We start from the raw sequence: 115,053 nt of genomic DNA, 5'->3' as shown, positions 1-115,053 counted from the left end.
TCGGTATAGAACGTCGGCAGGGGCGATGTAACCCCGTACAAGCCGAAGAAATTTGCAGTGATGCTGTATTTGCCCGAGTCGTCGAGCCTGATGGCTTCGATGTCGCTTTCAGGAAATGACAAGGTCACGGCAGGCCGCACCCGGACGTTATCGGTCAAGGCCTCGTCGTGCGGCGTGCGCAGGCGGATCAGCCGCAAGGCCTGGAAAAAGGCGTAGCGGTGTCCTTCCGTCAGCAGTGTATCGGGCGTTGGCCCGGCTACAGCAGGCGCGCGCGGCCGATCTTCGCTGGCCATGTCAGAGTTTCTCCGTTAACAGTGTCCACCAGCGTCAATGCGCTGAAGGTATTGAGTGCAGTGGTGCCCGCCAGGAATTCGTCGAGCACGGTGCCGAACAGGAACAGGTTGCCGGGGCCCGGGAAATGGTCGCCGCGGCATTCGATGCGCACCTCGCTGCCTTCGACGGGCATGCCGCGCACAATTCGGCGGCGTGTGTCGACCTGGACATTTTCAATTGATTCAAGGCTGCGCTGGGCGGCTGCGTGGCGATGCGCGTCGAACTGGCGGGGAGGTACATAAAGCGCCAGCAGATCGCGTAGCCGCCCTTCCTTGGCCAGCGCCAGATGATTGGCATTCAGATGCGACAGCACACGCCACAGCAGCGCGTTGTCGACGACGGGCGGGGAGTGTGCCGTGACCCCGAGAATATTGCGAAAGCCGATGCGGGCGGGCGAGTTGTCGGTAGGTTCGCAGATATCGCCCAGGCGCAGGCTTTCGGGCAGATTGCCGTGGGTGCAGGTCACGCGTATGGACAGTGTCTGGGTTTCGGGCGTAGTGCCCTTGGCATAGGGCAGGCTTAAGTAATGGTCGTAGTCCTGTGTCAGCGCCGAGGGGTGAATGCGCAGATTGTAGGAGGCCTCGTCGCCTTCGGCGAAGGCAGAAAATGGGTGGCATTCGTATTCGGTGCCGTCCGCCATTCGCGCACGTACCTGATCCACGGAAAATATGCCTTCGGTGCTGCCGTTTCGATCGGTGGGGTGAATGCGGTACTCGGGTTGGCGGTGGTCCACCCGGATGGGATGCGCGTCTTGGGTAAACAGATTGACGGCCGGAGTGGCGTTCAGTATGAAGCTCGATTCGCCGATGTTGGGCGCCCAGTCGGGTATTTGATTGAACACGAATTGCACCGAGAACCGGGTGCCTGGGCCGCGCGACTGCCATCGGGGGAAGCCGGTGATGTCCAGAAACAGCAGTTTTTCAGGCAGCGCAAAGTATTCGTACAGTACCCGCCACGCAGGATGTGCGCCGGCGGGCCAGGGCAGAAGCTCAAGATCCGGGCGCAAGCCGGCGGCTTCTATGGAGGAAGCCGGCAGTATCGTGAGCGGGCCGCCTTCCGTGCCGACGCGCACTTCGCGCACATATCTTTGCAGCAGCAGAAAGAGGCGTGCCGCGTCGGCCTGGCTATCGCCCAGGAACAGGCGCAGCCTCTCGCCCTTCCAGTCCTTGGGCGCAACGCCTGTGAAGTTGAATTCCAGCCGCAGCGAACGGGCCTGGGTGCCTCCGCCTTCCCAGCGGGCCGCAAGCAGTTCCAGCGGCTCCACGGTAACCGGGAACGACGCACGGAACAGGGTGCGTAAACCATCTACCGGCACCGAGGCGAATTCCGTGCCGGCAGGTATGAGCACAGGGCCTTCGAGCGCCGCACGAGGCTCATATTGCATGATGGTCATGCACGGCAAGGGGCGCAGGGTGTGCGGAAAAAGCAGCTGCGCCAGGGTCTGGATGAATTCGGGAAAATCGTCGTCCAGCCGCCGCCGCATGAGGCTGGTCAGGAATGCAACCCCTTCGAGCAGGCGTTCGACATCGGGGTCGCCGGCGCTGTTGGCTCCCAGCATGGGGGCCAACGCCGGATTGCGCGCCGCAAATTCTGTGGCGAGTCCGCGTAGATGTCCGAGTTCCTGTTCGTAATACCGGTTGAGCATGCCTCAGGATTTCCTTAGTGATACTTTGCCGTTGGGCAATACCTGGGTAGACAGCCGGATGGGAATATCCAGATTGTCGACCTCGATCAGCCCTGTTATGGAAAAAGCCAGGGTAAGCACGCTGTCCTGGATTTCAATGAATTCAATCAGGGGCTTTTTCAGCCTGGGTTCGTACCGCTCGATCATGCGTGTCATGTCGTCGCTGATCTGGCTTGTGGTACCGACGCTGAACGAACCTGCCAGATTGGTGAAGTCGGGTACGCCGAATTCGGGATCGATGGGAACGCTGCCCTGGCGGGTGTTCAGAATGCGCCTCAGGTGGCTCAAAATGGAGTCCACCAGGATTTCGGCGCGCGTCATGTGCGACCTGCCCCCCCCAGCGTTGAAACTGGCGATGCGTTCGAGGAGGCGCTGCTCTTGCATAAGAAACCACTAAAAATCGGCGAGTGGGTGGCTCGCCGGTCTTTGGGGTATTACTTGGGCGCCAGCCATGAATCTTCGGCCTCGATGCCGTCGGGAACCCATGTCCAGACGATTTTTTCGTAGGTCAGGCTGATGTCTTCCATGTGCCCGAGCTGACTGTTATCGGGTAACAGGCAGTTCGACACCCACAGCCGGGTCGATACGAAAACGGCATTCGTCAGCTCGATGGTGTAATACTTTTCTTCGGTGCCTTTAGGGCTGATGCGGAAGAATTCGAGCTGGGCGGTTTTCATTTGCTCGCCCGAGCACAAGGCCTGATAAATTTTCGGCGAAGATTTATCGATTTCTTTGGTCAGGGTAATGCCCAAATGCTGGCGTTTCCCGGTCGGGAGGCCGGTTTGCGGGCTTTTGGGCAGTTCGATCTTGTGCTCGATCGCTTGTATCAGGATTTTTCCCTGATGGCCGCTTACTTCACACGAACCTTCGATCTTTCCTTGATTGTTGCCTTGCAGGCTAAGGTAGCACGGCATTGCCATAATAAATACTCCTTGTTGTCAGTTGTGGAACAGCCAGGTGTTTTGCATGTTTGTCGGAAATAGCGGGCTAGCTCTTGTCGAGTTTGCCTACCAGGGACAAAGTGAACGATGCGCCCATGTACTTGAAATGAGGGCGCACTTTCATGCTGACCCGGTACCAGCCTGGGTCTCCTTCGACGTCCGACACGGTAATTTCCGCTTGCCGCAGGGGGCGCCGGCTACGTACGCCTGGCGATGGATTGTCCATGTCTGCGACATACTGGCGTATCCAGTTGTTCAGCTCTGTTTCCAGGTCGGTGCGTTCTTTCCATGTGCCGATGTTCTCGCGCTGGATTACCTTGATGTAATGCGCCAGGCGGCTCACGATGAAAATATAGGGAAGCTGCGAGCCCAGCTTGTAATTCAGTTCGGCTTCCTTGCCTTCCTTGCTGTTGCCGAAGAACTTGGGCTTCTGGCAGGAGTTGGCGGAGAAGAAAGCGGCGTTGTCGGTGTTCTTGCGCATGGTCAGCGCTATGAAACCCTGCTCGGCCAGTTCGTACTCGCGCCGTTCGGAGATCAGCACTTCGGTGGGAATCTTGACCTGGGTTTCGCCCATTGCCTCGTAGTTGTAGACAGGCAGGTCGCCTACCGTGCCGCCGCCCTGTGGGCCGATGATGTTGGCGCACCAGCGAAACTGCGCGAAACTTTCCGACAGGCGGCTGGCAAATGCCAACGATGCGTTGCCCCAGAGAAAATTCTTATTGCCGTTGGAAACGTCCTCGTTGTAGCGGAATTTCTTTGTCGGCACGGTTTCGTCGCCATAGGGCACGCGCAGCAGGAAGTGCGGCAGGGTCAGGCCGACAAAACGTGAATCTTCCGATTGCCGGAAGGCGTTCCATTTGATGAACTGTGGGCCTTCGAACACGGCCGCCAGGTCTTTCAGGTTGGGCAGCCCCGAATAGGAATCCAGGCCGAAGAACTGCGGGCCCGCCGACGCGATGAATGGCGTGTGCGCCATGGCAGCGACGCTGGCCACCGATTGCAGCAACTTGATGTCCTGGCCGCCGGGGCCGAAATCGTAATTGCCTATGATGGTGCCAAATGGCTGGCCGCCGAATTGGCCGTATTCCGCCGTATAGACCGCTTTGTACAGGCCCGAGCGAGTGATGTCGGGCGCATCTTCGAAGTCGGCCAGCAGATCCTCTTTTGATACGTTCAGGATTTCAATTTTGTTGTTCTCGCGAAAATCTGTGCGGTCGACCAGAAATTTCAGCGAACGCCACGACGATTCCAGTTTCTGGAAATCGGCCTGATGCATGATTTCGTCGACCTGGCGGCACAGCTTCCGGTCCAGTGCCGAAATCATGTCGTCGATAAGGCCCTGGCTTACTTTTTCCTGCGAGCGGCTGGGCTCCAGCAGTTCCGCGACAAAGGCTTCAAGGCCCTGGCGGGTAATCGAGTACGCTTCATCACCGGGCTTGACGCGGGTCGTCTCGATGAGTTGGTCGATCAGGGAGCCGCCGGCCTGGGCAGCCGCGCCCTCGGCGGGTTGTTGTTGTGGTGAATCCTGACTCATAAATGTGCTCCTTATTTCTTGGGGGCCGGGGCCTGTTCTTGGGCGCCGAGCTCGGATAGCAAGCGTTCGCGCGTGCCTTCGTCATGAACCAACTCTTGGATCTGCTTGCGGAAAGCCGGCAGATTGCCAAGCGGACCCTTCAGCGCCTTGAGCGCGTCGCGCAGTTGAATCAATTGCTTGAGTTCAGGGACTTGCTCCACGAGCGAATCGGGTTCGAAATCACGAATTCCCTTGAATTCGAGATTGACGGCCAGGTTTTCGTCTGTTTCGCCATCGGCCAGGCGATTGGGTACGGACATGGTCAAGTTCAGTCCCTGGGCTTTCAAGACCTCGTTGAAGTTGTCCTTGTCGACCTGAATGGGCTTGCGCTCGTCCAGCGGAACCGTGGATTCCTTAAGCGTGAAATCACCGACCACCAATTGCTTCAAAGGAAGTTCGACATCTTCCTTTGCGTCGCCGGTTGCGGGCTTGTAGACAATATTTACTCGTTCTTTTGGTGCAACAGATCCGTCGGTGGCCATCAGTGTTCTCCTTAAATATTCAGGATGTAGGTGCCTGTGAAAGTCTCCAGGCTGCATGACAATCCAGTCCGGCCAGACGCGTCAGCATCGGCGCAGGCGGCTGGCTGGGTTCGGCGCCGTGGCGCCGCTCGACGGCTGCTGCCAGCTCCAGGGTTTGCCGGGCAAGGTCCGGCTCCCAGCGAGACAGCTGGTAGACATCGAGTACATCGATTAGTGGCGCCAGCAAGGGACGCAGATCGGCGCGCGAATCGAATCGGTGGAGCAAATCGCACTGGGCTACCCTGAGGCGAAAGGCGTCCCGCGTGCTATTGGTTTGATCTATGGCGGATTGCAGCGAATCCAGCGCGGCTTCCAGCTTGCCCGCGGCGGCGTCGGCATCGGCTTTTTCCGTCAAGTCGTTCAGGGCGTCGCTGTCGGCGCCATTCTGAGCAGGGCGCGTGTTGGTCAGCGTATTGAGCCAGATGCGCGTTGCCGCGTCGGCGAACGGACGACCGTCGCTAAAGGATAAGGTAGCCAGTTCGGGGAGGCGGGCAATTAGCCGCGTTGTTTCGAATGCGACAGTGGCTGCCGCTTCGCTGGCGCCCATCCGGCTTAGCGCGGCATGGGCGGCTCGATTCAGATCGAGCCAGTAACGCTGGTTGATCAGGCGCGCCTCGACGAAATGCACGACTGCCTGGGCTTCCGTGCCTTGCTCGACCTGCGCCAAGCCGGTGGTCATCTGATCGGGCGGTGGTGGTATCCGGGTGGTACCGCCTGTATTGGGAGGGATTGTGTCCAGCGAGGCCCAGGCACAGATGCGATTCAGGCGGAATAGCAAGGGTAGAGTAATGTGGTCGTTGAGGCACCATTCGATCAGCGGCCGCAGATTGGTCAGGGCGCTGTCGATGACGGTTTCGGGGTCGGCGCCTGAGGCCGGCACGGATGTGGGAAGCAATGCGGGAGAGGGCGCCGCCGGGGAATTCGTATTGGAGGGTGCGCCGGCAGGCCCGTTGGTGGGCTCGGCCGATATCGACGAGGGGGAAGGTTCGGGGGCCGCTGCGCCGGCGGCTGTATTTTCGATCGGTACCGCGCTCAGAGCCCGGCGCAGGCCGTAAAACGCCGGCGCCTCGGTGTCGTGAGATTGCCAGGCGGCGTCCAGTGCCTCCCAGTCTGCCAGCAATTCGGCATGAACTTTGTCCGGCAAAGCCTCGAGTTCGCCTTGAAGGTACTCGCCCAGGTGGTCCAGCAGCCATTGCATCTGGTTGCGGCGCCCGCGCAAGCGAGCGGGAGGGGGGGACATTTCTTCCCAGTATGTGTGTACCAAGTCGTTCAGGACATGTACACCGCCGGCTAGGCCGATGGATCCGTATAAATGCATCCAGGCTGCCAGAAGCCAGATTGCCGCCGATAAATCCTTGCCTTCTTCGCGCAGTATCTGACTCGTCAGCGAGGCTACTTTATCCCAATTTACTGCGCCATCGGTGTGGATATCGGTGAGGCGGTCAATTTGCGCTTGTACTTCCGAGAATTTTTCACCCTCGCGAGGATTTTCTCCCGCGGGCCGCTGAGGCCCTACAGGGTCTAAACCTAAGGTGCGCTCGGATGAATTAATCGGCACGTTGCCTGATCCTTGGTGCTACAGCAGGAAATTAACTCACAAATACTAACATTAAAAACGAGATGTTTACCAAATATTTTTTTTGGTATTGGTGTTGCCAGACCTATGTTTTATGATAGAAATCAAGGAAGTAGCAGCCATATTAAAAGATTATGATTATTGTATGATTTGTTATTATTTATATCGAATAATCGTTTTTAGGACGAATTCCGTAAATTAAAGTAGCTTGAATTTCCAACAAATAAGCGCTTGTTGTATTGATACTTTGTTTATATTTTTGACCGTAAATGCGGCAGCGTGTAGCGCTGATGTCTATACATCCAGGCAGGCCACAGCACATGAGCCAGCGCTTCGCGCGCAAGATCGGGGTCGACCGCCATGGGGGTGTAGGTCTCGGGGGCAGTATAGCGGTATTGCAAAGGTTCGCGATGCGGTTCCAGCACCAGCAGGGCGTCGCCTTTCAGGTAGCCGTAGTTGTCGCTGTATTGCATCATGGCGCGGCCGCCGCCGGCCGCTGTCAGGTCGTGCCCTATCATGGGGTGCTCGGTGCGCAGGCCCATGAGCGACAGCAGGGTAGGCGGCAGGTCGATCTGGCTGATCAACCGGTCGTCGCGCCGGGCGGGCACATCGGCGCCCAGAATCAGGGCCGGGATGTGGAAATGCCGCAGGGGCACGAGGCTGGCGCCGAACACGCGCGAATCGTGGTCGGCCACAAGCAGGAAAACCGTATTTTCCCAATAGGCCGAGCGTTTGGCTTTTTCGAAGAACCGGCCTATGGCCCAATCGGCGTAGCGCACGGTATTTTCGACCGTTGCCGGGTCGCCGTCGGGTTCGATACGGCCACTGGGATACTCCCAGGGCGAGTGGTTGGTGACTGAAAAAGCCAGTGTAAAAGTAGGCTGATCGGGCGGATTGCTGAGCAACTGATCCAGTTGTTTGAACATATCTTCATCGGACGCGCCCCACGTGCCGACGAAGGCCGGGTTCTTGAATGTGGCGCGATCGTACAGGTCGTCGAAGCCATTGCCGAAAAAGAAGCTTTTCATATTGTCGAAATGCGCTTCTCCGCCATAAATGAACCGTGACCGGTAGCCCCGCTGCTTGAGTACTTGGGCCAGTGTGAAGAAATTGCCCTGGGCGCCCGGCAGGCGCAGGGCGGCATCGGACACGGTGGGAGGAAAGCCGGCGACCACAGCCTCGAGTCCGCGCACCGAGCGTGTTCCCGTGGCGTAGGCGCGACTGAAATTCCAGCCCTGTTGCGCCAGCTTGTCGAGTTCGGGGGTGAGATTGGCGCCGCCCAGATTGCCAATGTATTGAGCGCCCAGGCTTTCTTCGACGATCATCACCACATTGAGCGGGCGGTCGCGTTTGGCGCTGGGTTCCTGGGTGTGCAGGGATGGAATATCTTGCTCGGTATCGCCCAGGCCGGCGCAATGATTGACAATGCGGTTCATGTCCTGGGGCGGCAGATCGCCGTAGACGTCGGCGGCCGAGCGCTCGTTTTTCATGCTGTAGATGGCGTAGGCGACGTTGTAGAGCGAGTTCAGCGGCAGGGTATTGAGCATGCTGTCGCCGCAGTAGGCGACCGTCGACGGATTGATGGGGCGGTGGCTGAGCGTGCCGCGGATCGCCAGAAATATGATCGCGGCCGCGGCCAGGCTGAACAGGGGGCGCAGCCACCACGCCATGGCCGTGTCGGGCAAGGCGTGCCCAAAGAGTGCATGGCCCATCCATAAAAACGCGGCGAGCGCGAGCAGGCCGCCGATAATCATGATCTTGTAGCCCTTCCAAAGCATGCCGAACACTTCTTGCGGGTGTTTCAAATATTCAACATAAAGGCGGTTTGGGCGTGTATCGTATTCATAAATGAACTGGGGGGTGGAAACCTCGAGCAACACCAGCAGGAACCAGGCCAGTTGAAACCACCAGCCGGTTATTGTCACCGCGGTCGGCCAGTGCCCGATCCAGGGGGCCAGCAAGGCAGGTATGCCGACGATAATCGCGATTTGATTGGCATCGATGCGCAGCCCCCCTTTCAGTATGGGAAGCAGCCCGCCGGCTTGTTTGACCCTTTGCCATTGCCATGCCGCAAGCAGGCAACGGCTGAGCGTCAAAAGGCAAAAGCCCGACACGATGAAAATCCAGATCTGTTCGCGCATATTGTGGGTAAAAAAGCGTTTAACTACCTAAGTGTATATGCTTATTCATGAGCACTTCGGTCTTATATGTTTATATTGCGTACAATTTATTCGCAGCAGACGTCCCCGCTTTGTTAAAACAGGAACCACGCATAATGTATCGCACAGGATATTACGCCAAGTTGTTCGGATCGATTGCCTTGAGCGCCTTTGCCGCTTCATCATTTGCCCAGGGTACGATCAGGATAGGCGAGCTCAACAGCTATAAAACCCAGCCCGCCTTTTTAGGGCCCTATAAAAAGGGCATGGACCTGGCGATTGAACAGATCAATGCGGCAGGCGGAGTGAATGGCAAGTCGCTCGAGCTGGTGACTCGCGACGACAATTCAAATCCCGGCGATGCGGTCCGCGCGGCCGAAGAACTGCTTGCCCGCGACAAGGTCGACGTGCTGTGCGGCACGTTCCTGTCGAATATCGGTCTGGCCGTTACCGATTTTGCCAAACATAAAAAAGTCTTTTTTCTGGCCAGCGAGCCCTTGACCGACAAGATCGTCTGGGCCGATGGCAATCACTATACCTATCGCCTCAGGAACTCCACCTATATGCAGGTGGCCATGCTGATTCCGGCCGCCGTCAACATGCACAAGAAGCGTTGGGCGGTGGTTTATCCGAATTACGAGTATGGCCAGTCGGCGGTTGCGACATTCAAGCAATTGCTCAAGGCCGCGCAGCCCGATGTAGAGTTCGTGGCGGAACAGGCAACGCCTCTGGGCAAGATCGATGCCGGCAATGTGGTGCAGGCCTTATCCGACGCCAAGCCCGAGGCCCTGTTCAATGTCTTGTTTGCCAGCGACCTGGCCAAGTTCGTGCGCGCCGGGACGCAACGCAATTTCTTCAAGAATTTGCCTGCTGTAAGCATGTTGACGGGTGAGCCCGAGTATCTGGACGCCCTGGGCGGCGAAACCCCCGTAGGCTGGGTGGTGACCGGTTATCCCTGGTACGCGATCAACACGCCTGAGCACCAAAAGTTCCTGAAGGCATACCAAGCCAGGTTCAATGATTACCCCCGCTTGGGCTCCGTGGTGGGCTACAACACGATTCTGTCGCTGGCGGCCGGCATAAGCAAGGCGGGCTCCACCGACACCGAAGCGATGGTCAAGGCTTTCAGGAACCTGCCTGTGGACACGCCATTCGGCCGCATCGTGTATCGGGGCATCGATCATCAATCCACCATGGGCGCGTACGTTGGAACCCTGGCCGTAAAAGATGGCAAGGGGATCATGACCGACTTCAAGTATATAGACGGTGCGCAAGTTCAACCCAGCGACGAGCAAGTCAGGAAGTGGCGCCCGGCCGATGCTGATTAATTCATAAGAAAGTGCGCTGCCGCGGGGGCGGCGCCGGATCACATGCACCTTACCGGCTTTATCGTTCAGTTCCTGAATGGCCTGGCGGAGGCGTCTTCGCTGTTCCTGGTGGCGGCCGGGTTGTCGCTTATCTTCGGCGTGACGCGCATTGTCAATTTCGCGCACGGCTCCCTGTACATGCTGGGCATTTATATTGCCTACACTCTGGTACGGCATTGGGGGCAAGATCCGGTGGGCTTTTGGCTGTGCCTGCTTGCGGCGGCGCTGCTCGTGGGCGTTCTGGGCGCGGCGATTGAAATTGGCTTGCTGCGGCGCATCTATCGGGCGCCCGAAATGTTTCAGTTGCTGGCAACTTTTGCCTTGGTGCTGGTTATCAACGATGCAACGCTCTGGACGTGGGGGCCCGATGACCTGCTGGGCCCGCTGGCGCCCGGGCTGAACGGCGCTCTGAAACTCTTCGATCGCTATTTGCCGGTTTACGATTTGTTGCTGATTGCCATAGGCCCCATAGTGCTCGTTTGCCTGTGGCTGGTATTGACCAGAACACGTTGGGGCACTCTGGTGCGGGCGGCTACCCAAGACCGTGAAATGCTGGGCGCCCTGGGTGTGAATCAGGCCTGGCTGTTTACCGGGGTGTTCGCGCTGGGGGCTTTTCTGGCGGCGCTGGGCGGATCCTTGCAGATACCGCGGCAGCCGGCCAGCCTGGGCCTGGATCTGAGCGTGATTGGCGATGCCTTTGTGGTGGTCGTGGTGGGTGGCATGGGATCGATCCCCGGCGCTTATCTTGCCGCCCTGATTATTGCGCAGGTCAAGGCGCTTTGCATTGCGCTGGGGCTGGTGTCATTCTGGGGCTTCGATATTGCCTTTCCGAAACTGACTTTGGTGGTTGAATTCGTTTTCATGGCCATTGTGCTGGTGTTTCGTCCATGGGGCTTGCTGGGCCGGCCTTTGGCGGCCATGCGCAATGTCGGTTCGCCGGAACGGCCCTTGCGTGCGGCAAGCGCTGGATTCAAAGGCGGCATGCTGTTGCTTGTAATGGTTTTGCTGATTTTGCCGCTGCTGGCCGGATCTTTTCCGTATGCCCAGGTACTGGCCCTGGATATTATCCTGGCGATCCTGTTTGCGGCCAGCCTGCATTTCATGATGGGACCCGGCGGCATGCCTTCGTTTGGACATGCCGCTTACTTCGGCCTGGGTGCTTACGGGGCGGCGCTGCTGTTCAAAATGGCGGGCTGGCCCATGATTGCCTCGATGACCGCCGCTCCTATACTGGCGGCTTTCGGGGCCATTGTTTTTGGCTGGTTCTGCGTTCGCCTTTCGGGCGTCTACCTGGCTATGCTGACCCTGGCGTTTGCCCAGATCGTGTGGTCGGTGGTGTATCAGTGGGATGCTGTGACGGGTGGCTCCAACGGCATAATCGGCATCTGGCCCGCCGACTGGCTGTCGGGCAAGGCCTATTATTATTTCGCGCTGGCTATCGTAGTGCTGGCGGTGCTTGTTTTGCGACGCATGGTGTTTTCCCCGTTTGGCTATGCTTTGCGGGCGGCCCGTGATTCCGCGCTGCGCGCGGATGCGCTGGGAATTCATGTCCAGAGAGTGCAATGGGCCGCATTTGCCATTGCCGGCGCGTTTGCGGGGCTGGCCGGCGCCCTGTACGTTTTTTCCAAAGGCAGTACCTCGCCCGAAGTCATTGCCGTAGGCAAGTCGGTCGATGGCCTGGTGATGGTTCTGCTGGGCGGGGTGCAAGCGCTCGCGGGGCCCATTGTTGGGGCCACCGTATTCACGGTGCTGCAGGATTATGTCGTGGGTATTACTCAGTATTGGCACGCCTTGTTCGGTGGCGTGATTCTCGTGCTGGTGCTGGCCTTCCCTCAGGGAATAGCCGGTTTCCTTGACTTGCTGAGCAGTTCTTCCAGGGCGTCGGTGCGTGATCGGATTGACGATAAACGGGAGTCGGCATGAGCCTGCTGATGGTCCGGGGTCTTGAAAAACGGTTTGGCGGCAACGTGGCGGTAGACGGCATCGGTTTCGACCTGGCGCAGGGAGAGTTGCTGGCGCTTATCGGGCCCAACGGAGCGGGCAAATCGACCACCTTTAATATCGTGGGTGGGCAAATGGCCGCCGATGCGGGGTCGGTGCTGTTCAACGGAACCGAATTGCTGGGCTTGCCATCGCGCAAGATCGCGCACCTGGGGGTAGGGCGCACTTTCCAGATTGCAGCCACGTTTTCGTCTCTAAGCGTTGTCGAAAATGTGCAAATGGCCTTCCTGGCCCATCGGCGCAAAATCCATGCGTTCTGGCGTTCGGCCCGGCGCACTTATCGCCATGAGGCGCTTGCCTTGCTGGAGCAGGTGGGCATGCGAGAGCAGGCGGACCATCCATGCAGCGAACTGGCGTATGGCGATGTCAAGCGCGTTGAGCTGGCCATGGCCCTGGCCGGCAATCCGGAATTGTTGCTGATGGACGAGCCCACTGCCGGCATGGCGCCGCAAGAGCGCAATGCCCTGTTTGCGCTTATCCGCGAGCTGGCGGTTCAGCGCCGGATGGCGGTATTGTTTACCGAACACAGCATGGATGTGGTGTTTGCCTATGCGGACCGGATCATCGTTCTGGCGCGCGGCCAGTTGATTGCCCAAGGCACGGCCGAGGAAATACGTCGTCACCCAAGGGTTCAGGAAGTGTACTTTGGCTCCGGCAAAACCTTCGAAGCCACGGCCGGCGAGGTGTCGTCATGATCGCAGAGAATGCGCCCGGTTCGGCCCTGTTGTCGGTGCACGGCCTGGATGCCTGGTATGGCGCCGCGCACATTTTGTACGGAATCAATCTGGAAGTGCGATCCGGTGAGGTGGTCGCCTTGATGGGGCGCAACGGTGCGGGTAAATCGACAACGCTGAAATCGATTATGGGCCTGGTTCCGAAATGCACAGGCGCGGTGCATTTCATGGGGCAATCGATAACACGGCAGAAAACCTATCGGATTGCCCGTTCGGGTTTGGGTTATGTCCCCGAAGACCGCCGGATATTCACCGATCTTAGCGTCGGCCAAAACCTCGATGTAGGGCGGCAGCCGATGCGTCATTGGCCAGATGGCCGGCCTGCCTCGAACTGGACCATGGAAGCTTTGTATGAATTATTTCCGATCCTCGATACGCTCAGGAACAGGCAGGCAGGATCTTTAAGCGGCGGCGAACAGCAGATGTTGACTGTGGCCAGAACGCTGATGGGGAACCCCTACCTTGTGCTGCTCGATGAGCCGTCGGAAGGCGTGGCTCCTGTGCTTGTCGAGCAAATGGTTGCCATGATCCTGGCCTTGAAGAAGCAGGGGACGAGCGTTTTATTGTCCGAGCAAAACATGCACTTCGCGCAGCTCGTATCCGACCGGGCCTATGTGCTGGAAAAAGGCTTGGTCCGTTACGCCGGCACGATGAGGGAACTGAAGAGCAACGACGACATCTTGCGTACCTACCTGGCCTTGTAGTGACGGTGAGGGGCACCCGCAAGGGGTGCCCCTGCCCACAGGGCGGCATAGACGAAATCAACCAACGTGGGCATGGATGGGGATAGGGGAGGCCCTTGTGGCCCCCCGATATTCCTCGAGCAAATCGTCCCGTCGTTGTTGTGCGGCGGCCAGGTTTTTTTCCTTGACGTGGCCGAAGCCGCGTATGTCGTCGGGCACATTGGCCAGGTCGATGGCGACCGCCAGGTTCTGCTCGCTGACGGTTTGCGCCAATTCTTGAACCAGGGCCAGGTAGTCGCGCACGAGCTGACGCTCGTGCCGCCGTTCTTCGGTCTTGCCGAAGACGTCGAGCGCCGTGCCGCGCAGCCCTTTCAGCTTTGCCAAGACTTTGAAGGCGGTCATGATCCAGGGGCCGTACTGTTTCTTGATCAGGTGACCCTTGTCGTCCTTCTTGGCCAGCAAGGGCGGCGCCAGGTAGAACTTGAGGTGGTAATCCTTGCCGGGTTCGCCGTCGAACTGGGCGCGCAGCTTCTCGGTAAAAGCTGGATCGGCGTAGAGTCGCGCTACTTCGTATTCGTCCTTGTAAGCCATGAGCTTGGCCAGGTTTTTGGCAACGGCGCGAGTTAATCCCAGGGCCTTGGCGTCATGCAATGAACTTTCTTTAGTGCGAATCAGCCTCACTGCCTCGATGTATTGTCTGGCATAAGCCTTGTTCTGGTAGGCCGTCAGCATTTGCGTGTTTCGCTCGATGAGCTTGTCGAGCGTTTCAGGCATGGCAATGACCTGGGCCACAGTTTCAGGCTTTTTCAGATCGGGCGCAATGGCTTGCGGGCCATGATGGGCAATGGCGCGGCCCCATTCGAAGGCCGCCTGATTCTTTTCGATCGTTACGCCATTGAGCTCTATGGCGCGTGACAGGCTTTCGTGCGAGAGCGGAATCCATCCCTTTTGCCAGGCGTAGCCCAGCATCAGAGGGTTGGTGTAAATCGCATCGCCCAACAGCCTGACGGCCAGCGCGCCGGCATCCAGAAATTCGCAGGTTTGTCCGATGGCTTCTTTCAAGTCATGTTCGGCCGAGGCCTCGGGAAATTGCCATTTCGGATCTTTGATGAAGTCGGCGGTAGGCATGTTGGCGCTGTTGATGGCCGCGTGCGTGGTTCCCTTCTGTACTTTGGCGAGCACTTCGGCCGAGGTCGATACGATCGAATCGCAGCCTATGATGAGTTCGGCCTCGCCGGTGGCAATGCGCGTGGCGTGTATATCGTCTGGCGCGGCCGCGATCTGAACGTGACTGAGCACGGCGCCGCCTTTCTGTGCCAGGCCTGCCATGTCGAGGACTGTAACCCCCTTTTTTTCAAGGTGCGCCGCCATGCCCAGCAGGCCGCCGATCGTGACGACGCCGGTGCCGCCTATGCCGGTCACCAGTATGCCGTATATGCCTTGTATGTCGGGCAATGCGGGGGCGGGCAGTTTATCCGCGTCGGCAGCGCCCATCCGGGGCGCCTGCGCCTTGGGTTTCCGAACCTGCGCGCCTTCGGCTGTCACAAAGCTTGGGCAAAAGCCGTTGACGCAGGAAAAGTCCTTGTTGCATGAAGATTGATTGATTTTGCGCTTGGTACCCAGTGGGGTATTGAGCGGCTCGACCGACAGGCAGTTGGATTTCACCGAACAGTCGCCGCAGCCTTCGCATACGGCGTCGTTGATGAAGGCGCGCCGGGCGGGATCGGGGTAGGCGCCGCGCTTGCGGCGCCGGCGCTTTTCGGTGGCACAGGTCTGGTCGTAGACCAGGACAGTGGTGCCTTCGATTTCACGCAATTCGCGTTGCACCCGATCAAGTTCATCCCGGTGGTACACAGGGGCATTGCCCGCCAGCGACACGCCCCGGTATTTCTCGGGCTCGTCGGTAACCACCACGATTTTTTTCGCTCCTTCGGCATAGACCTGCGCAATGACATCGGTGACTTTCAGCACGCCGTCCACGGGCTGGCCGCCCGTCATGGCAACCGCATCGTTATACAGGATCTTGTAGGTGATATTGGAGTTGGCGGCGATGGCGGCGCGTATGGCCAGGATGCCCGAATGGAAGTAGGTGCCGTCGCCCAGGTTCACAAATACATGTTTTTCTTTGGTAAACGACTTCTGGCCTATCCAGGCTGCGCCTTCGCCTCCCATATGGCTGAAGGTTTCGGTTTTGCGATCCATCCAGATGGTCATGTAGTGGCAGCCTATGCCAGCCATGGCGCGCGAGCCTTCGGGCACGTTGGTCGAGGTGTTGTGCGGGCAGCCCGAACAGAACCAGGGCTTGCGTTCGGCGGTGATGATGGGCTGCAGCAATTCACGTTCCTTGGCTTCGATTATTGCCACGCGTGCGGCAACGCGAGCCTGGATGTCCAGCGGCAGCACGGCTTTTTCGAGGCGCTTGGCGATGGCCTTGGCGATCAGTGCGGGTGACAGCTCGCTTTGGGCGGGCAAGAGCCAGTTGCCGCGCGGCACCGACCATTCGCCGCCGGCATTGTCCTTTTCATCGAACTTGCCATAGACCTTGGGGCGCACATCGTCGCGCCAGTTGTACAGTTCTTCTTTAAGCGCGTATTCCAGAATTTGCCGCTTTTCTTCGACGACCAGAATTTCGTCCAGGCCGGTGGCGAATTCGCGTGCGTCCAGTGCGTTCAAAGGCCACACGCAACCCACTTTCAGGACTCGTATGCCGATTTGCGCACAGGTGTTTTCGTCCAGGCCCAGATCGGCCAGGGCCTGACGTGTGTCGAGGTAGGCCTTGCCGGCGGCCATGATGCCGAAACGGGCCCGCGGTGAGTCGATGACAATGCGGTTCAGTTTGTTGGCGCGCACGTAGGCCAGCGCGGCATACCACTTGTAGTTCATCAGGCGCGCTTCCTGCACCAGCGGCGGATCGGGCCAGCGTATGCTCAGGCCTTCGGGCGGCAAGACGAAGTCGGACGGAATGACGATGTTGGCGCGGTCGGGATCGATATCGACCGAGGCGGTGGATTCGACCACATCGGTGACGCATTTCATGGCGACCCACAGGCCCGAATAGCGGCTCATGGCCCAGCCGTGCAGGCCGTAGTCCAGGTATTCCTGGACATTCGATGGATACAGAACCGGCAGGCCCGCGGCCTGGAATACATGTTCGGATTGATGCGCCAGCGTGGATGACTTGGCGGCGTGGTCGTCGCCGGCGAGCACCAGCACGCCGCCGTGTTTCGACGTGCCGGCGGAATTGGCATGCTTGAGCACGTCCATGGACCGGTCCACGCCGGGACCTTTGCCATACCACATGCCGAATACGCCGTCATGCGTGGCGTCGGGATAAAGATTGACTTGCTGCGACCCCCAGACCGAGGTGGCCGCCAGGTCTTCGTTCAGGCCCGGCTGGAAAACGATGTCGTTGTCGATCAGGTGCTGCTTGGCTTTCCAGAGTGCGAGGTCCAGGGAACCCAGGGGCGACCCGCGATAGCCGGAAATAAATCCGGCCGTGTTCAGCCCGGCATGCTTGTCGCGCAGTTTTTGCAACATGGGCAAGCGCACCAGCGCTTGCGTGCCGCTCATGTAGGCGCGGCCTTTTTCGAGAGTGTACTTGTCGTCAAGGCTTACCTTGGCGAGTGCGGACAGCACCGCCTGATCAAGGGGGGCGTTCATCTCGATTGTCTCCTGTAGGGATGATTTATTTTATTAGTGTATGTATTTATATTGGTATCGTAAAATCAAATTTTCAGGTATCAGGTATTAAAAAAACAGATGAAGAGCGAAGTTACGTTGAGACAATTCCGGTACTTCATCGCCGCGGCGACCTCGGGGCAGTTTTCCACGGCGGCCATCTCCGAGCATGTGTCGCAGTCGGCGATCACCAGCGCGGTCCAGAGCCTGGAGAGACAGTTGAAAGTACGTTTGTTCGATCGCCTGCCTCATGGCGTGGTTCTGACGGCGGAAGGGCAGGTGTTTTTTCACCATGCCCGGCATGTCATGGACTCGGTCAACGATGCCATGCGGCATGCCAGCTTGCGTACCCAGACGGTGCAGGGAACGATCCGGATCGCCGCCACCTATACGGTATTGGGCTATTTCCTGCCGGATTTGCTGAGCCGTTTCAAGCACAGTTACCCGCAAGTGGAGATAGACCTGGTGGATATGGACAGAATTACGCTGGAACAGGCGCTGGCCGACCGGAGCATAGACCTGGGAGTGGGGCTGATATCCAATATTGCCGATGTGCAGCGTTATGGCCATCGATTGCTGGTGCGCTCACGCCGCAGAGTATGGGCGGCGGCTTCGCATCCTTTGGCCAGGCAGTCCGCCGCAAGCCTCGACGAGATTGCAAAATACCCCTATATATTGCTGACTGTGGATGATGCCGATTCCGCGGCCACCGGTCATTGGGGAGCGAGTGGTCACGCACTCAAGATCGCGATGCGCACCAGTTCCCTGGAAGCCCTGCGTGGCCTGGTCGCATATGGTTTTGGCGTATCGATATTGTCGGACCTGGTGTACCGCCCGTGGTCGCTGGAAGGCAAGAAGATTATGGCCATTCCCATTGCGGATCCGGTCGCGCCCATGGATGTTGGCCTTCTTTGGCCCAGGCAGGCGGAGCCGAAAGGGCTGGTGGACACATTCCGGCAGTTCCTGATTCATGCTTGCGATAGTGAGTCCGAGGCCCCTGCGGCAAGCGCGGCCGCACGGCCGGGAGCGCGGCGGAGATAACGCGGGTCCCTTCTCCCGAAGGAGTTATTGTTCTTAAGGCGCGGGGGTGGCGGCCCAGGCGGGGTGGCGCATCACCGGCATGCGCAAGGAGTTTTTTATGGCACCAGCGACAAACCGACACGGATTTGCGAATCGCTGTTTTGCCGATATCCCAGCAAGGTTTCGCCATAGCCCTTGAAAAACTGCACATGCAGATAGCCGTTCATGTTCAGGAATGTGCGCTGCAGAGGCCAGGCGGCTTCGATCTGGGTAGCCTGGTGGCCTTGATTGCCGTGGCGATACATGCCCGACAGTACCAGCCCGTTATCTTGCGCCCAGCGCAACTTCCAGTCCACATGGCCCGCATAATCGGCGTAATCTGGATTGTCAGTGATTCCCATATAGGCTTTGACTCGTGGGGCGAAGGTAAGCGTACTGCCGCCATCGAAACGGTAATTGAACTGCGGTTCTATAAATCCGTCGTTCAGCGAACGCGAGTCGGCGCCGGCCTTGCCGTTGGATTTGTGCTCCACGCCGGTGCTCAGGCCCACAAACCATTGTTTGCTGTCTGCCTGCCAGAGCGCGTCTTTATGCCAGAAAATGCTGGGATTGTAGGTAGTGTCGATAAAAGGGCTGGAACTGGCCGATAGGTCCCACAAGGAGGTTTGGGTATAGCCCAAATACATATTGTCGAAAAATTTTGGATTTTCCGGATCGGCTGGCGTGAACAGGCGATATTTAAAGCTCAGCTGGAAACGCGCATTGGTCCCGCCCTTGGTGCCGACATCGAAGTAAATCGGTTCGTATGGAGACAAGGCATTTCTGAAGTTATCGAATGCCGAGGGCGTAGTGATGGGCTTTTGCAAGGTGTCGATGGCTGGCCCTTCGTTGATCGAAGCACCTGTCGCGGCAACAATGTTTTTGGGCAAAACAGGATCGGCCTTGCGACCTTCGGGGGCGGCACCGGCGTCCACGATTTGCGCATGGGCTGGGGTGCCTGCGATCGGGCTTTTTTCCAGCGGATTGGTATCAAGCGCCAGCAGGGTCGGCCGACCCTCGACATTGATTGCCTGCAAACCTTTGACGCCCTTGGGTACCACCGCGCGCCAGGCAAACTGAACGAAATTGTTCACGGGCACATTGACCTGGCTTGGAGCCGTTTCCAGATAGGCCAGACTGCGTATAGCCTGGCCGCTTTCACTACGCCATTGCAACACCAAGGTTTTGGAGGGACGCCAACTAAGAGTGTTGCCCGTGTCGTTGAAGAGCACAGCCTTTACATTAATTGTTTCGCCTGCGATGGCGTGTGTCTGGTCCAGTTGGTAGGCCATGCCCGCCCAAGCCTGGCTCATGTTGAGCAAGGTTACTGCCAAGGTAGCTGCGAGCGTGAAGAACAGGGTATGCAAAGGTCGGACAATGAGTTTCATAAGGCGATAACATGGTGATGCTTCGACTGAATGGGCAAGGCGCCCATTCAGTCTGGACAGGCTGAATGGGTATGCATCGGATTCAGCCGCGGGTTTGCCCGAAACTTTAGCATTGCGCCGGTTTGATTGCGCTACCTGATGTAAGCGTGCTGTGACATATCGATTCAGGGCAGGATTTTCTACCTTTTTCGATTTTGCGACCAACAAGGTAAAATGCCTGCGCGTTACCTGATGCGGCAGTAGCTCAGCTGGATAGAGCACGGGCCTTCTAAGCCCGGGGTCGGGGGTTCGAGCCCCTCCTGCCGCACCATTGTCGCCCAAACGGGTGGGCACAAGGCCCACCCCTACCATATGCCGTTATTCGTAGGGGCGCCCTTCGTGGGTACCCGCGGCCCCGGGTCGGCCGGATTGGCGTAGACGCAAGGCTCGCTCTGTGTCTGTGGGTAGGAAAATGTTTTCAACCCAAAATTATTAGCTTGCCGAATATTTTATGCATGTCTGCCTGGCAATTTCGGCAATGGGAAGTGCAACCAGAGACTCATGTTTCAGATGCGCGCCATAATAATTTATATGTTCGACAGGCATGCTGGTGCCGAACATTTTTATTTTATTTTGATTGAGTTGCGCCAGGAAAAGCTCTTTGGGCAGGTAGCTAACCCCAAGCCCCGCCTGTACCAGGCTGCATAAGGAAACCAGGCTGTTGGATTCGGAAATACTCGGCGGCCTGATGCTGCTTACCGCGAAAAAATTATCACAAAGCGCGGAGGTGATGGAGTCGTCGTGCTGTCTGATCAATGGCAATCTGAATATTTCATCGAGAGACAGCTCGCGAGACGGCAGCAGCATTGAAGGAGAGCAAAACCACGCAAACTCTGATCTTTTCAGGAATGTCCGCACCATGGCTGGAGTTAGAAAATGTTCTGGAATGACAATGAAGTCAAGCTTGCCTTCCAGCAACTGGCTTTGCAATATGGGGGCATGGCTTACGCAAGTACTGACAAGAAGGTTTGGATAGCTGTCCTTCAATTCTTTGATGAATTCCGGAAACCATGTCAGAGCACTGAGTTCGGTGATTCCCACTGCTATTTTCTTTATTGTCTGGGATGATTGCTCTGTCAGACCCATCAGGGCAATCAACAGTTTTTCGGTGGATTGCAATACCTCCCGCCCTAGATCGCTGAGCTCGGATTTCTTGTTTCTGGTGTGAAACAGGGGTGCGGAAGATAGTCTTTCCAGTTCCTGCAATCGTTTGGTCGTGGCGGATTGGGTAATGTTCAATTTTTGGGCGGCCTTGTCCATGGTTCCCAATTTGGCCGTCCAGTAAAACGCCTCCAATTGCTTGATTGTGATCATGGCTGGCCTGGTTTTCCGTTAACGGAAAACGGCTGATGCTTTTGATGCAGCCGGTCGAAATTGCAAATGGCTTGCATCAAGCTGATGATGTTTTTGTGGAAGATGTTGTATTTCGAGGTGGGAATGATTGCCACATAGCTGACGGAGGGTACCGGGGGAGATGAAATAATTTCCTTTAGCTGGCCATCGGCGAGCAGGTTCGTAAATACGTTGCGAGGCAGATAGGCAACGCCTAATCCGGCAAGAACTATACCGACCAGGACGGTCAGGCTATTGGTGCTTATTTTTGTTTTTGCAACAATACCTCTTTTTTCCATCCATTCAGACATGATAATTCCCGCGCCCGATGTGCTGTTTTGAACAAGCGAGGTGAAGTTTCCTATCTTCGACACGGGAAGGTCGGCTTCCACGTTGTGTAAGCTTGGATGACACAGCCACGCTGATTGAACGTCGGCCAGTTTGGTTTTTATGAGCCCTGTCGCGTTGAATGCATCGGGCACAATAATAATGTCCAGAGCCCCTGTCTTCAGCTTGTTTAATAAGACCGTGCTTGCCTCGACCTCAATTTCAATATCCGCCGCCGCGTATTCTTCTTTCAATTTTTCTATCAGCACCGGCAGCCAAGTCATGGCTGTCAATTCTGTAACCCCCAAGCGAACTTTTGTCGATAACAGGGTTTTATTGATCATCTGATCGACGATGAGGTCCCGTTGCTGCAACAGGCCCCGCGCTTTGCTTAACACTTCCTGGCCACTCTTTGTGAATTTTGCCTGTCGGGCGGAGCGATTGAGCAACTGGCATTTCAAATGATTTTCCAGTTCCTGAACTTGCCGCGAGATGGCGGATTGGACGACGCCCAGTTTATGGGCGGCATCGCTGAATGAACCCGCTTCGGCAACAGCCACGATTGCTTCCAATTGCTTGAAGCTTGTCATATTCGGGTTTACCTTGGTAATTCATCTAATTTATTCATATTTTATTAGCTGAATATATCACTTTTTTATTATTTTCCCGTGTGTGAGAATTTCGTTTTCACAGATTGCTTTACGTGTTAATTAAAGTGTAGAAAAAGGTAATGGAAGATATTCAACGTTCCTTCAACGGAGTTTCTACTTCGATCATCAGCGATGTGATGGATCGCCTGCCTGGTACTAATCAATTGAAGCCGATGCATGGCAGCACGCAATTGATCGGTCGAGCCCTTACTGTAAAGGTTGCCGCCGGCGACAACCTGTTCATACATAAAGCGTTGCGGACTGTGCAGCCTGGCGATGTTCTGGTCATCGACGCGGGAGGCGGGGTGGATAGAGCCCTGATCGGCGAGATTATGCTTGCTGTCGCGAAAATGAGAGGGGCGGTCGGCTACGTGGTTGATGGAGCAATCAGGGATGTGGGGGCATTCTCCAAAAATGATTTTCCATGTTTTGCCAAGGGAGTTACGCATCGGGGTCCATACAAGAATGGTCCCGGGGCAGTGAATATTCCTGTATCTATAGATGGGGCCGTCGTTCAGCCGGGAGACATTGTGATAGGCGATGAAGATGGGGTGGTCTTTATTCCAGTCGAGAAGGCAGAAGAAATTCTTGGCCTGGCCAGAAAAAAAATGAAACTGGAGGCCGATACCCTCAGCGGTATCGGCCGCAATGTGTATGACGATAGCTGGATCGAAGCGTCATTGTTGAAACAAGGTTAATGCCTGAACTGCACTACTTATCGAAGGTAAAAAAATGCTATTTATCAAAAAAACAATCGCCGCGGGTTTTGCTGTCAGTATGCTGTTGGTGACAGGGGCAACAGCGAATGCGGCCGATTTCCCGGATCATGCAATTCAACTGGTTGTTCCCTGGGCGCCCGGGGGAGCAACGGATGTGATTGGCCGTTTTATCGCCAAAGGCTTGAGTGAGCGGATCGGCGAGGCCGTGGTGGTCAACAATAAGGCCGGCGCGGGTGGAAATATTGGGACGACTTCATTTGTTCGCGAAAAGCCTGATGGTTACACCCTGCTGGTGGTGACCAGTTCAACCAATGCGGCAAACCCGCATTTGTATTCGCATCTGGGGTTCGATCCTAAAAAGGACTTTGCACCGGTTGCATATATCGGTTCGATTCCCAATGTTCTGGAGGTACCCAAGGGATCTCCATTCAACTCCGTCGGTGACTTGTTGAGCTATGCCAAAGAACATCCGTCCAGGCTGAATTACGGTTCGGCCGGCGTGGGTTCGTCGCAGCATTTGGCAAGCTCCTTGCTGGTGCACCTGACTGGGATCAAGGTCACGCACATTCCCTATAAAGGTAGCGGCCCGGCCGTCAGTGATTTGTTGGGGAAACAACTGGATTTCATGATCGATACGGGATCGATTTCGCAGGTTAAGGCCGGCACACTCAAGGCTTTGGCCGTGGCCTCGAAAACAAGGTTGACGGAACTGCCCGATGTTCCAACCTTTGCAGAGGCGGGTGTAAAGGATATGTACGCTTCAGCCTGGTATGGCATAGCGGCTCCGGCCGGTACGCCAGTAAAAATTGTGGACGAACTGAACAAGAAAATCAATCTTGTCCTGAAAGATCCAGATATCAACAAGAAGCTGGAAGCAATGGGTGTACAGGTAGGCCCCGCCCAAAGCCCCAAGGAATTTGCCGGGTTCATGTCCAGTGAGTTGAGCAGATATGGTGAGCTGGTCAAACTGTCGGGCGCGAAAATGGATTGAGTATGCCGCTGTTGCCGTGTTTTGGCGGCACCCACGGCCGCCCCGCACACCATCATTCGGGATGTATCTTGTGGACATCCGCAATTCCGGTGCCGCCTCATGGAGGCGGCGTTTTTTCGAAATGATTATTCCCGCGGAATTGTGTCCTGCGCCTGGCCAATCCCACTGCGGATTGCCGCTTCGACGGCGGTGCGTCCATGCGTGGATTTTTGCGCCAGGTCGTTGAAGCTGATAAATTCTTTGGGGCGCCCGCTTGTTTCATCGCTGGAAAAAGAGGGGAAGATCGCGACGCCGGCGACAGCCTGGGCTGCTTTGATGGCGTTACGGTAGCTGCCGCCGAGTTTGGTATTGCGTTCCAGATGCCGGTCGTCATTGCCGCATATCAATAGAGGCTTGTCGGGAAAGCGTCCACGCAAGGCTTGGGCGACGGGCGTCAGGTTGTCGCTGTCAAAGGCCACAACAGTGGGATGGGATACGGTTTCCGCTATGGTGGCGGCCGTGGCATAGCTTTCGGCAAGAATAATGACCGAGGCCTGGGCCAATACGGCAACACCCTGGCCGGGTGCCGCGTCCAAGACGTGGAAACAACCGGGCTTGAGATTGTCTGCCTGGTAGCACTGGCTGCCATCCGTATAGATTTTTTGGGCGGCCCATACCTTGCCGTGTATGTCTTGCGCGGGAATCACGAGGTTGCCATAGCAGTTTTTCTTGAGACCCTCGTGGGCGCTGATTCCTTTGCGGCGCAAGTAGGCATTGGCGTCCGTGGCGCGTGGAAAGGTAGGCAGCTTGGCCGCAAGCATGATGGCTGTGCTTTCGTGTTTGGCATGTAGTTCTCGTTTCCTGTCCGTTTGTTTTTGTCCGGTCTGGGCCTCGGATGTGGCTTTTCTTGCTTCTTTTTCAGTTCTCTCATGGGCTTGCCGGCTCGGGAATTGTTCGAGATTCGTCGTGCCCCATGCACACCATCGTTGCCTTTTGAGGGGCCACTGCGCCTCGGCCCAATTTTTCTCCGGAAACGACAACTCCGATTTTGCCAATGTCATGCTGCCTCCATGGTATTGTGAATACCCACTATCTTGAGTGGTTGGTTCAGACTGACGCAAGAACCGTGCCAGGGGCGTCAAAAACCTACAATAGGTATGAAAGGCCGGTACGGTGGGGCATTCGAGCAAAATTCGTCAGGCCTGGCATACGACTCAAGTGTGTAGATCGGCAGAATTCAGTGTTTTTTGTGTGTACTTTTCCATCCTGCCGGGGTGGGACGCAGTGGCAAGTTTGTTCCTACTGGTTATTCGCAGGCTGCATTTTCCGCGTGCTTCTGGTATATATTCACCGGCGCGGATGCGCGCGGGCATGCACGAATAACAAAGCAGCCAGACCCTGAGCCCTGGCATGTCATCGGGCTTGAGATGAGCCTGGTCCGGACCAATGGCGATTCCGCTTTTGTTGAACTTCAATGTCGATTGGACGATTACATGCGATATCTTTTTGCCCGACGGCGCTTGAGCATTTATTTGTTGCTCGCCGCCTGTGTCGGGATAGCCTATATTGCCGATTGCATCGTCTTCGCCCAAGAGACCAAGTCCACACTCGCGCAAGCGCATCAACGTGCCGTGTTTTATTCCCTGAGCCTGGAGTCGACCCTGGCGCGGTACGAATCGCTGCCGAAAGTGATCTCGTTTGAAAAGAAAATGAGCGTCCTGCTGGACAATCCGGGCGATGCGGTGGCTCAGCAAGCCGCCAATCAATACCTGCGCGCCGTTCAGGTGACAACCGGTTCGCGGGTTGCTTATCTCATTGATGCCGATGGCTTGACTCTGGCATCCAGCAATTGGGATAAGCCCGATACCTTTGTCGGTCAGAACTATACCTTTCGGCCTTATTTTCGCGATGCGCTGCAATTCGGCCAGGGGCGCTTTTATGGTCTTGGCACCACCAGCCACGAGGCCGGCTATTTTCTTGCAACATCCATTCGTACGCAGGCGGGAACGCGCGGCGTTATTGTTGTGAAGATCAGTCTCAGTGAGTTTGAATCGGCGCTCTCGCAAAGCAGCGATACGGTCATGCTGCTTGATTCGGGCGGGATTATTTTCCTGTCCTCGGTTCCCGCCTGGCGATACCATACCCTGGTTGCGCTAAGTGCGCAGAAACGTGCTGCAGTGAATCGGAATCGTCAGTACGGTAAGAATCCGCTTGATCCCCTGGAGGGCGTTGTTCTCGACAATACCTTGCCGCAAACCCTCGATCTGGCGCTTCCAGGCCAGCCCAAACGTACATTGCTCACCGAATACGTACCGGTGGGGCCGCTTGGGTGGAAGCTGGCAATATTTGTCGACCCACAGCGGGACCGTCAATTATCCCGGGTGGTGGGTATAGGCGTGGGCTTTGTCGCCGCGTTCGTAGCGGCCCTGTTCATGGTGCGCAATCAACAGCGCAAACGCTACGAAGAGCGGCGCCGTGCGAAAAATGAACTGGATCAGGCGCATGCGGAACTGGAGACGCGGATTGCCTTGCGCACGACCGATCTTACCGAAAAAATTGCGGCGCTGGATCGTGCCCAGCATATCTTGCGGGAAACACGCGACAGCGCGGTGCAGGCGGGCAAACTGGCCGTACTGGGGCAAATGGCGGCCGGTATCACGCATGAACTCAGCCAGCCCCTGACTGCCCTGACCACGCTTTCCGACAATACGGTTCACCTGGTCAAGCGCGGAGAACTTGAGGAAGTCAGCAAGAATGTTTTTCTGATCAGCAAGCTGGCCGCCCGCATGGGCAACATCGTGTCCAGCATCAAGGCTTTTTCCCGCAAGGACAATGTCGGACGCGAGCCGGTCAATGTCAGCAATTCCATTCATCAGGCGCTGATGTTGGTCGAGCCGCGCCGCAAGCAGGTCGCAGCCAAAGTCCAGTTGGTGCGTACAAGCTCGGAGGCGTTGGCTTGGGGTAACTCCATACGGCTTGAACAGGTGCTGGTCAATCTATTGCGTAATGGCCTGGACGCCGCTGCCGATCAGCCAGGCAGCGTACTGTCGGTAACGGTTCAGGTGCAAGAGAAACACGTACACATTATCGTACGCGACCAGGGTCCGGGTATTTCGGACGCAGTGCGCCAGCACCTTTTTGAGCCATTCTTCACCACCAAGCCCACCGGCCAGGGCATAGGGCTGGGCCTGGCCATTTCCTTGGCTATCATTGAGGAAATGCGCGGCCAGCTGCAGATAGGCAATGCGCCCGATCGGGGCACCGAGGCCACCATCATCCTGGAACATGTATGAACACGGAAAACCCCATTCCCGCCGCTGAAGGCAGCCTTGTGTATTTGATCGAGGACGATGAAATCGTCATGCATGCCTGCGGGCAGGCTTTGCGTTTGGCGGGCATTTCGGTGCGCGGCTTCGGCGATGCGGAAACCGCGCTGGCCAGCGTTGGCGGCGAACGGCCGGCAGCCGTGATCTGCGATGTACAGCTTCCCGGCATGGGTGGAATGTCGCTGCTGGTCGATTTGCTGCGCCTGGATCGTAATTTGCCTGTGATTCTGATTACCGGGCACGGCGATATTTCCCTGGCAGTGGAAGCCATGCGGGCTGGCGCCTACGATTTCATCGAGAAACCATTTCATTCGGAGCGGCTCGTCGATGTGGTCCGCCGGGCCATGGAGCGCCGCGCCCTGGCCACCGAAAATCAGCGCCTGAAAGATCAATTGCAAGAGTTGCAGGTAACCCCCCTGATTGGCCAATCGCCCGCGATCCAGCATGTCCGCAAGCTGATCGCCGCGCTGGCGCCGACCTCGGCCGATTTGCTGGTTTGCGGCGAAACTGGATCGGGCAAAGAGGTGCTGGCAAAAGCCATCCACACCGCCAGCGGCAGGCGTGGCGCCTTTGTTGCGCTGAATTGCGCGGCAGTGCCCGAAAGTATTTTCGAGAGCGAAATATTTGGCCATGAGGCCGGTGCGTTTACCGGAGCGCATCGCCGTCGTATCGGAAAAATCGAATATGCCCAGGGCGGCACGCTGTTCCTGGACGAAATCGAATCCATGCCGCTGAATTTGCAGGCTAAATTGCTGCGCGTGCTGCAGGAGCGCTACGTGGAGCGGCTAGGCAGCAATACGCCGATACCGGTCGATTGCCGGGTAATAGCGGCAACCAAGCTGGACCTCAAGCAGGCCTGCGACCAGGGCGAGTTCCGGGCCGACCTGTATTACCGCCTGAATGTTGTGTCCATCGAGTTGCCGCCCTTGCGTAAACGGCTCGATGACATCCCGTTGCTCATGGCGTATTTCATTGCCATTGCGGCGCGGCGGTATCAATGCGAGCCGCCGCAATGGTCCGGCCAGGACTTGCTGCGCTGGCAACAGCACGACTGGCCGGGCAATGTGCGTGAATTGCGGAACACCGCCGAGCGATTCTGCCTGGGTGTTGAAGACGGTCTGGCGCAGCCTCCCGACAATGCCGACTCCCTGGCGTATCGCATGGAACAAACGGAACATGAATTGATACAGGAGGCGCTGCGCAGCGCTGCAGGCAATGTGGTGCATGCGGCAAAGCTATTGAAGATTTCGCGCAAGACCTTGTATGACAAACTGAATCGCCTGGCGATCGATCCCGGCAGCTTCCGTCAGTGATACGCGGCGTGTTAAGACATTAGCTTGCAGCGCGATACCAGGCGACTCCCTCGCCATCCAACTGCATCACGGCTTCACTCCGCCGGATCAGGTAATTCAAATGGGCGACGCTTTCACCTGTGGCCAGACTGAGCTGACTGTGATCGGCGGCAGTGATGGGCCGGGAAAATAAGGTCGGGAAGACATCCACCGCGCGCTGCGGTTGCCGCAATACCGCACGCAATCGTTCAAGCGCGTCCAGCTGGCTGGATTCGAGATAATCGAGGCGTTCATGCAAGCCTCGGAAGGGTTCGTTGTGGGCCGGCAGCACGAGCACATCGTTGGGAACTTCCTTCTTCAGTTTTTCAAGCGAGGCCAGCCAGTCTCCCATGGGATCGGCGTCGGGCTCGGTCGGAAACACCGATACATTCGATGAAATGCGGGGTAGAACCTGGTCGCCCGATATAAGGAGTTTGAGATCGGGACAATACAGGCAGGCATGTTCAGGCGAATGGCCGTTGCCCACGACCACTTTCCATTGATGGCTGCCTATGTTCAGGGATTCGCCGTCCTGCAGACGCCGATAGCTGTCTGGTAGGGCATGCGTCATTTTTCCAAAATTGCCGAACCGTGCTCGATAATTTTCGATGGAATGTTCGCTCCAGCCAGCCTGGCGGTAGAAGCGGATGCCGTCTTCGGGCGCCTCCCGCCCGGTGTCGGCCACGAGTGTGCGGCACGTCAGGTATTCCAGGCGAGTCATCCACAAGCGGCAGCCGAACTTGCGGGTCAGCCAGCCTGCCATGCCGACATGATCGGGGTGCATGTGAGTGACCAGAACACGGCTGGCTCTTTTCGCACCCAGCGGGCCGGAAAACAGTTTTCCCCATGCCGCCGTCGTGTCGCTGGTCTGCAGGCCCGTGTCAACGATGGTCCAGCCATCACCGTCTTCCAGCGCCCACAGGTTGATATGCGTGAGCACAAAGGGCATGGGCATGCGTATCCATAAAACCCCAGGCGCTATTTCTCGAACCGCGCCGGGTTCGGGTGCGTCCCCGCAGGGATAAACCAGGGTTGGCCGGTTGTTTTTCTTGGCTTCGTTGTGGGCTTCGACCATTGGAGGGGCTCCGCTTTAATGGGGTATTGGCTCGTGTTGGTCAGTGTAAAGTAAATTGTGGTGAGGCACTCAGGGAAGCCGATTGATGATTCATGTCCGCGTGCAGCGCCCGGCCTTGTGAGAGGCGGGCGCTGTACCTATTAGTTATTAGTCGATCTTGATATGAGCGTCGTGCACCACCTTTGCCCATTTGCTTGTTTCCTGTTTCATGTACGCGACAAATTCTTCCGGCGTCGAAGACATGGGGTCCAGGCCCAGTGTGCCCAGCAGAGTCTTGAAATCCTGGCTGTTGATGATTTGTACCAACTCGGCATTCAGCTTTGCAATAACAGGCTGAGGAGTATGGGCCGGTGCGAGAATGCCAAACCAGGATCCGACGTCAAAGCCCGGCAGGCCCGATTCGGCCACGGTCGGGAGATCCGGCATGGCCGAAGCGCGCTTTAGCGTGGAGACCGCTATCGGGCGGAGGCGGCCGTTTTTTACATAGGGCAGCGACGAGGTCATGCCATCGAACAGCATGTCCACATGGTTGCCCAGAAGATCCATGACAGCGGGCGCATTGCCTTTGTAAGGAACATGAATCATGGATATGCCGGCCATGTTCTTGAGCATTTCACCTGCTAGGTGGGCGCCTTGGCCGGCTCCTCCCGATGCGAAGGTAAACCGATTGGGGGTGGCTTTCGATAGATCGATAAGCTGCTTGATTGAATGAATGGGGGACTTCGGATTGACGACGAGCATCAAGGGCAGGTTTGCGACGGTCGTGACCGGTGCGAAATCCTTGACGGGATCGTATGGCAATTTGTCGTAGAGACTGGGGTTCACCACCAGTGTGCCGAAAAACGCGACCAGCAAGGTGTATCCATCTGCCTGGGCGTGAGCGACCGCATCGGTTGCGATGAAGGAGTTTCCGCCTGGCCGGTTTTCGATGATTACAGGGACGTTCCAGGCCTTGCTCAACTTGTCTCCAAGAGCGCGTGATACGGTATCGGTGGGGCCGCCTGGAGGAAAGGGAAGCACCAGATGGATGGGCTTGGATGGGTAGGTACCGGCATCAGTGGCCGCGCTTGCCGGCATAGCTGCCGCGGCCAGGCAGGCCAGGCCGAATAGTTGAGTTTTCCAGAAACGGGATTTCATAGTTGATGTCTCCTTGTCTTGATCGATCGAAGCGATACTCGGGGTTTTTACTTCATGCAAAAAAACTCACTCAACAGGACGCGGCGGCATTGTTGCCCGCTATGCGGCCAAAGACGGCGCTTTTACCCAGCGACGAGCCGGTCATATACGCGGCGCCGTGAAATCCACCCATCAATTCGCCGGCTGCGAAAAGGCCGTCGATAGGCTGTCCGTAGACGTCAATCACGCGCGCTTTGCTATCGACGGCGAGTCCGGCGTAAGTGGCCAGCACGGCGGATGTCGACGGATAGGCGTAGAAAGGAGGCTGGTCGATTTTTCGCAATTTGCCATAGTGATTCGCCAGCCCATCGCGGCCGAATTGTGTGTCGCGGCCCCGCTCGACGTCGCCGTTGTACTGGTCCAGGGTGGACAGGAGCGCTGCGGGATCGATATTTATGCGCTCGGCCAGCGTCGCAATGGAGTCGGCCTGGATCAGATGGCCGGAGCTGAGCGCCGAGCGGAAGTCCGAGGTGGTAACGCCAGGAACCGACAGATCCATGATGCCTTCGTCGAATATCTGGTAGGCCATGCCATCGGGCTGGGCAAGGCATGCGTCGCCGCTGATTTTGTATGAAACCGATTCGTCGACGAAGCGTCGGCCGTTCGCGTTGACGGCGATCGCCCCTTTGAAGATGGGATGGATCAGGAGACGTTCCTCTGCTTCGGCGGAGGGATGTACCCCGAATGTTCCCTTGATGAAGCCCATGTCGCGCAGATTGGCGCCAAGCGCCATACCCATCCTGAGGCCATCGCCGGTATTGCCCGGGCCGCCGATGCGCAGGGCTTTGATCTGCGCTGGCGCAAACACGCCCAGCCATTCTTCGCTTCGTGAAAATCCGCCTGTGGCCAGCACCACGCCGCCTCGAGCATGCAGCGCATAGGATGGCCCGCCGGCGGACGATACGATGACCTCCATGCCGCCGTCTTCCATCCGGTGCAAGCGTAGCGCCTGTGTGTTGCAGCGCAGTTCGAAGCGCTGCGAGGCCTGGGCCTGTTTATCGAGCGCCTCCATCATCTGGCGGGTGTCGACCCGATTCGAGCGGGGCACCGATTGGCCGCCGCCAAGCTGAACTGATTGGAATTGCACACCCAGGCGCTTGAGCCAAAAGTAGGTATCGAGTTGAGCGGCAACATAGGCTTCGAGAAGACTGACGTCGTTGTGGTGTTCTCCCATTGCCTTCAAGTCGGACAGCAACAGGGAATTGGAATCGGAGATGCCGGCTTCGCCTTGCTCATCGGTGCCGGCGAACGCCATGGCTCCACCGCTGATGACGGTGCTGCCGCCCGTCGCCGCAAGTTTTTCCAGCAGGATTACTCGTTTGTCGCGTTCCAATGCCGCGGCGGCCGCACAATATCCGGCCAACCCTCCGCCACACACGATGACATCTGTTTCTTCCATTGTTCCTTGACTGGGCGAATTGGCGTCGGGACGGGCGGCTGTATACAAAGTAATCTCCTGAATATCATTGATTCGATGTGCAAATTATGAAATCGCCGTGACGGTCGCTGTGTGAGGCTGTGCTGGTCGATGCGCGACGCTTGCTAGCGCGATGCGCCGAGTGCCTGCAATATTTCGTCGGGCGGCCGGCAATAACCCCAGCGGCGTCCCACACCGAGTCCGCTGGTGCGTTTCAGGCGCACCAGCATGCAGGCATAGGCCAGGCTGGTTCCGATACAGTCCATGACGGCGGCTTCGTCGATCCGGCGTACCCCATTCCAGTACAGTAATTCGCTGATCACACCTTCGGCAGGAATAACCAGATCGGCGCCAGCTTCCACCAGCCTGCGCGCCACGGTTTCGAAATCTTCGATGACTTCCTGCGGCGCATCGAAGGCCGCTTCCAGTTGGGCTTCGGTGACCGGCGCCGACAAGGCCTCGATGCCGCAGACCCGGCCCTCTAGGCCATGGCGCCGCACCAGCGCACGCACTCGCCTTACACCGGCCGGGGCCAGCGGTACCAGGGCGAACTGTTCGGCCAGAGAACAGGCGACCAGCAGTGCGCTTTCCGGCATGGACACCACGGGAATGTCGAGCAGTGACCGGATCTCGGCCAGGAAAGGCTCGCTGAAGCTGCCGAGTATGACAGCGTCATAGCCTTCGGATTCCGCTTTGCGGCAGAAGTCGATGGCTTCGCGCTGGATGATGTGTTTTACATACGGAAATTTGAGCATTTCGGCCGGTGTGCGTTGTCCGTACCAGGATTCGGAAGCGCCGTTGAATGTGACCGCGACCTCGTCGCCGCAGGTCTGGCTGGCATGGCGCTGCAGGGCTTCTACATAGCATGGCAGGCCGCCTAGCGGTGCCATGGATTGATACCAGATTTTTATGCTCATGGGTCGATCTCCTTTGCGGTGGCGTTCAGTTGGCCTTGGCACCTGTCAGCTTGACGATGCGCGCATACTGCGGAATTTCGCGTTGCAGTGTTGCGGTGAATTGCTGCGGCGTACCGGCGACTTTTTCCAGGCCGCCCTTTTTGAAGAGCATGTCATCCACATCGGGTTTTTGCAGCGCGGCGATGATCGCGTCGTGCAGCTTATCGATAATGGGTTTGGGTGTGCCGCCCGGGGCGAGCACGCCATACCACGATACGATTTCAAAACCTGGCAGGCCCGATTCCGCCACGGTGGGTATGCCGGGCTCCAGCACGGAGCGCTGCGGAGTGACTACCGCCAGTGCTTTCAGCGAACCGCTCTTCAGCGAAGGCAACGCCGCCAGTAAGCCTCCTACCATGAAATTGACGTGTCCGGCCAGCAGATCGGTCGTGGCCGGAGCGACGCCGCGGTATGGAACATGGATGATGTCGATGCCCGCCATCGAAGCCAGCAGCGCGCCGGCAAGATGGCCGCCCGAACCCATGCCCGAAGAGGCATACGTAAGCTTGCCGGGGTGGGCCTTGGCGTAGGCGATGAGTTCCTGTACCGAGTTGACCGGTACGGACGGATGAGCCAGAAGGACCAAAGGAATCGTGGCTACCTGCGAGATGGGAGCGAAATCCTTGAGTGGATTGAATGGCAACTTGTCATAAAGGCTGACGTTGACGACCAGCGGCCCGTTGGTGCCTAAAAGCAGCGTGTAGCCATCCGGCACGGCTCGTGCTACTTCCTCTGTGCCGATATTGCCGCCGGCGCCGGAACGGTTTTCGACCACAAAAGTCTGGCCCATGCTTGCGCCCATTTTTGCCGACAGGGCGCGCGCCACGATATCGGCTGGACCACCGGGCGGATAGGGCACGATGATTTTAACGGGATGTGAGGGGTAGGAGTCTGATTTGGCGGCAGCCGAACTGGCCGTCAGCGTAGCGCCCATTGCCGCCAATGCCAAGGTGAAGCTGCGGACGAGATGTATGCATGTCATGATTGTTATAGGACACCCTCCGATTGCCAGAGACGATTTGATGTGGCGAGCCGTATGCTGCGGCTTTATACCCGGCTTGTTTGCCGTCGCGTTTGTCGTCTCTTGCGCAAGCATTGGGTGACCCGTCTCCTGGTGGGTTAATACAATGACAGCTAGGGAAATTACTGCGGCTGCAAGCCCGCATTTTTCACGGCTTCTTTCCAACGCACGAGATCCTTGCTGATCTGCTTGGCGTATTGCTCGGGCGTGGTGCCTTCCGGGGCAAGGCCGTTCATGGACAGGGTCTTGACGATGTCAGGCATTTTCAGAATTGCGGCAACATCGCGCTGCAGCAGATCAATGATGGCTTTGGGGGTTTTGGCCGGCGCCATGAGTCCGTACCAGGAATTGACTTCGAACCCAGGATACGTTTCGGCTATGGCGGGCAGATCGGGCAGCAGGGTGGATCGTTTCAAGGTGCTGACAGCTATCCCGCGCATTTGGCCGGACTTCAGGAAAGGAATCACTCCGGCGATATTCAGGAATGCCATGTCGATCTGCTTTCCAAGCAGGTCGGTGACGACGGGAGCCGCGCCCTTGTAGGGCACATGCAGCAACTTGACGTTCGCCATACTGGCAAGCATTTCTCCCGCCAGGTGTGTCGTGCTGCCCGGCCCTACAGAGCCATATGTAAGCTTGCCGGGATGGGCGCGCGCATAGTCGACCAGCTCTTTCAGATTGTGGATAGGCAGGTCGGGGCGCACCACGAGCACGGTGGGCGCCGACACGACTTGGGTGATGGGCGCCAGGTCGCGTACGGAGTCATAGGGCATATGCTTTTGAACGGCGGGACTAATGGTAATGGGACCCACGTGCGAAAACAGCAAGGTGTAGCCGTCGGGAACCGCATGCGCGACAAAATTGGAACCGATCGTGCCGTTGGCGCCTGCTTTGTTTTCCAGGACCACCGGCTGTTTCAGCATTTCCGACAGCTTTTGCAGTATCGGCCGCGCCACGGTATCGGCGGGTCCGCCCGCGGTCCATGGATTGATGACTGTAATCGAGTGGTTCGGATAGGCTTCCTTCGCCACCGATGGCGCAGGGGAGGCCAGGGCAACGGCTATCGCCAGTACGCCACAGGCGGTGAGTGTATGACGTGTGAGTTTGCGTAATTTCAACATGGTTTTGTCTCCTTGTTTTTTGCCGGTAAGTACTGCGTTCGATTTTTCTTCAACGCTGGAATTCGACCTCGCGAGAGGTAGTGAGTTTTGCGAAGCGGGATACTGCGGTCATGGATTGATCATGATCCTCACCAGAAAAGGATGCGCAGCAGTCCTCAAGCACAATGCACTCATAGTCCCTGTCGTGGGCTTCGCGAACGGTCGCTTGCACAACCGCGCTGGATGAAACGCCGCCCAGGTAGATGCGCCCGATTCCGTGCGCGCGCAGTATGGGTTCCAGGTTCGTGCCGTAGAATGGACTGACGCGGTGCTTGACGATGTCGAAGTCGCCGGCCGATGGCGTCAGGTCCGGATGGATTTCAGTGCCCCATGTCCCCAGCTTGAAAAGGCCGTTCTCTCGCGCCTTGGAAAAGATGGGCGAGGCGGGCGGGCATTCGAGGTAGTCGCCGGAAAAGCCGACACGCACGTAGCCTATAGGTAGTCCGGCAGCGCGCGCCTTGTCCAGCGCGTGGCGGGTGTTTTTGATGATTTGGCGCGTGCGGATTTGTTCGCCCAGCGGCCCCTTGCCGTTGGGGCCGTCATTGTGCACGAGGTCATTTATCAGGTCCAGTGCTAGATAGATGGATTTTGCTGTCATGAGAACTCCGTGTTGCATTGAATAGGAAATTGTTTATCGGCCGGTGAATTTGGGGCTGCGCTTTTCGCTGAAAGCCCTGGCGGCTTCCTGGCGGTCCTGTGTATTGATGAGGTGGGTGAACAGGTCTGTTTCCTGACGCATGCCGGCCGCCAGAGATATTTCGGCGCCTGTGTGAACGGCCTCTTTGGCAAACTGAGTGGCGAGCGGCGGCCGGGAGGCAATTTTCTGTGCGATGCCGCGCGTCAGCTCGTTTAGCGCCGCCGGTTCGACCACGCGTGAAACCAGCCCCATCGACCACGCGTGCTGCGCGTCGATTCGTTCGCCTGTAAGAATGAGGTCGAGGGCTACACCCATTCCCAGCACTCGTGTAATGCGCTGCGTTCCTCCCGCGGCGGGGATAATGCCGAGGCTTGTTTCGGGGAATCCGAAGGATGCGTCAGTGGCGGCGATGCGGATATCGCAGGCCAGGGCGATCTCCAGGCCGCCGCCGAGGCAATAGCCATGAATCGACGCAATCAATGGTTTGACGGCGCGATCGAAGGCCGCGATCCAGTGGCGCTGCACGCGCGACTGGCGATGCGCGGCCGGTGCATCGACGGTGGCGAACTCTTTGATGTCGGCGCCTGCGCAGAATGCGCGCGGCCCTGCGCCGCGGATTACCATGACCCGTACATCCGGATTGGCATCGGCCGCATCGATGGCATCGGGCAACATCCGCCGAGTATCGTTGTTGATGGCGTTCAGCGCATCGGGACGATTCAGCGTTATCCAGGCGACGGCATCTTCGATATGGGTAATTACGGCGTCGGTCATATATTCTCCTTGGTTTCATCCGATTCGAACAGCGGTTCGGGCGCTGTGGCCATGTCGAGCACGCGAACGCGCATTCCAATTCGCACCCGGGCGGGATCCACGCCTGCAACACGGGTCAACAGATGAGGACCTTCATCGGTGGCGACTATGGCTATTGCATAAGGAACATCGCCGGCAAAAGCCGGGCCAGGGGCGCGATGCACGACGGAGTAGCTGTAGACGCTGCCCCTGCCACTGGCCACGGTGGGGAGCACCTGGTCGCTGCCGCAGAAAGGACAGGCGGGACGGGGGTAAAAATGAAACCGGCCGCAATCGGAGCAATGAGGCAAGGCGAATCCCAGGCTGCGGGTCCGCTCCCAGTAGTGGGCGCTTTTCATCATGGGGGAAGATTCAGACATGATTTACCCCTGGGCTATGATGAGAGTGCTGTGCAGCCCGACGATCCCGCCGTTGCCGTGCACCAGGGCCACTTCGGCGCCGGGTACTTGGCGCGCGCCAGCTTGGTTGCGTACTTGGCGCACACCTTCCAGCAGATGAAACATGCCTCCCGATAGACCGGGATGGCCGGCGGATAGAAGACCGCCATGCGTGGTGACAGGCAGTTTTCCGCCCAGCGCAATCCCGCCATTTTCGACATAGTGGCCACCTTCGCCCTTGGCGCAGAACCCCAGGTCTTCGAGTTCCACGATGACCGTAATTGTGAAGCAGTCGTACAGTTCGGCCACATCGATATCGGATGGCGTCAGCCCCGCCATGTCGAACGCATCCCTGCCGGATTGCACTGCGCCGGTTGTCGTGATGTTCTTGTAGTCGCCTATATATGTGTGTGAATGCCCATAGCCATGCCCGAGCAGCTTGGCGGCGGGCTGGCGCAGGTCGCGCGCGCGTTCGGGCGTGGTGACTATGAAAGCGGCGGCGCCATCGGATACGAGGGCGCAATCCAGCATGCGCAGCGGCGACGTAATGGTGCGCGATTGCATGACATCGGCGATGGAAAGAAGGTCTTTCTTGTGTGCGTTGGGGTTCAGCGCGGCGTGGCCGCGCAGGGTGACGGCCACCTCGGCCATCTGCTCCAGCGTGGTTCCGTACTCGTGCATATGGCGCTGTGCCACCAAGGCATAGAGCGTGGGTATGAGCGGGCCGTATGGTGCTTCGAATTCCGGGTGAGCCCATCCGGCGTCGGCGAGCTTCTGCACGGCGGCGCCGCGCGAACTGAACGACAGCATGTTTTGGCCGGCGACGCACAGCACGGTCTCACACTGGCCCGTGGCCACCGCCATGGCCGCGTGGTGAGCCATGGCCACGCCGGACGCGCCGGCAACATCCAGTGTTGCCAGATAACGTGGATGGAGGCCCAGGCTTTCCGATACCACGCCGCAGGGCATGGCCCAGTTTTCCACCCGGATGGGAGTGGTCAGCAGGCCGTCTATATCGGCCAGCGTCAGGCCCGCATCTTCCAGCGCCGCGAGCGCCGCCATGCGCTGCAAGCCGAGGGAGTCCAGATGCGGCACGCGGCCCACTGTGCTTTCGCCGACGCCGGCAATGACGGCATTCAGCGGTGCGCGAGCTTTCATCGCAATACCTCGCGGGCAATCAGCATGCGCTGTATTTCGGAGGAGCCTTCGCCTACGCGGTAATGGCGCACGTCGCGGTAGAAGCGCTCCACCGGGAATCCGCGCAGCAGACCCATGCCGCCGTGAATCTGTACCGCCCGATCGGCGACCTGGCCGACCATTTCCGAAGCCGCCAGCTTGCACATGCTGGCGGCGGAACCGACGTCTTCGCCGGCCTGGATGCGGCGCAGGGTTTCGTAGGTCAAGGCGCGCGCCATCGCCAGCTCGGTCGCGGAGTCGGCCAGCATCCACTGGATTGCCTGCCTGTCGGCCAAGGGCTTGCCGAAGGTGGAGCGCTCCTTGGCGTAGGCCGCGGACATTTCCAGAAGACGGTCGGCCGCGCCCAGGCACGAGCACGCCACACCCATGCGGCCGCTGGTCAGCGACTCCATCGCCACCTTGAAACCTTGGCCGACTTCCCCCAGCACCGCGCCGGCCGGCAGTTCGCAGTCGTCGAAGGACAGCTCCGCCAGCTTGATGGGATCGGAGCCGATGGTGGTATCGACCCTCGTGACACTGAAGCCCGGCGTGCTGCTATCCACCAGGAATGCGGTAATACCGCCGCGCCCGCGTTTTTCGGGATCGGTGACGGCCATGACGAGCACGACGTTGGCCAAGTGGGCGCCGCTGATGTAGTGCTTGCGCCCATTTAACACCCAGCCATCGCCGCGTGGCTGCGCCCGGGTTTTGATGGCCTGGGCGTCGGAACCCGCGCCAGGCTCGGTCAAGGCAAACGAGGCGTGCAGGGTGCCGGCGCATAATCCCGCTAGGTATTTTTCTTGTTGCGCACGGCTGCCGAAGCGGGCAATGGCGATGGGGTTAAGGCCGCTGGTGGCATCCAGCATTAACGTGAACATGCGATGGGACCGGCTGAATTCTTCCAATACCAGGCAATAGGTGGAGAGATCGAAGTCGCCGCCGCCGAACTCCGCCGGCATGCGCATGCCCAGGTAGCCCTGGGCTCGCAGCAAAGGCAAGGTTTGCTCGGGCACTTCGCCTGTCTGGTCGATTTCCAGTGCGATGGGTTCCAGTTCGTCCTGTGTGAAGCGGCGTACGGCCGCGCGCATTTCCGCGAGATCCGGGCTGATTTCCAATTGCATGGTCTATCTCTCGTTCCATTTGATTTGATGGCTAATGAAAACTATAGGTGCTGGTTGGCTGTCGCGGCGTTGGCCGCATCGGCCAGGTCCCGCTTGAGTTCACGGTGCATCCAGCGCTTGTTCACCGCATATGCATGGCCGGCACGGGCGGCGCAGTCGCCGGCGCGCGCAGTGCAATATGCTTTCAGCTCGGCCGGCACTACCACTTGATCGGCCAGCCCGGCAAGCAGCGCGTCTTGGGCGCTCAGACGCTGCCCGAGCTGCACCAGCCGCTGTACGATCTGTCGAGGGGCGCGGTGGGCAATCATGGCGACCCCCATGGGCGAGGGCAGACCCAAAGTGATTTCGGGGAACGACAGCGAGGCGTCGCTCGCCATCAGGATCTCGTCGCAGGCCAGCGCCAGCATGGCACCCGCCCCGATGGCCGGTGCCTGTACGGCCGCCAGCAGCGGCTTGGGAAAGTCCAGCATGGCAGTCAAAGTGCGCAATAACAGTTCCCGGCGCTTGAGCGCAGCCTGGGCGGAGGCAATCTGGGAGAATTCTTTCAGATCGGCTCCCGCGCAAAAAACCCGATCGCCCGCGGCCTGCAGCACGACCGCGGCCACATCGTCATCCGCGGACGCGCGTTGCAGTTCGGCGACCAGCGCATCGTGGGTTGCCGCATCGAGTGCGTTTGCCGCCCTGGGGCGCGTGATCGTAAGCCAGAGCACGCTTTCTTCCGCTGCCGCAGTTATCATGACGATGATTCTCCGTATTTAATCGGCAGTTCTGTGGGGAATGACCAATGCGTCGACTACACGCGCGCCGCGGCCTTTCGGCAGTACGCAGAGCGGATTGATGTCGAGCTCGGCGATCCGCCCACCCAGGTCTATCGCCAGCCAGGAGACACGCACCAGGCAATCCACCAGAGCATCCACATCGGCTGCGGGCTTGCCGCGGACTCCTTCCAGGAGCTTGAAGGCGCGCAGTTCGCCCAGCGCGCGCCGCGCCTCGTCGGGCGTCAATGGGGCCAGGCGAAATACCACGTCTTTCAGCACTTCGACGTATATGCCTCCCAATCCGAGGGTCAGCACCGGGCCGAAAGTGGCATCGTGCGATATGCCAACGAAGATTTCCTGTGCATCGGCGATCATCTCTTGAACCAGCACGCCTTCGATGCGGGCATCGGGCCGGTATGCCTTTGCCGCAGCGATCACCGCGTCGTAGGCGGCCGTAACGGCGCGCTCGCCGGTCACATCCAGACGCATGGCGCCTGCTTCGGTCTTGTGCGGAATATCGGGCGACTGGATTTTCAATGCTACCGGGCCGTCGATTCGCGATGCGGCGGCGACCGCGTCCCCAGCCGACAAGACAAGAGTCTCCGCCGTCACCGGTAATCCGTAATGCTGCAGCAGCGCTTTCGATCGGTATTCGCTCAATGGGCCGTCGGCCTCGTCCAACAGGTGCCGGGCGGCGGCTGCGTCGATATTCTTGGGCCGTACAGCTTCGGGGCTCGAAAGGCGTCGGCGAAATTCAGCATATTGCATTGCGCGGTGGACGGCTTTCAAGCAGGGCAGGGCATCGCGATATACAGCCAGACCTTCGGCGACCAGCACTTCGGGCGTAAGCGCGGCGTCATTGCTGGCGCAGCCCGTCCACAAGACGGCCACGGGTTTGTCGCTGCCGGCGGATACCTCCGCTATGGCGCGGACATCGGCCGCGCTGTTTATGGTCAGGACCGGGATGAGTATGTCTACAGCAGGGTCTTGCAGAATCGTCTGCGCCGCATTTTTATAGGCGTCCCGTTGTCCGATTGCGGCGGCGGTCAAGTCCGTGGGGTTGTTGGCGGAGCCGAAACCCGGCAGGGATTCCGCGAGTTTCAGGCAGGTCTGTTCGCTATACGAGGGCCATTCGATACCAAGGGATGCGCCCAGGTCGGCCACCATTACAAGATTGCCGCCGGAGATGGACATGGCGGCCGCGCGGCGGCCACCCGGCCGCCGCCCCTGGCGCAGCAGCATGGCGGTTTCATACAGCTCATTGCAATCGTCGACTCGCACGATGCCCATTTGCCTCAATGCCGCGTCGCAAACGCCATCGGCGCCGGTCACCGCGCCGGTATGGGATGCCGCCGCCTTGCTGCCCGCTTCGGTACGGCCGACTTTGACCATGATGATGGGCTTGTCCAGTTCGGCGGCGCGCCGGGCCAGGGCGCGCAGACGATCGCCGTCCGCCAGCCGCTCGGCGAGCATCAATACCACTTTGGTGGCTTGGCTTTCCAGCATGAATGCGGCGTAATCGACCAGGTCCAGGTCGGCCGCATTGCCGCAACTGACTTGGTAGCTTATGCCCAGGCCCGCCTGCTGGGCTCGCCACATGATATTGACTTGTCCCGCGCCGCCCGATTGGCTTACTACCCCGATATCGCCGGCGGGGCGCCGTGGACCTTGAATAGTAGCGGTGGAGGTCAATGCGAAGCCATTGACGAAATTCACCATGCCATTGCAGTTTGGCCCCATCAGGCGGATGTTGCCTGCCCGGGCAATATCCAGAATGCGCCGCTGGTCGGCCAAGCCCTGGTCGTTGCCGGTTTCGCCGAACCCCGACGAAAACACGGTTGCAAAGGGGACGCCGCGTTCCGCGCATTGTTCCAGGGCGGCGGGTACCGCGTGGGCCGGCAAGACGATGCCGACATGATCCGGAGTGTCGGGAAGCGACGCGATCGATGTATGGCAAGGCAGGCCGAATATCTGCTCGCGTTTCGGGTTGACGGGATAGAGAGCGCCTGTGTATCCGAAATCGATCATCTGCCGCATGCAGCGGCCACCGAATTTACCGAGATCTTCCGTGGCGCCCACCATGGCCACGCGGCGAGGGCTGAAAAAATGCGTTAGATCGGGAAACTGTTCAGTAGGAACAGCATGCCTGCCGTGGTGGCTTGTCATATCCAATTTTTTATCCTATAATTTGCACTGCAGTTTTCTAATCTGCAATACGAGTAAGTTTAATGACGGGCCCTGCGGCTGTCAATGGCTGCGCGCGCATGAAATATTTGTTTATGCCTGCGGCGAAAGGTTTAAATGAAAGAAGACCGGCATTTCGTTACTGCACTGGCGCGCGGCCTGGACGTGCTGCGCTGCTTTTCAGCGGAGCGCATGGAGCTGGGCACAACCGATATTGCACGCCTGATCGGCCTTTCCCAATCGACGGTCTGGCGCCTTTGCTATACCTTGCAAAAAGCCGGTTATCTGGTTCCCGGCAACGATCCGGAACGTCTTCGAGTAAGCCCCGGTGTGTTGGCGCTGGGCTGCGTATGCCTGTCGCAACGGGGCGTTACCGAAGTGGCGTTGCCGCATATGGCCGAAATTGCCAATCGGTTCCATTCCTCTTTATCTATCGCCGCGCGCGATGGCTTGCAAATGATCATCATGGGCAGGGAAACCGCCCCAACCGTCCTGAAGCTGAATTTCCATGTGGGGTCCGCGCTGCGCATTGAACGGTCCGCGGTTGGCTGCGCTTACATGGCCGCCATCGGCGAGGAGGAACGCGAGCGCTTGATGGAAGAGATTGCGCGCGCCTATCCAAGCGACTGGGAAGAAAACCGCCGCTATATACAGGAATCGGTACGAATGTACCGGGAGCACGGCTATGTATTGAATCTGCGCTGGTATCACCCCGATGTCAACGCATTGGGTGTGCCGGTTGTGTCTCCCAACGGCAAGCGCGTTGTGGCCATAAATTGTGGTGGCGCCAGTTCCGTCATAAGCCGCGATAAATTGGAAGGCCCCATTGCCCAAGTCATGAAAGACCTGGCCAGCAAGCTTTCGACCATGATGATGTTTTGACGGCATCTGCGTGAGCGCGAGCCTGCCGCGGTCTTATTCCGTCGCCAGCCTGTTTGGCTGCGAGCCTCGCTGATCATCCCTACGAGCAGTTGATTGGCTTTGGGTAAAGAATGGGTTTACCTCCCGCAATACCCCGAAATAAGTATTCGCACCTCATCGCCCAGCCTGTGTTATCCCTGGGAAGACGTATTTCCCGACGACAACAGCCGTCTTCATTTTCGACACGGGATACTTTTTATGGCAAAGAACAACTTCAGTACGGCGATGGATACAGCGAGGGTAGGCGCGTGCTTCATGGTGGTAATGCTGCATGTGGCGGCAATGGGCTTCTCTAGTTTTGACGGCCAATGGTGGGCCAGCAATTTTTACGATTCTCTGGTCCGCAGTTGTGTGCCGATTTTCCTGATGATCTCGGGCGTGCTGCTGTTGGGCAAGCGGGAAGCCTTGCGGGAATTTTTCAAAAAGCGCTTTGTGCGCATATTGCCTCCCCTGATCTTCTGGTCGCTGTTCTACATGGCCTGGAACACATGGCAGGGCAAGGATTACGGGGGTTGGACCGACTGGGTACGGAAAGTGGCCAGCGGGCCTGTGACTTTCCATTTGTGGTACCTCTACGCAATCGTGGGGATCTATCTGTTTGTGCCTTTTTTGCGCAATATCTGGAGCGCATCGCAACGGGCCGAAAAAAGAACCTACCTGGCGCTGTGGGCTTTGGTATCGGCCTTGCCGACGGTGCAGACCGCGCTGAACCTCAACATCGATGTGTTGAAGACGTACAGACTGGGTTCTTTTTTTGGACTGGCCGGTTATCTGTTTCTTGGCGCCTATGTGTGCGAGACGTATGAGCAAAAGACCGACAAGACCCGGTACTGGTGGATCAATGTCTGTCTTTTCCTGATCTTCAGTGTGCTCATCATGCTGGCCACGTATGCCTATTCGAAGAGAGCCGGCGCGCCGAACCCCTTGTTCTACGATTACCTGTCGCCGCTTGTGTTGGCGTCTTCGATATGCGTCTTCAATATCCTGTATGGGCTGGGTACAAAAGTGGGAGAGTACGCAGAATCTTTGAAGCAGGTGTCCGCCTGCACTTTGGGCATCTATTGCATCCACGTTTTTGTGCTGGATCGCATCGAGACAATGGCGGAAGGTTGGGATGACGCCAGCATCTCGTCCTGGTGGTCTATTCCGCTTACGGCGCTGTGCGTGTTCGGTGTCTCATTGGGCGCGATCATGCTGCTGCGCAAAATCAGGCCGTTCGAGTTTGTGACCTAGCGAAGCAGAACTGCGTCGGAACGTTAAGCAGGTTCCATCAACAACTGGACATGCTGCGCATAGGCCCGCACGTGACGCTGCATGCGGCGTTCCGCCGTATCCGGGTCTTTGGCGACGATGGCATCGAGAATCCGGTCGTGGGCCTTGATGACCGCAGTTCGGACGTCGAAGGGGGCCATGTTTTTGATAGCGGTGGCGTCCCGGATAAGTTGCGCGATGGAAACGGTAAAGGTATGCAGCAGTTCGTTGTGGCTGGCTTGCGCCAGGGCGCAATGCCAGTTGACGTTTTCGTCGAGATAGGTGGGAACATCGTCATAGGCCGCGACGATGCGTTGCGAAATTTCGCGCAGTTGTTTCAGGTCGTCGTCTGTGCGATTCAGGGCTGCCAGCCTTGCCAGCGCGGGTTCAAGCGTTACGCGCGCTTCAACGATGGAGATCAGCGAAATACCGCTGACCCGGGCGAATAAATTGATCTGATTCGATACCATCGCGCCGGATGGGCGGGTAACCGATGAGCCGCCGTAGCGCCCTGAGCGGGTTTTGATGAGCCCCTCGGCTTCAAGAATGCGCAAGCCTTCCCTCACTGATCCGCGGCTAAGGCCGGTTTGTTCGACAAGATCGCGCTCGGGCGGCAGCATGGCGCCGTCTGCGATGGAGCCGTCCAGGATCTGCTCGCGCAGTTTGTTTGCCAGCATGTCGCAGGACTTGGGTACATCGATGATGCTGAGGCGGGCAGTGGCGGAAGGGGCTGCAGTATTCATGGCCTTTGTCAGTAAAACACAACCGTCTGAAGTCTAGCATGGAATAATCGATTTAACTAATTGTTTGACCATTGACTAAACGGACCATATTCTTTAAGGTGGGGTTTTGCCGGAAATGCGCTTGACCCGGCATGCTGTGACGCCAACCAGGAGACGTGAGTTGAAAACCTCGAAAAAAGTCATTATTACGTGTGCGGTGACAGGATCCATACATACTCCTTCCATGTCGCCTTATCTGCCGATTACGCCTGCGGAGATTGCCCGCGATGCCATAGACGCGGCGAAAGCCGGGGCTTCCATGCTGCACTTGCATGCGCGCGATCCCGAAACAGGCCTGCCGAAGCAGGATCCCAAGCTCTTTGCACAGTTTCTGCCTGTCATTAAAGAACAGACCGATGCGATTCTGAATATCACCACCGGCGGCGGGCTGGGCATGACGCTCGACGAACGTCTTGCGCCGGCAAAATGGGCGCAGCCCGAGGTGGCGTCCATGAATATGGGGTCGTTCAATTTCAATATCTCGGGCGCGGCAGGCAAGCTGGACAAATTCAAATTCGATTGGGAAAAGCCTTATCTGGAAATGACGCGCGATTTCATTCTTTCCAATACCTTTGCGCAAATCGAACGGGGGCTGAACGAATTATCGGCGATGGGCACGCGCTTCGAATTCGAGTGCTATGACGTGGGCCACTTGTACAACGTGGCGCATTTTGTCGATCGCGGCCTGATCAAGCCGCCGTTCTTCCTGCAGTGCATTTTCGGAATTCTGGGCGGTATCGGCGCGCATCAGGAAAACTTGCTTCATATGCGCTCCATCGCAGACAAGCTTTTCGGCGACGATTACTACTTGTCGGTGCTGGCGGCCGGCAAGCATCAGCTTCCGTTTGTCACCATGAGCGCCTTGCTGGGCGGGAATGTGCGTGTGGGCCTGGAAGACAGCCTGTATGCCGGGAAAGGCCGTTTGGCAAAGTCCAATGCAGAGCAGGTGACAATAATTCGCGCCATTCTCGAGCAACTGTCGATGGAAGTGGCAACGCCGGAAGAGGCTCGATCCATGATCCAGACCAAAGGTAAAGACAATGTTGCGTTCTAGGACTTTCGCACGAACATCAGAAGGAGCCTTATATGGCCGGCCTGTATTTTGAACAGTTTTCCGTTGGGCAGACATTCAATCATGCGATTCGACGCACTGTGACGGAAGCCGATAATGTCTTCTTCAGCGCTCTCACTCACAATCCCGCTGCGCTGCATCTGGATGAGGAGTATTGCCGCAACCATACGGAGTTCGGGCAGCGGCTGGTCAACAGCGCGTTCACGCTGGGATTGATCGTGGGCATTTCGGTTGGAGATACCACGCTGGGGACGACGGTGGGAAATTTGGGCTGGGATGAAGTACGGTTCCCGGGTCCGGTCTTCCATGGCGACACATTGCGTGTTGAAACCGAAGTCGTTTCCGTGCGCGAAAGCCGGTCGCGACCGCAAAACGGCATAGTCGTTTTCGAGCACCGCGGCTATAACCAGAACAATGTGCTGATCGCCACATGCAAGCGCAGCGCGCTCATGCTCAAGAGTCCCGAACATCGGGACGGAGCATGAGCGCGCTGCCTTGAGCTTGAGGACGCGTTGCGCAGGCTATTGCGGAACGATCCCGGCTTCCTTCACCTTTTGGCCCCAGATCGTTAATTGTTGTGCAACAAAAGGCCCGAATTTCTCCGCGGGTTCGGGAGTGGGTTCGGCTCCCAGTCTGGTCAGACGCTGCCGCATATCCTCCGAGGAGGCGATTTTTACTATTTCGGTGCTTAGGCGATCGACCACCGGTTTGGGCATTCCGGCCGGGCCGAAGATTCCCACCCACGCGGCGAGATTGAAGCCGGGCTGGTGGATGGCATCGGCTATGGTGGGCAAATCGGGGGCCAGGGCCGTGCGCTTGTTTGTGGTGACGCCCAGCAGCTTCAATTTTCCGGACTGTATGTAGCCGGCCGCGGAAGCAAGGTCGGCAAACATGAAGGACGCCCGGCCGCCGATGACATCGGTCATGGCCTGTGGCGAGCTTTTGTAGGGAACAGCGGTCGCGGCAAGCCCCGTGACCTTGTCAAACGCGGCGGCCGACACCTGGCCGGTGCTGTTTCCATAGGCGTAGCTGAGCGTGGACGCGTGTTTTTTTCCGTAGGCCAGCAATTCCTTGATATTGGAAACGGGCAATTTTCCGCTCACAGCCAGCACAAAGGGGAAGTTGCATATTTGGGCTATCGGCGTGAAATCCTTGATCGGGTCATAGTGCAGTGTCTTGAACAGATAGGGATTGGCCGAGTGCGTGGTGTTCGTCGCCAGCATGATGGTGTAGCCGTCGGGCGGGGCCTTTGCGACGAAGTTGGCGGCTATCTGCCCCGAAGCTCCTGCCTTGTTCTCGACTATCACGGGCTGGTGCAATGCGGCCTGCAGGCGCTCGGCAATCAGCCGGGCAACGATATCGCTGGCGCTGCCCGCCGCAAAAGCGGTGATGAAGCGGATTTCCTTCGTAGGATAGCTTGGCGAGGCCGCTGCCGTGCTGCCCGCGAGCGCTGCGGCAAGGCAGGAGGCGGTGAGGATTTTCCTGAATGAATTGTTCATGCATTGTCTCCTGAGGGTGTTGTACGCCGACCTATATTGATCAGTGGCGGTGCTGGCACATATTTAGATGCGGGCTCGCATTGCCAGTGTCTGCAAAGCCTGTTTGAGGTGGGGGCGGTCAAGCATTTGTCCGTCCAGTTGCACGGTTCCGGCGCCTTGGGCGTCTTCAAAGGCCTGTACGACCTGCTGCGCATGCCGCAACTCCGCTTCATCCGGAGTAAAGGCTTCGTTGATGATGGGCACCTGGTCGGGATGGATGGCTATCTTTCCCGCGAAACCGGCCTTTCGCGCCAATGTCGCGTCGTTGTGCAAGCCTTTGGTGTCCTTGAAATTTCCCCAGATGGTGTCGATCGCCGGCACGCCGGCGGCATGGGCGCCCAACAGGCACAAGGAGCGTGCAAGCTGGTAGGTGAATTCATATTCGCCATTTTCAAGACGGTTGGTACTGGCGCCAATCGCGGCTGCCAGGTCTTCCGCACCCCACGTCAATGCTTTCAGGCGGGGGCTGCTGTTTTTGTATCCTCCCAGTGCAAACACCGCCGTGGGCGTTTCGCTTGCAACGGGAATGATGGAGACCGAGCCCGGCTCCACTCCATCGCGAATCTCCAGGGCTGCCAGATAGTGGTCGAGTAATTCGATGTGCGCCGCACCGGACCCCTTGGGCAGCAGGATGCCGTCGGGGCGGCCGCGTACCACGGCGGCCAGATCGTCCAGGGCCAGGCCCGAGTCGAGCGGGTTGATTCTTACCCAGAGTGCCTGCGTCCGGCTTGGCCGCGACGCCAGATACTGATGCACCATTTCCCTGGCCACCGGAAGCCGGGAGACATCGACGGCATCTTCCAGATCCAGCACCAGCGCATCGGCGCCAGAGGTTTCGCCCTTGGCGAGTTTTCGTTCGCTATCTCCGGGCACAAACAATAATGACCTGAATATCATTTTTACAAGCTCCTCGATGGGCAGCGGGGCGGCAAATCCGCGATGGACTCCGCTGCGATGTTGTGTTTAAGGTATGAGTCGCCAAGCCAAACGGCACACTAGAACCCTTGGAAACGGGGAGGGCGTTTTTCGGTGAATGCGTCGGCTCCTTCCTGGATATCCTGGGTCTCCTGCAAAATGCGCAGGAAAAGCTGTTCCATGCGCAGCCCGGTTGCCAGATCGGCATCGCGGCTTCGCAAGGCGAGTTCTTTGGCGGCCTGAACCGCCAGCGGGGCGTTGGCGGCAATCCGCAGGGCATACTGCTGTGCCGTCGCCATCAGTTGTTCGCTGGCAACTACCTGGTTGACCAGGCCCCAGCGGCTGGCGGTTTGCGCATCGAATTGATCGCCAATCAGCAGCATTTCCATGGCTATGGCGTGCGGCAATTGCTGGGCAATGCGCTGGGTCCCGCCATTGGCGGGAAATGCGCCGCGCTGCACTTCGGACAGGCTGAAACGGGCATCGGGGGTACAGACTCTGATGTCGGTTGCCAGCAGCAGAGTCATGCCTCCGCCCAGGCAGTAGCCATTGACCGCGGCCACCACCGGCTTCCAGACCTCGAGGCCTCTGTTGAGCAACTGCGATTGCTGGGTTCGCATCAAGGTGGCAAGAGAAGGCGGGGCAGCCAGAAAAGTCTTTATGTCGGCGCCGGCGCAAAAGGCCTTGTCGCCGGCGCCGGTGATGATCGCCACGCGGATGTTATCGTCGTCGCGCACTGTACGCCATGCGTCGGAAAGCAGATCATAGTGATGCTGGTCAAGCGCATTGCGGCTTTCAGGGCGGTTGATGGTAATCGTGGCAATGCCGTTGTGTTCAACTGAAAAATCGATAGACACAAGGTTTTCCTTTTAGTGAACATGCCGAAGCCCTTTGGCTGGACGAGGTGCTTCGTCGCTGTTGGACATGCATTGACGTGAGAAAGAATAGTTAATAATATTGATTTAGTCAACGGTTGGACCATTAAATTATCATCGGTTTTAAATAACAAGACCATTACGAGGAAACCATAAGAGATGAGCACCCTGAGCGGCATCCGTGTAATCGATTTTTCAAAAGTACTGGCGGGGCCGCTGTGCACCCAATATCTGGGCGACATGGGCGCGGAGGTAATAAAGGTGGAGACGGTAAAAGGCGGCGACGACACGCGCCGCTGGCCCCCTTTTCACGGAGACAAGGGCACGGTTTTCCTGAGCGCGAATCGCAACAAGCAAAGCGTTGCCCTGGATTTGAAAACATCTGAAGGGCTCGAGATTGCGCATAGGCTGATCAAAACGGCCGATGTCGTCGTGGAAAGTTTCGGGCCTGGAGTGACGTCGCGCCTGAAAATAGATTATGAAACGGTCAAGAACATCAATCCGGATATCGTGTACTGCAGTATTTCGGGTTTTGGCCGCACGGGCCCGCTGAAGAACGCAAAAGGATACGATGTGATCCTGCAGGCGTTCAGCGGGATGATGGCGATTACCGGCGAGCCCGACGGCGCGCCCGTGAGAAGCCCTTTTTCGCCTATCGACCAGGCGACGGGCATGCACGCAGCCATTGGCATCCTGGCCGCTATCATCAAGCGCATGAAAACCGGGCAGGGCACGCTGATCGAAGCTTCGCTGTTCGATACATCGATCGGCTTTCTCGGCTATGTTGCGCAAAGTTTCTGGGAGCGCCGGTCCGAGCCCAGGCGATGGGGATCGGCCCACGAGTCATTATGCCCCTACCAGGTGTTCGACGCAGAGGATCGGCCCTTTCTGCTGGGTGTTGCCAACGATTCCTTATGGCAGGCCTTTTGCCGCGCGACCGCCGCGCCTGAGCTGGCCCGGGATGCGCGTTTCATGACCAATGCCGATCGTGTCGAGCACCGCGCCGAAACGCTTGCCGAGGTGCAGCGCATCCTGTTGCAACATCCCCGCGACTATTGGCTCGAACACCTGACGAACGCAGGCATACCCTGCGCGTCCATACAAGAGATCGGAGAAATGCTGTCGCATCCCCACACCAGGGAAAGCGGGATCATCCAGGAGTTCACCCAGGGGGAAGGGGCGCCCATCAATGTCGTTGCGCAGCCTTTGCGGTTCAATGGGGAGCGCAATGCATTACGGTATCCGCCTCCCGCCCTGGGGCAGCATACAAAAGAAATCCTGCTCGGCCTCGGGTATGGTGCCGCGGATATCGACGCATTCGTTCAGAATGGATCGGTACAGGCCTCTGCGCAATAAACTGTCTACGCACAGCCCATTTCATCAGGAACGAAACGGAAGAAAAATGAATTTCTCATTTACCGAAGACCAACTTGCGATCCGCTCGGCGGTAGAGGAACTTTGTGTTCCCTTTGACGATGACTACTGGCGCAAGAAAGACACAGTCGGGGGGTTTCCGCAGGATTTTTACTCGGCAATTGCCAAGGCGGGCTGGCTGGGTATTGCCATGCCGGTCGAATATGGCGGCGCGGGACTCGGCATCTCTGAAGCAGCGCTCATGATGGAAACCATTTCCGGGTCTGGAGCCGGACTGTCGGGGGCGTCGGCGGTGCACATGAACGTTTTCGGACTGCATCCCGTTGTCGTGCATGGCAGCCAGGAGCAAAAGGCGCGCTGGTTGCCGCCGATCATCAGCGGCGACAGCAAAGCCTGCTTTGGCGTCACCGAACCGAATACAGGATTGAATACGCTCAAGCTCAAGACCAGGGCGGTAAAGAAAGGCGACCGTTACATCGTCAACGGCCAGAAAATCTGGATCTCGACGGCGCAGGTTGCGCACAAGATTCTTTTGTTGGCGCGCACGACTCCCGTGGAGAAAGTCACCAAGCCCACTCAAGGTCTGAGCCTTTTCTACACGGATCTGGACCGTGCAAAGATAGCGGTGCGCGAAATAGAAAAACTGGGGCGCAAGGCGGTCGACTCGAACGAATTGTTTATAGATGGCCTGGAAATACCCATCGAAGACCTGATAGGGGAAGAAGGGCGTGGCTTTGAATATATTTTGCACGGCATGAACCCCGAGCGTGTGCTGCTGGCCGCGGAGGCGGTAGGCCTGGGGCGCGCGGCATTGCGCAGGGCGGCGTCCTATGCCGGCGAGCGAGTGGTATTCAACCGGCCCATCGGCATGAACCAGGGGATCCAGCATCCGCTCGCCGAACGCTGGGTAGAGCTGGAGGCGGCCGCACTTTTATATCAGAAGGCCGCCTGGCTGTACGATCAGGGCAAGCCTTGCGCGGCCGAAGCCAACGCCGCAAAGTTCTTTGCCGCCGAGTCGGGATTCAAGGCCTGTGAAACCGCCGTATTGACCCATGGCGGCATGGGTTATGCAAAGGAATACCACGTGGAGCGGTATTTCCGCGAGGCTATGCTGCCGCGCATTGCACCCATATCGCCGCAACTGATTCTGTGCTTTATCGCGGAGAAAGTGCTGGGCTTGCCGAAATCGTATTGACACGTGCCTTCCGCTTTGGGCAGGGAGTCAGTTTGCGTCCATGGCGATGATGATCTTCCCAACCGTTTGGCCCGATTCCAGGGCTTCATGGGCGTCGATAATTCGATCGAGCGCAAACCGGGCCGCGATATGGTGTTTCAGCGTCCGCTTGGCAAGTGCATCGGTGACAGCGGCAATCGCCTTGGCATGGGCCTCGCGGCTCATTGCATAAACCAGGACATATCGTACCGTGGCGTTGAGCCTTATCAATTGCCAGAAGGGCAAGGCGGGAACCGGAGTCTGGTCGGACGCGTAGGAAGCGATGGAACCGTTTGTTTTCAAGACTTTCAGGCTTGTGTCCAGGTTTGCGCCGAATGCGACATCAACGATGCGATCGATGCCCCGGCCGTCTTCCACGCCTGTAATTCTGGCTATGCCGGCAACCATATCGTCTTTCAGGCGATAGAGAATGTGCTGCGCGCCTGCTTCCCGTGCGACCCGTGCCTGTTCTTCCGTTCGGACGGTCGCTATGACGGTCGCGCCCTCATGCCTGGCGAACTGAACGGCGTAAAAACCGACCGCCCCGGCACCGCCGGTGACCAGGACAAATTTTCCTTCGAGTGGGCCATCGGCCGTGACGCAGTAATGAGCCGTGAGCGCGGGTACACCCAGGCAGGCTCCTTCTTCGAAGCTTGTCGTGGCTGGAAGCGCAACGGCGTTGATGGCTGGAACGCTTGTATAGTCGGCGGCGCAGCCGAAAGGACGGCCCAGTTGCGCTTCGTATACCCAGACCCGTTGGCCGATGCGGCCGGCATCCACGCCTTCGCCCACGGCTTCGATGACGCCGGCTCCATCCTGATGAGGAATGACTCTGGGAAAAACATTGGGCCGCGCGCCCGCACCGCTGCGCGACTTGGTATCGGAAGGGTTGATCCCGCTGGCGTGGATTCGCACCAGAACCTCGCCGGCCTGGACGCTTGGCTTGGGCAAGTCTCCGACCTGAAGCACATCGCGTGCGGGTCCTCTATCGTCGTACCAGGCTGCTTTCATCACTATTTCCGTGAGTATGTGGGAGGTATGGATTTTTCAAGTGTAGCGGCTATGTCAGGCGTGTTCCAGGGCCGCCAGGGCGCTGCCCAGGTCGGCCTTGAGGTCTTCGATATGCTCGACTCCAACCGACATGCGTACGAAATTCGCTTCGATTCCCGCCGATTGCATCTGGGCTTCCGTCATGGTGCCGGCCCACATGGCGGCGGTGTGGACAATCAGAGTCTCGACGCCGCCCAGGCTGACGGCATGCGTGGCGAGCTTTAGCGAGGCGACGAATTGGCTGGTCATGTCGAACCCGCCCTTGATCGAAAAAGCGATGACGGCGCCAAATCCTTTCATTTGCCGCAGCGCCAGATCGTGCTGCGGATGGCTGGCCAGGCCGGGATAAAAGACGCGCTCGATCCGCGGCTGGTTTTCCAGCCAGCCGGCCAGGGCCAGTGCGTTGGCATTGATGCGTTCCAGGCGCAGCGGCAAGGTTCTGAGCCCGCGCAAGAGCAGCCAGGCGTCCATCGGGGAAAGCACCGACCCCAGGGTGACGTGCATTTTCCAGATGAGCTCGGCGTGCGCGGCCGAGCAGCAGACCGCGCCGGCCGTGATGTCGTGATGCCCGCCAAAATATTTGGTGGCGCTGTGCACCACGATATCGATGCCCAGCGCATGGGGTTTTTGATTCAGCGGCGAGGCGAAGGTGTTGTCGGCAATGGTGATGATGTTGCGCGGCCGGGCCATTGCGGCAACCGCCGCCAGATCAGTCAGGGACAAGGTCGGGTTGACGGGGGTTTCGAGCATGATCAGCCGGGTTTCGGGCCGGATGGCTGCGGCCATTGCGGCCAGGTCGGTCTGGTCGACGATGCTGACCTCGACTCCGAAACGCGGCAGCACTTCTTCGAACAGCTTCGAAGTGCTCATGTAATGACGTTTCTGGGCGATGACATGATCGCCTCTGGACACCAGGCTTAATACTGTTGTGCTGATGGCGCCCATGCCCGAAGCCATCAGCAGGGCTGTTTCGGTGCCTTCGAGTTCGGCAAGAATGGCTTCGACGCGTTTGTGCACGGGGTTGCCGTAGCGCGTATAAAAAGCGGGGGGTCTGGGCATATTGGCCATGTCGGCGAAATCGGCTGGCGTGTCGGCCCTGAATGTCGCGCTGTACTGGATCGGAGCCACCACGGATGAGTCGCAAGCCAGTGCCGCGTCGCCATGCAGGACGGTGGTTTCGTCGTGCCATTGAGTGTCTGTGTGATTGGCGGAGGACGGCGTTACGACCTTCATTGTGTGCTCCCGAAGCAGTGGATGGTTTGACTTGCCGGGACGTCTTCCGTGTCTGGAATCGGAAACGTTTCGGCTTGCCCATGATACAACCGATGGGGTTTTGCCATTAAGCCAGGGGTCAGGATTGTTACCGGCCGTATGGGCGATTTGGGCGGATCTTTCAATAAATCAGGGTTTATTTCGATTTTGACCTTTGTTCGGGGTATTAACTGGCTACAGTTAATGCACTTGTTTGCATATTCGCTCCGAACTAAATGTTGGGGGTTGGTTCTTAACGAACATGAGTCGTGCAGTGTTTGTCGGCTCTAACCCTCGAATGCACAGGCATTTCGACAACTGTTTCTAGGAGTCACTTCAATGACCAAACAATCGCGTATTGCTCTTGCCCTGTCCACCTCTGCTTTGTGCCTGGGTATTGCCATGGCTCCGTCGGCCTTTGCCGCAAGCGCCACGCACGCCAAGACCACTCATCATGCGAAGCACAAGGCCAAGTCGGCTACAGCGAAAACCGCAGCTCCCGGCGCAATGAAAACGGCGCCTGCGGCGAAGACGCAAAAGTAAGCAGCTTTTAGTGGTTCCTTCGAGCTTGTACAAAGCCCGGATCTTCATTTGAAGGTTCGGGTTTTTGTATTCCAAGTGGGTAACCTTAGGCCTTGCGGGTTGCTAATGGATGCTTGGGGTGGTCTTGTGGCTGGCTGTGGGCTGTCTTATCGCAACTATTCGTGTTCTTGAGGCGCGGGGGTGGCGGCCCAGGCGGGGTGGAGCTCGCATCGTCCGGTCCTGGCTTTGCCAGGACTGCCCGCGGCCGCAGCCTGGATCGGGCGGTCGCGGAACTCGCGTCGTCCACAGCCCCCCGGGCTGTGGACACCCTTGACGCGCAAGCAGCCGCTCCCTTGCATCCCGATCCAGGCTGCGGCCGCGGCGGACTCAAGCTCGCTCACCCTGCCTGGGCCGCCACCCCCGCTCGTGTTAGAGTTTTTTGGGTGGTCGCTAACACCTTTTTCTGCGGGCACGGGGTAACGCGACAATACATCACGGCACGGCCTATTTGGTAGGGAGCCGAGCCCTATAAAAATACCGTCCTGGATTACAATCCATTATTCATAACAAAGGTTCCATCGAACAACGTTCTTCGGTTATCAGGGGGCTCGTCCATGACCATACTAGAATCAGGCACTCGTGAGCTGGCTGATCCCATGCCTGAAGAAGCCATTGAAAAAAATCGTGGCGAGGCGCCGGGCCTGATTGCCCGACTGGGGCGCTGGCTGGACGGCGATCGATCGAACAATCCGGTGGAAACGGAAAGCCTGTTTTCGGCGCGGTTAACCGATGTGGCGGCAAACCGGTTGGCCAAGCAGTGGTGCACCCGATACGCGGCGGCTGAGGACAAAGAACGGCGTTTCCTATTGAATAATCTGGCTCAGACAAGCTCAGGCATCGAGCCGCGCACCGATCAGGGGCTGCGCCTGTTCAAGCGTTTCAATGCGCAAGCCGATGGTTTGCGGTTCCTGGTGGGCTTGCGCGCCGATATGCTGCGCTGGCGCAAGCAGATTGCCGGCTTGACCGTGCTGGAGCACGAGCTTGAAGGCCTGTTATCGACTTGGTTCGATGTGGGTATGCTCGAACTCAAGCCCATTACCTGGGATTCGCCGGCGTCGCTGCTCGAAAAGCTGATCCAGTATGAAGCCGTGCACGAGATCCATTCATGGGAAGAGTTACGGCACAGGGTTGCGAAAAACCGTCGCTGCTATGCATTTTTTCATCCCGGCATGGACGATATCCCGCTGATTTTTGTCGAAGTCGCGTTTGCGCCGCAAATGGCCGGCAATGTACAGGCGCTGCTGGATCCTCAGTCGCCGGCGGCGGATCTGGACAAGGCTCGTTGGGCTATTTTCTATTCCATTTCCAACACGCAGGCGGGCCTGCGGGGCATCAGTTTCGGCAATTTCCTGCTCAAGAGAGTGATCGAAGAATTGCTGCGCGAATTGCCGCGCTTGAAGTCGTTTGCGACTCTGTCGCCGATTCCCGGCTTTGCGGCATGGCTGGGTAAACAGGATGGCCAGGTTTTGCAGGAACTGCTGCACGATCGCAGCGATAACCAGTATGCCCACGAGAGCGCCCGCGCCGGCGTGAGATGGGTTGCTCAATTGCAAAAAGCCGCCGTCGGCCAGGCATCCGAAGTGGTGCAGCGTACCGGCCTGAAATTGGCGGCCCATTATCTGAAAGCCATGAAGAATGGCCAGCCGCTCGATCCGGTGGCGCGCTTTCATTTGGGAAACGGTGCGCGTATCGAACGCATCAATTGGGCTGCCGACTGCTCGGCCAAAGGCCTGGAGCAATCGTGCGCGATCATGGTGAATTATCTTTACGACCTGGATGAACTGGATGCAAATCTGGTGCAGTTGGCTGCGGGAAAACCGAGGCTTTCCCGCAGCCTGAAATGGCGCTGATTGTCCTTTCCGCGCGCATTGGCGATTATTGACAGCCAGGCTGGCGGGGCGAATTTGCCCTTGCCGGACGGAGCAGAATATTTTGGAGACTTTTTGAGTGAGCAACACAAATCTTTACGCGGTACTTGAGTCGGGCTTCCCGGACGATCGAAGCCAGGTTGCGATCCAGACGCCGGCACGCGATTACAGCTGGGACGATATCGATCATTTGTCGGCGCGTTTTGCCAATCTGCTGCGCCGGCTTGATCTGCCGGCGGGCGCCCGTGTTGCGGTGCAAGTTGAAAAATCTCCTGAGGCCCTGATGCTGTATCTGGCGACGATACGCGCGGGCCTGGTTTATTTGCCTCTGAATATCGCTTATCGGGCTGCCGAGGTTGAATATTTCCTTGGCGACGCCCAGCCATCGGTATTGGTCTGCGCAAGCAAGAATCTTGCCTGGATCGACAGCCTGGCGAAGAAAACGAATACCGCTCATGTGTACACGATGGACGACGATGGCAGCGGCACGTGCCTTGCCGCCGCTGCGGACCTGTCTTCGGAGTTTCAGACCGCCATGAGCCAGGACGATGATCTGGCGGCTATTCTCTATACATCCGGGACGACCGGCCGCAGCAAGGGGGCGATGTTGACGCATCGGAACCTGGTGTCGAATGCGCAGGTGCTGAAAGCGTATTGGGGCTGGCGTGCGGACGATGTGTTGCTGCATATGTTGCCGATTTTCCATGTGCATGGCCTGTTTGTGGCCTCGCACGGGGCTTTGTTGGCGGGAGCCAGGATGATCTGGCTGCCCAAGCTCGATATCGAGCAGGCGCTGCGCTATTTGCCGCAAAGCACCATGATGATGGGAGTGCCGACCTATTATGTGCGCTTGTTGGCGGACACTCGATTTACCCGCGAGCTTTGCGGCAAAATGAGGCTGTTCATTTCCGGCTCCGCGCCGCTTCTGACGGAAACGTTCAGGGATTTCCAGGCCCGTACGGGGCATGTCATTCTGGAGCGCTATGGCATGAGCGAAACAGTAATGCTGACGTCCAATCCCTATGATCCGGCCTTGGGCGAGCGTGTGGCCGGCACGGTCGGGCAAGCCCTGCCTGGTGTGTCGGTGCGTGTGGTCGACGATGCCAATGGGGCGTTGGCCGGGGGCGAAATCGGCAATGTGCAGGTGCGCGGGCCCAATGTATTCAAAGGGTACTGGCGCATGCCCGAGAAAACCCGCGAGGAGTTCACCGACGATGGCTGGTTCAAGACCGGCGACGTAGGTCGATTTGGCGGCGATGCGCGCATTCCGGGTAATTATCTTTCGATAGTCGGACGCAGCAAAGACCTGATCATTTCGGGCGGCTTCAATATCTACCCCAAGGAAATTGAAGCCATCATCGATGAAATGTCGGGTGTGGCCGAGTCGGCGGTTATTGGTGTGCCGCATCCGGATTTCGGCGAAGCTGTGGTGGCTGTGATTGTTCCGAGGCCGGGGGCGGTTATCGATGGCCTGCGCCTGCAAACAGAACTGAAGGCGCTGATTGCCAATTTCAAGGTGCCCAAGCGTATTCATGTCATAGATCAGTTACCGCGCAACACCATGGGCAAGGTGCAGAAGAATGTGCTGCGCGAGGCCTACAAGGAACAGGGCTAAAGTATTTTCGGTTCGAGTGCTTATGGCGCTGAATGTGTTTCGATGACTGTTGTTTTGAGCTGTTTTTGGGCTTGAGCGATGACTTTGGGCTGTGCGTTGCTGTGTAGGCGGTGGTTAATTCTATAAAGACGCCGCAGGGTGGGCGGTGCTGTGCAGGCCGGCACGTCCAGCGGTCGGCTAGCTGCGCTATCCGACTACCCGGGTCTGCCTCGTCCAGGCGGGCGTCGGGCCAACTCGCAGTGCCTCGCGCGCGAGGCACTGCTCAGACAGGGCCCGCCGAAGGCCCCCGCCTTCCCTTCGTCAGCCCCCGGCGCTGGACTACCGCCGGCCTGCACAGCACCGCCCACCCTGCGGCTTGCGTTGAGGAAATGCACCGAGAGAAACGTTGAGGTCATGCATCGAGGTATACATTGATGCCGGCAAGTTCATTCCAGGCATGCCATTACGCGAGCCGTCTATCGGGGCTTGGGGTCAGGACCGGCGTAAGGCGTGCGCCGGATGCTACCGTAGGGAAGGCGGGGGCCTTCGGCGGGCGCTGTCTGAGTGGCGCCCCGCGCCGCGGGGCGACGCGAGTTCGCCCGACGCCCGCCTGGACGAGGTAGATCCGGATCAAGCACGCCGTGCCGGTCCTGACCCCAAGCCCCGATAGATGGCGTCTTCAAATACCAAAACGTCAAATACCATAAACACCCGAGTACCATAAACACCCGACCCAAAAATACTCTAGCGAACTACCCCACCAGGACACTGCCGCCCTATTGTGTCAGCCTAGCGAAGGGACCTGTCCAGCCACTTCAATACGCCGGGCAGCGTACGGAAATCCGATACTGAACGGCTTTCTATTGTCGGGTGTCTTGCTCGCAGCATGCGCGATAATGCTCCGCCCGGGCCCAGCTCGAGAGCAACGGTTATACCTGCTTCAGCGCACGCGTCCATGCATCCCGCCCAGTCTATTTTTTCAGCAATCTGGCGCGGAAGAAGCGTAACTGCTTTCTCTTTTGTGGCTATCAGCTCGGCCAATACTCCTGATATTACAGGGCTTGTGAAATCCGCAAACGCACAGTGTTCCAATTTTTCCCTGAATGGGGCCACCGCGCCCAGCATCAACGGCGTGTGCGAAGCTATGGCAACGGGAATGGCAACGGTATGGCCGCCCATTTGCGCGAGCAGGGGCTCGACAGCCTGCAAATCGTGATGCAGGCCACCCAGGATCAGGCTGTCTTCCCCGTTTTCAATCGCGATCGATAGTCCGTGCCGGGTAATAAGTTCATGGATAACCGTGCTGCGCAAGCCTGAGACCGCCATAAGGGATTGTCTGGCCGACGCTTCGGCGTGCGCATCCATGCAGCGTGCGCGGAATGCTGCCAGGCCGATGGTTTCGTCGGCGGAAAGCGCGCCCGCCACTCCGTAAGAGGCAACTTCCCCGACGCTGTAGCCGGCCACCAGGGCTGGTGGGGGGATACTGAGTTTGATGGCTTCCCAGACAGCCAGCTCGGCGGCAACGATCAAAGGCTGCGCGATGCGGTTGGAGAACAGCAGCTCGTGATCGTCGAGTATTTCCTGTAAAGGCATGCCGCATACGACTTCCGGCAGCCAATGCTCCAGCAGGCCCTCCACACGTGTATCGGTTTTGGCCAAATCGAACATATGTGGATGTTGGCCGCCCTGGCCAGGACATAGAATGGCTAGGCGCTGCATGGTTTTTTGTATAGGTGCGGGCTAAGACAAGTCATTGTTCCACCGGCAATTCGAGAGCACTGAATGGACAAGGCAGGTTGCAGCCAGTAAATCGGCGGCGCCGCCGGGCGAGAGCCGTTGACGCACGAAGGTGTGGTGACAATCCAGCGCGTGGCTTTCCCAATTGGGGTGTGCGGTTCCCCCAAGAGCCAGGAATTGTTGCGCAAGATTCCTGACGGTTGCCGCGCCTGCCATGCCGCCGCGATGGTACACATTGGTATCGCTGATATGCGCCATCAGCGAAAAAAAAGAGTCGATCCGTGCGCAAGTCGTATTGCGCCCGGCCTCCAGCGTCCGTTCCAGTGCGGGTAGGGCAATGTCGAAAATGGAAGGAAACCCCAATGCGGCTTCCTCGCGGGCACCGCTGGCTGCGTGGTGCATTGCCACTTGCGCGCCGTGCGATATGGAAGCGTCTGTCGATGTTGAATGCATATGTCCGGCCAGCGCACCACCCCATGTGGTCGATAAGGCGCTGCGTATGGCCCGGGCGGACAGGGTGACTCGATGGGCACGACAATGGCCCATTGCCGCGCACAGCAAGCCTAGAGAAAAAATTGCGCCACGATGGGTATTGATGCCGCCCGTGGCCGACAGCATGCGGACTTCGGCCTCCATGCCTAAATGCTTGAGTGCGGCAAAGGGCGCATTGTTCATTCCCGCTTCCGCTATATTGATGAAGTAATGCCGCAATGAGAACATACTGTGCAGGAAAGTCGCCGCGGTCATGTCATGGTGGCTGCCGCAGTCGACCAGCGATACCAGCCCCGGCTTGGGATACAAGATCAGTTCGGCATGCAGGCTGCGGATCGCAAGGCGGCCCAAGTGCGTACAGAATGGCTTGTCCATACCTGAAGCCGACTTTGCGGCGGGCTTTTGCGCCGGTAAGTATTGCGACCGGGCCGCTGGCCTATGCGTGGATGCTAGCCCGCGCATGATATTGCCTCGATGTTTCCAAGCGATGCCACCAGCGCGGATGTCGTGGTCAGGTGCACGCTGGAATTTTCCTTGACGAGAACGCGCGAATTGATTCCGCAGCGTATCGCCTGTACCCATTCTTTCCAGGCGACCGCTTGTCCCGAAGGGAATAAGATTTCCCCATCCAGTGGCAAAATTCCTGCATGGTGTTCCAGAAGGGCAAGCCCGTCTTCGAGTTGGATACAAGTTGTCGGCGAAAACAGCATGTCGATATCCGAGCTTGCCGTCACATAAGATACGGCAGTCAATGCTTGCCATGCGACGGAGCCATAAACCTTGAGCGCCAAGTCGCGTTCGACGGCTTGCCCAGCCAGCAATTGCAGCCGATGTCGCCAGGGCGCAGGCGCGGTGGCGATGATGGCATCGATGGCAAGCGGAGGCATGGTCCGGCTTGTCTCGGAAATGGGTGCGCGCAATGAAATACGGATTTTTTGGCGGGTGACCGAATCGGGCGGCAGCGCGATGCCCAAACAGACTTGATTGGGCATCGCATCGGGATCCGTGCGCCGTACAACCGCTGGCCAACCGCCCCGTTGCCAGCGCTCCAATGCGGGATGGTACTTTGGCGCAACGCTGTCGCGGCTCGCCCGCCAGCCTGCGTCCGTTAGCCAGGCCAGGTCATGCCGCTTGAACATGAGCCCCGGAAATCACTGCTTCCGCCACAGGATAGGCCAGTTTGCGACCTCCTCGGCTCAGGCCCAACGAAGTGCGTTGATCCGATGAATTCGTACTTGCAAGCGCCGCAATCAATTGTGCGGAGAAATTGCTGTCCCAGATTGCTTCAATTCCGCCCATGCGAAAATAGTTTTTCGGGCCGGGAGCGAAAACGGGATTTTCCTTGGCCAGTTCGATCAATGTCTGTTCCGGAACCTTGGTAATGCGCGCCATTGCCGGCAGGCCCATGACGCGAATAGTCGATTCCGGCAATGCATAGCAGGCATCGGCCATCAGGCCGCTGGCAATGAAGCCGCCCGAAAGTGCCTGGTCGTATACAAGGGCGATGACCTGGTGGCCGCGGCGTCGCGCCAGGTCGACGCATTTTCCCAAATGCGCCATATAGCTGTTGATTCCCAGCATTTCGTCACGATGGCGCAGGCGCTGCCCCTGTGTATCGACCAGAAGGAGGATTGTTCGTTGCGGATGATCGCGAACGACTTGCAGTACCGCCTTCGCCTGGGACAAGGCAATCTCGATGCCGATCGATGTGTGATTCGTTGTTCCGATAACGGCGATGGTCTTGCCTTGTACCTGCGCCGTTCCCGACAGGAAGCTATCCTGCTCGATAATGGACTGGCCTTCGGGGAACAGTTGCCGTGCAAGCTCTTTCCATTCCATCATCAGGCCCCCAGGCGATATTGAGCGGCATATTCGCTGAAGGCCTGGGCTTCCAGCATGGGAACGATTTCAGGATTCGGTATGCCAAGCTGATGCCAGATATCCATGGGCTCGGTATGTGTTGAGAACTCGTGCAGGCGATTTTCAAGCAATCTTTGTTCGGATTCCAGCGCGGTGAGCGTCAGTTCAGCCCCCGTTTCAATGCACGCCTGCATCGCGTCGTAGGCGGCTTGCCGGAAAGCTGCCGTATCGTCGGCTATGAGGGTTTGGCAATCTCCCAGCAGATAGCGGTGCTTGCCGCCTGTGGTACGCCAGACCAGTGCCCGGTCGAGCGAATCGAATTCTTCCACTCCGTTGGCTGTTTCAATGACTTCCGGCCCCGATATCGCCATCCGCCCCTCTTCCGACATTACAATCGCGTTCGTGCATCGAGCAACAATACCCATGCCTCCAAAGCAGCCGTTCGACCCGCCGATCAACCCGATCACAGGGATACCCGCGGCTCGGGCATCCAGTACCGCCCGCATCACTTCGGATACCGCGATGAGGCCGGCGTTGGCTTCGTGCAAGCGCACGCCGCCGGTGTCCAGCAACAGGATAACGGCAGCGACATTTTCGGCAATGGCGCGTTTCAATAGGCCAACCAGCTTGGCGCCATGAACTTCCCCCACCGCGCCACCCATGAATCCGCCTTCCTGCGCCGCGGCGAATATGCGCGTGCCGCAAAGCAGACCTTGCCCGATCACTATGCCGTCATCGAATGAAACCGGGGCATCGAGCTGCGCCAAATGGGGGCTGACGAGCCGCATTTCAGGCGGCAGGAATTCTTCGAAAGTGCCTTTATCCAATAAGCCATGTATCCGCTCGCGGGCGTTTGATTCCAGATAGCTGTTCATGACGCGTGCTCCAGCAGCGTTTCTATTGCCTGGTCCAGGCGCAGCCTGACGACCGCGGGCGTTGCCCCCATATCATTGATTGAAATGCGTGCGTCGGACAATTGCCAGCGTTGATTGAAATCCGTTACCACTGCTTCCCATATCGCGGCAAAGCCGTTTGCCGCGGTTTTGATTTCAATCGCGCAGCCGCCCTGTAGCGCTGCGTTTTCGACCAATACTTCCAGGTTCCCGGAACTGACGACACCGACCAGCTCAGGCTGCGCGGGTATGTGGCGCAGGCCATTTTCAAAGTGAAAATTCAAGGTTTCCATGTGTGTATTACCAGTTTCTGAAAGACTTTGGCGGGTTGTATAAGCCACCCGATGCGCGGACCAGGTCCTTCATTGTTTTGGCTGCGAGCAAATCCCGGGTTGCCGACCGCTTGTCGACGCCGAGATCTTCGGCCCTTTGAATAATGCCGCGGTCGCGAAGGTTTTCCACCATGCGCCTGTCGCGGGCCCGCCCAACGGGTGTGTAGCCCGCCACACCGCGGATTGCCTGCTCCCGCTCTTCATCGCTGCGGCACAGCAGTAGATTTGCAATCCCTTCTTCAGTCAGGATATGCGTGACATCATCGCCGTAAATCATGACCGGCGGGATAGGCATGCCGGTTTGTTCGGCAAGCTGCCATGCGTCCAGGGTTTCCACAAAAGCGGGCTGCATGTGTTCGCGAAAGGTCTCGACAATCTGAACCACCAGTTTCCGGCCATGGGGGATAGCGGATTTTCTGTCGCGCGCTTGCTGGCCCGCCTTTAGCCATGCGGGACTGGCATGGCGCCGTCCGCGCGCATCGGCCCCCATATTGGGGGCTCCGCCAAAGCCCGACATTCTGCCCAGGGTCGCGGTCGATGAATTGCCTTGCAAATCGATTTGCAGTGTGGAGCCTATGAACATATCGCAAGCATAGTGGCCGGCGGCCTGGCACAGTGCGCGATTGCTGCGCATGGACCCATCGGGGCCGACAAAGAAAATATCGGATCGGGCGCGAATGTATTCTTCCATGCCTAATTCAGAACCGAAGGAATGGATTGATTCGACAAAGCCGGCTTCGATTGCCGGAATTAATGCGGGGTGGGGGTTGAGCGCCCAATACTTGCAGATTTTCCCTTTTAATCCGAGCGACTCGGCGTAGGTCGGCAAAAGCAATTCGATGGCGGCGGTATTGAAACCGATACCGTGATTCAGTTTTTGCACTCCGTATTCGGCATAGATGCCTTTGATGGCCATCATTGCCATCAGGATCTGCAGCTCTGAAATTTTTGCGGGATCGCGGGTAAATAGCGGCTCGATGTAATACGGCGCAGGGCTTTGCACTACAAAATTTACCCAATCGGCGGGTATATCCACGCGTGGAAGCACATCCACGATTTCGTTTACCTGGGCGATCACGATGCCGCTCTTGAACGCGGTGGCTTCGACGATTGCGGGGGTATCTTCCGTGTTCGGGCCGGTGTACAAATTGCCGTTGCGGTCGGCGGATTGCGCTACCACCAGGGCAACACGCGGGGTCAGGTCGATGAAATAGCGGCCGAATAGTTCCAGATAAGTATGGATTGCGCCGATATTGAGTTTGCCGGCCGATGCAAGCCTGGCCAGCCGTCCGGCTTGAGGCCCGGAGAACGAGAAGTCCAGCTGCGACGCAATGCCTCGTTCGAACACATCGAGATGTTCGGGCAGCGCCAGCACCGACAACAGCATGTGTAAACCGTTGATGCGCGTCGAGTCGAGACTGGCCAGCGCTTTTGCGAGAAAGTCGGCCTGTTTCTGGTTGTTGCCTTCGAGGCAGACCCGGTCGCCCGGCTCGAGCACGCTGTACAGGAGATCGTTGATATGCGCTGCGGGCAGCAACTTGCCTGCAAGCACAGCACCCAGTGCCGACCTTGCGCGGGCGAGGCGTTGGGCTGTGTTGCTTCGCCTGGTATCCCAGGCCCGGTCAGCCATGTTCATTTATTGATTCCCATCAGGACATCCGGTATTCCTGTTGCGATTCCAGGGAACAGACAGAGTAGCAATATCCCCAGGAACATCAGTGCCAGAAATGGCAAGGTGCCCTTGATTACTTGCGCGAGCGAGATGTCCGGCGCAATATTTTTAATGATGAATATATTCAGTCCGACAGGGGGGTGAATCAGGCCCATCTCCATGACGATGGTCATGACTACGCCGAACCAGATCAGGTCGAATCCAGCCGCTTTCAATGGCGGCAGGATAATCGGCGCCGTCATCAATATGACGGATACCGGCGGCAGGAAGAAACCCAGGCACAGGACCAGTATCAGGATCGTTCCCAGCAGCAGCCACTTTGACAAATGCAGGTCGACGACCCATTCCGCCGCGGATTGGCTGATGTGCAGATAGCTCATTACATAGGAATACAACAAGGACATCCCGACTATCATCAACAGCATTCCGGACTCGCGGATGGCGGAGGTCAGGTAAGGCGCCAAGTCTTTCGGCTTCCAGATCCTGTACACCACGACAATCAACGAGATTGCGAGCAAAGCTCCCACGCCGGCCGTTTCAGAAGGCGTGGCAAAGCCGCCGTACAACGCGACCATTACCCCGATCAGCAGGAATACGAATGGCAAGACGCGCGGCAACATTTCCATTTTTTGTCTTAGCGTGAAATGCTCGTTTTCCAGGCAAGTCGATTTTTCGCCGCCGTTCTTGTAAATATCGTAGGCGATGCGATATTCTTTGCGAGCGCGGAATACGGCGTAGCCGGAAAACAGCGCCACCAGTAATATGCCCGGCCCGATTCCGGCCAGGAACAGGCGCCCCAGCGACTGTTCCGCCGCGACCGCATACAGGATCATCGTGATCGACGGAGGCAGCAAGATGCCCAGTGTTCCCCCCGCCGCAATAATCCCGGCGGCGAAGCTCGGCGAATAGCCGCGTGCGCGCATTTCGGGAATTCCGGCGGAACCGATGGCAAAACAGGTTGCGGGCGAGGAGCCCGCCATCGCGGCGAATATGGCACAGGCAAATACATTGGCGATGCCCAGGCCGCCCGGAACGCGATGCAGCCAGACATGAATGGCCGAATACAGATCCCTGCCTGCCGGAGACTTGCCTATGACGGCGCCCTTCAAAATGAATAGCGGTATTGACAGCAGGGTGATCGAAGCGATTTCTTCATAGACGTTTTGCGTCACTGTGTCGAGCGAAGCCGCCGGCATGAAAAAATACATGAAGCCCGTGGCTACCGCGCCCAGGGAAAAAGCAATCGGCATGCCCGTGAACATGACGATCAGGGTTACGATTCCATACAAGGAACCTAAGACGAGTGGGTCCATTTCCGGTTCCGTGTGTCATTGATATGGGCCAGAACCTGAGCCAGGATCTGGAGAGTCAAGGCACTCATTCCGACCGCCATCAGGGAATACGGAATCCATAGTGGCGGTGCGAAATTGGATGATGTGGTTTGGCCTTCGGCCCATGCCTCGTAGCAAAGCGTCCAGGATTTCCACGAAAAAAACAGGCAGAAGAGCAGGGATGCCAGATCGGTGATGAACATCCGTACTTTGTTGACGCCTGCCGGCAGCATGGAGGCCAGCGCTTCGATCCCGATATGGCCGCGATGCGATTGCACGTAGGCGGCCGTCAGGAATACCACTCCGACCAGCATGAAAATTGAGGCTTCATCCTGCCAGTCGGTTGGAATGCGAAGAAAGTAGCGGGCCACGACTGAGTACGTCAGGATTACCGATGTTACCCAGAGCGCGGCCATGGACAACCACAGCGCGGCTTTGTTGAAACCATCGAGCAATGCGATGAATGCCTTCAGGCCGGGATTGTTGGAGACATCATTTATGACGGACGGCGTTGTTTCGACGCCTTTGCTCACAGAAGCTTCTCCGCCAATGCCAGCAATTTGGCGCAATTGGCATTTTTGCCGGCATAGTCTTTCCAGGCGGTGGTGCGCGCGATGTCCTGCCATTTCTTGACTTCGGCGGCGTTCAGGTCAACCACCTTGACGCCGGCTTTTTCATAAACCGTTGCCAGTTTGACGTCGTCCGCCTTCGCCCCTTGCAGCGCGAATTGCTCCATTTCCGCGCCCACTGCCATGATGGCGGCCTGTTGATCCTTGGTGAGCTTATCGAAGATTATTTTCGACATCAACACGGGCTCGAACATATACCAGTACGCTTTGTCGCGGCCGCTGGTCAGGCTTTTGGAGACTTCTTCAAGACGGAATGAGATCAGCGATGTCGAGGACGTCATGGCGGCATCCATTGTGCCGGTCTGCATCGCTGCGTAGATTTCGTTGGAGGGCATCGAGACGACGGCGGCGCCGGCTGACTTGAGTATCAAATCCATGTCGCGCGACCCGCCGCGAACTTTCAATCCTTTGGCGTCTTCCGGGTTGACGACGGGCTTGCCGCGGGACGCGACGCCGCCCGCCTGCCAGATCCAGCTAACGATGATGATGCCTTTTTGCGCCAGGATTCGGGCCAGCTCTTTACCCACTTCGGCATTTTTCCAGCGGGCGCCTTGCTCATAAGAGGTTACCAACCCGGGCATGAGCCCGATGTTCGCTTCCTGTACTTCGCCCCCGGCATAATTCAGCGGTACTAGCGATATGTCCAGTGCGCCCTTGCGCAATGCGGAAAACTGCGCATTGGTCTTCATTAGCGACGAGCCGGGATAGATGTCGAAGCTCAGGCTGCCTTTGGTGCGTTTGCCGACTTCCTCGGCAAACGTGCGGGTCAGGCGATCGCGAAAATCGCCTTCTTTGATAGTGCCGCCCGGGAACTGGTGCGAGATTTTCAGCTTGACTGCTGTTTGCGCCCACGCCGAAGGAATTCCCCAAAAAGGGGTGGTGGCCAGCGCGCCGAGCAGTGTTCTGCGTGTGAGTGATGTCATTTGTCTTCCTCAGTTGTAGTAATAATTAAATATATTTTTTATTAGATCTTGTATACTAGATTCTACTAAATTGCATTCACTGTCAAGAAATAATTGCGGTCAATAACAGGGCGCCGAATACAATATGGCTACTACGTCAAATGTCAAAAACAGGTCCGAAGCCCTGCGCGAATCGATTGAAGAGATGATTGCGGTCGGCACTTTGAAGCCAGGCCAGCATTTGGATGAAGCCACGCTGGCGGAAGAGTTTGGGGTGTCGCGCACTCCGATTCGAGAGGCGCTGATTCAGCTTTCCTCCACGGGCATCATCGTCATGCGTCCGCGTCGCGGCGCGATTGTGGCCGAAGTGGGGCCTCAGCAGCTTATCGAAATGTTCGAAGTGATGGCCGAGATCGAGGCCATGTGCGGCCGGCTGGCCGCGCGCCGCATGTCCGCGGTCGAGCATCGCGCGCTATTGGCTGCGCATCAGGCATGCAAGGATGCGTGCGATGCGTCCGATCCGGATGAGTACTTCTATAGGAACGAAGCATTTCACGAACAAATCTACTCAGGCAGCCGCAATACATTTCTTGCGGAACAGGCGCGATCTCTGCATCGGCGATTGCGGCCCTATCGGCGGCTGCAGTTGCGGGTACGCGATCGGACGAAGGCGTCTTATTGCGAACACGAAAAGATCGTCGAGGCAATTATTGCGGGCGACAGCGATTTAACGGTCGAGCTTTTGCGTCAGCATGTCACTATCCAGGGGCAGCGCTTTGCCGACCTGGTTGCATCCTTGCCGTCATTGAACGTAGAAACTCTATAAGCCCCTACAGATAAGGGCTGGCAAGCCAGATGATTTTGTTGCGCAGCCGTTTTCTGAAGGGGATCTCAGCCAGTCCAGCCAGCGATACAGGGTCGGCGTGTTCGATTTCGCTGTCGATCATGCGTTCGATGTCCTGGGCGATGCCGCGATTGTATATTTCGATATCCAGCTCGAAGTTCAGGCGCAGGCTGCGGGGATCGAGGTTCGACGAGCCTACGTAAGACCAGGCGCCGTCAATGGTGATCAGCTTCGAATGGTTGAAGTTGCCGCTGGCGCGCCAGACCCGGCAGCCGTTGCGTATCACTTGGTCGAGTTGCGCCGTCATGGCATAGTTGACCAGGCGCAGGTTGTTGCGCCCTGGAATGACAATATCGACCTGGATGCCGCGCCGCGCCGCGGTATTGATGGCGCCGATCAATATTTGATCGGGCAGGAAATAGGGCGACTGGATGCGTATGTGTTGTTGGGCTACGGCAAAGGCGCCAAGCAGCATGTTGTGCGTGCTGCTGATGAACCGGTCCGGTCCTGAACGTATGCAGCGCGCCGGCATCTCGGGCAATGGCACGTTCCAGTCGTCGCTGCACCACGTCGCGTAGGGTAGTGTTTCCTTGGTGGTGAATTCCCAGTCGTGGGCAAACACGGATGTGAGCTGCAGCACGATAGGACCTTCGACCTGAAAGTGTGTATCGCCGGCCACGTGCTGTTTGGCAATCGCCGATACAAAGCCTTCCCGTATGTTCATGCCGCCGGTGAATCCATGCTGGCCGTCGACGATCAGGATCTTGCGGTGGCTGCGCAGATTGGCGTAGGGCATTTTCATGCCCAGGGGGTTGGTCATGAACAGGGCCGTCGTAATGCCGTGTTTGTGCAGCAGGCCGATAATGGGAGGGCGGGAGTATTTCGAACCGATCGAATCGATCAGGATCCGTATTTCAACACCGCGCTCCTTGGCCTGGGCCAAGGCCTGGACAAACTCGCGGCCGACCTCGTCGTTGTCGAAAATATAGGTTTGCAGGGCGATGGTTTTCTTCGCGCCGTGAATGGCGGCGATCATGGCCGGGTAGGCCTGGTCGCCGCCCACCAGAATCTTGATGTGGTTGTTGCCGCGCAGGGGAAAGCCGCTGATGCGGTCGCCCAAGGTGCGAAGGGAAATGAACTGGGGAGCCGAGTCGGCGCCGACATCGGCGACCGGCACTGCCTGCTTATTCGAGTAATCTTTCAACGCCTCGTCGCGTTGCTGCGAAATCCGGTCGCGGCGCACCCGGTTGATTCCCGCCACCAGGTAAAACAGCGGTCCGAATATGGGCGACATCAGGATGACGCCTACCCATCCTATGGCCGCACGTACGTCGTTCTTGGTCATGGCGGCATGGGTGGCCGCCGCTGCGCCTGAAACAAAGCTGATTAAAAAAACAAGATGAGGCCAATATGCGAGGATTAAATCATGCAATGAGTACATATCTGTCGAGGCCAGGGCAATGTCGTGAATGACCGCAATGGTGTGGCGAGTTATCGCCGGGTACTCGCACCCAGGCGGCAAGATTCCGGGCCTTAGTAGTATATAGAACAGATGTGTTCCGGAATATAGATTGATGCCGTGGCGTTCCAGGAATGCAAAAAAGCCCGCTGAAAGGCGGGCCGATACTGAGGCGTCGATTTTGTTTAGGTTGCCGGGCCGTGGTATATCGCGAAAGCCGAAAACGCAACGCGCGCGGACTTGCAAGTGTTTTTTGGGGTGACCGATGGGGCTCGAACCCACGACAACTGGAATCACAATCCAGGACTCTACCAACTGAGCTACGGTCACCACTGCTCAATCGAACGCATGGCTCTGAAAGAGAACGTGATTCTAGCATGAACTTGGAAAGTTGTTCCAGGCCGTGCCCGGTGCGCATGCGGATCGAAGCGGCCGTTCCGTTGGGTCGATGCGCATGCCTTTCTTCGCTTTTCCGGAACTAATTTTCAATTCGATTGTTCGAATAATGTATCGGACATTGCGCCTGCCATACAGGTTCGGTGCGCAATGCTTGAATATCGAGGACTGGCCGGGCGCGCAATTCGTTTCTTGCCAGGGCCGGTCGGTACTTTGTGTAGATACAGTTGGCCCGGTTTTGGTTTGATAATTGGAAACTGCCGGTAACATTAATTTCTGGCTAACTCTATGGAAACAAGGGAAAACCCTTAAATTGTTCAAGCCCGATATTCGATTTTGTAACTGATCGATACGATCGAGTGGTTACAAATGACTGTCTATCCTCTACGATAGATATTCGGCAATCCTTCAAAAAAGGTGTTAGTTATCATGAAAAAACTTTACACAACTCTTTTTGTTGCAGCCATGTTGGCAAGTCCTTACGCTGTTGCGGCCCCGGCCCAGCATAAAATGTCGCACGAAGCCTGGATAGCTGCGCAAAAGATAGATATTCCTCCTACCATCAAAATGACGGAAACCAAGATCCCGGCCGGCTCCGAGGCGTCGGGTTCGTCCATGCAGCATCAGATGCCGTCATCGACCCAAATGCCGACGGAATCCATGCCGGCCAACCAGATGCCCACTAGTGGGCAGCCCATGACTATGCCGCACAAGTAAACGCATCAGGCGGCGTGTGGCGGTCAGGCCGGTCGACTAAGACAGCGAATTTCCGGTGAAGGTGTTGCACTGGCCCGTATCGCCGCTTTTGAAGCCGCGTGTGAACCACTGCACTCGCTGTGCCGAGGTGCCGTGGGTAAAGGAGTCGGGCACCACATAGCCCTGCGCCTGTTTTTGCAGGCGGTCGTCGCCAATGGCGGTGGCGGCGTTCAGGGCTTCTTCTATGTCTCCGGCTTCGAGTGTCTGGCGGTCCGCATTCGAGTGAAACGCCCATACACCGGCAAAGCAGTCGGCCTGCAGTTCGACTCGTACCGATAATTGATTGGCCTGGGTGGAGTTGGCACGGCTACGCAACTGATCGATTTTGTCGGTAATGCCCAGCAAATGCTGTACATGATGGCCTATTTCATGGGCAATCACGTAGGCTTGGGCAAAGTCGCCGGGTGAATGAAGCTGTTGCGCCATTTGCCGGAAGAAGCTCATGTCCAGATAAACCTGGCTGTCGCCCGGGCAGTAGAAAGGGCCCATGGCCGCCTGGCCCACGCCGCAGGCCGTCTGCGTGGCTCCCGTGTAAAGAACCAGTTTGGGCTGCTTATAGGTACCCCAGCCTTTTTGCTGGAACATTTTGCCCCAGGTGTCTTCGGTATCGGCCAGCACCTTCGCGACGAAGCGTGTTTCGGTATCGCTGGCCGCAGGCCCCGCGTTCTGGCTGGGTTGGCTGACGGATGAGCCTTCCAGATTTTGCAGTACGACGCTGGGATCGACGCCGAAGTAGATGGCGACGAGGGCCAGGACGATGGCGCCTATGCCGATTTTGCCGCGACCTGCCGGCAGCATGCCGCGCCGGTCTTCAACGTTTTCGCTTTCTCTGGAGTTATCTAGACGCATGACGGATTCCTTGGGTTGTGGCGGCTGTGTATTTTAGTGCGCTGTGGATTTGCTGCTGATTTTATGGCCATAGGGCGTTGGAAAGCCTGAACTCGGGCATCAAGAATGTTAGGATACGTTTCATGACTCAATTTTTTGTTGTCCACCCCGAAAACCCCCAGTCGCGCTTGTTGAAGCAGGCTGGGCAATTGCTGGCCGACGGAGGCCTGGTCGCGGTGCCCACCGATTCCAGCTATGCTGTCGTGGCTCGCCTCGACGATAAATCGGCGGCCGATGCTCTGCGGCGCCTGCGAGGCCTCGACGAGCGCCATCACCTTACCCTGTTGTGCCGCGACCTGGCCGAAATCGGCCATTTTGCGCGTGTCGACAACCGCCAGTATCGTTTGCTGAAAATGGCTACCCCAGGGCCCTGGACATTCATCCTCGAGGCAACGCGCGAGGTTCCCCGCCGAGTGTCGCACCCGTCGCGCAAAACCATAGGAATACGTGTTCCCGATCATAAAGTGGCACGCGACCTGATCGAATATGCCGGCTCGCCGCTGATGTCCACAACGCTGATCCCGCAAGACGAACACGAGCCGTTGAACGACGCCCAGCAGATACGCGAGCGTTATGGCAATCAACTGGCGGCCATTATCGATAGCGGCTCATGTCCGTTCATGCCCACGACGGTAATCGATCTCACGGGGCCCAGCCCCGAAATTATTCGGAAGGGGCAGGGGGATCTGGCAGCTTTGGGGCTGGATTAGTGTGCTGTTTTGCTAATTTGAATACATGGGCCGAGCAAACAGCACACTGAACTTTCTTTCATTTAAATGGCCCAAGCTCTTGCTTGCGCCAGCGCCCTCGGGATTTTATGAATTCTTTGATTCAGACCATTACGGTCTATGCTTTACCTGTGCTTTTCGGAATTACCCTGCATGAAGCCGCTCACGGTTATGTAGCGCGGATGTTCGGCGATCCGACGGCTTATCTGGCCGGACGCATCAGCCTGAATCCGATTCGCCACATCGATCCCATGGGTACAGTCGTGGTTCCTCTGGTATTGCTGTTCAGCACCACGCTTTTGGGCGGCGGCGGCCTGCTGTTCGGATGGGCCAAGCCGGTGCCTGTCGACTGGGGGCGTTTGCGCAATCCGAAGCGCGATATGCTGTGGGTAGCCCTTGCCGGCCCCGGGTCCAATCTATTGATGGCTATTATCTGGGCCCTGGGTTTGCGTTTACTGGCCGAATCGGGTGCGTCCCAGGGCGATTTCTGGGTGCAAATGGCGATTGCCGGCATACAAATCAACCTGGTGCTGATGGCGCTTAATTTGTTTCCAATTCCGCCGCTGGATGGCGGCCGGATTGTGTTCAGTTTGTTACCAAGCCGTATGGCCTGGCAATACTCCAGAATTGAGCCCTATGGCATGCTGATTCTTATCGTGCTCATGATAACGGGCATTTTGTGGGCACTACTGCAACCTTTATTAGGGTTTGGGCAATTAATTATCAATTGGTTCTTATAAATCCGGGCGCTTATCCGGTAAACTTGCGTGTTAATTGATTTGGCAAGTTCACCGTTTGGGTGAGTTCGAGGAGATGGTTCCCATCATGGCAGCAAGTACGGATTCTGCGATTCCTACCTTTCAGGGCAGCATGGTTGCCCTGATTACCCCCATGTACCCCGACGGTAGTCTGGATCTTGATTCCTATCGCAAACTGATCGACTGGCACGTGGCCGAGGGAACCGATGCCCTGGTCGTGGTCGGCACTTCGGGCGAATCGCCGACCGTCAGCATCGACGAACACGCCGAACTGATCCGCATAGCCGTCGAGCATGCCGCAAGCCGTGTGCCCGTCATAGCCGGAATGGGGGCGAATTCCACGGTCGAGGCCATTCATCTTGCCCGCCACTCGCTGGCGGTGGGGGCCCAGGCTGGCTTGTCGGTAGTGCCTTATTACAATAAGCCTACCCAAGAGGGCATGTATCAGCACTTTCGCGCCATAGCCGAGGCCGTTGAACTGCCGTCGGTTCTTTACAACGTACCCGGCCGTACATCGGCCGACCTGTCCAACGAAACCATTTTGCGTCTGGCGCAGGTGCCCGGCATTATCGGCATCAAGGACGCCACCGCCAATATTGCCCGCGGCGCTTTGCTGCTGCGCGATGCTCCAACCGGCTTCCAGGTATTCAGCGGCGACGACGCAACGGCGGCAGCGCTTATGCTGCTCGGCGGCCGCGGCAACATTTCCGTTACCGCCAATGTGGCGCCGCGGCTGATGCACGAATTGTGCATGGCTGCGATTGCGGGCGATGCACTTCGCACTCGGCAGCTCAACGGACAATTGGCACATCTGAATAATGTGCTGTTTGTCGAGTCCAACCCGATTCCAGTCAAGTGGGCGGTGGCCGAACTGGGCCGGTCCCAATTGGGCTATCGTTTGCCCCTGACGCCCTTGCACGAGCAGTATCACGCCGTGGTACGCGGTGCGCTCAAAGACGCAGGTTTGATTTAAAAATGATGAGGATGCGCATGAACAAACGCTACGCCGGCTTAACCATTGGTGTCGGCTTGCTGTTGCTGTCTGGGTGCTCGCAACTGAAAGAGTTGACGGGGCGTGAAGAGTCGGTCAACTACAAAAGTACGGTAGCCGGCGATCCGTTGAGCATTCCGCCGGACCTGACCCAGGCCAACCAGGATGCCCATTACAAGGCGCCTGAGGGCACAACCACATTAAGCCAATTCAAACAAAACCAGGAAGCGCATAAAGCAGCCAATCCCAGCGACAGCATTCTGCCCGCCACCAGCGGAGTCAGTGTGATGCGCGATGGCAATCTGCGCTGGCTGGTGGTGGATCAGCCGGCCCAGGCCATCTATCCCAAGGTTGTCGATTTCTGGGGCGAGCAGGGGTTCACCCTGCATTCCCAGGATCCCAAGGCCGGCCTGATGCAAACCGACTGGGCTGAAAACCGGGCCAAGATCCCCGAAGGCTGGATTCGAAGCGCGCTGGGCGGTATTCTGGATCAGGTCTTTGACAGCGGCGAGCGCGAGCGTTTTCGTACCCGTGTGGAACGCGTCAACGGCAAAACGGAAATTTATATCAGCCACGAGCAAATGGTCGAAACGCCCACGGCCGATGGCGCCGCCTTCAAATGGGTATACGGTAAGGAAGATCCAGGCCTGGACGCCGCCATGCTGGCTCGTTTGATGGTGTTTCTGGGTACCGATGTTACCAAGGCGCACGATATGGTTGCCAAGGCCGAAAAAGATCCGAGCCAGCCGCAAATCGTTGCCGCGGGCAGCAATCAGGCCGAAATCAACATGACCGAGCCTTTCGATCGCGCCTGGCGCCGCGTGGGTGCGGCCCTCGATTCGGCCGGGTTCTCGGTTGATGACCGTGATCGTTCCAAGGGCGATTATTTCATACGCTATCTGGATTCCGATACCGGCGTGAAAATCGATCAGGGCAATTTCCTGACCCGTATGTTCGGCGCAAAGAATACGGCTCAGGCAACGGCTTACCGTGTGCACGTGGCCGAGCAGGGCTCCGGTTCGACGGTGACGGTGCTTGATCAGAACGGCCAGCGTGATAACAGCGCGACGGCCAAGCGCATAATCACTGTGCTGACCAGCAATATGAAATAAAAGGCAAGTGGGTGTGTGGATTAGTGGGGGCGCTCCTTGTGGGCGCCCTTGCTTTTATTGTGCACTCTTGTCTATTTTGGACGCATCGCCGGCGGCCCGGATGGGGCGGCGCTCGCCTCGTCCGGTCCTGGCTTTGCCAGGACTGCCCGCGTCCAAAGCCCGGGTCGGGGCGGTCGCGGAACTCGCGCCGCGCACAGCATGCTGTGCGCACCCGTGGCGCTCAGACAGCCGCTCCCTTTTTCCCCGCCCCGGGCTTTGGACGCGGCGGACTCGAAGCTCGCCCGCCCCACCCGGGCCGCCGGCGATGCTGGCGTCAATGTGTGATGATAGAGTTGAATGGCCGGATTGGGTGTGTTGCGGCCTTTGCATGGAGTACGGGGCATGTCAAGTCCGTAGCGGCGGCCAGTGGGGGCCGCGGTTGGTGGCGGACTCTCGATTCAGGCGGCCTTTGCCAGGCCTTTGGCCTGGGCGGCCGATTCGTCTGACGCTGTATGCGCACTGATGCTGGCGCCGAACCACTGAAGCTGTTCGGCCAGCGCGGCAACTTCTCCGATTACAAGCAGGGAAGGGGCCTGGAATGCGTGTTCGGCGGCGAGCGCCGGCAGATCTTTCAGCGCTCCATGCAATACCCGCTGGTTGCTGCGCGTGCCATTTTCAATCAAGGCAAAAGGGGTGTCGCCGGCACGCCCGTGTTCGATGAGCCGGGCGGTCAGCCACGGCAATTGGCTGACCCCCATGTAAAACGCCAGCGTTTGCCTGGCTTGTGCCAGCGAATGCCAGTCGTTGCTGTCGCCGTCCTTGCAGCTGTGGGCAGTAATCAGGCGAACGGATTGAGCATGGTCGCGGTGAGTCAGGGGAATGCCGGCGTAGGCGGCGCAAGCGAGTGCCGCGGTAATGCCGGGTACCACTTCGTAGGGAATGCGGTGTTCGCTCAGGAACTCGAGTTCTTCGCCGCCGCGTCCGAAAACAAAGGCATCTCCGCCTTTGAGCCGCACCACGTAGCTGCCTGATCGAGCGTGATCCAGCAGCAGGTCGTGAATACGCTGCTGAGTTGCATTGTGATCCTCGCCGGGTGTTTTGCCCACGGCAATCCGCAGCGCATCGCGGCGCGCCAATGCCAGGATATCCGGGCTGACGAGGCGGTCGTACAGAATGACATCGGCTTCGTTCAAGGCGCGCAGGGCCTTGATGGTCAGCAGGCCTGGATCGCCCGGGCCGGCTCCTACCAGTGCCACTTTGCCTTGGGTTGCCGACTGGGTTTGCTCCAGCTTCTTCTTGAGCTCGCTTTCCGCTTGAAGCCCTTGCTGCTTGCGCAAGGCGGCGGCTACCGGGCCATCGAGCAGCCAATCGTAGAACTCACGGCGCTGGCGCAGTTTGGGCCGAAGCCGCCGTATGGCTGGACGATATTTTTCGGCCAAGGTCGCCAAGGCGCCCAGAGAATGGTCGAGCACGGTTTCGATACGTTCGCGCACGCGCCGCGCCAGCACCGGAGCCGTGCCCGATGACGATACGGCAACGATAAGCGGAGAGCGATCGATGATTGCGGGCATTTGAAACGATGATAGTTGCGCATCGTCGACGACATTGATGAGAATACGGCGTTTTTCGGCGCAGTGCGCAATATGGCGGTTGGCGGCCTGGTCGTTGGTGGCGGCGACGACCAGCCAGGCCTGGTCCAGCCAATTTTCTTCAAAGAGGCCTTCGATCGTTTCGATCGAGCCCTGGTTTTTCAGGAGCAGAAGCTCCGCCGTAAAGGCCGTGGCGCCTACAACGACGCTGGCGCCCGCGGCAAGCAGGCTGCCGACTTTGCGCTCCGCTACAGAGCCGCCGCCAACCACCACGACTCGGCGGCCATTGATATCGGCAAAAAGCGGGAACAGCGTCATACCACCGCATCCAGGATAATAGGGATCAGGCGTTGCGATGGGGCTGCAATGACTTCGGTGCGAACCAGAAAGTCGCCGAATTTCTCGTTTTGTTCCCGGTTCTGGGCGTAGGCGCCAAACAGCGTATCGAGGCTGCCGAGAATTTCCGGCTCGGTGATGTTCTCGCGATAAAGAGTATTGATTCGCTGGCCGATAAAGTCGGCGCCGATTCTCAGGTCGTAACGGCCGATGGCGCGGCCCACCAGAGTGATCTCACCCAGGTAGGGGCGCGAGCAGCCATTGGGGCAACCTGACAGTCGCAACAGGATGGGCGCGTCGAGCAAATTGTGCTTGGCCAGCAATGTTTCGAGCTTGGGTAGCAGCTCCGGCAGGTAGCGTTCGCTTTCGGCCATGGCCAAGCCACAGGTAGGCAAGGCGACGCAGGCGATGCTGTGCCGGCGTATGCCGCTTTGCTTGATGTATCCGTCCAGTCCATATTGCCGCACGAGTTCGTCGATTTGCGCACGGTCGGCCGCGGCTACGTTGGAAATGATCAGGTTTTGATTGCAAGTCAGGCGAAACTCGCCTTTGTGCACCCGGGCAAGTTCGCGCATGCCGGTCAGGAATTGTTTTCCGTCTACGTCTTCCAGCCGTCCCGATTCAATGTACAGGCCCAGATGCCACTGCCCATCTTCGCCTTCGATCCAGCCGAAGCGGTCGCCGTTATGATCGAAGTGGTAGTCGCGCAGGGGCTGCAGACTGTAGCCCAGGCGTTGTTCCAGCTCGGATTTGAACCAGTCCAGGCCATGATGATCGATGGTGTACTTCAGGCGGGCATGCTGGCGTTCGACGCGGTTGCCGTAATCGCGCTGCACTGTGACGATGCTTTCGGCGACTTCGATGATCTGTTCGGGGGGTACGAAGCCGATCAGGCTGCCCAGGCGCGGATAGGTGGTGTCGTCGCCATGAGTGGCGCCCATGCCGCCGCCGACTGCGATATTAAAGCCCTGCAGTATGCCGTTTTCAATAATGGCGATCAGGCCTAGATCCTGTGCGAATACATCAATATCGTTAAGCGGAGGAATGGCGATCCCGATCTTGAATTTTCGCGGCAGATAAGCGTTGCCGTAGATGGGCTCGTGGTCGGGCTCGTCGGTGATTTTCTTGCCGTCCAGCCATATCTCGTGATAGGCGCGTGTGCGCGGCAGAAAATGGGCCGATAGTTTTTCGGTCCATTCCTGGACGATCTGGTGCTGGCTGGAAAGCAGGGGGTTGACAGAGCTGACGACCTGGCGGTTGACGTCGCCGCAGGCGGCGAGCGTGGTGGCCAGGGAGTCGTGGATGGCCTGCATGGTGGCTTTCAGGTTGCGTTTCAATATGCCGTGCAATTGAAAGGTCTGGCGTGTCGTGATGCGCAGGCCGCGGCCCGCCCAGGTGGTGGCGATGTGATCGAAACCCAGCCATTGCTGCGGAGTGACCACGCCGCCGGGCAGGCGGGCGCGCACCATGAACGCGTAGGCAGGCTCGAGCTTTTGTCTGCGTCGCTCGTCGCGCAGGTCGCGATCGTCCTGCTGGTAGCTGCCGTGGAATTTCAACAGCTTGGTATCGTCGTCGCTGATGGCTCCCGTGACGGGATCGTTAAGCCCTTCTTCAATGGTGCCACGCAGATAATTGCCGTCTACCTTGATTTTTTCCAGATGCGAAAGAGTGCTGCTCATTGTGTTCCTGATTAATAAACGTCGCGGGCATAACGGCCTTGCATAGCCAGGTCGTCCAGCCATTGCCGGGCCTGGTCCTGATCGAAGCCACCTTCGGTCTGGGCGATCTGCAAGAGGGCCTGGTGTACATCTTTGGCCATGCGGCTTGCATCTCCGCATACGTACACATGGGCGCCCGCCTGAATCCAGTCATAAATATCGGCGGCCGACTCCAGCAGTTTGTCCTGTACATAAACCTTGTCGGCCTGGTCGCGCGAAAAGGCGAGATCGAGCCGATGCAGGTCGCCATCCTTCAGGGCGCGCTGCCATTCGGTTTGATAAAGAAAATCGGAGCTGAAGTTCGGGTTGCCGAAGAACAGCCAATTGCGGCCGCTGGCGGCGTTGGCGCTGCGTTCCTGGACGAAGGCGCGAAACGGGGCTACGCCGGTGCCCGGGCCTATCATGATGACATCGCGCGATGAGTCGGCCGGCAGGCGGAAGCGCGGATTTTCTTCGATGTAGACCGGCAGCTTGTCGCCTTCGTTCAGATGGCTCAGGAAATGCGAAGCACAGCCCCAGCGCGATTCTTCCTCGTATTCGTACTCGATGTGAGCGAGAGTCAGATGAACTTCGGCATCGACCGCGGCCTGGCTTGAGGCAATGGAATACAGCCGAGGCGTAAGCGGGCGCAATGCCTTGACCAGGGCTGTAGCCTCCCAGGCTGCCGGATATTTTTTCAGCACATCGATCAACTGGCTGGTATCGAGCAGGTTTTTCAGGGTTTCGACGGCGCTTATCTGCTTTTGCAGGTCGGCGCTGCCGGCCAGTTGGGCATGCGCCAGCAGAAAGGGCTTGGTCAGCAGGGTCAGTTCGCGGTGGTGGCCCAGCCATTCTTTGAGAGGGCGGGAAACGCCATTGATCTCGACGGCTTCCTCGGCATTCAGGCCCAGGATGCTGATGACGGCATCAACCAGCGTTGCTGCTTGAGTGGGCCATACCCCCAGGGCGTCGCCCGGCTGATAATCCAGATGGCTGCCTTCGAGCGAAATCTCCAGATGGCGTATGTCTTTGATACTGTCTCTGGCGGTAATGGCCTGATTCAGCACCAGTTCGGCCAAAAAGGGCTGGTCGCGCGAAATTTTGCTTGGCACAGGGCGCAGCGGCGTTACGCTGGCAGTGGGAATTTCGCTTTGCTTGAGTGCTTTTTGTGCCTGATCGACCGCCTTGTCCTGCCAGGGCAGGGCGACGGTTTCGATATCGAGATCGGCGGTGCCCGCTTCTTGCAGGCGTTCGGCACCCAGTTCCTCCAGGCGCGCATCGATGCGTTGGGACACGCCGCAGAACAGGGGGTAGCTGGAGTCGCCCAGGCCCAATACCGCATACTTGAGCTGCGGCAGCTTGGGTGCGCGGCGGCTGCTCAAAAATTCGACAAAGCCCAGCGAGTCGTCCGGAGGATCTCCATCGCCCTGAGTGCTCATGACGATATACAGCAGTTGTTCGTCCTTGAGTTCGCGGGTGGCATAGCGATCGGCGCGCACCAGCCGCGTGTTCAGCCCCAGGGCGCCAGAGCGTTCCGCCAGCGATTCAGCCACACGCTTGGCGTTGCCGGTCTGGCTGCCGTAAATGATGGTCAACTGCTTGGCCACGGCGGTGTTCGGGACAGCCGCTACAACGGCCGGGGCGCGTACGGCTTGCCTGCCCTGGGCGACCCCCGCGAAGTAGCCTGAAAGCCAGCTGAGCGCATTGGGCTCCAGCCCATCGACCAGGTCGCTGACAAGAGAATGTTTGGATTCAGGCAGATAGGAAGGCGACAACATTGTGCACTCGCAATAATAAGGCAGCTTCCATTCTAGATAGCACCGCCTTATACGCGAACGACTAGATTATTATTTTCTTATGCTCGTATATGTTTATATTGAAAACCAGCAGTAAGACCTGCCGATCTGCCGGCATTCTTCGCCGTTGTTACTTTTCCATATAGTGCAGCCAGCCTTCCCGCAGCCAGTCGGTGAGGGTTGTCCGTTCATCGATACTCAATGCCTTCAGCCGGCGCGCATCCAGGGCCAGCCGCCGCGCGTCGGCCAGCTCGCGCAGCGCCCGGGATGCCGGTACCGGGGCAACTTCGCCGTTAATGAAAAGCTGACGCTTCCGATACATCAGGCGTGTGCAGCGATCGAGCCGCAAGAGGCCGGGGGGCACGGGCGCACGCAAGTCGATATGCCCGCTGCCGGGCTCAAAATAGGCCAGGGGAGACAATTCGGTTAGCCACAGCCCCAGGAATCGCGTCGCAATGGCTTCGTCGAAACGAATTTTTTGCGCCGCCTGACAGGCGGCGTTCAATAAAGCATCGGGCAGCTTGGCTGGCGTTTCGGTGGCCGATACTCCAGGGTCGCGAAAAATGCGGCTCAGATCCGGTCCCGGAAGCGGCGGATTGGCATACAAACCGCTGCTGTCGCCAATGCCGGCCATGATCTGGTCGCCGGCCGCTTCCAGCATGCCGCGAGCCAAAGTCGCCTGGCTGGGGGCGCGAAAGCCGATGGAAATGGTCATGCAAGGGCCGATCGCCACGCCATCGTGGGCAATTTGCGGCGGCAGGTACAGCATATCGCCCGGGTCGAGCTCATATTCGTGTTCGGCCCGGAAATTTTTCAGTATTTTCAGGGGCAGTCCGGGGCTGAGCTCCAGGTCTTTCTGGCTGCTGATGCGCCAGCGTCGCCGGCCATGGGCCTGTAGTAAAAATACATCGTAGCTGTCGAAATGCGGGCCGACTCCGCCGCCATCGCCAGCAATGCTGATCATGGCGTCGTCCAGCCGTGCATCTGAAATGAAGCGGAATTGATGCGCTAGTTCCGCTGTTGCGTCGTCGTGCAGATCCACGCTTTGAGCCAGCAAGCTCCAATCGGGCCGTGTGGCGGCGGGCAGGCGGGCGAACGGGCCGGTTTTCATCGTCCAGCCAGCCCGGCCGTGGGAAATCAGGCGCGATTCCACTTCGTCGCGCCTGGCCAGTTGCCGGATGTCATCCATGGACAGCGAGGGTCGGAAATCGGGTATGGCCTGGCGGATGAGCAGCGGTTTGCGCTGCCAGTGGCGCTGCATGAACATCCGCGGCGTGAGTCCGCCCAGCAGGACAAGGGGTCGGTCGATATTCATAAGTGGGTGTTCCGCAAACGATACAGAATATCCAAGGCTTCGCGAGGCGTGAGCTGGTCGGGGTCGATGGCCGCCAGTTCGGCCTTCAGCGCTGAGTCGGGCTCGGTGGCGAGGGGCTCATCATCTTGCGTGGGATCATTGCCGTTGGCCGATTCTGCGGGTGCTGCAAACAGGTCGAGCTGGGGCGTGGGGGCTCCCTGGGCTTCCAGGCGGCCAAGTTCCTGGCTGGCTCGGCGGATCACGGCCGGCGGAATGCCCGCGCGCTGGGCAACCTGTATTCCGTAGCTGCGGCTGGCCGGACCGGGCTGGACTTGATGCAGGAACACAACGCCCGATGCCGATTCGGCCGCTGCCAAATGTACATTGGCGGCGCATGGAACTTCGTTGGGCAGGCGGGTGATTTCGAAATAATGCGTGGCAAACAGAGTCAAGGCCTGATTGTGCGTGAGCAATCGATGCGCTATCGACCATGCCAGCGCCAGCCCATCGTAGGTCGAAGTGCCTCGTCCTATTTCGTCCATCAGCACCAGACTTTGCGGGGTGCTGGCTGCCAATATGGCCGCCGCCTCGGTCATTTCCATCATGAAGGTCGAGCGTCCGCCGGCCAGGTCGTCGGCGGCGCCGATGCGGGTAAAAATGCGATCGATTTGCCCAATGCGGGCGCGTTCGGCCGGAACGAAGCTGCCAATTCTGGCCAGCAGCACAATAAGCGCGATTTGCCGCATATAGGTCGATTTACCACCCATATTGGGGCCGGTAATCAACAACATTCGTCGTTGGGGGGCAAGCTCGCAATCGTTGGGCGTAAAACGCTCGATGCTGTGTTCGACCACGGGATGGCGGCCCGCCTCGATCGTGATTTCGCTTTCGTCGCAAAGCTGGGGCGCTGTCCAGCCGTTTTGCCGTGCGTGTTCGGCCAATGCCGCCAGCACGTCGATTTCGGCCAGGGCCGCAGCGCAGGAAGAAAGCGCCGGGGCATGGGGGGCGAGTTGATCGAGCAGATTTTCGAACAACCATTTTTCGCGCGCCAGGCTGCGATCCTTGGCCGAGAGTACTTTGTCTTCCCAGGTTTTCAGCTCGGGCGTGATGTAGCGTTCGGCATTTTTCAAGGTTTGCCGGCGGCGGTAATCGGCTGGCACCTTATCGGCCTGGCCGCGCGATACCTCGATGTAGAAACCATGCACGCGATTGAATTCGACCCGCAGCGTGGCGATGCCTGTGCGCTCGCGCTCGCGCGCTTCGAGTTCGAGCAGGAATTCGCCATTGTCGCTGGCCAGGCGGCGCAACTCATCCAGTTCGGCATCGTAGCCGTCGGCAATGACGCCTCCGTCGCGTATCAGAAGCGCGGGTTCGGCAGCGACTGCGTGTTGCAGCAAAGAGTGGAGCTCGGGCGTGACATTGAGCTGCAGCGCGAATTGCTGCAGTTTGGGCACGGGCGCAAACGCCTGGACGATATCGCCGGCTGTGGCTGGGAGCTCCAGCAGGGCGTCGCGCAGGCTTGCCAGTTCGCGTGGACGTACCGAGCGCATGGCCAGGCGTGTGGCGATACGCTCGATATCGGGGTAACGGTTCAGTTCCCGCCGCAAGGTATCGAGTGGCGGAGCGGCTTCCAGTGTTGCGTTGTCTGTGGAAGCGGCCAGCAACGCTTCTATGACTTGCTGGCGTTCTGTGACAGGGGCATTGTCGCGCAGGGGGTGATGCAGCCAGCGGTGCAGCAGGCGGCTGCCCATGGGGGTCTGGCAATGATCCAGTGTGGACAGCAGGCAGGGGCTTGGGTCGCCGCTCAGTGTTTCGGTGATCTCCAGGTTCTTGCGTGTTACCGGATCCAGCACGACATATTCGCTGGCCCGGTCGATGCGTATGGACTGTATATGCGAAAGCGTCCCTGTCTGGGTGCGGCTTACATAGCGCAGCAGCGCACCGGCGGCGCAGGTGGCGATCGGCATATCGGTCAGGTCGAAACTGGCCAGTGAATCCACGCCGAAGTGCTGATGCAACACGCCGCGTGCACCGTCGAGTTCGAAGTGCCAGTCGGGGATCGGGCTGACGGCCATGCCCGGATCGGTGTGCGGCCGCCTGCTTTCGGCGCACACCAGTTCGGCCGGCGCGACACGGTGCAGTTCCGAATCGAGCATATCGGGTACGCATTCCGTGACGCGGAACTCGCCATTGGCCAGATTCATCCAGGCCAGGGCGGCGCGCTCCGTTTTATTGTGCCGCCCTGTGTACATGGCGGCGATCATGCGATCTGCCTTGGCCGGCAGCAACGCGTCATCAGTAAGTGTGCCGGGCGTGACTATGCGTACGATCTTGCGGTCTACCGGCCCCTTGCTGGTAGCCGGATCGCCTATCTGTTCGCAAATCGCCACGGACTCGCCCAATGCCACCAGGCGCGCCAGGTATTGTTCCATGGCATGCACCGGTACACCCGCCATCGGTATGGGAGCGCCGTTGGATGTGCCGCGTTTGGTCAAGGTGAGGTTCAGCAGCCGCGCTCCGCGTTCGGCGTCGCCATAGAACATTTCGTAAAAATCGCCCATACGGTAGAACAGCAGATACGGCCCGGCCTCGGCTTTGAGGCGCAGATATTGCTGCATCATGGGGGTATGGTTTGCGGAACCAGCGATGATTGGTATGTCGTTTTCGGCTTTGCCGGCACGGGGTTTTACAGCCATTCAGCCCTCGGGACGAGTGTGAGGTATTGGGTATTTCGGAGTGTTTTCCAGCGCGTCTTGGTGCTTGTCTGACAGGATAAAACGACTCGATATGCCATGGTAACCTGCCTGGAAGCATACTGAAACCGCAGTGCCGGATTTGGAGTTGTGGCAATATATACGGCAGACTGAAAATCCTTCTGCTTTTTTTTGAGGAATCGCCATGAGCCAATACCAAATCGCAGTCATTGTCGGCAGCCTTCGCAAAGATTCGTTCAATCGCAAGCTGGCCGGGGCTATTGCCAGGCTGGCGCCAGCCGAGTTTTCCTTCAAGCAATTGCAAATCGGCGATTTGCCGCTTTACGACCAGGATAGCGACGCGAATCAGGCCGAATCGGTCAAGCGGCTGAAAAATGAAATCAAGTCGTCCCAAGGCCTTATTTTTGTAACGCCTGAATACAATCGCTCGATTCCAGGCGTGCTCAAGAATGCCATCGATAACGCGTCGCGCCCCTATGGCCAAAGCGCTTTCCAGGGCAAACCCGCAGGCGTGCTGGGTATCTCGGTCGGTGCCATCGGCACCGCCCTGGCGCAGCAGCATTTGCGCAATACCCTGGCATATCTGGATGCCCCGACACTGGGCCAGCCCGAAGCATTTCTTCAGATGAAAGAGGGGTTGTTCGACGAGGCCGGCAATATCGGCAATGCCGATACCAGGAAATTCCTGCAGGGCTGGATGGATGCCTATGTTGCCTGGGTAAAAAAGCACAACGCTTGATGCGGCCTCGGGGTATTTAGTGGTTTGCGGCCGGCGATGCGCGCGCTTATCCCAGCCGTCGCTGCGCCAATACCACAAGGGCTCCGACCATGGCCAGAACGGCTATCAGGCGGTACACATCTTCGCTGGCAATGAGCAAGGCCTGTTGGTCCAGCAGGCCCGTCAACTGGGACAATGCGGTCTGGCCGGCTTCTTTGGCGTCCATTCCCCGCGCGGTCAAGGCATTTTGTATGTGTTGCATCCATTGCATGGCAATGGCGGGCCGCTGGCCGACTGAGTCGGCAAGGGCCGCATGGACGCTGAACTGGCGATTCTGCAACAGCACGGCGCCCAAGGCCGCCGCAAACGAACTGGCTACCTGACGCATCAGGTTCTTGCTTTGGTAGCCATGCGCAAAGGTGCTGTCGCTCAGACCGCGAAAGGTCAGTCCGGCAATGGGTATGATGACCAGCACGCCAAACAGGCCTTTTGCCGCGAGGCTTGGAATCAGGGAATCGGGGCCTATATCGGGTGGCATGCTGGAGAACTGCCAGGCCGCGGCCGCCATGATCAGCAGGCCCGCAATCATGAGTGGCTTCTTGCGTTTCAGTCGCGGTGCGTAGCGTATATAGGCCAGGATGCCTGCCAGGCTCACCATGCCGGCCAGGGTGTTGAGCCAGCCTACGGTGGCCACGGGAATTTCCAGCGCTCGCTCGGCGTAGATGGGAAATACATAGCCGCTAAGATAGCTGATCAGGTAATACATGAAGTACATTGCCAGCCCGGTGAGGTATACCGGGTTATGCAAGACGCGCAACTGAAGCAAGGGTGTGTTGTGACGCCATTGGTGCCGCAGAAAACCGATCAGCAGCAATGCGCCTGCCATGGCTAGCGCAATCAGGCGTACGGGATGCGAAAAAATATCGAAGCGTGCTTCCGACATGGCTATTTGCAGCGCGGCAATGGCCGCGCCGAACCACAACAGGGGGATTAGCGCGGGGCGTTCGGCCTTGCCCTGAGGCTCGGCGTCGGGCAACAGCAGCCACGCGCCGGCCGCCGCGATGAACGCAAAGGGCAGGGCGCCGTAAAAAATATCTTGCCAGACGCCGTGATCGATCAGTTCCGCCGCCAACGCCGGCGCCAGTGCAGAGGCGGTGAAAATTCCGATCATGAAAATACGCTGTGCCCGTGGCCGGTCGCCTGGCGCAAACATGATCGGAATCAGGACGCGGCTGCTGGTGAATAGCGCGCCGCCCCCTACACCCTGAATGAATCGCGCCGCAACAAGTTGGGTCAGTCCGGCGCTGGTTGCCGCAAACAGCGTACCCACGATGAAAGTGCCCAGGGCTCCGGTCAGGTAGCGCCGGTAGCCGAAACGGCGCGCGAGCCATTGCTGCTTGACTATCATCAGCATGCTGCCTACGGCATAAGCCGACTGTACCAGTGCGAAGCTGCGTGGATCGGCATCGACGCCGCCCATGATGTGGCTGGCCGAAAATACGAACATGATATTTTCGAGGAACTCGACGGACACGATCAGGGATAGCAATATCATTGCGCACCACTGTCGCTGCTCATGCGTCAAGAAACCTGTGCTTCCGAAGAACCGAAGGCCGCCCAAAATCTTGCGATTGAATTTCATGATTTCTATTGCTGCAACCCCGCATGCAATCGCTGGAGATACTGGGTAGTGCGTGACTGTTCCGGTTTGTCCAGAACTGCCCAGGCTCGCGCATAAGCGGCGTGCACGGCCGGTATTGCTTCTTGCAGCAAGCGATGCCCGCTAGCGGTCAGTTTGAGTTCGAGGCTGCGCCGGTCCTGTTTCGAGGCGCGGCGATTGAGCAGGCCGCGCACTTCCAGGCTATCCAGAAAGCGTGTCATCTGGGTTCGCGTGGCATCCATGGTGCCGCCTAGTTCAGAGGGCGAACTGGGCCCGGTTTCGTCCGTGGAAAGCATGCTCATGATCAGATACTGCGACATGTTGAGTTCGAATGGCGCCAGGGCCTGATCTATGTATGAACGCAGCAATTGCGTAGTGCGAAACAGCAATCGCGTGGCAAGGATGTCGTCGCGCGGTGCGTTCGGGTGGATTTCGCAGAAACGGTCTATGCGGGTTTCGAAGGACATGGCGGCTCGGTATTGGCTGGTTCAAATATAATTTCATTTGTAATTATATCAAATGTAGCTAAATAGGCAATGGACAGGCCGGCCCTACGCTGCCGGGAAGGCGGCCGGCCTCGGGAGCGCAAGGCCGGCCTGCCCCGGGAGCGGCTCATTCCAGCATGCGATCTGCAGCGCGCGGCCCTATCGGTTATAAAGTCCCAGGATATTCATTGCATTTACCGAGGACGACAAATCAATCATGAGAGCGAATCGATTAAGGGAAGTTGTTAAAGAGCGGGGCCATGCGACGAATGCGTGGCTGTCGATTCCTTCGTCCTACAGTGCCGAGTTGGTGGCGCACTGCGGTTTTGACGCCATTACGGTTGATCTTCAACACGGCATGATCGATTTTGGGCAGGCCGTGACGATGCTTCAGGCGATATCCAGCACCGGGGCGACGCCTTTGGCCCGGCCGCAGAGTTCCGATCCGGTTCAGATCATGCAATTGCTGGACGCGGGCGCTTACGGGGTGATCTGCCCTCAAGTGGACGATGCCGATATAGCCAGGGCGGTGGTGGCTGCGTGCAAATACCCGCCAAGCGGAGAACGCTCTTTTGGGCCGGCCCGCGGCCTGCTCTACGGCGGTCCGGATTACTTTGCGCATGCCAACCGGGAAATTCTGGTCTTCGTCATGATTGAATCCAGAAAGGCGGTGCAGAACCTGGACAGTATTTTGTCGGTGCCGGGGATCGATGGCGTGTATATAGGGCCCAACGACCTGAGTCTGAGCTACGAGGGAACGCCAAGCTCCGACCCCAAGGGGGAGGCGGCCCAGGCGATCGAATACATTCGTACCCAGGTTGCGCAGCGTCAAATGCTGACGGGCATTTTTTGCGCCGATGGCGCCATGGCGCGCAAGCGTGTCGACCAGGGTTTCCAGGTGGTGACGCCAGGCAATGACGCTGCCATTTTGAAGAATGGCTGCCTGCAGCAATTGGCCGGGCTGGGGAACGCGACCGCCGACGGCGGCGGCAGCGGCTACTGAACCTTCCCTGAAAGGAATGCTCGCGCCACGCGCAAGAATGCTTCTGCCGCGGGCGTCGGGCGTTGCTCCGTGGAAGAGGCGAATGCCAGTTTCTGGGCCGGGATGTTTCCCGACAGGGGCTTGCACACGATACGCTTGCCGTCGTAGCTGAAATCTTTGGCGGGCCGGGTGGTCAGAATGGAAAAACCATGACCGTTGGCGACCAGGGACCTGGCCATTTCAATGGAGCCGGCTTCCATGGCTATGCATGGGGATACTTCGGCAAAGCTGAAAATAGACAGAAAATAGTCCCGGCTGTGGGGCAGATTGATGAGAATAAATGGTTCCTGGGCCAAATCCCCGATTGCCAGCGTGTCGCGGCGGCTTAGCGGATGGCGCAGGGGCAACAGCGCATAGGGCGAATGTGCGCCCACATAATGAAGCTGGACGGGCCGCGCCAGGCCCATATCGTAGACCAGTGCCAGGTCCAGCGTGCCGCGTTCGATCCGGCTGAGCAGCTCTTCCGTGTTGCCTTCGAGCATGGTGAGCCGGACGTGCGGATGGTCCCGGCGAAATTCACGCATGATCGCGGGAAAATACATCGGCCCCAACGTCGAGAAGCACCCTATGGATAATTCCCCTTCGATGCGGCCGTCCGTTTTGCGGCCCAGTTCCTGAGCCTGCAGCAATACATTTTGCGCCTGCCGGTAGCGCTGTTTTCCGGCTGCGGTCAGCTCCAGGCCTTGCGCATGTATGCGATAGAACAGTTTTTCATCCCACAGCGCTTCCAGCTCGCCAATTGCGTGAGATATGGACGGCTGCGAAACGTTCAGGGCGTGCGCCGCCTTGACGGTGCTGGCATGCCTGGCCGCCGCGGCGAAATACTCAAGCTGGCGTAGCGTAATGTGTATCAATTTTATTAATTCAGATAATTTATAAATAGTATTTTTAATTATACATAGAGGAGCCTAGCATGAGGATGCAGCAACAAATCATAGGTGTGCGGGCGGGCCGGGAAGATGGCTTGGTCCGGCAAAGGAGAGCGAATTGGACGAGAAAGCGGGACTGCCTTTAAGCGGTATTCGGGTGCTGGACTTCACTCGTGTTTTGGCGGGGCCTTTCAGTACGGCCTTGCTGGGCGATCTGGGGGCGGAAATCATCAAGGTGGAGCCGCCCGGGGGTGACGATTACCGTTCGGTGGGCCCTATGCGCAACGGCGAGAGCGCGATGTTTACGGTCATGAACCGCAATAAGAAAAGTGTCGTGCTTGACATGAAGACAGCCGAAGGCCGGTCTCTGGCGAGAGATCTGGCCGCGCACGCGGACATTGTGGTGGAAAATTTCCGCCCGGGCGTGGCCGACAAGCTTGGAATTGCCTATGCCTTGTTGAAAGAAAAAAATCCTCGCCTGGTTTACGTGAGCGTTTCGGGATTCGGCCAGGACGGCCCGGCGGCCCATCGGCCAGCCTACGACATTGTTATTCAGGCCTTGAGCGGCCTGATGGACGCGACAGGCTCCGCCGACGGCCCGCCGACTCTGGTGGGCGAGGCGGTCTCGGATGTATTGAGCGGATTGTTTGCCTCGTGGGGAGCGCTCGTTGCCTTGTATTCGCGGGAGCGCACCGGCCTGGGCACGCATGTCGATGTGTCGATGTTCGATACCATGCTGGCCTTTACCGCCACGTCTGTGTCGCGTTATCTGTTCACAGGGAAAGAACCGGTGAGAGTGGGCAACCGGCATCCCCTGTCGGCGCCGTTTGGGGTGTTTGGCGCCAGGGACGGTCATTACGTGCTTGCCGTGCTGAATAACAAATTATTTCGGCAGCTTGCGGCTGTGATCGGCTGCCCCGCGATTGTGGACGATGCCCGTTTCGCCAGCGACGAGTTGCGGGCCGCGCATGAGTCCGAACTTCGGGCGGTCATCGAGGGCTGGTCCGGCTTGCTGGATGTGGCCCAAGTGATTGAACGGCTGGAAGCCGCTGCGATTCCGGCGGCTCCGATCTGGAATGTCAGGCAAGCGCTGACGTCCGAACAAAGTGTATTTCGCGGTGTACTGACCGACACCGGCGACTCCAGGCTGCCAGGTTTGCGCTTGCCTTCGCAGCCGATCAAGTTTTCGGCTTTTGGCAGTAATCGCGTTACGCGCGCGCCGCGCCTGGGCGAACACACCGATCAGGCATTGCACGAATTGCTGGGGCTGGCGCATGGCCGGATAGCGGAGCTGCGCGCGGCGGGCGCCTTTGGCGCCGCATGATGCCGAGCTCGTCGCAACGCCTGGCAAGCCAGGCATTTCATCCAATGATTCCAAGGAAGCACACATGAATACACGTCTTGGCATTACCGCAGAAGATCAAGCTGTCGCCGACGCCATTGCCCGCTTCGCGGCCATGCAACTGGCCCCGCGTGCACAAGAGACCGATCAGCAAGAGATTTCCACCGCGCGCTACGTGCCGCTGCTGGCCGAGCTGGGGGTCATGGGCATGAATCTGCCCGAGCAATGGGGAGGGCCGGGTGTGTCGCCAACCGCCATGATTCTTTCACTTGTCGAGATTGCCAGGTGCTGCGCCGCCACGGCGTCCATGGTGGGTGCGCATTATCTTGCGACCGACTCGATTCTTATCGGTGGCAACGATGAGCTCCGGGCCCGCTACCTGCCGGATGCGGCCATGGGCGCGAAGCTGGGTGCGTTCGCGCTGACCGAACCCAGGGCTGGCTCGAACCCGGCCGATATGGCGACGCGCGCACAGCGGCAGGGCGGCAGCTACCGCCTGACCGGCGTCAAGCACTTCATTTCCAATGCGGGCGATGCCGATTTCATCGTGGTGTACGCCAAAACCGATCCGGGCGCCGGGCACAAAGGCATTAGTGTGTTCGTGGTCGACACGGCGACGCCGGGGCTGTCGATTTCATCGCCGGAAAAACTCATGGGTATCCGGGGCGCCCACGCGTTCGAAGTTGCTCTTGATTGTGAGGTTCCTCTCGAGAATCGGCTCGGCGCCGAGGGTTCGGGTTTTCGCACAGCCATGCAAGTTCTGGACAATAGCCGGATCGATGTGGCCGCCAGCAGCATCGGTATTGCCGAGGCGGCGCTGGATGCTTCGCTGGCCTGGGCCAAAGAGCGTCGGATAGGAGGAGAGCCGCTGGCCGACAAGCAGGGCATTCAATGGTTGCTGGCCGATATGAAACTGCGGCTCGAAGCCGCATGGATGCTGACTTTACAGGCCACGGCGGCGCGCAGCGCGGGCCGGCGGTTCTCGCTTGAATCATCGATGGCCAAGCTGTATGCCTCGGAGGCGGCCGGATTCATCACCGACGCCGCATTGCAGATCCATGGCGGATATGGCTATACCCGTGAAATGCCTCTGGAGCGCTATGTGCGCGATGCCCGTATCATGCGCATCTATGAAGGCTCCTCGGAAATTCAGCGCACTGTGATAGCCCGCTCGATACTTGCATGAACAAGGCCTATGCCGAAGTGGCCGGTCAATGGCGCAAGCCGGCGGTGCCTGGTTCCAGCCTGCGTTGCACGACCCTCAGGCCGCTTGCGGGAGATGCCAGGGCGGCGGAATAGCCCGGTGGGGCATCCAGTTCATTCACGGTCCAGGATTGTGGATTTGCCCAGCCGGGAATACGCAGCAGCTTCACCGGCCGGCCAGGGCCGAGGCTGAGCTCCACTGTCGAGGGTTCCCGCAGCAAGCCTTGGCCCGAGGCTTTTGTTATGGCTTCTTTATGAGTCCAGATCGCGTAAAAGGCCGAGGTGCGTTCTGGTTCGGTAAGCGTCTGCCAACACTCCCATTCCGAGGGTGAAAGTATCATGCGCGCTACCGCTTCGAGGTCGTCGAGCGTGCGCTGAATTTCAATGTCGACGCCTACGTCCGCACCCTGTGCTATGGCAATCAGCGCCTGTGTTCCGGAGTGCGCAACATTGAAACGCAAGTCGCGCGCCGGCGCGCGCAGACAGGGCTTGCCGAACTCGCTCCGCGCGAAGCGGCAGTCGTTCGGGGCAATGTCGAGATAGAGGCCAAGCAGCGTGCGCAGTGTGCCTCGAGTCAGAACGAACTGCCGTTTTGCCGCCGCCAGACGAAGCGTGTCGGCCCGCTGCTTTTCATCGTCGGCCAGTATTTCCCATAAGGCGGGATAGTCGGCGTTCGCCTGGTCGAGCGACAGCGCCCAGACATGGCAGCTTATGGCCTCGATATGGAAGTCGGGATGGTGTCTATGCCATTGCTGCATGCGCTTCGGAGACAATTTCGTAGGAACGCAAACGCGCGGCATGGTCGAATATGTTCGAGGCAATCATCAGTTCGTCGGCTCCGGTGTGCGCGATGAATGCCCGCAACTGGTCGGTCACTGTCTTGACTGAGCCTATGGCCGAGCACGACAGGATCTGGTTCAGCAGCGCCTGCCCCTGCGGGCCGATGCGATCCAGGTAGTCGGCCATGGGCGGCGGCAGGCGCGAAGGCCGGCCGGTGCGTGAATTGACAAACGATTGCTGCGCCGAAGTAGCGAGGATTCGGGCCTGCTCGTCGGTGTCGGCGGCAAAAACATTGAATCCCAGCATGACATGAGGCTTTTGCAACTGCTTCGACGGCTTGAAGGTGGAACGGTAGACATCGATCGCCTGCATCATTTGCGCTGGGGCGAAGTGCGAGGCAAAGGCGTACGGCAGGCCCAGCGCCGCGGCCAACTGAGCTCCGTACAGGCTGGAGCCCAGTATCCAGATCGGTACATTCAGGCCGGTGCCGGGCACGGCTTTGACCGCTTGCCGGGGTTCCGATGAAAAATAATCCATGAGTTCCAGGACATCGTGCGGAAATTCGTCCGAATCGGAGGCCAGGTTGCGGCGCAGGGCGCGTGCCGTGGTCTGGTCCGAACCCGGTGCCCGCCCAAGCCCCAGATCGACGCGCCCGGGGTGGAGCGATTCCAGAGTGCCGAATTGTTCGGCGATGACCAGCGGCGAATGGTTGGGCAGCATGACGCCGCCCGCTCCTATCCGGATCGTTGAGGTGCCTGCGGCCACATGAGCGATGAGGACGGCGGTCGCGGCGCTGGCTATGCCCGGCATGCCATGGTGCTCGGCCAACCAGTAGCGGTTGAAGCCCCAGCGCTCGCCGTGCTGTGCAAGATCGAGCGAGTTGCGGAATGACTGGGCGGCGGTGGCGTTCTCGGTGATGGGCGAGAGGTCGAGAATGGAAAAGGGAATCATGGGTTCTATATGAGGCCGGCGGGGAAAAAAACAATATATCCGATATTGCGGCGCCAATCGGCCGAAGGTGCCGATAGTCAACTAAAATCGGCTATTCCTCTACTCATTCTCGCACATGCCCATCCTGCTTGACCGAATCTTCCTGCGCACGGCCGATGAGCTGGTGTTGCAACTGAGCGCCGAAGCCTATCGCGGCTCCAAGGTACAGCTATGGTTGTTCGAAGATCTTCCAAAAAGAGTTTCCGTGCGGGCCGAGCTGGGCGCGCTTGGCGTGCATGCACAGGTATTCAGCGCCTACAAGCCTTTGGTGCATTTTTTTCTCGATGAAATCGACTCTTCCGGATTGACGCACGCTCGCATCGAATATCCACGGCATGCGGCCTGCGCGGAAAATCGATTCCTGTTGGAGGCCTATCCTTTGACCGGCCTGTTCCCCGATGTGGAGATCGAATTCGTGGCTGCACCCGATGTGTCGGAGCAGAGCTGCTATCGGTTGGACCTGCGCTATGCGGATCGCACCGAAGCGCATGAAGTGTTTGCTCCCAACGTCATGCAAACCGATTTTCTGGGAAAGGCCGTATATGCGCCCTCCGCCTGGTTAAAGACAGGCCATTGCGCCGGCGGCACCCCGGTGGCGGCCGAGTATCAGTTGGCTTGCCAGGAGGTGATGAGCGCCGTGATGGGGCACGAATGGGGCAAGACAGAACCTTATTTCAAGCGTTTGACCATCGACATGGTCTTGCCCGGCATTGAGCGCCGCCTGGCGTGCGGCCACGAGCACATGAGTACAAGCGAGGCCATGCACGAGGAAATTTATTTTTCCCTGCTTGAATATTTTCAGCATTATTCAGGCCGCGCCGCGGGTAGCCGGGGCTTGCAGCCGGGGCAGATCGTGCCGCTTGTGCATCTGGATAACGACGGCACACCTCGCATACAGATCTCTTTTGAGGCTGCGGAGCACAATAAGTCTCAGGCGCCGTTCCAGCCGCCAGCGTTGGACACAAGGCAGATTGAAGGCGACGCGCCCGATCTGGCGCAGGTGGACCGGCCCTTGACCATCGCTCAGGTCGAGCGATCGCTGCAGGCCCTTCCTGGGCGGCATTTTGCCGAAGCGTCGCAACAGGGGCGAGCCGTCAACGTAGTGTATCTTGCCGGAGACTTGCCCGCCGTGCTGATCAGCGGCGCGCAGCATGCCAATGAAACGTCCGGAGTGGTGGGCTCCCTGCGCGCCGCCGCTCAGTTGAAAACTCGGCCAGGCGCGCATTTTGCGCTGATGCCGCTCGAGAATCCCGACGGCTATGCCTTGCATCAAGCCCTATGCGTCGAGCATCCGGCACATATGCATCATGCCGCGCGCTATACCGCCCTGGGCGACGATATCGAATATCGCGAACAGGCACCCTGGTACGAGCGCGAGGCGCGGCGGCGCGCTTTGGCCATCAGCGGCGCGCAATTGCATCTGAACCTGCATGGGTATCCGGCGCATGAATGGATTCGGCCATGCACCGGATATCTGCCTCGCGGATTCGAAGCGTGGAGCATACCCAAAGGATTCTTCCTGATTGCGCGTTTCAAGCCGGACTACAAAGAAACGGCTTTAAGCCTGCTGGAGCATCTGACACGTCAATTGTCGGCGGACACGCGCCTGATGAGCTATAACACTGAGCAGTTGCGGCGCTATCAGCGCTATGTGGCCCTGCCGCCGTTTCAGGTTCGGCACGGAATCCCGTATACCGCAAGCGAAGCTCCCGGCCAGGGCCCCGGCATTACGCTGATTACGGAATTTCCAGATGAAACCCTCTGCGGCCCCGGGTTTTCGTTTGCCCATACGGTACAGATGCAAACGGTTTTACTGGCGTCGGAATGGTGGTGGGCGAATGCGCCGAAGCGGCAGGGAGGCGCCTGAGGTTGTCAGTCTTGATTGGCGGCGGTTTTCGTGGTGCTGATGGCAACCGGGTCGCTGGCCGGAAAGCTTTCCGTCAAGGCGTGGTCCAGGGCCGCTTCCCGATGCTTTTCCGATTTGTGACGGATGTTTTCCTGCTGGGGCGCGGGGGTTTTCCGGGTGGGGAATTTGAAGGGTTTGTCCATGGCGCGGCTCCTTGCAAAAATGATGAATCGCCCGGTTGGGAAAAGGGCGCATGACAGATCGCGATGCCATCAGGAATAGTCGGTCCCGATATCTTTTATTTACCAAGCGTATCATATAAGTTGTTGAAAAATAATATATATTACTTATCGAGTCATCTTGAGACCATCGGCTACAGCACCTACCTCATGACACAGCATTCAGACCGGATCCGGCAGATCAGCGCGCCCACGCTTGCTTACTACAATCAGAATGCCGAAGAGTTTCGCGAAGGAACACGCAATCACGATGTTGCCCAGAATATTGCCGCTTTGCTGCGGCATATTGAAGCCCGGCCACCCTTTCGCATCCTGGATTTTGGCTGCGGACCGGGGCGTGACTTACACGCTTTTGCCAGGCTTGGACATGTTCCAATCGGTCTCGACGGCACCGAATCGTTTGCTGTCATGGCGCGTGCCGAGACGGGTTGCGAGGTATGGCAGCAGGATTTTCTGAATCTCGATTTGCCTCGTGATCATTTTGATGGTGTCTTTGCCAACGCCAGCCTGTTCCATGTGCCTGGCGTCGAACTGCCGCGTGTATTGACGCAATTGTGTGCGGCCTTGAAGCCCGGCGGTGTCCTCTTCAGTTCGAACCCACGTGGCCAGGGCGAGGAAGGCTGGCATGGAGGACGCTATGGCGTATATCACGATCTCGACTCCTGGCGTGCCTTTATGGTCGCAGCCGGATTTATCGAGCTCGAGCATTATTATCGCCCTGCGGGGCTACCCCGCGAGCAACAGTCCTGGCTTGCCAGCGTTTGGCGCAAGCCCGCGTCATTTGCTAAGGGTGGGCTAAGTGCTGGCTTGAATAATGACGGCGATTAACCATTTTTTTGAGCCTCGCCTCGATAACCTGAAGAGGCCTTATGATGCGTTCCATGAATTCAATTCTTAACCACACTTGCTTGCATGACCATGATTGAACAAGCTTATATGTACCGACCCTATGATCCGATTACGCGTTTTTTTCATTGGGCGACGGTGTTATTGATTGTCGCCCAGTTTGTCCTGGGCTGGATTATGCCTGACGTGCATCGCGATACTCATCCCGATGGGCTGATCGGATGGCATTTATCGATTGGTGCCGCCTTGGTGTTGGTCGTTGTCTTGCGTGTACTCTGGCGGTTTACGCATCAGCCTCTTCCCGATCATGACGCTTCTTGGCTGCATCTGATTTCGCGCGTCACTCATTTTTTGCTGTACGTAGTGCTCGTTATAACCCCGTTTCTGGGATGGGCCAATGCGTCTTCGCGTGGCTGGTCGATTCGGGCGTTTGGCAGCGTGCCTTTACCGCCGTTGGCGCAACAGGGATCGTCCGTGGGCCATTTCATGGGTGATGTGCATGGCGTGATGGCGTGGGTTCTTTTTGCACTGATTTGCCTGCATGTGCTGGCCGCCATATTCCATCACTTGGTGCTCAAGGATGGGACGCTAAAAAAAATGGCGCCATGGTAAACGGCTTGATGCGTGAGCGGTTTTCATGCTGCGCGTGTAATTACCTGTTATTACAGAACTATTTCCAGTAATCAAATTGTTTTCCCGCCGCTTATCCACAATTTGAGTGGATAAGTCAGGCGGGTATTTTTATGGCTGTCGATAGTGCTGTCGGGAAGTGGGTATTTCGCTCTCTGCCATCGAAAATCGCCGGTGTTTGAGTGGAAATTGCAAAGAACTTCCTATTTTGGGCGTTTTGCATCCCTTAGTAATAATTGATTGATCTATAAACGGTTTTCCGACTAATGCCCAGGTTATCAATGATTTTATCCACAGTCGACGGGGATAACTCGGCGCCACGGAGAGCGAGGGATGCACTATTTTCCCTAAAAGCCCAAAACACTAAACCTTAGGCAAGGCGGCAGCAGACACAATGATCGAGATGGGTTGAGTGATGATTCAGCCCTTGCTGATTTCGTCGATAATTTCTTATGCGACCCGTTATGCCTGTTCTAAGGAAGTGGTATCGCACCTCGGAGCGGGAAAGATTCACCGCCCTACTTATGCCGATTGCAGGCCTTTGATTACCTCAGCGGTAATCTCAAGAAAACGTTGGGTCACGGCCGACAGAATACGATTTTTCTGAGTAACCAGGCTTAATTTGGTCTCGAGCAGTGGTTGTTTGATTTCGACTAGTTTCGGCAGACCTGGCAATTTGAGCCCGCCAAAGCTCTTAGGAGCGAACGCAATACCTAAACCTTTCTCGACCATCAATAGCATGGGCAGAGTCTCTGTTCCCCAGTACACCACATTGGGGGAGAAACCGCAGAGTTGGCATGACTCGATAAGCAGATTGCTGATGCCTTGCCCTTGAGTGGGGCTATGCATCAAAAATCGTTCGTTTTTCAGGTCGGTGAGCGAAACGCGGTGATTTTTCAACAAGCGATGGCTCTTGGGTAAGGCCAGCAGCAAGGGTTCGGAATACAGAGTCATGGTCTGGAGATCTTCGGTTTTGTACGAAGTTCGAAAAATACCTATATCGATCTGGCGATTTCGCAGTCGCTCCAGCATATGAGCCGTTTCGCCTTCGTGGACTTGTACCGAAATATCCAGTTGCCTGGCCCGCAGTTCTTCCATGACTTTCGGAATAATAAATAAGCTGGCCGCGGTGGAACAGCCAACTGTTACCGTGCCCCGGAGGCCTTTGCTGCTTTCCGCCACTTCCTGGGCCAGCGCCTGCATCGAGGCGAGCAGTTCCTTGGCTCTTCTGTAAAAAATCTGGCCAGTATCGCTAAGGATCAGACGATTGTTAATGCGCTCGAACAGCGTGGCTTCCAACTCATCTTCCAGCTTGCGGATCAGAATGCTTAACGGAGGTTGAGTCATGTGCAACTTGATTGCTGCTTTGGACAGATTGCCTGTTTCAACGACCGTTACGAAACATCGCAAGCGATGTTCATCCATCGATGTCTTCATTTATAACTATATAAATAATATATGGAAATTAGATTAATTATATATTAGACGCGAGAGTTTTGTGTTCCTATACTTCCTGACCCAGATGTAGGTCAGCGCATTGACCTGGCCTACAACTTTGCACGGCACCGGCTTTTTTCGAGTCTGGGTGCGGGTGTGTATCGGTAAATCTAGAAAGAAGCGTCAATTCGTGGAATTAAGGAAGACAGGAGCAATTCAGTGAAATATGTAAAACAGTTGTTGGGCATGTTCGTGGCCGCCAGCATGGCCGTGGCATTACCGGTTTTTACCGCACAAGCGGGGCAGCAGTGGCCGGCCAAGCCATTCAAAGTGGTGGTTCCTTATCCTGCAGGTGGTTCGGCTGATATTATTGGTCGCCTGATTGCCAAGAAATTAAGCGAAAAATTTGATCAGCACGCCATCGTTGATAACCTGTCGGGGGGAGCCACGGTACCAGGTGCGTTGGCTGTGTTAAGAGAACCGGCCGATGGCTACACCCTGTTCATGGCCAGCGATAACACGCTGAACATCAATACGCATTTGATGAAGAAGCTCCCGTATGACGGCGACAAAGATTTCACTCCGATCACTGTTGTCAATACCTATCCGCATTGGTTGATTGTGAGCGCCACCAGTCGTTATAAGAACTTCAGCGATTTCAAGCACTACATTGAAATGCATCCGAATAAAGTTTCGATCAGCGTCAACACAATCGGCGGGGCTGCATACCTGGCTTTGTCCAATTGGCGCCAAGAGAATCATCTGAATTTTGAAATAATTCCTTATCGTGGTTCGCCTCCGGCCGTATCGGATCTTATCGGGGGTCAGACGGATGCCCATGTGGATGTTGTGGGCTCGTCGATTTCCTACGTAAAAGGCGGAAAAGTCAGGCCGATCGCGGTATTGCAGTCTACGCCTCTAAAAGAGTTTCCTGATGCTGAAACTCAGAATTATGACGATCCCAAGGCCCTGACCGTACGTTCCAATTTGTCCGTCGTGGTGAAAAAAGGTACGCCCAAGGAAGTGATAGACAAGTTATATGCGGCAATCAAAGCAGGGGTGCAAGAGCCAGATTTTGTACAGGCTTTGGATTTATTCAAATATGCACCTGTACTCACACCTCCCGAACAGGCTGCGCAGTTTCTGAAGGATGAAACCGTGCGCTATGGAAAATTGGTTCAGGCCTCGGGCTTGCAAAAACAATAGATTGGCATTCCCAGGAGTTTTTCATGAAAGTGGTTGTTGCTCTGGTTCGACATGAAACCAATACTTTTTCACCCCTGCATACTGAACTTAGTTCTTTTTGCCGAGGGACAGGTGGCGACGGCCCCGCTTATGCAGAACAGGCTCGGCAAGCTTGTCTCAATACCAATAGTGCGGCAGCCGCCTATATGGATTTGGCTGATCGGCTTGGGGCGGATGTGGATTTTTCCATCTCGGCCAATGCGGTACCTAGCGGTACAGTGACCCGACACGCGTTCGATTCAATCGCCGACACGATTGTCGCGTCGGTGCGAAAGGGTTGCGATGTGGTCATGCTTGATCTTCATGGCGCGATGGTAGCCGAAGGCTATGCGGATGCAGAAGGAGAGCTGCTGAAGCGGATACGGGCGGTTCTGCCTGATGGTGTTCCAATTGTAGTGGCGCTCGATTTTCACGCTAACTTTAGTCCCGAACTGATTCACAATTCGACGATCATTACCGGCTATTGCACGTACCCCCATATCGATGTTTACAAGACCGGGGAGCGCGCAGGAAAGACTTTGGAATCCTTGCTGAAGAAGGAGGTCGATCCGGTCATTTTGTGGCGCCGTTTGCCGATGCTGACTCATATGCTCAAGCAGACTCCGTCTATGCAACCCATGAAAGACATCATGGATAAGGCCATGGCCGCCGAAGCACAAGGACAGGTTCTGAATGCATCCGTTTTTGGCGGCTTCCCTCTTGCCGATATTCCTCACGTGGGTTTGTCGGTGGTTCTTGTCGTGGATAGGGAAAAGCAGCAGGACGGACAGTTATTGCTGGATGAGCTATGCGAACTTGCGTGGCAGCGGCGGGAGGAGTTCATTTTTCCAATCGAGCCTTTGGCAGAGTCGATTGCCAGAGCGAAACAATTTTCAGAGGGCCCTGTTGTACTGGTTGATCACGGCGACAATTGCGGGGCGGGCGGTCCGACGGATGTGATGGCTGTGCTGCGTGAAGTCATGCGCCAGGGATTGACGGATGTGGTGGCTGGCCCGTTCTGGGATCCCGTTGCCGTAGATCAGTTGATCCAGGCGGGCGTGGGAGCGGAATTGACGCTGGATATCGGTGGTAAGACCGATATGCCTGCTTTGGGATTGAAGGGCGAGCCGTTACGCGTCACGGGTAAAGTCGTTAAGATTACCGACGGCACGTACACCGTGACTGGGCCGATGTTTACCGGCATGCGGCTCAGCATAGGGAAAACGGCAATCATCGATACGGGTGGCGTGCTGATCTTCGTATGCGAAAAACCCCAAGAGCCCTACGATACCGGTTTGTTTACCCATGCCGGAGTCGATCCTGCCACGAAAAAATATGTGCTGATCAAATCGCGCCAACATTTCCGCGCCGGGTTTGAGCCTCTAGCCAAGCATATCGTTTTGATAGCAGGGCCAGGCGTGTGCAGTTCCGATTATTCGCTATTTCCGTTTCAGCATCTTGCCAGGCCCATCTACCCGCTGGATGAGGACATCCAGTTGGAACAGAGTACGGAAACGTTTTAGGCTTTGCTAATTTCGAGTTTGCGGCGCGCAAAAGTCTCGTCTCATTCGAGGCAGGATTTGGCCGTGTTCAGGCCGGTGCGCGCCGCCGCGTCATTTTGTTTTGGCTCAAGTATAGGTACTATCGATGGTTTAGCACTTTGTTAGTGGATTTCTATCGTGAACAGCCTGCACCAATTTTTTCTGTGGATCCCCAGTTTTGCGGATTTTGGCCTGAACCTGCTTACTGCTCTGGTCATACTGATTGCGGGGTGGACAATTGCGACCCTGGTGGGCAAGGCAGTACGCTCCGCAGCGGCCAGATCGTCCAAAGTCGACCCCACAATAGTGCCCATGCTCCGTTCGATCGTGGAGTGGTCCATTCGTGGTTTTACCCTGATAGCTGTACTAGCCCGGTTCGGGGTGCAAACGGCCAGTATTATTGCCGTGCTGGGTGCTGCCGGACTGGCTATCGGCCTGGCTTTGCAGGGAACATTGCAAAACATCGCTGCGGGGATCATGCTTTTGGCTTTGCGGCCGCTGCGTGCCGGAGAGTACATTTCGGTCGTGGGCAAGGCCGATGGCACTGTTGAAGAGGTGGGGCTGTTCCTGACGCGTATTGTGCAAGTGGACGGCATACATCTTACGTTGCCCAACAGCCTGGTTTGGGGCAATCCCATCCTGAATTTCAGCCGCAACGCTACGCGCCGCCTCGATCTGCAGGTGGCGGTGAGCTATGGCGACGATCTCGATCTGGCCATGGAAAAGTTGCGTACGCTGGTGGAACATCACGAGCTGGCTTTGCAGACGCCCAAACCGCAAGTCATGGTCAACGAATACCGCGATAGCGCGGTGATGATCAATATCCGTGTCTGGGCTGAAAGCAGCCGGTATTGGGATCTGAATTTCGACTTGTATCAAGCGGCACGCAAGACGCTCGAACAGGCCGGCCTGCGTTTGCCCATACCGATCCGTGAAGTGCGGACTTTGAATGGCGCGGATCAGGCCGCGTGAACCCGGTGCGAGATTTCCTGTAGCTCGGCCTGTATCAGGGCGGCGATTTCGCGTTGCCGCTGCGCCGGCATGCGTTCGGTGATGGCGGTGACGCTGATGGCCAGGTAGGGGTTCTTCTGTTTGTCCAGCAAGGCGCATCCTACTCCCAGCGCGCCACGCACCGCGTGGTTTCCCACGACCGAATAGCCTCGCGTGCGTGTGTTTTCGACCAGACGCCGCATTTCGCGCGCCGTCATGCCGCCATACAATTCGATTTGATCGCTGTTGCGAGCAATGATTTGTTCAATACGGGCGTCGGGCAGGGCCGCCAGCAAGGCCATGCCGCCCGATCCCACACCCAGGGGCTGGCGTTTGCCGGCATAGGTGGCCAGTATCTGCACAGGGTAGGGGCCGATCTCCCGCCACAGGCTGAGCGACTCATGGTCGTCCTGCACCACCAGGAAGACCGCGTCGCCGGTGGCCTGGGCCAGCTTTTGCATGGATGGGCGCGCCAACCCGATGCGCGGATCTTGCACGGCCGGCACGGCGGCCGGCTCGCCCAGATTGGATGCAAACCGCTTTGTGTTGCCCACGCCCTTGACCAGTTCGCTTTCGATCAGTGCCGCAAGCAGGCGATAAATGGTGGGCCGCTGCAGACCGGTTGCGCGTGCCAGAGCGGTTACACTCAGGCCGGTATGCCCGTGCGCTCGCAGTGCGGCCAGCACCTTCAGGCCGCGCCGCAGAGTCCGCGGTCCGGCGGCGCTGGCTTCGGTGTCTTTATCGTAGTCGGACATGTCTGTATGGGCTCAAGTGTCCGCAGGGCGTACAGGTGGTTTTTAAAAAAACCGATTTTATCGGAAAATCTTTGTCTAATTATAAAACTGTCCAGCTCATGGACATTTAATCCTGGAGAGGAAAGTGTCAATACACACGAAATTATCTATCGCCATCAAGGCGCTTGCGGCAACAGCGGCGATTTCCGGCGTGCTTGGTTTTTCGGCCACGGCGTCCGCAGCCTATCCCGACCATCCGATCCGCATGGTCGTCGGTTTTTCGGCCGGCGGCACGACCGACGTGGTCGCGCGCATCCTGGCCAAGGAAGTCAGCACCGAGCTGGGGCAGTCGATTGTGGTGGAAAATCGCCCCGGCGCAGGCAGCAATATAGGCGCCGAGATCGTTGCGCGCGCCAAACCCGATGGCTATACCCTGTACATGGTCGCTGTCACGAGTGCGATCAATCAAACCCTGTACAAGAATATCAAATTCAATCTGCTCAAGGACTTCGCTCCGATTGCGCTGGCGGTCAAGGTGCCTAATATATTGGTCGTCAACCCCAAGCTGCCGGTGCATAGCGTCAAAGAGCTTGTCGAGTACGCCAAGGCCCACCCGGGTACATTGAACTTTGCCTCCTCGGGCAGCGGCACCTCGATCCATATGGCGGGCGAGCTGTTCAAGCAAGTGGCCGGGGTCGATATATTGCACGTTCCCTACAAGGGCAGCGCGCCGGCCGAAACCGATTTGATGGGCGGCCAGGTGCAGCTGATGTTCGACAATATGCCCGCGGCATGGCCACACGTCCAGGCCGGCAAGTTGCGTGCCCTGGCGGTAACCACCGCAGAGCGTTCCAAGACGGCGCCCGACCTGCCCACCATGCGGGAATCCGGCTTTCCCTCATTCGATGTGTCGTCATGGTTTGGCGTGATCGCTCCGGCCGGCACGCCGGCTGATGTCGTCAACAAACTTAATGGAGCGATTGAAAAAGCCTTGCTCAAGCCTGATGTCCAGGCTCGTTTCAAGGATCTGGGCGCTGTGTCGGTCCAGACGACTCCGGCCGAGTTCGGCGAGTTCATGCAGTCCGAAGTCACCAACTGGGCCAAGGTCGTGAAGGCGTCCGGCGCGACGGTGGATTGATTCCTTGTCAGCGTCAGCCATCGGCGTTTGCCGATGGCTGAATCCCTTTGTTTTTCAGTTGTTTCCCGATTTTTGATGTTTTTCCACGCGAGCGTGAGTGCAGCATGATTTCGAAAATATTTTCCAGTGTCCGAGAGGCGGTTGCCGATATGCCTGACGGTTCGACCGTCATGGTGGGCGGGTTTGGCATGGCAGGCCAGCCTCTGGAACTGATTGATGCCTTGCTGGAGCAAGGCGCCAAGGATCTGGTGATTATCAATAACAACGCCGGCAATGGCGATACGGGCCTGGCTGCCTTGCTGGCGGCGGGCCAGGTACGGAAGATTATCTGTTCATTTCCGCGCCAGACCGATTCATATGTTTTCGATGGCTTGTACCGGGCCGGCAAGCTGGAGCTCGAACTGGTGCCGCAAGGGAATCTGGCCGAGCGCATACGCGCGGCGGGGGCGGGCATAGGTGGATTCTATACGCCTACAGGCGTTGGTACCTTAATTGCCGAGGGCAAGGAAGTGCGGCATATCGACGGCCGCGACTACATGCTCGAGTATCCCTTGCATGCCGATTACGCCTTTATCAAGGCCTTGCGTGCCGATCGCTGGGGCAATCTGGTCTATCGCAAAACGGCCCGCAATTTCGGGCCCATCATGGCGACGGCGGCCCGTGTAACCGTGGCCCAGGTCAGTGAAATCGTCGAGCTGGGCGAGCTCGATCCCGAAACCGTTGTGACTCCAGGCCTGTTTGTGCAGCGCGTGGTCGCTGTCTAGGAGGCTGAAATGAAACGTTTGAATCGTGAGCAAATGGCGGCGCGGGTTGCACAAGACATACCCGAAGGCAGTGTTGTCAATTTAGGTATAGGTTTGCCGACCAAAGTGGCGAATTATCTGCCGGCGGATCGCGAAATCATGCTCCACAGCGAAAACGGAGTCATAGGCATGGGCCCGGCGCCGGCGCCGGGCAGCGAAGACCCCGATTTGATCAATGCTGGGAAGCAGCCGGTAACACTGCTTCCGGGCGGAGCTTTTTTTCATCATGCCGACTCGTTCGGGATGATGCGCGGCGGTCATCTGGATATCTGCGTGCTGGGTGCTTTCCAGGTGTCGAAAACCGGCGATCTGGCCAATTGGCATACCGGCGAGCCCGATGCCATTCCGGCTGTCGGCGGTGCCATGGACTTGGCCATGGGCGCCAAGTCGGTCTATGTTCTTATGGAATTGCTGACGCGCGAGGGCCAGAGCAAGCTGGTCGAGCGCTGCAGCTATCCCCTGACCGGCGTAGCCTGCGTGTCGCGTGTCTATACCGATGTGGCCGTGTTCGAATTCAGGAACGGCCAGGTGATTCTGCTGGACGATCTGGCGGGCATAGGGCTGGACGAACTGCGCCGCCTGACAGGCCTGGACATTGTCGCAAACTAGCGTGTTTTTGGTTTAAGTGCTTACAGCCGCTGATTGTGTTTCAGCGGCTGTTGTTTTGAGCCGTTCAGGTTTTGGTTATTACTTTGGACGAGTAGTTCTATAAAGACGCCGCAGGGTGGGCGGTGCTGTGCAGTCCGGCACGTCCAGCGGTCGTGGTGCTACGCACCCCGACTGCCCGGGTCTGCCTCGTCCAGGCGGGCGTCGGGCGAACTCGCCCGGCCTCGCGAGGCCGGGCTCAAACAGGGCCCGCCGAAAGCCCCCGCCTTCCCTTCGTCAGCACCCGGCGCTGGACTACCGCCGGACTGCACAGCACCGCCCACCCTGCGGCTTGCGTTGAGGTAATGCCTCGAGGTATACATTGGGGAAGCCGCGTTTAGCCAATCACAGGCTACGTTGAGGCGGTGGGTGCTTTTAGTACACCCAGTCGTCAATCCAGGTAGATGTGGCGACGTGATGGAGGCATGAGTGCGGGCACGTTAACGGTTCTATGGGTGCAGGCCCATTAACTATCGGTGCAAGCACATTGGTTCCAGGCAAGCCCTAACGTGAGCCGTCTATCGGGGCTTGGGGTCAGGGCCGGCGTAAGGCGTGCGCCGGATGCTACCGTAGGGAAGGCGGGGGCCTTCGGCGGGCCATGTTTGAGCGCAGCCGCGCCAGCGGCGTAGCGAGTTTGGCCCGACGCCCGCCTGGACGAGGTAGATCCGGATCAAGCACGCCGTGCCGGTCCTGACCCCAAGCCCCGATAGACGGCGTCTTCAAATACCAAACCGTCGAATGCACAGTAAACACTTCGAACAAAAAATGCGCTGGAAATGACGCTCCACCGAGGCAAGAACGGCTTATTCGACCATGCGGTTCAGGCGCTCGGCATCCAGCGGCGTCTGACCGTTTTCCACGCGCTGTCCCAGTTCCTCCATGGCCTTGCATAATTTACCGATGCGTTTTTCCTGGCTCGCCGCATGATTGATAAGCTCATGCAATACCTTGACCAGAGGATCGTCGTCATTTTGATCGACCCCGTACGGGGCAAAGCCCTCCGTATGCTGGGCGGTTTGTTCGGGCCGATTGTTACGGCGCAACAATTCTTGCAGGGGCTTGCCGTTCCAGTCGGTTTCACAGGGCGAGCGCTCGCCTTCGGCGGAATTTGCCGGCGTCGCGGCCGGCGTCGGTACAGCGGCGCCGGCTGCGCTATCCGGAACGACAAGCTCTTGCTCGGCGTCCAGGCCGGCAGGCTGCGCTTCACTACTTGGCGCAGTTGTCGCGCCCGTGTCTTCCCTGAGTATGATGCGGGCTGGATTGCCGACTGCGGTAGCGCCGGCTGGAACCGGCTTGACAACGACCGCGTTGGAGCCGATGCGCGCATCTTCGCCCACGGTAAAGCCGCCCAGAATTTGCGCTCCGGCGCCCACCACCACTCCGCGCTCAAGAGTAGGGTGGCGTTTTTCGCCTTTGTACAGACGCGTGCCACCCAGCGTTACACCCTGGTAAATGGTGCAATCATCGCCTATGGCGGCGGTTTCTCCGATAACCACGCCGAAGCCATGATCGATAAACACGCGGCGTCCAAGCGTAGCCCCGGGGTGGATTTCTATGCCGGTCAGGATGCGGCCCAGGTGGGAAATGAAACGGCCCAGCCATAGCCAGTTGCCGCGCCATAGGCGGTGTGCCAGGCGATGCACGAGAATCGCATGCAGGCCCGGATAACAGGTCAGGACTTCCAGACGGCTGCGAGCGGCGGGGTCGCGCTCGAGAATGCAGGAAATATCTTCGCGTAGTTGTGTCAGCATAGGGGGAATCTTAATGCAGCCTTGTTTGCATTACAGGCTAAACCATATATTTTGTCGGATATTCCAGTATATGGCTATGACTTGTTTGCCGTTTTTATCATGGCCGTGCATAGTCCGCGCAGCATATCGACTTCGTCTTTGCTGAGCGCATTGCGCGCGAACATGTGGCGCATGCGCGGCATGAGCTTTTTGGGGTGCAAGGGATCCAGAAACTGGACGCTGACCAGAGCCTGTTCCCAGTGTGTCATGAGCGCCTGGATTTTTTCATTCGAGGCGGGCTCGTCGCCCGCCTGTGCGTGGCCTTCGGTTTGAGGCAGCAGCGGCAGGGATGCGCTGAGAGCAAGCGCATAGCGCAGCTCCCAGGCAGCCAGTTGCAGAGCCTGCGCCACATTGAGCGAACTGTATTCCGGATTGGCCGGTATGTGGCAAATGCGCTGGCACAGGGAGATGTCGTCGTTGGTCAGCCCGGACCGTTCCGTGCCCAGAACGATGGCGATTTGCCCGTCCGGGTATGAATTCAGGTGCTGGCAGCCCAAGCCGGCGGCTTCGCGAATGTCGCAGGCGGGAGGGCCCAGCATCCGTGCCCTGGCCGTCAAGGCGAAGGCCAGGGTGACCGGAGCCAGGGCCTCGGCCAGCGTTGGAACAATACTGACCGCGGCGAGCACGTCGCCGGCTCCGCTGGCCAGGGAATGCGCTTCAGGAAGGTCGAGCACATCGGGGAATCGAGGGGCAACCAGGCAGAGATTCTGGAACCCCATTGTCTTGATGGCGCGTGCCGCCGCGCCGACATTTCCCGGGTGGCTGGGATGCACCATAATGAAGCGAACGCGTGAAAATGCCTGAGTCATTTAAAATAACTGGTTTCCATAAGGTGTTGACTGACTATTTAGGCCTTGTTCAGGCCAAATTTGGTTAAGCTAAGCACTTACGATCTTTTTGTTTAATACGGAATTTTATGCACCCGATGCTCAACACCGCCATCAAGGCGGCACGCCGTGCCGGCACGATTATCAACCGCGCCAGTCTTGACCTGGAACGTTTGCAAGTGGCACGCAAAGGGCCTAAAGATTATGTCACGGAAGTCGACCAGGCGGCTGAAGAAGCCATTATCGACGTTTTGCGTACAGCATATCCCGATCATGGCTTTTTGGGCGAAGAGTCCGGCCTGCAACTGGCCCCAGGCCAAAATGCCGATGCTCAAGCTGAATTCCAATGGATTATCGATCCCCTGGACGGTACCACCAACTTCATCCACGGTTTTCCCGTGTATGCGGTGTCGATTGCCCTGGCCCATCGCGGGCAAATTACCCAGGCCGTCGTATACGATCCGTCCCGCAATGAACTGTTCACCGCCAGTCGTGGCGGCGGCGCTTTTTTGAATGATCGCCGCATTCGCGTATCGGGACAGTCCCGCTATCACGATGCCCTGCTCAGCGCCCATGTGCCCGGGTCGGCGGGGGGGGCCACTCTGTCTTCGCAGTTTTCCAGCCTCTTGTCTGAATGCGCCAGCGCGCGTCGCGTTGGGTCCACCGTGCTTGATCTGGCCTATGTGGCCAGTGGCCGTTTCGATGGCTTTTGCGGTGTCAATCTGAAGCCATGGGATGTCGCCGCCGGAAGTCTGCTCGTACTTGAGGCGGGCGGCCTGATTGCCGATTTCGACGGCGAGCAGGGCTGGATGAAAAGCGGCAGCGTGCTGGCGGCCAGCCCCAAAATATTCACCCAGATGCTGAGCTACGTCCAGGCATAAGCGGGGTGTTGCACGAACGCGGTGGCGTATGGCTTGTCGTGGCGATAAGCGATTGTTTTTCCATTAACGGAGCTCTCTGATGGAGTGGATGCTGGACCTGTCGTCATGGGTCGGCTTGTTAACCCTGGTCGTTCTTGAAATTGTTCTGGGGATAGACAATTTAATTTTTATTGCCATTCTGGTCGAGAAGCTGCCGCCCGCCCTGCGCGACCGGGCCCGGGTAATGGGATTGTCGCTGGCGCTGGTCATGCGCCTGTTGCTGCTGTCGGTGATGTCGTGGCTCATCAAACTGACAGACCCCTTGTTTTCTGCCGGCCCCCTGGCTTTTTCGGCGCGCGATCTGATACTGATCGTGGGCGGTTTTTTCCTGCTGTTCAAAGGCACGATCGAGCTGCACGAGCGTATAGAGGGGCGCACCGCGCACGTGTCGGGTTCGCGCCTGCATGCCAGTTTCTGGGTCATCGTCACGCAAATCGTGATTCTGGATGCGGTTTTTTCCATTGATGCCGTAATAACCGCCGTGGGCATGGTCGATCACCTGGCCATCATGATGATGGCAGTCATCATTGCCATAGGCGTCATGCTGGTAGCGTCCAAGCCCTTGACGCGTTTTGTCAACGCCCATCCCACCGTTGTGGTCCTGTGCCTGGGGTTTTTATTGACGATCGGCTTTTCACTGGTGGCCGAAGGCTTCGATTTTCCCGTGCCCAAGGGCTATCTGTATGCCGCCATTGGTTTTTCGGTGGGTATCGAAGCCCTCAACCAGATTGCGCGCCGCAACTTGCGGCGCGTGGATGCCAAGCGCCCCATGCGGGAGCGAACGGCAGAGGGCGTGCTTCGCATGTTGGGCAAGCGCCCGATAGAAGGCCCCGAGCAGCAGGCTGAGGTATCCGAGGCGCCGGTGCCTGTGTTCGGCGTGGAGGAACGCAATATGGTCAGCGGCGTGCTGACGCTGGCGGATCGTTCCATACACTCGATCATGACGCCGCGCACGGATGTTTCCTGGATCAACCTGGACGATGCGCCGGCCACGCTGCGCCAGCAGATTGCCAAGGCGCCGCACAGCTTTTTTCCGGTATGCCGGGGTTCGCTGGACGAGGTCATCGGTATAGGCCGCGCCAAGGAAATGATCGCCGACCTGATCACGCAGGGAAATATCAAACTGTCGCGCCTGCGCGATCCCATCATTGTGCACGAATCCATAGGCGTTCTGCGACTGATGGATACACTCAAGCGCTCGCGCGGCCAACTGGTCCTGGTTACCGATGAGTTCGGCGAAATCGAAGGGGTGGTCACGCCTATTGATGTATTCGAGGCGATCGCCGGCGAATTCCCCGATGAGGATGAAACTCCCGACATTGTTGCCGAAGGCGATGATCGCTGGCGTGTCGATGGCGCGGCCGACTTGCATCATCTGGAGCAGGTGCTGAATACCGAAGGCCTGGTCGATGACGACGAAGGCTATTCGACCCTGGCTGGATATTTGCTGGAGCGTTTTGGGCATCTGCCCGCTCCGGGCGATAGCTGCGAATTGAAACAACCTTACGCCACTTACCGGTTTACAGTACTGCGTCTGGATGGACGGCGCATCGCTACTGTGCAGATCGAACGCCAGCATGGATCGCAGATCGACGATATCGACGATCAGGATTAGCGTGTGGCGCCGGATTGCTCCCCTGTCGAGTGACGATTTTCTTTATGTCTTGAGGATGTATGACCGAAAGCACGTTTTATTTTATCAAGGCCTTGTTTCTGGGCATTATTGAAGGTTTTACCGAATTCATTCCGGTATCAAGCACCGCGCACCTGCTGTTGATTGGCGACTGGATTCATTTTTCCTCGAACGACGCCAAAGTCTTCGAAGTGGTGATCCAGTTCGGGTCCATACTGGCCGTCATGTGGGTGTTCCGGGAGCGCTTGTGGCAATTGATACGCGGCACGTTTGGCGGTGTGCGCAGCGAGATGATGTTTACGCGAAACCTGCTCGTTGCCTTTTTGCCTGCGGCGGTGATAGGCGCCCTGGCAATCAAATACATCAAGGCCATGTTTCATCATCCCGCTGTGTTTGTCGTGACTCTGATTGTGGGCGGCCTGATCATGTTGTGGGTGGAACGCAAGCCCCATTTTTCCAAGCACGCGACCGAGGCCGACGATAGCGTGGCCAACGAGCATGTGTCGGCCCGCACCCTGGAAGAAATTACCTGGAAGCAGGCACTGATCGTCGGTTTCGCTCAATGCCTGGCAATGGTGCCCGGCACGTCGCGGTCGGGAGCAACCATTATCAGCGGCATGATGGCGGGAATACAACGCAAGACGGCAACCGAGTTTTCGTTTTTCCTGGCCATGCCCACCATGCTGGCGGCCACGGCCTACGATCTGTACAAGCACGGCAGCGTGCTGTCCGGACAGGAAACCACTGCAATTGTCATTGGCTTTGTCGCGGCGTTTTTAAGTGCGCTGGTGGTTGTGCGTGCGGTGTTGCGCTTTGTCTCCAGGCACACATACCGTCCTTTTGCCTGGTACCGGATTGCCCTGGGTCTGGTGGTGCTTGCCTGGCTGGCCCTGGCCTAAGGCAGCCGGCAAAATTCGGGACCGTTCCGATCGATTGTCAGCCAGCCGCCGCGTGGAGGCTGGCTGTGGTCGTAATCCCAGTCGGGCAATACGATACGGGTGCAGGCCCGAGTGCCGATCTGGATACGATGGAACGCCGGGCGGTGCGTGTGGCCATGCACCATCAGGTTGATGCCGGTGGCTGTAAAGGCCTGTTCCACGGCGCTGGGCGCGACATCCATGATGCGGTTTGTCTTGTAGCGGTTCGACGATTTGCTGCGGCCCCTGGCCCACGCGGCAATCTTGCTTCGCAGGCTCAAGCTTAGCGATAGAAACAGGCGCTGCACGCGCGGGTTGCGCACCACGCGGCGAAAGCGCTGGTACGCGAGGTCTTCGGTGCAGTATTCGTCGCCATGGCTGAGCAGTACGTCGCCATAGTCTGTCTGCAGGCAGCAGGTATCGGGCAGCAATTGCGCACCCAGGTCATCGACCAGGGTGGCGCCCATTAAAAAATCGCGATTGCCATGGCCCAGCCAGAGCGGGATGGCTTGCGCCGTCTGGCGGAATTTCCGCATTGTTTCGATCAGCCAATCGGGGGGCGCCGCCAGGGCAAAGTCATCGCCTATCCAGGCATCGAAAATATCGCCGCATAAAATCAAGGCATCCGCCTGGGCGCATGCCTTGTCGAGAAATGCGTGGAAGGCAGCTCGCGTGGCCGGTGTTTGGGGCCCCAGATGAATATCCGAGGCAAACCAGACCGCGCCCGCGAGCCGTATCTTATTCAACAATCGAGGCTTTCTCGATAATGACATCTTCAAGAGGCACGTCTTGGTGGAAGCCTTTGCTGCCGGTTTTGACGGCTTTGATTTTATCGACGACATCGGTGCCTTCGACCACCTTGCCAAAGACGGTATAGCCCCAGCCGTTGGGAGTGGGGGCGGTGAAATTCAGGAAATCGTTGTCGGCGACATTGATGAAAAACTGCGCGGTGGCCGAATGCGGATCGCTGGTGCGGGCCATGGCCAGGGTGTAGCGGTCATTCTTGAGGCCGTTGTTGGCTTCGTTGTCGACGGGCGCGTGGGTTTGTTTTTGTTTCATTCCAGAATCGAAACCGCCGCCCTGGATCATGAAGTTGTTGATGACGCGGTGGAAAATGGTGCCGTCGTAAAAGCCTTCTTCCACATAGGTCAGGAAATTAGCGACGGTTTTGGGGGCTTTTTCAGCGTCCAGGGCGATAATCATGTCGCCCATATTGGTATGTAGTTTGACGCGGGGAGTTGTGCTCATTACAGATTTACCTTGAGTAGAGGTTGAAGAGGCTGCCTGCGCTGCGCCACCAGGGCAAAAAGCCAGCGACGCGGCGCAAACAAGGGCAAAAGTGCGTACTGAAGGACTCAAAACGCGGGTAATAAAGGAAAGTAGGCGCATTAGTCTGCTTTGTTTTCAGATGGTTTCTTTTGATTCGGGCTGTTTTCGAGAATGGACTGGGTTTCCACGGCTTTGCTGCGCGCATTGCTGACTCCCAGTTGGGCGGCCTGTTCGAATGACTGCCGGGCAAGCATAAGCTGCACCTGCCCCATATTGGCTTTGGCGGTAGGGTAATTGGGGTTGGCGGTCAGGGCCATTTGCAACGCATCCCGGGCCATTTCCAGTTTTCCCTGCTTGATATACAAGGCGGCGAGATTGTTCCAGGGCTCGGGGAGTTCCGGATAGAGCGTGGTCATGTTCTGGTAAATCGTGATGGCTTTATTGCTGCGCCCCAGGGCTGCCAGCGCCCGCGCATGCAGGAACAGCAGTTGGACATCGGTACCCAGCATATAGCCTGACTGCTCCTGGGCAATGCGCTTTTCGATAACATCGAGAGCTTGCTGGTTTTGTCCCTGGTTCAGCATGGCGCTGATGCGGTCGGTGATCTGCGAGGCCGTCAATGGGATTTCAGTATCTACGCTGGGTGTCAGAGCCTCGAGCACATTGGCCAGCCCCTGCCAGCCGCCGTCCTTTTTGGGAGGTTCGGTAAAGAGCTTGGCGCCGTTTTTTTGATGAGCGGGTGTGCCGACCGGGACCACCATTGAAGTAGACTGTGGGCTTATTCCCTGGGCATCGCCCAGGC

General features: G+C 57.9%; 102 protein-coding genes and 2 tRNA genes (2 of these 104 running past the window's edge). 41 read left to right on the top strand and 63 right to left on the bottom strand.

Annotation, left to right across the window (positions count from 1 at the left end; all coding sequences use genetic code 11):
- The 8 genes from tssG to LSG25_RS07265 all read right to left on the bottom strand — a co-directional run.
- Nucleotides 1-293, bottom strand: partial view of a type VI secretion system baseplate subunit TssG gene (gene tssG, locus LSG25_RS07300; RefSeq protein ID WP_232744020.1) — the 5' end (the start) only. It extends 745 nt beyond the left edge of the window; 293 of the gene's 1,038 nt are visible here — the first part of the coding sequence; it begins with the start codon at nt 291-293; its stop codon lies off the left edge, out of view.
- Nucleotides 257-1,978, bottom strand: coding sequence for a type VI secretion system baseplate subunit TssF (gene tssF, locus LSG25_RS07295; RefSeq protein ID WP_232744019.1), 1,722 nt, complete (start codon nt 1,976-1,978; stop codon nt 257-259). The genes tssG and tssF overlap by 37 nt, the downstream gene beginning before the upstream one ends.
- A gap of 3 nt (nt 1,979-1,981) precedes the next feature.
- Nucleotides 1,982-2,401, bottom strand: coding sequence for a type VI secretion system baseplate subunit TssE (tssE, locus tag LSG25_RS07290; protein ID WP_232744018.1), 420 nt, complete (start codon nt 2,399-2,401; stop codon nt 1,982-1,984).
- A gap of 50 nt (nt 2,402-2,451) precedes the next feature.
- Nucleotides 2,452-2,937, bottom strand: coding sequence for an Hcp family type VI secretion system effector (locus LSG25_RS07285; RefSeq protein WP_232744017.1), 486 nt, complete (start codon nt 2,935-2,937; stop codon nt 2,452-2,454).
- A gap of 67 nt (nt 2,938-3,004) precedes the next feature.
- A complete protein-coding gene (tssC, locus tag LSG25_RS07280) occupies nt 3,005-4,492 on the bottom strand; it encodes a type VI secretion system contractile sheath large subunit (protein ID WP_232744016.1) in 1,488 nt (495 codons plus the stop codon).
- A gap of 11 nt (nt 4,493-4,503) precedes the next feature.
- Complete coding sequence (gene tssB, locus LSG25_RS07275) at nt 4,504-5,013, bottom strand: type VI secretion system contractile sheath small subunit (protein WP_232744015.1); 510 nt, start codon at nt 5,011-5,013, stop codon at nt 4,504-4,506.
- A gap of 19 nt (nt 5,014-5,032) precedes the next feature.
- Nucleotides 5,033-6,610 (bottom strand): type VI secretion system protein TssA, encoded by a 1,578-nt coding sequence (gene tssA / locus LSG25_RS07270; RefSeq protein ID WP_232744014.1) that lies wholly within the window; start codon nt 6,608-6,610, stop codon nt 5,033-5,035.
- A gap of 269 nt (nt 6,611-6,879) precedes the next feature.
- Nucleotides 6,880-8,769, bottom strand: a complete 1,890-nt coding sequence (locus LSG25_RS07265) for an LTA synthase family protein (RefSeq protein WP_232744013.1) — start codon at nt 8,767-8,769, stop codon at nt 6,880-6,882.
- A 134-nt stretch (nt 8,770-8,903) separates the two neighbouring features.
- Here LSG25_RS07265 and LSG25_RS07260 point away from each other — a divergent pair, with 134 nt between their 5' ends.
- The 4 genes from LSG25_RS07260 to LSG25_RS07245 are packed head-to-tail and all read left to right on the top strand — an operon-like array spanning nt 8,904 to nt 13,593.
- Entirely contained in the window at nt 8,904-10,115 is a 1,212-nt protein-coding gene (locus LSG25_RS07260; RefSeq protein WP_232744012.1) for an ABC transporter substrate-binding protein, read from the top strand.
- Nucleotides 10,116-10,157: 42 nt separating this feature from the next.
- Entirely contained in the window at nt 10,158-12,077 is a 1,920-nt protein-coding gene (locus tag LSG25_RS07255; RefSeq protein WP_232744011.1) for an ABC transporter permease, read from the top strand.
- Nucleotides 12,074-12,850 (top strand): ABC transporter ATP-binding protein, encoded by a 777-nt coding sequence (locus LSG25_RS07250; protein ID WP_232744010.1) that lies wholly within the window; start codon nt 12,074-12,076, stop codon nt 12,848-12,850. Before LSG25_RS07255 ends, LSG25_RS07250 begins: the two co-directional genes overlap by 4 nt.
- A complete protein-coding gene (locus LSG25_RS07245) occupies nt 12,847-13,593 on the top strand; it encodes an ABC transporter ATP-binding protein (protein WP_232744009.1) in 747 nt (248 codons plus the stop codon). The genes LSG25_RS07250 and LSG25_RS07245 overlap by 4 nt, the downstream gene beginning before the upstream one ends.
- 57 nt (nt 13,594-13,650) lie before the next feature.
- Here the strand turns inward: LSG25_RS07245 and LSG25_RS07240 are convergent, their stop codons facing one another.
- Complete coding sequence (locus LSG25_RS07240) at nt 13,651-17,232, bottom strand: indolepyruvate ferredoxin oxidoreductase family protein (RefSeq protein ID WP_232744008.1); 3,582 nt, start codon at nt 17,230-17,232, stop codon at nt 13,651-13,653.
- A gap of 99 nt (nt 17,233-17,331) precedes the next feature.
- On the opposite strand from LSG25_RS07240, the gene LSG25_RS07235 reads away from it, so the two are divergent.
- Entirely contained in the window at nt 17,332-18,291 is a 960-nt protein-coding gene (locus LSG25_RS07235) for a LysR family transcriptional regulator (RefSeq protein ID WP_232744007.1), read from the top strand.
- A gap of 95 nt (nt 18,292-18,386) precedes the next feature.
- Here LSG25_RS07235 and LSG25_RS07230 read toward each other — a convergent pair whose 3' ends face one another.
- Entirely contained in the window at nt 18,387-19,697 is a 1,311-nt protein-coding gene (locus tag LSG25_RS07230; RefSeq protein WP_232744006.1) for a phospholipase A, read from the bottom strand.
- 233 nt (nt 19,698-19,930) lie between these two features.
- Here LSG25_RS07230 and LSG25_RS07225 point away from each other — a divergent pair.
- Nucleotides 19,931-20,007 (top strand) — tRNA-Arg (locus LSG25_RS07225).
- Nucleotides 20,008-20,168: 161 nt separating this feature from the next.
- Here LSG25_RS07225 and LSG25_RS07220 read toward each other — a convergent pair.
- Both LSG25_RS07220 and LSG25_RS07215 read right to left on the bottom strand, forming a co-directional pair.
- Complete coding sequence (locus LSG25_RS07220; protein WP_232744005.1) at nt 20,169-21,050, bottom strand: LysR family transcriptional regulator; 882 nt, start codon at nt 21,048-21,050, stop codon at nt 20,169-20,171.
- Nucleotides 21,047-21,985, bottom strand: coding sequence for a LysR family transcriptional regulator (locus tag LSG25_RS07215; protein ID WP_232744004.1), 939 nt, complete (start codon nt 21,983-21,985; stop codon nt 21,047-21,049). The genes LSG25_RS07220 and LSG25_RS07215 overlap by 4 nt, the downstream gene beginning before the upstream one ends.
- Nucleotides 21,986-22,125: 140 nt before the next feature.
- Between LSG25_RS07215 and LSG25_RS07210 the strand changes: the two genes are divergently transcribed.
- Nucleotides 22,126-22,743 carry an RraA family protein gene (locus LSG25_RS07210; protein ID WP_232744003.1) on the top strand — a complete coding sequence of 206 codons (618 nt, stop codon included), beginning with the start codon at nt 22,126-22,128 and terminating at the stop codon, nt 22,741-22,743.
- A 34-nt stretch (nt 22,744-22,777) separates the two neighbouring features.
- Entirely contained in the window at nt 22,778-23,755 is a 978-nt protein-coding gene (locus LSG25_RS07205; protein ID WP_232744002.1) for a tripartite tricarboxylate transporter substrate binding protein, read from the top strand.
- 125 nt (nt 23,756-23,880) lie between these two features.
- Here LSG25_RS07205 and LSG25_RS07200 read toward each other — a convergent pair whose 3' ends face one another.
- Nucleotides 23,881-24,795 (bottom strand): hypothetical protein, encoded by a 915-nt coding sequence (locus LSG25_RS07200; RefSeq protein WP_232744001.1) that lies wholly within the window; start codon nt 24,793-24,795, stop codon nt 23,881-23,883.
- A 432-nt stretch (nt 24,796-25,227) separates the two neighbouring features.
- On the opposite strand from LSG25_RS07200, the gene LSG25_RS07195 reads away from it, so the two are divergent.
- Both LSG25_RS07195 and LSG25_RS07190 read left to right on the top strand, forming a co-directional pair.
- On the top strand, nt 25,228-27,027 hold the full coding sequence (locus LSG25_RS07195; protein ID WP_232744000.1) for an ATP-binding protein: 1,800 nt from the start codon (nt 25,228-25,230) through the stop codon (nt 27,025-27,027).
- The gene (locus LSG25_RS07190; protein WP_232743999.1) at nt 27,024-28,373 is read left to right on the top strand and encodes a sigma-54 dependent transcriptional regulator; all 1,350 of its coding nucleotides are present in this window, start codon (nt 27,024-27,026) and stop codon (nt 28,371-28,373) included. The genes LSG25_RS07195 and LSG25_RS07190 overlap by 4 nt, the downstream gene beginning before the upstream one ends.
- Nucleotides 28,374-28,392: 19 nt before the next feature.
- Here the strand turns inward: LSG25_RS07190 and LSG25_RS07185 are convergent, their stop codons facing one another.
- From LSG25_RS07185 to LSG25_RS07125, 13 genes are all read right to left on the bottom strand, one after another.
- On the bottom strand, nt 28,393-29,466 hold the full coding sequence (locus tag LSG25_RS07185) for an MBL fold metallo-hydrolase (protein WP_232743998.1): 1,074 nt from the start codon (nt 29,464-29,466) through the stop codon (nt 28,393-28,395).
- Between the two features lie 147 nt (nt 29,467-29,613).
- Entirely contained in the window at nt 29,614-30,603 is a 990-nt protein-coding gene (locus tag LSG25_RS07180; RefSeq protein WP_232743997.1) for a tripartite tricarboxylate transporter substrate binding protein, read from the bottom strand.
- A 70-nt stretch (nt 30,604-30,673) separates the two neighbouring features.
- The gene (locus LSG25_RS07175) at nt 30,674-32,041 is read right to left on the bottom strand and encodes an FAD-dependent oxidoreductase (protein WP_232743996.1); all 1,368 of its coding nucleotides are present in this window, start codon (nt 32,039-32,041) and stop codon (nt 30,674-30,676) included.
- 143 nt (nt 32,042-32,184) lie between these two features.
- Nucleotides 32,185-32,976: an aspartate/glutamate racemase family protein gene (locus tag LSG25_RS07170; protein WP_232743995.1), complete on the bottom strand. Its 792-nt coding sequence runs from the start codon at nt 32,974-32,976 to the stop codon at nt 32,185-32,187.
- Between the two features lie 25 nt (nt 32,977-33,001).
- A complete protein-coding gene (locus tag LSG25_RS07165) occupies nt 33,002-33,997 on the bottom strand; it encodes a tripartite tricarboxylate transporter substrate binding protein (RefSeq protein ID WP_232743994.1) in 996 nt (331 codons plus the stop codon).
- Between the two features lie 161 nt (nt 33,998-34,158).
- Nucleotides 34,159-35,157 carry a tripartite tricarboxylate transporter substrate binding protein gene (locus LSG25_RS07160; protein WP_232743993.1) on the bottom strand — a complete coding sequence of 333 codons (999 nt, stop codon included), beginning with the start codon at nt 35,155-35,157 and terminating at the stop codon, nt 34,159-34,161.
- A 49-nt stretch (nt 35,158-35,206) separates the two neighbouring features.
- Nucleotides 35,207-35,794: a cysteine hydrolase gene (locus LSG25_RS07155; protein WP_232743992.1), complete on the bottom strand. Its 588-nt coding sequence runs from the start codon at nt 35,792-35,794 to the stop codon at nt 35,207-35,209.
- Between the two features lie 33 nt (nt 35,795-35,827).
- A complete protein-coding gene (locus LSG25_RS07150; RefSeq protein ID WP_232743991.1) occupies nt 35,828-36,607 on the bottom strand; it encodes an enoyl-CoA hydratase/isomerase family protein in 780 nt (259 codons plus the stop codon).
- A complete protein-coding gene (locus tag LSG25_RS07145; protein WP_232743990.1) occupies nt 36,604-37,005 on the bottom strand; it encodes a Zn-ribbon domain-containing OB-fold protein in 402 nt (133 codons plus the stop codon). The genes LSG25_RS07150 and LSG25_RS07145 overlap by 4 nt, the downstream gene beginning before the upstream one ends.
- A gap of 3 nt (nt 37,006-37,008) precedes the next feature.
- Complete coding sequence (locus LSG25_RS07140; RefSeq protein WP_232743989.1) at nt 37,009-38,181, bottom strand: thiolase family protein; 1,173 nt, start codon at nt 38,179-38,181, stop codon at nt 37,009-37,011.
- The gene (locus tag LSG25_RS07135; RefSeq protein WP_232743988.1) at nt 38,178-39,320 is read right to left on the bottom strand and encodes an acyl-CoA dehydrogenase family protein; all 1,143 of its coding nucleotides are present in this window, start codon (nt 39,318-39,320) and stop codon (nt 38,178-38,180) included. Before LSG25_RS07135 ends, LSG25_RS07140 begins: the two co-directional genes overlap by 4 nt.
- Nucleotides 39,321-39,361: 41 nt before the next feature.
- A complete protein-coding gene (locus LSG25_RS07130; protein WP_232743987.1) occupies nt 39,362-40,057 on the bottom strand; it encodes an enoyl-CoA hydratase/isomerase family protein in 696 nt (231 codons plus the stop codon).
- An 18-nt stretch (nt 40,058-40,075) separates the two neighbouring features.
- The gene (locus LSG25_RS07125; protein ID WP_232743986.1) at nt 40,076-42,244 is read right to left on the bottom strand and encodes an acetate--CoA ligase family protein; all 2,169 of its coding nucleotides are present in this window, start codon (nt 42,242-42,244) and stop codon (nt 40,076-40,078) included.
- Nucleotides 42,245-42,379: 135 nt separating this feature from the next.
- Between LSG25_RS07125 and LSG25_RS07120 the strand changes: the two genes are divergently transcribed.
- On the top strand, nt 42,380-43,144 hold the full coding sequence (locus tag LSG25_RS07120) for an IclR family transcriptional regulator (protein WP_232743985.1): 765 nt from the start codon (nt 42,380-42,382) through the stop codon (nt 43,142-43,144).
- 237 nt (nt 43,145-43,381) lie between these two features.
- On the top strand, nt 43,382-44,416 hold the full coding sequence (locus LSG25_RS07115; RefSeq protein ID WP_232743984.1) for an acyltransferase: 1,035 nt from the start codon (nt 43,382-43,384) through the stop codon (nt 44,414-44,416).
- Between the two features lie 23 nt (nt 44,417-44,439).
- Here the strand turns inward: LSG25_RS07115 and LSG25_RS07110 are convergent, their stop codons facing one another.
- Nucleotides 44,440-45,177, bottom strand: coding sequence for a FadR/GntR family transcriptional regulator (locus tag LSG25_RS07110; RefSeq protein ID WP_232743983.1), 738 nt, complete (start codon nt 45,175-45,177; stop codon nt 44,440-44,442).
- Between the two features lie 160 nt (nt 45,178-45,337).
- On the opposite strand from LSG25_RS07110, the gene LSG25_RS07105 reads away from it, so the two are divergent.
- A complete protein-coding gene (locus LSG25_RS07105; RefSeq protein WP_232743982.1) occupies nt 45,338-46,270 on the top strand; it encodes a 3-keto-5-aminohexanoate cleavage protein in 933 nt (310 codons plus the stop codon).
- 32 nt (nt 46,271-46,302) lie between these two features.
- Entirely contained in the window at nt 46,303-46,773 is a 471-nt protein-coding gene (locus tag LSG25_RS07100) for a MaoC family dehydratase (RefSeq protein WP_232743981.1), read from the top strand.
- A gap of 36 nt (nt 46,774-46,809) precedes the next feature.
- Here LSG25_RS07100 and LSG25_RS07095 read toward each other — a convergent pair whose 3' ends face one another.
- From LSG25_RS07095 to LSG25_RS07085, 3 genes are all read right to left on the bottom strand, one after another.
- Nucleotides 46,810-47,787 (bottom strand): tripartite tricarboxylate transporter substrate binding protein, encoded by a 978-nt coding sequence (locus LSG25_RS07095; protein ID WP_232743980.1) that lies wholly within the window; start codon nt 47,785-47,787, stop codon nt 46,810-46,812.
- Nucleotides 47,788-47,850: 63 nt separating this feature from the next.
- Nucleotides 47,851-48,723: a CoA ester lyase gene (locus LSG25_RS07090; protein WP_232743979.1), complete on the bottom strand. Its 873-nt coding sequence runs from the start codon at nt 48,721-48,723 to the stop codon at nt 47,851-47,853.
- A 98-nt stretch (nt 48,724-48,821) separates the two neighbouring features.
- A complete protein-coding gene (locus tag LSG25_RS07085) occupies nt 48,822-49,598 on the bottom strand; it encodes an enoyl-CoA hydratase/isomerase family protein (RefSeq protein ID WP_232743978.1) in 777 nt (258 codons plus the stop codon).
- A gap of 177 nt (nt 49,599-49,775) precedes the next feature.
- Here LSG25_RS07085 and LSG25_RS07080 point away from each other — a divergent pair, with 177 nt between their 5' ends.
- Nucleotides 49,776-50,972, top strand: a complete 1,197-nt coding sequence (locus LSG25_RS07080) for a CaiB/BaiF CoA-transferase family protein (RefSeq protein ID WP_232743977.1) — start codon at nt 49,776-49,778, stop codon at nt 50,970-50,972.
- A gap of 46 nt (nt 50,973-51,018) precedes the next feature.
- The gene (locus tag LSG25_RS07075) at nt 51,019-52,185 is read left to right on the top strand and encodes an acyl-CoA dehydrogenase family protein (RefSeq protein WP_232743976.1); all 1,167 of its coding nucleotides are present in this window, start codon (nt 51,019-51,021) and stop codon (nt 52,183-52,185) included.
- A gap of 27 nt (nt 52,186-52,212) precedes the next feature.
- Here LSG25_RS07075 and LSG25_RS07070 read toward each other — a convergent pair whose 3' ends face one another.
- Nucleotides 52,213-53,214, bottom strand: coding sequence for an NADPH:quinone reductase (locus LSG25_RS07070; protein WP_232743975.1), 1,002 nt, complete (start codon nt 53,212-53,214; stop codon nt 52,213-52,215).
- Nucleotides 53,215-53,268: 54 nt separating this feature from the next.
- Nucleotides 53,269-54,486, bottom strand: coding sequence for a PLP-dependent aspartate aminotransferase family protein (locus tag LSG25_RS07065; protein ID WP_232743974.1), 1,218 nt, complete (start codon nt 54,484-54,486; stop codon nt 53,269-53,271).
- A gap of 357 nt (nt 54,487-54,843) precedes the next feature.
- On the opposite strand from LSG25_RS07065, the gene LSG25_RS07060 reads away from it, so the two are divergent.
- The 3 genes from LSG25_RS07060 to LSG25_RS07050 all read left to right on the top strand — a co-directional run bounded on the left by LSG25_RS07060 (nt 54,844) and on the right by LSG25_RS07050 (nt 58,569).
- The gene (locus LSG25_RS07060) at nt 54,844-55,047 is read left to right on the top strand and encodes a hypothetical protein (protein WP_232743973.1); all 204 of its coding nucleotides are present in this window, start codon (nt 54,844-54,846) and stop codon (nt 55,045-55,047) included.
- Between the two features lie 593 nt (nt 55,048-55,640).
- Nucleotides 55,641-56,936, top strand: a complete 1,296-nt coding sequence (locus LSG25_RS07055) for a malonyl-CoA decarboxylase domain-containing protein (RefSeq protein ID WP_370635969.1) — start codon at nt 55,641-55,643, stop codon at nt 56,934-56,936.
- A gap of 97 nt (nt 56,937-57,033) precedes the next feature.
- On the top strand, nt 57,034-58,569 hold the full coding sequence (locus tag LSG25_RS07050) for a malonyl-CoA synthase (RefSeq protein WP_232743972.1): 1,536 nt from the start codon (nt 57,034-57,036) through the stop codon (nt 58,567-58,569).
- Between the two features lie 768 nt (nt 58,570-59,337).
- Here the strand turns inward: LSG25_RS07050 and LSG25_RS07045 are convergent.
- The 10 genes from LSG25_RS07045 to dctP all read right to left on the bottom strand — a co-directional run bounded on the left by LSG25_RS07045 (nt 59,338) and on the right by dctP (nt 68,417).
- A complete protein-coding gene (locus LSG25_RS07045) occupies nt 59,338-60,267 on the bottom strand; it encodes an ACP S-malonyltransferase (RefSeq protein WP_255696678.1) in 930 nt (309 codons plus the stop codon).
- Between the two features lie 21 nt (nt 60,268-60,288).
- Nucleotides 60,289-61,152, bottom strand: a complete 864-nt coding sequence (gene mdcB, locus LSG25_RS07040; RefSeq protein WP_232743970.1) for a triphosphoribosyl-dephospho-CoA synthase MdcB — start codon at nt 61,150-61,152, stop codon at nt 60,289-60,291.
- 74 nt (nt 61,153-61,226) lie between these two features.
- Entirely contained in the window at nt 61,227-61,916 is a 690-nt protein-coding gene (gene mdcG, locus LSG25_RS07035) for a malonate decarboxylase holo-[acyl-carrier-protein] synthase (RefSeq protein WP_232743969.1), read from the bottom strand.
- Nucleotides 61,900-62,616: a biotin-independent malonate decarboxylase subunit gamma gene (mdcE, locus tag LSG25_RS07030; protein ID WP_232744605.1), complete on the bottom strand. Its 717-nt coding sequence runs from the start codon at nt 62,614-62,616 to the stop codon at nt 61,900-61,902. Before mdcE ends, mdcG begins: the two co-directional genes overlap by 17 nt.
- Nucleotides 62,617-62,618: 2 nt before the next feature.
- Complete coding sequence (locus tag LSG25_RS07025) at nt 62,619-63,512, bottom strand: biotin-independent malonate decarboxylase subunit beta (RefSeq protein WP_232743968.1); 894 nt, start codon at nt 63,510-63,512, stop codon at nt 62,619-62,621.
- On the bottom strand, nt 63,509-63,823 hold the full coding sequence (gene mdcC / locus LSG25_RS07020; RefSeq protein WP_232743967.1) for a malonate decarboxylase acyl carrier protein: 315 nt from the start codon (nt 63,821-63,823) through the stop codon (nt 63,509-63,511). Before mdcC ends, LSG25_RS07025 begins: the two co-directional genes overlap by 4 nt.
- A 7-nt stretch (nt 63,824-63,830) precedes the next feature.
- Nucleotides 63,831-65,498 (bottom strand): malonate decarboxylase subunit alpha, encoded by a 1,668-nt coding sequence (gene mdcA / locus LSG25_RS07015; RefSeq protein ID WP_232743966.1) that lies wholly within the window; start codon nt 65,496-65,498, stop codon nt 63,831-63,833.
- On the bottom strand, nt 65,495-66,847 hold the full coding sequence (locus LSG25_RS07010; RefSeq protein ID WP_232743965.1) for a TRAP transporter large permease: 1,353 nt from the start codon (nt 66,845-66,847) through the stop codon (nt 65,495-65,497). Before LSG25_RS07010 ends, mdcA begins: the two co-directional genes overlap by 4 nt.
- A complete protein-coding gene (locus LSG25_RS07005) occupies nt 66,829-67,338 on the bottom strand; it encodes a TRAP transporter small permease (RefSeq protein ID WP_370636000.1) in 510 nt (169 codons plus the stop codon). The genes LSG25_RS07010 and LSG25_RS07005 overlap by 19 nt, the downstream gene beginning before the upstream one ends.
- Before the next feature lie 56 nt (nt 67,339-67,394).
- Complete coding sequence (gene dctP, locus LSG25_RS07000; protein WP_232743964.1) at nt 67,395-68,417, bottom strand: TRAP transporter substrate-binding protein DctP; 1,023 nt, start codon at nt 68,415-68,417, stop codon at nt 67,395-67,397.
- A gap of 124 nt (nt 68,418-68,541) precedes the next feature.
- Between dctP and LSG25_RS06995 the strand changes: the two genes are divergently transcribed.
- Nucleotides 68,542-69,222 (top strand): GntR family transcriptional regulator, encoded by a 681-nt coding sequence (locus LSG25_RS06995; protein ID WP_232743963.1) that lies wholly within the window; start codon nt 68,542-68,544, stop codon nt 69,220-69,222.
- A 4-nt stretch (nt 69,223-69,226) separates the two neighbouring features.
- On the opposite strand, the gene cls is transcribed toward LSG25_RS06995, so the two are convergent.
- Nucleotides 69,227-70,681, bottom strand: a complete 1,455-nt coding sequence (gene cls, locus LSG25_RS06990) for a cardiolipin synthase (RefSeq protein ID WP_255696674.1) — start codon at nt 70,679-70,681, stop codon at nt 69,227-69,229.
- Nucleotides 70,682-70,953: 272 nt separating this feature from the next.
- A tRNA-His gene (locus LSG25_RS06985) sits at nt 70,954-71,029 on the bottom strand.
- Between the two features lie 495 nt (nt 71,030-71,524).
- On the opposite strand from LSG25_RS06985, the gene LSG25_RS06980 reads away from it, so the two are divergent.
- Nucleotides 71,525-71,812: a hypothetical protein gene (locus tag LSG25_RS06980; RefSeq protein WP_232743961.1), complete on the top strand. Its 288-nt coding sequence runs from the start codon at nt 71,525-71,527 to the stop codon at nt 71,810-71,812.
- Between the two features lie 36 nt (nt 71,813-71,848).
- On the opposite strand, the gene LSG25_RS06975 is transcribed toward LSG25_RS06980, so the two are convergent.
- Nucleotides 71,849-72,700 (bottom strand): neutral zinc metallopeptidase, encoded by an 852-nt coding sequence (locus tag LSG25_RS06975; RefSeq protein WP_232743960.1) that lies wholly within the window; start codon nt 72,698-72,700, stop codon nt 71,849-71,851.
- Nucleotides 72,701-72,822: 122 nt separating this feature from the next.
- Here LSG25_RS06975 and LSG25_RS06970 point away from each other — a divergent pair, with 122 nt between their 5' ends.
- The 4 genes from LSG25_RS06970 to bamC all read left to right on the top strand — a co-directional run bounded on the left by LSG25_RS06970 (nt 72,823) and on the right by bamC (nt 76,328).
- On the top strand, nt 72,823-73,449 hold the full coding sequence (locus LSG25_RS06970; protein ID WP_232743959.1) for an L-threonylcarbamoyladenylate synthase: 627 nt from the start codon (nt 72,823-72,825) through the stop codon (nt 73,447-73,449).
- A gap of 107 nt (nt 73,450-73,556) precedes the next feature.
- Nucleotides 73,557-74,207, top strand: coding sequence for a site-2 protease family protein (locus LSG25_RS06965; RefSeq protein WP_232743958.1), 651 nt, complete (start codon nt 73,557-73,559; stop codon nt 74,205-74,207).
- Nucleotides 74,208-74,292: 85 nt separating this feature from the next.
- Nucleotides 74,293-75,198: a 4-hydroxy-tetrahydrodipicolinate synthase gene (gene dapA, locus LSG25_RS06960; protein ID WP_232743957.1), complete on the top strand. Its 906-nt coding sequence runs from the start codon at nt 74,293-74,295 to the stop codon at nt 75,196-75,198.
- A 17-nt stretch (nt 75,199-75,215) separates the two neighbouring features.
- On the top strand, nt 75,216-76,328 hold the full coding sequence (gene bamC / locus LSG25_RS06955) for an outer membrane protein assembly factor BamC (protein WP_232743956.1): 1,113 nt from the start codon (nt 75,216-75,218) through the stop codon (nt 76,326-76,328).
- A gap of 437 nt (nt 76,329-76,765) precedes the next feature.
- On the opposite strand, the gene cysG is transcribed toward bamC, so the two are convergent.
- The 5 genes from cysG to mutS all read right to left on the bottom strand — a co-directional run bounded on the left by cysG (nt 76,766) and on the right by mutS (nt 85,640).
- Nucleotides 76,766-78,214, bottom strand: coding sequence for a siroheme synthase CysG (cysG, locus tag LSG25_RS06950; RefSeq protein WP_232743955.1), 1,449 nt, complete (start codon nt 78,212-78,214; stop codon nt 76,766-76,768).
- Entirely contained in the window at nt 78,211-79,911 is a 1,701-nt protein-coding gene (cysI, locus tag LSG25_RS06945) for an assimilatory sulfite reductase (NADPH) hemoprotein subunit (protein ID WP_232743954.1), read from the bottom strand. Before cysI ends, cysG begins: the two co-directional genes overlap by 4 nt.
- Nucleotides 79,912-79,922: 11 nt before the next feature.
- The gene (locus LSG25_RS06940; RefSeq protein ID WP_232743953.1) at nt 79,923-81,707 is read right to left on the bottom strand and encodes an assimilatory sulfite reductase (NADPH) flavoprotein subunit; all 1,785 of its coding nucleotides are present in this window, start codon (nt 81,705-81,707) and stop codon (nt 79,923-79,925) included.
- Nucleotides 81,708-81,855: 148 nt separating this feature from the next.
- Nucleotides 81,856-83,040, bottom strand: a complete 1,185-nt coding sequence (locus LSG25_RS06935) for a cupin domain-containing protein (protein ID WP_232743952.1) — start codon at nt 83,038-83,040, stop codon at nt 81,856-81,858.
- Nucleotides 83,037-85,640: a DNA mismatch repair protein MutS gene (mutS, locus tag LSG25_RS06930; RefSeq protein WP_232744603.1), complete on the bottom strand. Its 2,604-nt coding sequence runs from the start codon at nt 85,638-85,640 to the stop codon at nt 83,037-83,039. The genes LSG25_RS06935 and mutS overlap by 4 nt, the downstream gene beginning before the upstream one ends.
- Before the next feature lie 277 nt (nt 85,641-85,917).
- Between mutS and LSG25_RS06925 the strand changes: the two genes are divergently transcribed.
- Nucleotides 85,918-86,472: an NADPH-dependent FMN reductase gene (locus tag LSG25_RS06925; protein WP_232743951.1), complete on the top strand. Its 555-nt coding sequence runs from the start codon at nt 85,918-85,920 to the stop codon at nt 86,470-86,472.
- Nucleotides 86,473-86,518: 46 nt separating this feature from the next.
- On the opposite strand, the gene LSG25_RS06920 is transcribed toward LSG25_RS06925, so the two are convergent.
- Together LSG25_RS06920 and LSG25_RS06915 are read right to left on the bottom strand one after the other, a co-directional pair.
- Complete coding sequence (locus LSG25_RS06920; RefSeq protein WP_232743950.1) at nt 86,519-88,093, bottom strand: MFS transporter; 1,575 nt, start codon at nt 88,091-88,093, stop codon at nt 86,519-86,521.
- 5 nt (nt 88,094-88,098) lie between these two features.
- Nucleotides 88,099-88,578, bottom strand: coding sequence for a MarR family winged helix-turn-helix transcriptional regulator (locus LSG25_RS06915; RefSeq protein ID WP_232743949.1), 480 nt, complete (start codon nt 88,576-88,578; stop codon nt 88,099-88,101).
- 235 nt (nt 88,579-88,813) lie between these two features.
- On the opposite strand from LSG25_RS06915, the gene LSG25_RS06910 reads away from it, so the two are divergent.
- Nucleotides 88,814-89,599 carry an HpcH/HpaI aldolase/citrate lyase family protein gene (locus LSG25_RS06910; RefSeq protein ID WP_232743948.1) on the top strand — a complete coding sequence of 262 codons (786 nt, stop codon included), beginning with the start codon at nt 88,814-88,816 and terminating at the stop codon, nt 89,597-89,599.
- On the opposite strand, the gene LSG25_RS06905 is transcribed toward LSG25_RS06910, so the two are convergent.
- The gene (locus LSG25_RS06905; RefSeq protein WP_232743947.1) at nt 89,593-90,492 is read right to left on the bottom strand and encodes a LysR substrate-binding domain-containing protein; all 900 of its coding nucleotides are present in this window, start codon (nt 90,490-90,492) and stop codon (nt 89,593-89,595) included. The genes LSG25_RS06910 and LSG25_RS06905 overlap by 7 nt on opposite strands.
- A gap of 133 nt (nt 90,493-90,625) precedes the next feature.
- On the opposite strand from LSG25_RS06905, the gene LSG25_RS06900 reads away from it, so the two are divergent.
- Complete coding sequence (locus LSG25_RS06900; RefSeq protein WP_232743946.1) at nt 90,626-91,831, top strand: CaiB/BaiF CoA-transferase family protein; 1,206 nt, start codon at nt 90,626-90,628, stop codon at nt 91,829-91,831.
- Between the two features lie 64 nt (nt 91,832-91,895).
- Nucleotides 91,896-93,035 (top strand): acyl-CoA dehydrogenase family protein, encoded by a 1,140-nt coding sequence (locus LSG25_RS06895; RefSeq protein WP_232743945.1) that lies wholly within the window; start codon nt 91,896-91,898, stop codon nt 93,033-93,035.
- A 25-nt stretch (nt 93,036-93,060) separates the two neighbouring features.
- Here LSG25_RS06895 and LSG25_RS06890 read toward each other — a convergent pair whose 3' ends face one another.
- Nucleotides 93,061-93,810, bottom strand: a complete 750-nt coding sequence (locus LSG25_RS06890; protein WP_232743944.1) for a 4'-phosphopantetheinyl transferase superfamily protein — start codon at nt 93,808-93,810, stop codon at nt 93,061-93,063.
- Nucleotides 93,794-94,783, bottom strand: a complete 990-nt coding sequence (locus LSG25_RS06885) for an LLM class flavin-dependent oxidoreductase (RefSeq protein ID WP_232743943.1) — start codon at nt 94,781-94,783, stop codon at nt 93,794-93,796. Before LSG25_RS06885 ends, LSG25_RS06890 begins: the two co-directional genes overlap by 17 nt.
- A gap of 115 nt (nt 94,784-94,898) precedes the next feature.
- Here LSG25_RS06885 and LSG25_RS06880 point away from each other — a divergent pair, with 115 nt between their 5' ends.
- The gene (locus LSG25_RS06880) at nt 94,899-96,689 is read left to right on the top strand and encodes a peptidase M14 (RefSeq protein ID WP_232743942.1); all 1,791 of its coding nucleotides are present in this window, start codon (nt 94,899-94,901) and stop codon (nt 96,687-96,689) included.
- 5 nt (nt 96,690-96,694) lie between these two features.
- Here LSG25_RS06880 and LSG25_RS06875 read toward each other — a convergent pair whose 3' ends face one another.
- Nucleotides 96,695-96,871 (bottom strand): hypothetical protein, encoded by a 177-nt coding sequence (locus LSG25_RS06875; RefSeq protein ID WP_232743941.1) that lies wholly within the window; start codon nt 96,869-96,871, stop codon nt 96,695-96,697.
- 186 nt (nt 96,872-97,057) lie between these two features.
- On the opposite strand from LSG25_RS06875, the gene LSG25_RS06870 reads away from it, so the two are divergent.
- Nucleotides 97,058-97,735 carry a bifunctional 2-polyprenyl-6-hydroxyphenol methylase/3-demethylubiquinol 3-O-methyltransferase UbiG gene (locus LSG25_RS06870; RefSeq protein ID WP_232743940.1) on the top strand — a complete coding sequence of 226 codons (678 nt, stop codon included), beginning with the start codon at nt 97,058-97,060 and terminating at the stop codon, nt 97,733-97,735.
- A gap of 90 nt (nt 97,736-97,825) precedes the next feature.
- Nucleotides 97,826-98,365 (top strand): cytochrome b, encoded by a 540-nt coding sequence (locus tag LSG25_RS06865; RefSeq protein ID WP_370635968.1) that lies wholly within the window; start codon nt 97,826-97,828, stop codon nt 98,363-98,365.
- A gap of 540 nt (nt 98,366-98,905) precedes the next feature.
- Here the strand turns inward: LSG25_RS06865 and LSG25_RS06860 are convergent.
- Nucleotides 98,906-99,808 carry a LysR family transcriptional regulator gene (locus LSG25_RS06860; RefSeq protein ID WP_232743938.1) on the bottom strand — a complete coding sequence of 301 codons (903 nt, stop codon included), beginning with the start codon at nt 99,806-99,808 and terminating at the stop codon, nt 98,906-98,908.
- 258 nt (nt 99,809-100,066) lie between these two features.
- On the opposite strand from LSG25_RS06860, the gene LSG25_RS06855 reads away from it, so the two are divergent.
- The 3 genes from LSG25_RS06855 (at nt 100,067) to LSG25_RS06845 (ending at nt 103,557) form a co-directional block, all read left to right on the top strand.
- On the top strand, nt 100,067-101,026 hold the full coding sequence (locus tag LSG25_RS06855; RefSeq protein WP_370635999.1) for a Bug family tripartite tricarboxylate transporter substrate binding protein: 960 nt from the start codon (nt 100,067-100,069) through the stop codon (nt 101,024-101,026).
- A 23-nt stretch (nt 101,027-101,049) separates the two neighbouring features.
- Nucleotides 101,050-102,567 carry a M81 family metallopeptidase gene (locus tag LSG25_RS06850; protein WP_232743936.1) on the top strand — a complete coding sequence of 506 codons (1,518 nt, stop codon included), beginning with the start codon at nt 101,050-101,052 and terminating at the stop codon, nt 102,565-102,567.
- 153 nt (nt 102,568-102,720) lie between these two features.
- Nucleotides 102,721-103,557, top strand: coding sequence for a mechanosensitive ion channel family protein (locus LSG25_RS06845; RefSeq protein WP_232744602.1), 837 nt, complete (start codon nt 102,721-102,723; stop codon nt 103,555-103,557).
- Here the strand turns inward: LSG25_RS06845 and LSG25_RS06840 are convergent.
- Nucleotides 103,545-104,330 (bottom strand): IclR family transcriptional regulator, encoded by a 786-nt coding sequence (locus LSG25_RS06840; RefSeq protein WP_232743935.1) that lies wholly within the window; start codon nt 104,328-104,330, stop codon nt 103,545-103,547. The two genes, LSG25_RS06845 and LSG25_RS06840, sit on opposite strands and share 13 nt — an antisense overlap.
- 148 nt (nt 104,331-104,478) lie before the next feature.
- On the opposite strand from LSG25_RS06840, the gene LSG25_RS06835 reads away from it, so the two are divergent.
- The 3 genes from LSG25_RS06835 to LSG25_RS06825 all read left to right on the top strand — a co-directional run bounded on the left by LSG25_RS06835 (nt 104,479) and on the right by LSG25_RS06825 (nt 106,859).
- Nucleotides 104,479-105,447: a Bug family tripartite tricarboxylate transporter substrate binding protein gene (locus LSG25_RS06835; RefSeq protein ID WP_370635998.1), complete on the top strand. Its 969-nt coding sequence runs from the start codon at nt 104,479-104,481 to the stop codon at nt 105,445-105,447.
- A 104-nt stretch (nt 105,448-105,551) separates the two neighbouring features.
- Nucleotides 105,552-106,211: a 3-oxoacid CoA-transferase subunit A gene (locus LSG25_RS06830; RefSeq protein WP_232743934.1), complete on the top strand. Its 660-nt coding sequence runs from the start codon at nt 105,552-105,554 to the stop codon at nt 106,209-106,211.
- A 9-nt stretch (nt 106,212-106,220) separates the two neighbouring features.
- Nucleotides 106,221-106,859: a 3-oxoacid CoA-transferase subunit B gene (locus tag LSG25_RS06825; protein ID WP_232743933.1), complete on the top strand. Its 639-nt coding sequence runs from the start codon at nt 106,221-106,223 to the stop codon at nt 106,857-106,859.
- Nucleotides 106,860-107,698: 839 nt separating this feature from the next.
- On the opposite strand, the gene cysE is transcribed toward LSG25_RS06825, so the two are convergent.
- Together cysE and LSG25_RS06815 are read right to left on the bottom strand one after the other, a co-directional pair.
- The gene (gene cysE / locus LSG25_RS06820; RefSeq protein WP_232743932.1) at nt 107,699-108,646 is read right to left on the bottom strand and encodes a serine O-acetyltransferase; all 948 of its coding nucleotides are present in this window, start codon (nt 108,644-108,646) and stop codon (nt 107,699-107,701) included.
- Between the two features lie 74 nt (nt 108,647-108,720).
- On the bottom strand, nt 108,721-109,494 hold the full coding sequence (locus LSG25_RS06815) for an RNA methyltransferase (RefSeq protein ID WP_232743931.1): 774 nt from the start codon (nt 109,492-109,494) through the stop codon (nt 108,721-108,723).
- A gap of 107 nt (nt 109,495-109,601) precedes the next feature.
- On the opposite strand from LSG25_RS06815, the gene LSG25_RS06810 reads away from it, so the two are divergent.
- The 3 genes from LSG25_RS06810 to LSG25_RS06800 all read left to right on the top strand — a co-directional run bounded on the left by LSG25_RS06810 (nt 109,602) and on the right by LSG25_RS06800 (nt 112,964).
- Entirely contained in the window at nt 109,602-110,393 is a 792-nt protein-coding gene (locus LSG25_RS06810) for an inositol monophosphatase family protein (RefSeq protein ID WP_232743930.1), read from the top strand.
- 79 nt (nt 110,394-110,472) lie between these two features.
- The gene (locus LSG25_RS06805) at nt 110,473-112,047 is read left to right on the top strand and encodes a TerC family protein (protein WP_232743929.1); all 1,575 of its coding nucleotides are present in this window, start codon (nt 110,473-110,475) and stop codon (nt 112,045-112,047) included.
- 59 nt (nt 112,048-112,106) lie between these two features.
- Complete coding sequence (locus LSG25_RS06800) at nt 112,107-112,964, top strand: undecaprenyl-diphosphate phosphatase (protein ID WP_232743928.1); 858 nt, start codon at nt 112,107-112,109, stop codon at nt 112,962-112,964.
- Here the strand turns inward: LSG25_RS06800 and LSG25_RS06795 are convergent.
- From LSG25_RS06795 to LSG25_RS06785, 3 genes are all read right to left on the bottom strand, one after another.
- Nucleotides 112,961-113,728 (bottom strand): UDP-2,3-diacylglucosamine diphosphatase, encoded by a 768-nt coding sequence (locus LSG25_RS06795; RefSeq protein ID WP_232744600.1) that lies wholly within the window; start codon nt 113,726-113,728, stop codon nt 112,961-112,963. The genes LSG25_RS06800 and LSG25_RS06795 overlap by 4 nt on opposite strands.
- Nucleotides 113,721-114,230, bottom strand: a complete 510-nt coding sequence (locus tag LSG25_RS06790) for a peptidylprolyl isomerase (RefSeq protein WP_232743927.1) — start codon at nt 114,228-114,230, stop codon at nt 113,721-113,723. The genes LSG25_RS06795 and LSG25_RS06790 overlap by 8 nt, the downstream gene beginning before the upstream one ends.
- Nucleotides 114,231-114,370: 140 nt before the next feature.
- Nucleotides 114,371-115,053: the 3' portion of a tetratricopeptide repeat protein gene (locus LSG25_RS06785; RefSeq protein WP_232743926.1), read on the bottom strand. It continues 139 nt past the right edge of the window; 683 of the gene's 822 nt are visible here — the last part of the coding sequence; its start codon lies beyond the right edge, outside the window; the stop codon is at nt 114,371-114,373.

It is taken from the genome of Paralcaligenes sp. KSB-10 (assembly GCF_021266465.1).
Classification (GTDB): Bacteria; Pseudomonadota; Gammaproteobacteria; order Burkholderiales; family Burkholderiaceae_B.
Note: the sequence above shows the minus strand (reverse complement) of the source record. Positions and strands in the feature narration are given on the sequence as shown.

Coding starts and splice junctions, on each gene's coding strand:
- LSG25_RS06880 (WP_232743942.1), top strand. CDS start 94,899: ATGCCCATCCTGCTTGACCGAATCTTCCTGCGCACGGCCGATGAGCTG.
- cysE (WP_232743932.1), bottom strand. CDS start 108,646: ATGCTGACACAACTACGCGAAGATATTTCCTGCATTCTCGAGCGCGAC.
- LSG25_RS06920 (WP_232743950.1), bottom strand. CDS start 88,093: ATGAAATTCAATCGCAAGATTTTGGGCGGCCTTCGGTTCTTCGGAAGC.
- LSG25_RS07170 (WP_232743995.1), bottom strand. CDS start 32,976: ATGAGCATAAAAATCTGGTATCAATCCATGGCACCGCTAGGCGGCCTG.
- cysG (WP_232743955.1), bottom strand. CDS start 78,214: ATGACGCTGTTCCCGCTTTTTGCCGATATCAATGGCCGCCGAGTCGTG.
- LSG25_RS07160 (WP_232743993.1), bottom strand. CDS start 35,157: ATGTTGAAATTACGCAAACTCACACGTCATACACTCACCGCCTGTGGC.
- LSG25_RS06830 (WP_232743934.1), top strand. CDS start 105,552: ATGATTTCGAAAATATTTTCCAGTGTCCGAGAGGCGGTTGCCGATATG.
- LSG25_RS07055 (WP_370635969.1), top strand. CDS start 55,641: ATGACCATACTAGAATCAGGCACTCGTGAGCTGGCTGATCCCATGCCT.
- LSG25_RS07180 (WP_232743997.1), bottom strand. CDS start 30,603: ATGAAATCCCGTTTCTGGAAAACTCAACTATTCGGCCTGGCCTGCCTG.
- cls (WP_255696674.1), bottom strand. CDS start 70,681: ATGTACTCATTGCATGATTTAATCCTCGCATATTGGCCTCATCTTGTT.
- LSG25_RS07200 (WP_232744001.1), bottom strand. CDS start 24,795: ATGACATTGGCAAAATCGGAGTTGTCGTTTCCGGAGAAAAATTGGGCC.
- LSG25_RS06870 (WP_232743940.1), top strand. CDS start 97,058: ATGACACAGCATTCAGACCGGATCCGGCAGATCAGCGCGCCCACGCTT.
- LSG25_RS07265 (WP_232744013.1), bottom strand. CDS start 8,769: ATGCGCGAACAGATCTGGATTTTCATCGTGTCGGGCTTTTGCCTTTTG.
- LSG25_RS06975 (WP_232743960.1), bottom strand. CDS start 72,700: ATGCGTCTAGATAACTCCAGAGAAAGCGAAAACGTTGAAGACCGGCGC.
- LSG25_RS06815 (WP_232743931.1), bottom strand. CDS start 109,494: ATGACTCAGGCATTTTCACGCGTTCGCTTCATTATGGTGCATCCCAGC.
- tssC (WP_232744016.1), bottom strand. CDS start 4,492: ATGAGTCAGGATTCACCACAACAACAACCCGCCGAGGGCGCGGCTGCC.
- LSG25_RS07010 (WP_232743965.1), bottom strand. CDS start 66,847: ATGGACCCACTCGTCTTAGGTTCCTTGTATGGAATCGTAACCCTGATC.
- LSG25_RS07120 (WP_232743985.1), top strand. CDS start 42,380: ATGAAAGAAGACCGGCATTTCGTTACTGCACTGGCGCGCGGCCTGGAC.
- LSG25_RS07190 (WP_232743999.1), top strand. CDS start 27,024: ATGAACACGGAAAACCCCATTCCCGCCGCTGAAGGCAGCCTTGTGTAT.
- dctP (WP_232743964.1), bottom strand. CDS start 68,417: ATGACATCACTCACACGCAGAACACTGCTCGGCGCGCTGGCCACCACC.
- LSG25_RS07285 (WP_232744017.1), bottom strand. CDS start 2,937: ATGGCAATGCCGTGCTACCTTAGCCTGCAAGGCAACAATCAAGGAAAG.
- LSG25_RS06925 (WP_232743951.1), top strand. CDS start 85,918: ATGAGCCAATACCAAATCGCAGTCATTGTCGGCAGCCTTCGCAAAGAT.
- dapA (WP_232743957.1), top strand. CDS start 74,293: ATGGCAGCAAGTACGGATTCTGCGATTCCTACCTTTCAGGGCAGCATG.
- LSG25_RS06840 (WP_232743935.1), bottom strand. CDS start 104,330: ATGTCCGACTACGATAAAGACACCGAAGCCAGCGCCGCCGGACCGCGG.
- LSG25_RS06810 (WP_232743930.1), top strand. CDS start 109,602: ATGCACCCGATGCTCAACACCGCCATCAAGGCGGCACGCCGTGCCGGC.
- LSG25_RS06860 (WP_232743938.1), bottom strand. CDS start 99,808: ATGGATGAACATCGCTTGCGATGTTTCGTAACGGTCGTTGAAACAGGC.
- LSG25_RS07070 (WP_232743975.1), bottom strand. CDS start 53,214: ATGAAAGCAGCCTGGTACGACGATAGAGGACCCGCACGCGATGTGCTT.
- LSG25_RS07130 (WP_232743987.1), bottom strand. CDS start 40,057: ATGATAACTGCGGCAGCGGAAGAAAGCGTGCTCTGGCTTACGATCACG.
- LSG25_RS07250 (WP_232744010.1), top strand. CDS start 12,074: ATGAGCCTGCTGATGGTCCGGGGTCTTGAAAAACGGTTTGGCGGCAAC.
- mdcG (WP_232743969.1), bottom strand. CDS start 61,916: ATGTTCAAGCGGCATGACCTGGCCTGGCTAACGGACGCAGGCTGGCGG.
- tssE (WP_232744018.1), bottom strand. CDS start 2,401: ATGCAAGAGCAGCGCCTCCTCGAACGCATCGCCAGTTTCAACGCTGGG.
- LSG25_RS06935 (WP_232743952.1), bottom strand. CDS start 83,040: ATGAATATCGACCGACCCCTTGTCCTGCTGGGCGGACTCACGCCGCGG.
- LSG25_RS06805 (WP_232743929.1), top strand. CDS start 110,473: ATGGAGTGGATGCTGGACCTGTCGTCATGGGTCGGCTTGTTAACCCTG.
- LSG25_RS06855 (WP_370635999.1), top strand. CDS start 100,067: ATGTTCGTGGCCGCCAGCATGGCCGTGGCATTACCGGTTTTTACCGCA.
- LSG25_RS07235 (WP_232744007.1), top strand. CDS start 17,332: ATGAAGAGCGAAGTTACGTTGAGACAATTCCGGTACTTCATCGCCGCG.
- LSG25_RS07150 (WP_232743991.1), bottom strand. CDS start 36,607: ATGACCGACGCCGTAATTACCCATATCGAAGATGCCGTCGCCTGGATA.
- bamC (WP_232743956.1), top strand. CDS start 75,216: ATGAACAAACGCTACGCCGGCTTAACCATTGGTGTCGGCTTGCTGTTG.
- tssB (WP_232744015.1), bottom strand. CDS start 5,013: ATGGCCACCGACGGATCTGTTGCACCAAAAGAACGAGTAAATATTGTC.
- LSG25_RS07080 (WP_232743977.1), top strand. CDS start 49,776: ATGAGCACCCTGAGCGGCATCCGTGTAATCGATTTTTCAAAAGTACTG.
- LSG25_RS07090 (WP_232743979.1), bottom strand. CDS start 48,723: ATGATATTCAGGTCATTATTGTTTGTGCCCGGAGATAGCGAACGAAAA.
- tssF (WP_232744019.1), bottom strand. CDS start 1,978: ATGCTCAACCGGTATTACGAACAGGAACTCGGACATCTACGCGGACTC.
- LSG25_RS07255 (WP_232744011.1), top strand. CDS start 10,158: ATGCACCTTACCGGCTTTATCGTTCAGTTCCTGAATGGCCTGGCGGAG.
- LSG25_RS06995 (WP_232743963.1), top strand. CDS start 68,542: ATGGCTACTACGTCAAATGTCAAAAACAGGTCCGAAGCCCTGCGCGAA.
- mutS (WP_232744603.1), bottom strand. CDS start 85,640: ATGATGCAGCAATATCTGCGCCTCAAAGCCGAGGCCGGGCCGTATCTG.
- LSG25_RS07115 (WP_232743984.1), top strand. CDS start 43,382: ATGGCAAAGAACAACTTCAGTACGGCGATGGATACAGCGAGGGTAGGC.
- LSG25_RS07095 (WP_232743980.1), bottom strand. CDS start 47,787: ATGAACAATTCATTCAGGAAAATCCTCACCGCCTCCTGCCTTGCCGCA.
- LSG25_RS06800 (WP_232743928.1), top strand. CDS start 112,107: ATGACCGAAAGCACGTTTTATTTTATCAAGGCCTTGTTTCTGGGCATT.
- LSG25_RS07100 (WP_232743981.1), top strand. CDS start 46,303: ATGGCCGGCCTGTATTTTGAACAGTTTTCCGTTGGGCAGACATTCAAT.
- LSG25_RS07230 (WP_232744006.1), bottom strand. CDS start 19,697: ATGAAACTCATTGTCCGACCTTTGCATACCCTGTTCTTCACGCTCGCA.
- LSG25_RS06885 (WP_232743943.1), bottom strand. CDS start 94,783: ATGATTCCCTTTTCCATTCTCGACCTCTCGCCCATCACCGAGAACGCC.
- LSG25_RS06890 (WP_232743944.1), bottom strand. CDS start 93,810: ATGCAGCAATGGCATAGACACCATCCCGACTTCCATATCGAGGCCATA.
- mdcE (WP_232744605.1), bottom strand. CDS start 62,616: ATGGAATGGAAAGAGCTTGCACGGCAACTGTTCCCCGAAGGCCAGTCC.
- LSG25_RS07140 (WP_232743989.1), bottom strand. CDS start 38,181: ATGAAAGCTCGCGCACCGCTGAATGCCGTCATTGCCGGCGTCGGCGAA.
- mdcC (WP_232743967.1), bottom strand. CDS start 63,823: ATGGAAACCTTGAATTTTCACTTTGAAAATGGCCTGCGCCACATACCC.
- LSG25_RS07065 (WP_232743974.1), bottom strand. CDS start 54,486: ATGAAGGTCGTAACGCCGTCCTCCGCCAATCACACAGACACTCAATGG.
- LSG25_RS07245 (WP_232744009.1), top strand. CDS start 12,847: ATGATCGCAGAGAATGCGCCCGGTTCGGCCCTGTTGTCGGTGCACGGC.
- LSG25_RS07110 (WP_232743983.1), bottom strand. CDS start 45,177: ATGAATACTGCAGCCCCTTCCGCCACTGCCCGCCTCAGCATCATCGAT.
- LSG25_RS06850 (WP_232743936.1), top strand. CDS start 101,050: ATGAAAGTGGTTGTTGCTCTGGTTCGACATGAAACCAATACTTTTTCA.
- LSG25_RS07240 (WP_232744008.1), bottom strand. CDS start 17,232: ATGAACGCCCCCCTTGATCAGGCGGTGCTGTCCGCACTCGCCAAGGTA.
- LSG25_RS06980 (WP_232743961.1), top strand. CDS start 71,525: ATGAAAAAACTTTACACAACTCTTTTTGTTGCAGCCATGTTGGCAAGT.
- LSG25_RS07220 (WP_232744005.1), bottom strand. CDS start 21,050: ATGATCACAATCAAGCAATTGGAGGCGTTTTACTGGACGGCCAAATTG.
- LSG25_RS06915 (WP_232743949.1), bottom strand. CDS start 88,578: ATGTCCTTCGAAACCCGCATAGACCGTTTCTGCGAAATCCACCCGAAC.
- LSG25_RS07165 (WP_232743994.1), bottom strand. CDS start 33,997: ATGACATGCATACATCTCGTCCGCAGCTTCACCTTGGCATTGGCGGCA.
- LSG25_RS07260 (WP_232744012.1), top strand. CDS start 8,904: ATGTATCGCACAGGATATTACGCCAAGTTGTTCGGATCGATTGCCTTG.
- LSG25_RS06790 (WP_232743927.1), bottom strand. CDS start 114,230: ATGAGCACAACTCCCCGCGTCAAACTACATACCAATATGGGCGACATG.
- LSG25_RS07060 (WP_232743973.1), top strand. CDS start 54,844: ATGACCAAACAATCGCGTATTGCTCTTGCCCTGTCCACCTCTGCTTTG.
- LSG25_RS07185 (WP_232743998.1), bottom strand. CDS start 29,466: ATGGTCGAAGCCCACAACGAAGCCAAGAAAAACAACCGGCCAACCCTG.
- mdcB (WP_232743970.1), bottom strand. CDS start 61,152: ATGGACAAGCCATTCTGTACGCACTTGGGCCGCCTTGCGATCCGCAGC.
- LSG25_RS07155 (WP_232743992.1), bottom strand. CDS start 35,794: ATGACAGCAAAATCCATCTATCTAGCACTGGACCTGATAAATGACCTC.
- LSG25_RS06865 (WP_370635968.1), top strand. CDS start 97,826: ATGATTGAACAAGCTTATATGTACCGACCCTATGATCCGATTACGCGT.
- LSG25_RS06825 (WP_232743933.1), top strand. CDS start 106,221: ATGAAACGTTTGAATCGTGAGCAAATGGCGGCGCGGGTTGCACAAGAC.
- LSG25_RS07045 (WP_255696678.1), bottom strand. CDS start 60,267: ATGCAGCGCCTAGCCATTCTATGTCCTGGCCAGGGCGGCCAACATCCA.
- LSG25_RS07175 (WP_232743996.1), bottom strand. CDS start 32,041: ATGGAAGAAACAGATGTCATCGTGTGTGGCGGAGGGTTGGCCGGATAT.
- LSG25_RS06970 (WP_232743959.1), top strand. CDS start 72,823: ATGACTCAATTTTTTGTTGTCCACCCCGAAAACCCCCAGTCGCGCTTG.
- LSG25_RS07075 (WP_232743976.1), top strand. CDS start 51,019: ATGAATTTCTCATTTACCGAAGACCAACTTGCGATCCGCTCGGCGGTA.
- LSG25_RS07195 (WP_232744000.1), top strand. CDS start 25,228: ATGCGATATCTTTTTGCCCGACGGCGCTTGAGCATTTATTTGTTGCTC.
- LSG25_RS07135 (WP_232743988.1), bottom strand. CDS start 39,320: ATGCAATTGGAAATCAGCCCGGATCTCGCGGAAATGCGCGCGGCCGTA.
- LSG25_RS06895 (WP_232743945.1), top strand. CDS start 91,896: ATGAATACACGTCTTGGCATTACCGCAGAAGATCAAGCTGTCGCCGAC.
- LSG25_RS06910 (WP_232743948.1), top strand. CDS start 88,814: ATGAGAGCGAATCGATTAAGGGAAGTTGTTAAAGAGCGGGGCCATGCG.
- LSG25_RS07145 (WP_232743990.1), bottom strand. CDS start 37,005: ATGTCTGAATCTTCCCCCATGATGAAAAGCGCCCACTACTGGGAGCGG.
- LSG25_RS07125 (WP_232743986.1), bottom strand. CDS start 42,244: ATGACAAGCCACCACGGCAGGCATGCTGTTCCTACTGAACAGTTTCCC.
- LSG25_RS06965 (WP_232743958.1), top strand. CDS start 73,557: ATGAATTCTTTGATTCAGACCATTACGGTCTATGCTTTACCTGTGCTT.
- cysI (WP_232743954.1), bottom strand. CDS start 79,911: ATGAGCAGCACTCTTTCGCATCTGGAAAAAATCAAGGTAGACGGCAAT.
- LSG25_RS07025 (WP_232743968.1), bottom strand. CDS start 63,512: ATGAACAGCTATCTGGAATCAAACGCCCGCGAGCGGATACATGGCTTA.
- mdcA (WP_232743966.1), bottom strand. CDS start 65,498: ATGAACATGGCTGACCGGGCCTGGGATACCAGGCGAAGCAACACAGCC.
- LSG25_RS06875 (WP_232743941.1), bottom strand. CDS start 96,871: ATGGACAAACCCTTCAAATTCCCCACCCGGAAAACCCCCGCGCCCCAG.
- LSG25_RS07215 (WP_232744004.1), bottom strand. CDS start 21,985: ATGACAAGCTTCAAGCAATTGGAAGCAATCGTGGCTGTTGCCGAAGCG.
- LSG25_RS06940 (WP_232743953.1), bottom strand. CDS start 81,707: ATGTTGTCGCCTTCCTATCTGCCTGAATCCAAACATTCTCTTGTCAGC.
- LSG25_RS07205 (WP_232744002.1), top strand. CDS start 22,778: ATGCTATTTATCAAAAAAACAATCGCCGCGGGTTTTGCTGTCAGTATG.
- LSG25_RS07210 (WP_232744003.1), top strand. CDS start 22,126: ATGGAAGATATTCAACGTTCCTTCAACGGAGTTTCTACTTCGATCATC.